79 protein-coding genes and 2 tRNA genes (1 of these 81 only partly in view) are annotated in these 104,114 nt (G+C 43.2%); 41 read left to right on the top strand and 40 right to left on the bottom strand.

The window, feature by feature from the left end:
* The first annotated feature begins 256 nt into the window (after positions 1–256).
* Genes QXD64_00920 through QXD64_00900 form a run of 5 tightly spaced genes read left to right on the top strand, consistent with a single transcriptional unit; the run spans position 257 to position 3,258 of the window.
* Positions 257–463 (top strand): hypothetical protein, encoded by a 207-nt coding sequence (locus tag QXD64_00920; protein MEM3395878.1) that lies wholly within the window; start codon positions 257–259, stop codon positions 461–463.
* Positions 447–1,052 carry an aldolase gene (locus QXD64_00915; GenBank protein ID MEM3395877.1) on the top strand — a complete coding sequence of 202 codons (606 nt, stop codon included), beginning with the start codon at positions 447–449 and terminating at the stop codon, positions 1,050–1,052. Before QXD64_00920 ends, QXD64_00915 begins: the two co-directional genes overlap by 17 nt.
* The gene (locus QXD64_00910) at positions 1,049–1,471 is read left to right on the top strand and encodes an RNA-binding domain-containing protein (GenBank protein MEM3395876.1); all 423 of its coding nucleotides are present in this window, start codon (positions 1,049–1,051) and stop codon (positions 1,469–1,471) included. The genes QXD64_00915 and QXD64_00910 overlap by 4 nt, the downstream gene beginning before the upstream one ends.
* On the top strand, positions 1,468–2,448 hold the full coding sequence (locus tag QXD64_00905) for a PQQ-binding-like beta-propeller repeat protein (protein ID MEM3395875.1): 981 nt from the start codon (positions 1,468–1,470) through the stop codon (positions 2,446–2,448). The genes QXD64_00910 and QXD64_00905 overlap by 4 nt, the downstream gene beginning before the upstream one ends.
* Positions 2,449–2,451: 3 nt before the next feature.
* Positions 2,452–3,258, top strand: a complete 807-nt coding sequence (locus tag QXD64_00900) for a TPD domain-containing protein (protein ID MEM3395874.1) — start codon at positions 2,452–2,454, stop codon at positions 3,256–3,258.
* Here the strand turns inward: QXD64_00900 and purQ are convergent.
* The gene (gene purQ / locus QXD64_00895; protein ID MEM3395873.1) at positions 3,232–4,065 is read right to left on the bottom strand and encodes a phosphoribosylformylglycinamidine synthase subunit PurQ; all 834 of its coding nucleotides are present in this window, start codon (positions 4,063–4,065) and stop codon (positions 3,232–3,234) included. The two genes, QXD64_00900 and purQ, sit on opposite strands and share 27 nt — an antisense overlap.
* Positions 4,066–4,185: 120 nt before the next feature.
* Between purQ and QXD64_00890 the strand changes: the two genes are divergently transcribed.
* From QXD64_00890 to QXD64_00845, 10 genes are all read left to right on the top strand, one after another.
* Positions 4,186–6,876: a VWA domain-containing protein gene (locus tag QXD64_00890; GenBank protein ID MEM3395872.1), complete on the top strand. Its 2,691-nt coding sequence runs from the start codon at positions 4,186–4,188 to the stop codon at positions 6,874–6,876.
* A 114-nt stretch (positions 6,877–6,990) separates the two neighbouring features.
* The gene (gene radA, locus QXD64_00885; GenBank protein MEM3395871.1) at positions 6,991–7,935 is read left to right on the top strand and encodes a DNA repair and recombination protein RadA; all 945 of its coding nucleotides are present in this window, start codon (positions 6,991–6,993) and stop codon (positions 7,933–7,935) included.
* A gap of 48 nt (positions 7,936–7,983) precedes the next feature.
* Entirely contained in the window at positions 7,984–8,862 is an 879-nt protein-coding gene (locus QXD64_00880; GenBank protein ID MEM3395870.1) for an isoaspartyl peptidase/L-asparaginase, read from the top strand.
* Positions 8,863–8,865: 3 nt separating this feature from the next.
* On the top strand, positions 8,866–9,888 hold the full coding sequence (locus tag QXD64_00875) for a class I SAM-dependent methyltransferase family protein (protein MEM3395869.1): 1,023 nt from the start codon (positions 8,866–8,868) through the stop codon (positions 9,886–9,888).
* A gap of 106 nt (positions 9,889–9,994) precedes the next feature.
* Positions 9,995–10,996, top strand: coding sequence for a galactose-1-phosphate uridylyltransferase (gene galT / locus QXD64_00870; GenBank protein MEM3395868.1), 1,002 nt, complete (start codon positions 9,995–9,997; stop codon positions 10,994–10,996).
* 62 nt (positions 10,997–11,058) lie between these two features.
* Positions 11,059–11,511 (top strand): 30S ribosomal protein S19e, encoded by a 453-nt coding sequence (locus QXD64_00865; protein MEM3395867.1) that lies wholly within the window; start codon positions 11,059–11,061, stop codon positions 11,509–11,511.
* Between the two features lie 12 nt (positions 11,512–11,523).
* A complete protein-coding gene (locus tag QXD64_00860) occupies positions 11,524–11,856 on the top strand; it encodes a DNA-binding protein (protein ID MEM3395866.1) in 333 nt (110 codons plus the stop codon).
* 5 nt (positions 11,857–11,861) lie between these two features.
* Complete coding sequence (locus tag QXD64_00855; protein MEM3395865.1) at positions 11,862–12,017, top strand: 50S ribosomal protein L39e; 156 nt, start codon at positions 11,862–11,864, stop codon at positions 12,015–12,017.
* 9 nt (positions 12,018–12,026) lie between these two features.
* Positions 12,027–12,377: a 50S ribosomal protein L31e gene (locus QXD64_00850; GenBank protein MEM3395864.1), complete on the top strand. Its 351-nt coding sequence runs from the start codon at positions 12,027–12,029 to the stop codon at positions 12,375–12,377.
* Positions 12,374–13,033, top strand: coding sequence for a translation initiation factor IF-6 (locus QXD64_00845; protein MEM3395863.1), 660 nt, complete (start codon positions 12,374–12,376; stop codon positions 13,031–13,033). Before QXD64_00850 ends, QXD64_00845 begins: the two co-directional genes overlap by 4 nt.
* Here QXD64_00845 and QXD64_00840 read toward each other — a convergent pair.
* The 3 genes from QXD64_00840 to QXD64_00830 form a co-directional block, all read right to left on the bottom strand.
* Positions 13,009–13,464, bottom strand: coding sequence for an RDD family protein (locus QXD64_00840; GenBank protein ID MEM3395862.1), 456 nt, complete (start codon positions 13,462–13,464; stop codon positions 13,009–13,011). The genes QXD64_00845 and QXD64_00840 overlap by 25 nt on opposite strands.
* A gap of 10 nt (positions 13,465–13,474) precedes the next feature.
* Positions 13,475–16,075 (bottom strand): valine--tRNA ligase, encoded by a 2,601-nt coding sequence (locus QXD64_00835; GenBank protein ID MEM3395861.1) that lies wholly within the window; start codon positions 16,073–16,075, stop codon positions 13,475–13,477.
* Positions 16,076–16,142: 67 nt separating this feature from the next.
* Positions 16,143–21,752: an Ig-like domain-containing protein gene (locus QXD64_00830; GenBank protein ID MEM3395860.1), complete on the bottom strand. Its 5,610-nt coding sequence runs from the start codon at positions 21,750–21,752 to the stop codon at positions 16,143–16,145.
* A gap of 193 nt (positions 21,753–21,945) precedes the next feature.
* Between QXD64_00830 and QXD64_00825 the strand changes: the two genes are divergently transcribed.
* Genes QXD64_00825 through QXD64_00805 form a run of 5 tightly spaced genes read left to right on the top strand, consistent with a single transcriptional unit; the run spans position 21,946 to position 28,423 of the window.
* The gene (locus QXD64_00825) at positions 21,946–23,139 is read left to right on the top strand and encodes an acyl-CoA dehydrogenase family protein (protein MEM3395859.1); all 1,194 of its coding nucleotides are present in this window, start codon (positions 21,946–21,948) and stop codon (positions 23,137–23,139) included.
* A gap of 18 nt (positions 23,140–23,157) precedes the next feature.
* Positions 23,158–23,958, top strand: coding sequence for an electron transfer flavoprotein subunit beta/FixA family protein (locus QXD64_00820; protein MEM3395858.1), 801 nt, complete (start codon positions 23,158–23,160; stop codon positions 23,956–23,958).
* Entirely contained in the window at positions 23,959–25,134 is a 1,176-nt protein-coding gene (locus tag QXD64_00815; protein MEM3395857.1) for an FAD-binding protein, read from the top strand.
* Positions 25,131–25,931 (top strand): aspartate dehydrogenase, encoded by an 801-nt coding sequence (locus QXD64_00810; protein ID MEM3395856.1) that lies wholly within the window; start codon positions 25,131–25,133, stop codon positions 25,929–25,931. Before QXD64_00815 ends, QXD64_00810 begins: the two co-directional genes overlap by 4 nt.
* Entirely contained in the window at positions 25,928–28,423 is a 2,496-nt protein-coding gene (locus QXD64_00805) for a hypothetical protein (GenBank protein MEM3395855.1), read from the top strand. Before QXD64_00810 ends, QXD64_00805 begins: the two co-directional genes overlap by 4 nt.
* On the opposite strand, the gene QXD64_00800 is transcribed toward QXD64_00805, so the two are convergent.
* Both QXD64_00800 and QXD64_00795 read right to left on the bottom strand, forming a co-directional pair.
* Positions 28,374–29,807, bottom strand: a complete 1,434-nt coding sequence (locus tag QXD64_00800) for a DHH family phosphoesterase (GenBank protein MEM3395854.1) — start codon at positions 29,805–29,807, stop codon at positions 28,374–28,376. The genes QXD64_00805 and QXD64_00800 overlap by 50 nt on opposite strands.
* 1 nt (position 29,808) lies before the next feature.
* Positions 29,809–30,243, bottom strand: a complete 435-nt coding sequence (locus QXD64_00795) for a 30S ribosomal protein S15 (GenBank protein ID MEM3395853.1) — start codon at positions 30,241–30,243, stop codon at positions 29,809–29,811.
* A gap of 159 nt (positions 30,244–30,402) precedes the next feature.
* Here QXD64_00795 and QXD64_00790 point away from each other — a divergent pair, with 159 nt between their 5' ends.
* Both QXD64_00790 and QXD64_00785 read left to right on the top strand, forming a co-directional pair.
* Positions 30,403–30,660 carry a hypothetical protein gene (locus QXD64_00790; GenBank protein ID MEM3395852.1) on the top strand — a complete coding sequence of 86 codons (258 nt, stop codon included), beginning with the start codon at positions 30,403–30,405 and terminating at the stop codon, positions 30,658–30,660.
* Between the two features lie 12 nt (positions 30,661–30,672).
* Complete coding sequence (locus tag QXD64_00785) at positions 30,673–31,383, top strand: ATPase domain-containing protein (GenBank protein ID MEM3395851.1); 711 nt, start codon at positions 30,673–30,675, stop codon at positions 31,381–31,383.
* A gap of 10 nt (positions 31,384–31,393) precedes the next feature.
* Here QXD64_00785 and QXD64_00780 read toward each other — a convergent pair whose 3' ends face one another.
* The 13 genes from QXD64_00780 to QXD64_00720 all read right to left on the bottom strand — a co-directional run bounded on the left by QXD64_00780 (position 31,394) and on the right by QXD64_00720 (position 54,514).
* Positions 31,394–32,092 carry a KaiC domain-containing protein gene (locus QXD64_00780; protein ID MEM3395850.1) on the bottom strand — a complete coding sequence of 233 codons (699 nt, stop codon included), beginning with the start codon at positions 32,090–32,092 and terminating at the stop codon, positions 31,394–31,396.
* A gap of 2 nt (positions 32,093–32,094) precedes the next feature.
* Positions 32,095–32,967: a recombinase RecA gene (locus tag QXD64_00775; protein ID MEM3395849.1), complete on the bottom strand. Its 873-nt coding sequence runs from the start codon at positions 32,965–32,967 to the stop codon at positions 32,095–32,097.
* Positions 32,939–33,373, bottom strand: a complete 435-nt coding sequence (locus QXD64_00770; protein MEM3395848.1) for a hypothetical protein — start codon at positions 33,371–33,373, stop codon at positions 32,939–32,941. The genes QXD64_00775 and QXD64_00770 overlap by 29 nt, the downstream gene beginning before the upstream one ends.
* A 24-nt stretch (positions 33,374–33,397) precedes the next feature.
* The gene (locus tag QXD64_00765) at positions 33,398–37,465 is read right to left on the bottom strand and encodes a NosD domain-containing protein (protein MEM3395847.1); all 4,068 of its coding nucleotides are present in this window, start codon (positions 37,463–37,465) and stop codon (positions 33,398–33,400) included.
* Positions 37,466–37,605: 140 nt separating this feature from the next.
* Positions 37,606–48,891 carry a NosD domain-containing protein gene (locus QXD64_00760; protein ID MEM3395846.1) on the bottom strand — a complete coding sequence of 3,762 codons (11,286 nt, stop codon included), beginning with the start codon at positions 48,889–48,891 and terminating at the stop codon, positions 37,606–37,608.
* Between the two features lie 141 nt (positions 48,892–49,032).
* Complete coding sequence (locus QXD64_00755; protein ID MEM3395845.1) at positions 49,033–50,208, bottom strand: glycine cleavage system aminomethyltransferase GcvT; 1,176 nt, start codon at positions 50,206–50,208, stop codon at positions 49,033–49,035.
* Positions 50,209–50,226: 18 nt separating this feature from the next.
* Positions 50,227–50,311 (bottom strand) — tRNA-Leu (locus QXD64_00750).
* Positions 50,312–50,368: 57 nt separating this feature from the next.
* Positions 50,369–50,557 carry a hypothetical protein gene (locus tag QXD64_00745; GenBank protein ID MEM3395844.1) on the bottom strand — a complete coding sequence of 63 codons (189 nt, stop codon included), beginning with the start codon at positions 50,555–50,557 and terminating at the stop codon, positions 50,369–50,371.
* Positions 50,558–50,566: 9 nt separating this feature from the next.
* Positions 50,567–51,817: a Ni/Fe hydrogenase subunit alpha gene (locus QXD64_00740; protein ID MEM3395843.1), complete on the bottom strand. Its 1,251-nt coding sequence runs from the start codon at positions 51,815–51,817 to the stop codon at positions 50,567–50,569.
* The gene (locus QXD64_00735) at positions 51,814–52,572 is read right to left on the bottom strand and encodes a hypothetical protein (protein ID MEM3395842.1); all 759 of its coding nucleotides are present in this window, start codon (positions 52,570–52,572) and stop codon (positions 51,814–51,816) included. The genes QXD64_00740 and QXD64_00735 overlap by 4 nt, the downstream gene beginning before the upstream one ends.
* Before the next feature lie 10 nt (positions 52,573–52,582).
* Entirely contained in the window at positions 52,583–53,404 is an 822-nt protein-coding gene (locus QXD64_00730) for an FAD/NAD(P)-binding protein (protein ID MEM3395841.1), read from the bottom strand.
* Positions 53,405–53,406: 2 nt separating this feature from the next.
* The gene (locus QXD64_00725; protein ID MEM3395840.1) at positions 53,407–54,414 is read right to left on the bottom strand and encodes a 4Fe-4S dicluster domain-containing protein; all 1,008 of its coding nucleotides are present in this window, start codon (positions 54,412–54,414) and stop codon (positions 53,407–53,409) included.
* A 5-nt stretch (positions 54,415–54,419) separates the two neighbouring features.
* Positions 54,420–54,514, bottom strand: a tRNA-His gene (locus QXD64_00720).
* Between the two features lie 145 nt (positions 54,515–54,659).
* Here QXD64_00720 and QXD64_00715 point away from each other — a divergent pair.
* A complete protein-coding gene (locus QXD64_00715; GenBank protein MEM3395839.1) occupies positions 54,660–55,214 on the top strand; it encodes a DUF835 domain-containing protein in 555 nt (184 codons plus the stop codon).
* A gap of 2 nt (positions 55,215–55,216) precedes the next feature.
* Here QXD64_00715 and QXD64_00710 read toward each other — a convergent pair whose 3' ends face one another.
* The 6 genes from QXD64_00710 to QXD64_00685 are packed head-to-tail and all read right to left on the bottom strand — an operon-like array spanning position 55,217 to position 62,343.
* Positions 55,217–56,068, bottom strand: coding sequence for a radical SAM protein (locus QXD64_00710; GenBank protein ID MEM3395838.1), 852 nt, complete (start codon positions 56,066–56,068; stop codon positions 55,217–55,219).
* On the bottom strand, positions 56,069–57,760 hold the full coding sequence (locus QXD64_00705) for a type II/IV secretion system ATPase subunit (protein ID MEM3395837.1): 1,692 nt from the start codon (positions 57,758–57,760) through the stop codon (positions 56,069–56,071).
* A 9-nt stretch (positions 57,761–57,769) separates the two neighbouring features.
* The gene (locus tag QXD64_00700; GenBank protein MEM3395836.1) at positions 57,770–58,750 is read right to left on the bottom strand and encodes a type II secretion system F family protein; all 981 of its coding nucleotides are present in this window, start codon (positions 58,748–58,750) and stop codon (positions 57,770–57,772) included.
* Positions 58,751–58,755: 5 nt separating this feature from the next.
* Positions 58,756–59,769, bottom strand: coding sequence for a type II secretion system F family protein (locus QXD64_00695; GenBank protein ID MEM3395835.1), 1,014 nt, complete (start codon positions 59,767–59,769; stop codon positions 58,756–58,758).
* The gene (locus tag QXD64_00690) at positions 59,759–61,381 is read right to left on the bottom strand and encodes a type II/IV secretion system ATPase subunit (GenBank protein ID MEM3395834.1); all 1,623 of its coding nucleotides are present in this window, start codon (positions 61,379–61,381) and stop codon (positions 59,759–59,761) included. Before QXD64_00690 ends, QXD64_00695 begins: the two co-directional genes overlap by 11 nt.
* 5 nt (positions 61,382–61,386) lie before the next feature.
* Entirely contained in the window at positions 61,387–62,343 is a 957-nt protein-coding gene (locus QXD64_00685) for a hypothetical protein (protein MEM3395833.1), read from the bottom strand.
* 99 nt (positions 62,344–62,442) lie between these two features.
* Here QXD64_00685 and QXD64_00680 point away from each other — a divergent pair, with 99 nt between their 5' ends.
* On the top strand, positions 62,443–63,609 hold the full coding sequence (locus QXD64_00680) for a hypothetical protein (protein ID MEM3395832.1): 1,167 nt from the start codon (positions 62,443–62,445) through the stop codon (positions 63,607–63,609).
* Here the strand turns inward: QXD64_00680 and QXD64_00675 are convergent.
* Together QXD64_00675 and QXD64_00670 are read right to left on the bottom strand one after the other, a co-directional pair.
* Positions 63,595–64,266, bottom strand: a complete 672-nt coding sequence (locus QXD64_00675; GenBank protein MEM3395831.1) for a biotin/lipoate A/B protein ligase family protein — start codon at positions 64,264–64,266, stop codon at positions 63,595–63,597. The two genes, QXD64_00680 and QXD64_00675, sit on opposite strands and share 15 nt — an antisense overlap.
* Position 64,267: 1 nt before the next feature.
* The gene (locus QXD64_00670; GenBank protein ID MEM3395830.1) at positions 64,268–66,142 is read right to left on the bottom strand and encodes a threonine--tRNA ligase; all 1,875 of its coding nucleotides are present in this window, start codon (positions 66,140–66,142) and stop codon (positions 64,268–64,270) included.
* A 56-nt stretch (positions 66,143–66,198) separates the two neighbouring features.
* Here QXD64_00670 and QXD64_00665 point away from each other — a divergent pair, with 56 nt between their 5' ends.
* Together QXD64_00665 and QXD64_00660 are read left to right on the top strand one after the other, a co-directional pair.
* The gene (locus QXD64_00665; protein MEM3395829.1) at positions 66,199–66,477 is read left to right on the top strand and encodes a hypothetical protein; all 279 of its coding nucleotides are present in this window, start codon (positions 66,199–66,201) and stop codon (positions 66,475–66,477) included.
* Entirely contained in the window at positions 66,449–67,282 is an 834-nt protein-coding gene (locus QXD64_00660) for a radical SAM protein (GenBank protein ID MEM3395828.1), read from the top strand. The genes QXD64_00665 and QXD64_00660 overlap by 29 nt, the downstream gene beginning before the upstream one ends.
* 7 nt (positions 67,283–67,289) lie before the next feature.
* On the opposite strand, the gene QXD64_00655 is transcribed toward QXD64_00660, so the two are convergent.
* Complete coding sequence (locus QXD64_00655) at positions 67,290–72,335, bottom strand: kelch repeat-containing protein (GenBank protein ID MEM3395827.1); 5,046 nt, start codon at positions 72,333–72,335, stop codon at positions 67,290–67,292.
* Positions 72,336–72,464: 129 nt separating this feature from the next.
* Here QXD64_00655 and QXD64_00650 point away from each other — a divergent pair, with 129 nt between their 5' ends.
* The 5 genes from QXD64_00650 to QXD64_00630 all read left to right on the top strand — a co-directional run bounded on the left by QXD64_00650 (position 72,465) and on the right by QXD64_00630 (position 78,570).
* Positions 72,465–72,989, top strand: a complete 525-nt coding sequence (locus QXD64_00650) for a gamma carbonic anhydrase family protein (protein MEM3395826.1) — start codon at positions 72,465–72,467, stop codon at positions 72,987–72,989.
* Positions 72,990–72,997: 8 nt separating this feature from the next.
* A complete protein-coding gene (locus tag QXD64_00645) occupies positions 72,998–73,963 on the top strand; it encodes an aldolase (protein MEM3395825.1) in 966 nt (321 codons plus the stop codon).
* Positions 73,950–77,117, top strand: a complete 3,168-nt coding sequence (locus QXD64_00640; protein ID MEM3395824.1) for a tetratricopeptide repeat protein — start codon at positions 73,950–73,952, stop codon at positions 77,115–77,117. Before QXD64_00645 ends, QXD64_00640 begins: the two co-directional genes overlap by 14 nt.
* Positions 77,118–77,200: 83 nt before the next feature.
* Entirely contained in the window at positions 77,201–77,986 is a 786-nt protein-coding gene (locus tag QXD64_00635) for a nucleoside phosphorylase (GenBank protein MEM3395823.1), read from the top strand.
* Complete coding sequence (locus QXD64_00630) at positions 77,983–78,570, top strand: molybdenum cofactor guanylyltransferase (GenBank protein ID MEM3395822.1); 588 nt, start codon at positions 77,983–77,985, stop codon at positions 78,568–78,570. Before QXD64_00635 ends, QXD64_00630 begins: the two co-directional genes overlap by 4 nt.
* 58 nt (positions 78,571–78,628) lie before the next feature.
* Here the strand turns inward: QXD64_00630 and QXD64_00625 are convergent, their stop codons facing one another.
* Positions 78,629–81,007, bottom strand: a complete 2,379-nt coding sequence (locus QXD64_00625; protein ID MEM3395821.1) for a PKD domain-containing protein — start codon at positions 81,005–81,007, stop codon at positions 78,629–78,631.
* An 80-nt stretch (positions 81,008–81,087) separates the two neighbouring features.
* Here QXD64_00625 and QXD64_00620 point away from each other — a divergent pair, with 80 nt between their 5' ends.
* Positions 81,088–81,999, top strand: a complete 912-nt coding sequence (locus tag QXD64_00620) for an Ig-like domain-containing protein (GenBank protein ID MEM3395820.1) — start codon at positions 81,088–81,090, stop codon at positions 81,997–81,999.
* A gap of 66 nt (positions 82,000–82,065) precedes the next feature.
* A complete protein-coding gene (locus QXD64_00615; protein ID MEM3395819.1) occupies positions 82,066–82,347 on the top strand; it encodes a hypothetical protein in 282 nt (93 codons plus the stop codon).
* A 40-nt stretch (positions 82,348–82,387) separates the two neighbouring features.
* Here the strand turns inward: QXD64_00615 and QXD64_00610 are convergent, their stop codons facing one another.
* Genes QXD64_00610 through purN form a run of 3 tightly spaced genes read right to left on the bottom strand, consistent with a single transcriptional unit; the run spans position 82,388 to position 84,162 of the window.
* Positions 82,388–83,110, bottom strand: coding sequence for an NAD-dependent deacylase (locus QXD64_00610; GenBank protein MEM3395818.1), 723 nt, complete (start codon positions 83,108–83,110; stop codon positions 82,388–82,390).
* Positions 83,111–83,113: 3 nt separating this feature from the next.
* Positions 83,114–83,536 (bottom strand): secondary thiamine-phosphate synthase enzyme YjbQ, encoded by a 423-nt coding sequence (locus tag QXD64_00605; GenBank protein ID MEM3395817.1) that lies wholly within the window; start codon positions 83,534–83,536, stop codon positions 83,114–83,116.
* Positions 83,537–83,541: 5 nt separating this feature from the next.
* The gene (gene purN / locus QXD64_00600) at positions 83,542–84,162 is read right to left on the bottom strand and encodes a phosphoribosylglycinamide formyltransferase (GenBank protein ID MEM3395816.1); all 621 of its coding nucleotides are present in this window, start codon (positions 84,160–84,162) and stop codon (positions 83,542–83,544) included.
* Between the two features lie 42 nt (positions 84,163–84,204).
* On the opposite strand from purN, the gene QXD64_00595 reads away from it, so the two are divergent.
* Positions 84,205–85,269, top strand: a complete 1,065-nt coding sequence (locus QXD64_00595; GenBank protein MEM3395815.1) for a hypothetical protein — start codon at positions 84,205–84,207, stop codon at positions 85,267–85,269.
* 33 nt (positions 85,270–85,302) lie between these two features.
* Here QXD64_00595 and QXD64_00590 read toward each other — a convergent pair whose 3' ends face one another.
* The 3 genes from QXD64_00590 to QXD64_00580 are packed head-to-tail and all read right to left on the bottom strand — an operon-like array spanning position 85,303 to position 91,164.
* On the bottom strand, positions 85,303–90,114 hold the full coding sequence (locus tag QXD64_00590) for a glycoside hydrolase family 25 protein (GenBank protein MEM3395814.1): 4,812 nt from the start codon (positions 90,112–90,114) through the stop codon (positions 85,303–85,305).
* Between the two features lie 14 nt (positions 90,115–90,128).
* Complete coding sequence (locus tag QXD64_00585) at positions 90,129–90,650, bottom strand: hypothetical protein (GenBank protein MEM3395813.1); 522 nt, start codon at positions 90,648–90,650, stop codon at positions 90,129–90,131.
* A 4-nt stretch (positions 90,651–90,654) separates the two neighbouring features.
* Positions 90,655–91,164, bottom strand: a complete 510-nt coding sequence (locus QXD64_00580) for a hypothetical protein (GenBank protein ID MEM3395812.1) — start codon at positions 91,162–91,164, stop codon at positions 90,655–90,657.
* Between the two features lie 246 nt (positions 91,165–91,410).
* On the opposite strand from QXD64_00580, the gene QXD64_00575 reads away from it, so the two are divergent.
* The 3 genes from QXD64_00575 to QXD64_00565 all read left to right on the top strand — a co-directional run bounded on the left by QXD64_00575 (position 91,411) and on the right by QXD64_00565 (position 94,091).
* Positions 91,411–91,857 (top strand): DUF2703 domain-containing protein, encoded by a 447-nt coding sequence (locus tag QXD64_00575; protein MEM3395811.1) that lies wholly within the window; start codon positions 91,411–91,413, stop codon positions 91,855–91,857.
* 81 nt (positions 91,858–91,938) lie between these two features.
* Entirely contained in the window at positions 91,939–92,733 is a 795-nt protein-coding gene (locus QXD64_00570; protein MEM3395810.1) for a CBS domain-containing protein, read from the top strand.
* A gap of 53 nt (positions 92,734–92,786) precedes the next feature.
* On the top strand, positions 92,787–94,091 hold the full coding sequence (locus QXD64_00565; GenBank protein ID MEM3395809.1) for an AAA family ATPase: 1,305 nt from the start codon (positions 92,787–92,789) through the stop codon (positions 94,089–94,091).
* Positions 94,092–94,098: 7 nt separating this feature from the next.
* On the opposite strand, the gene QXD64_00560 is transcribed toward QXD64_00565, so the two are convergent.
* The 5 genes from QXD64_00560 to QXD64_00540 form a co-directional block, all read right to left on the bottom strand.
* Positions 94,099–94,962: an ARMT1-like domain-containing protein gene (locus QXD64_00560; protein MEM3395808.1), complete on the bottom strand. Its 864-nt coding sequence runs from the start codon at positions 94,960–94,962 to the stop codon at positions 94,099–94,101.
* Positions 94,963–95,192: 230 nt separating this feature from the next.
* On the bottom strand, positions 95,193–95,732 hold the full coding sequence (locus QXD64_00555) for a hypothetical protein (protein MEM3395807.1): 540 nt from the start codon (positions 95,730–95,732) through the stop codon (positions 95,193–95,195).
* A 1-nt stretch (position 95,733) separates the two neighbouring features.
* On the bottom strand, positions 95,734–96,624 hold the full coding sequence (locus QXD64_00550; protein ID MEM3395806.1) for a hypothetical protein: 891 nt from the start codon (positions 96,622–96,624) through the stop codon (positions 95,734–95,736).
* A 48-nt stretch (positions 96,625–96,672) separates the two neighbouring features.
* Positions 96,673–97,200 carry a hypothetical protein gene (locus QXD64_00545; protein ID MEM3395805.1) on the bottom strand — a complete coding sequence of 176 codons (528 nt, stop codon included), beginning with the start codon at positions 97,198–97,200 and terminating at the stop codon, positions 96,673–96,675.
* A gap of 5 nt (positions 97,201–97,205) precedes the next feature.
* Positions 97,206–97,820 carry a hypothetical protein gene (locus tag QXD64_00540; protein MEM3395804.1) on the bottom strand — a complete coding sequence of 205 codons (615 nt, stop codon included), beginning with the start codon at positions 97,818–97,820 and terminating at the stop codon, positions 97,206–97,208.
* Between the two features lie 309 nt (positions 97,821–98,129).
* Here QXD64_00540 and QXD64_00535 point away from each other — a divergent pair, with 309 nt between their 5' ends.
* The 4 genes from QXD64_00535 to QXD64_00520 all read left to right on the top strand — a co-directional run.
* Positions 98,130–99,464 carry a tRNA(Ile)(2)-agmatinylcytidine synthase gene (locus QXD64_00535; GenBank protein MEM3395803.1) on the top strand — a complete coding sequence of 445 codons (1,335 nt, stop codon included), beginning with the start codon at positions 98,130–98,132 and terminating at the stop codon, positions 99,462–99,464.
* 75 nt (positions 99,465–99,539) lie between these two features.
* Positions 99,540–101,858 (top strand): pre-peptidase C-terminal domain-containing protein, encoded by a 2,319-nt coding sequence (locus tag QXD64_00530; protein ID MEM3395802.1) that lies wholly within the window; start codon positions 99,540–99,542, stop codon positions 101,856–101,858.
* Between the two features lie 141 nt (positions 101,859–101,999).
* Positions 102,000–103,787 (top strand): class I SAM-dependent DNA methyltransferase, encoded by a 1,788-nt coding sequence (locus QXD64_00525; protein ID MEM3395801.1) that lies wholly within the window; start codon positions 102,000–102,002, stop codon positions 103,785–103,787.
* A gap of 280 nt (positions 103,788–104,067) precedes the next feature.
* On the top strand, positions 104,068–104,114 hold the 5' portion of the coding sequence (locus tag QXD64_00520) for a restriction endonuclease subunit S (protein ID MEM3395800.1). The gene runs 1,192 nt beyond the window's last position; 47 of the gene's 1,239 nt are visible here — the first part of the coding sequence; the start codon lies at positions 104,068–104,070; its stop codon lies beyond the right edge, outside the window.

The following is a 104,114-nucleotide window of genomic DNA, read 5'->3' as shown; positions in this document are numbered from 1 at the left end:
TAACACTTTCTATGCCTCGGTGGAATTTTGAAAGACCCGTTTGAAAATTTATAAGAAAGATGTATCAGGAGCTTTGCATACTGGCATCAATTTTTGAATTTTAGCCAGTATCTTTCGGAGATACTGTATGCAAATTTTGCCTGCTGGGCTTTTCCTTATCCCTCACAGTCCATGCACAAACGAGATACCAACTGCACCAAAAACAAAAATTTTATACCATAACTGCGTATATGCTACCGATTGAGTGGTGCCTTCCATGACAAAAAGCGAGGAGAAAAAACATCTTAAACCAGAGAAAAGGGTGGAACATAAAATAAAACCAGACGAAACCATTGAAGAGGTCATGAAAATAATTGAGCAACTTCAGACGAAACATCCAGATAGAGAGTTCTTTCTAGATGGGGACGAGTTCGCAATTTGCTCCAGACCAAAAAAAAGTGAGACAGATGCCGGTAGAAGTTGAGGAAGTTTTTGTAGAAATGCAGAAAATTGGGAGATTAATGCACGAAGCTGGTCTCGTACTTTCGGCTCATAGTGGAAATATAAGTGTGAGGAGAGGCGAAAGAATTTATATAAAGAGGAGGGGAAGCATGTTAGCTGCACTGAACAAGGAGGATATAGTAGAAATGTCACTAAACGGTGCTTCTGCGGGTACATTCCTTGCCTCCACTGAAGTAAAGGTACACCAAGAAATTTACAAAAATACCTCTGCCCTTGCAGTAGTGCATGCACATTCTCCTTATGCCATTGTAGAATCGTTGAACCATGATGAGATAATTCCAATTGATGAGGAAGGGGCTTACTATCTGAAAAAAATTCCTGTTCTCGCTGTTAAAAATGCGATAGGTTCGGAAGAAGTCGCACGGCAATTGCCTGACCTCCTCAAAAAATACCCTGCAGCAATTGTCAGAGGCCATGGCTTGTTTACAACAGGCATTAACCTTGAGAGTGCCTACGGACTGGCTACTGTTGTGGAAAGCGTTTGCAAATTAAGGCATCTTGCAAGAAACTCAGGTATCAACATCCAGAATGTGAAGTTGGGGGATTGGTGAGTGTGATTAAGGAACTGTATGTCAGGGCAATCGTGCATGCTACAGAATCCCCAGAAAAAGTAAGAGAGGTTGTCAACCTTCTTGCACCTGACGCAAAAATAAAAGAAATCTACACTACTGGCTATCATGGCAATGAAATTATTGTACTTGAAACAAGAAGTGTAAACGATTTTATAGGCATCGAAGAGATGCTTAAACGAGATGGAGTTTTTGAAGAAGTGCTTAAAAATCCAGAGATTTACATTGAGGAAGGGACTATCCATCTGAAGATTGATAAACAGATGCTTTACGCTGAGAAAAAATTTGTGATTGGTGGTACAGATGCAATCTCAGTCCATCTTCAAATTGGTAGCAAGTCGGAAACAAGAGAAAAGACGGTTAACAGAATAAAGAAATTTATGAGGGGTGAGGAAGAATGATGGGTATTGAGAAGACAAGGTTCGTGCTCGTGAAGAGAGTTAAAACAGGGAATGAGGTCATTTCTCTTGGTAGTGCCTGGGGGTTCTATTTCCTCGGACTTAAGAACGGCGAATTGAAAAAATTTAACTCAGAGTGGAATGAAGTTGATGTTCTTAAGACCAATGGACAAATAAGAGGGATTGCAACCTCTGACGATAGAATTTTTCTCACTTCTTGGGATAAGAATATCTACTGTGTAAGCAAGGACATGAAAGTCCTATGGAAAAAGCAAGTAGATTCCTTTCCATTTGGGATAAGTGCTGGAAAAAACTTTGTGGTTTACACTACAAACAGCGGCACTATGGCGGTCTTTGATAATGAAGGCAATCCACTCTGGGATAAAAAATTTGAGGGCACAGTTGAATGCGTGAAGGTAAGTGAGGGCCGAATTTACACTGGGACTTACAAAGGAGAAGCCCTCGTGTTTGATGCAAATGGAAACCTACTCTGGAATTTCAACTGCAACGACATAATAAAGAGTATTTGCATTGGTAAACAATTTTATGTTTACACCACTGCAACTGGGAGGGTGTTCATGTTCAGAGATGATGGGACCATGTACTGGGTACAGCAAGAACCTTCGCCGGCTATCACTTCCGAGACCGCAGAGAATCGGATCGCTGTTGGCTTCTTCAACAACTCAATCTTATTTTTTGACAAAACAGGAAAAATACTCCAGCGATTAGAAGAAAACACAAAGCTGAACACATTGATGTTCAGAGATGCTACGACCTTTATTACTGGTACACAGTGCGTAAATATATACCAGAATTTCTCGGATGAAAATGTGGAAATTCTTTACGAAGTTATGTGCATAGGCGGAAAATGTGGTACCTTCATTTCTGCAGAACTTCTGGACACATGTCCACAGTGTGGTTCAGATAAGATTATTTCAAGAGTTGTGGAAGAACGAAGATTTACAAAGGAGTTTGATTAAGAAATGTATCAGAAAGATTATATAAACATAGCAAGACAGATAGGAAGTTTTGAAGAGATTCCTACTGTTGCAAGAAGATTGGGATTGAACGAAGAACTTGTGCTGGTGATATACACCCAGAAGGTTTCTAGAGATGTAAAACACAGATACTACATCATCAAGAAGCAACTGCCAGTAATCAAGAAAGAATGGGATGCGGGTAGAAGTTTATGCGAACTTGGAAGAAAATACGGAGATTTTCCACCCTTGCTCCTTGGTTTTATGCTTTTCACTGCAAACGGGACCACAAGGCGACAATTCTGGGGTTGGGTGAGGGATGCTGCAAAAATAGAAGACCCTAGGATAAAGAAAGAGATTGAAGAGGCAGCTGAAGCTGACATTGTGTATTCACCAAATGGCATGGAAATTCAAAAGAAAAGAGGAAAGGTTGGCGAGGAGAAACTTTACATGGCACTGGACGAACGAAACATAGATTACAGAACTGAAAAGGACCTTGTGGGAAAAGTGCGGAAGACTCCTGATGCCCTGTTGCTCACGCCCCTACGTGTTGGCAACTTCCAGATTAACTGGATAGAATCAAAGGCAAACTTCGGGGATGTTGTTGAAGTCAGACATAATACAAAAAAACAGTTCTGCGAATATGTGAAACTTTTCGGTTCTGGGGTTGCAGTTTACTGGTTTGGATTGGTAAAGGACTTCGAGCGTACAAAAGGCGTGTGGATATTCGATGAAAATGGATTTTACACACTGCTCAGAAAAGCAGCAGTGTTGCCAAGGAGAAAACTAAAATTTCTTGGTGATATAGCTTAGAACACTCTCAAACACGGCTCTTCCATCCCCAACATTTTCTCCAATGTCGTTTTGGGTCCAGTCCGGATGCTGAATTCTATAAAATACCCGTTCTGGATGTGGCATCATGCCAAACACATTGCCTATACTGTTACACAGTCCTGCAATGTTATAGATTGAGCCATTTGGGTTCCAGGGATAGCCCGTGTAGTTTCCCATATAATCTACATACCTAAATACAATCTGATCCTTCTCTATCATCTGTTGAAGCATTTCCTCACCTTTACCCTCTGGCAGTATCAACTTGCCTTCCGCGTGCGCAGATGGGATTAGAAGATTTCTACCTTTCCTTATGTTCTTTGTAAAAACGCACTTGCCCGCATTTTCGCATTTTACATAGGTGGGCCTACACTCAAATCTTGCAGAATCGTTGATTCCTAATGCGATTTCTGGAACCTCAGAATAGATTTTGTCTATCCCTGGCAGAAGACCTAATTCAACAAGAACCTGAAAACCATTGCATATGCCCCCTACTGCATATCCTTTTTCTACAAAATCCACTAAATCCTTCATCAATGCATTTTTCATTCTAGCAGCGAAAATTGCCCCAGCCCTAACATAATCCCCAGAAGAAAATCCACCAGGCAACATAAGAATTTGATACTCGCTTAATGCTCTCTTTTTCTCAGGAGAGCAATCCCCAGTCAACTGCTTCAGATGGACTATCTCCGCCTGGGCACCGAGACGTTTGAAGCATTCTGCCATCTCCAGCTCACAATTCGTGCCTTCAATTCTAAGCACACACACCTTCACATCCGCAACATTCATGAAAAAGAAAAAACAAACCGATTATTTAAAAGCATCACCTTGTTTCCTAATCCCACAACAGAAAAACCGAGAATTAAAAAGTGAGATAAAAATAAATACCAAAAAGCCCATAACCTGATTGTGCTTGGAGACAAAAACAAGGTATTACTGCAAATGGCAAATGAAATTCTCAAAATGTTGAGGACAAGTTACTCCTATATAGAAATTACATCTCTAATGAAAAACTTTTCAATCAAATTCCCCAGGTTCAAGGTAATCCAGGTCACACCCTCTTACACTGTAACCATCGCAGGTACTGGTGAAATTGATGTTATTTTTGAGTTTCTAAGAAAAACTTATGTTCTTATATCTGAGACAGAGCAGGAAATCGCAAAACGAATGAAAAACTACATTCTAACTTACAGCGAAAAAACTGAGATAGTCCTTAGTATGCTAGCAAATGATGTTACATCCATCATCAAACCATATGAAGAAAAAGAGGCACGAGAGGTGTTGGAGGCCGCTGGGGAGGATTTTTTCGCGATGCACCTCTTTGAATTGCTTTGCTCAGAACTGCTACTACCCATTCCTCCTGATGAGCCACTGTATGGAAAAATAAAAGATCTGCAGATTGTGGATGAAAATATTTCGGGTATTCTGGTTGAAGTTGGAAAAATTAGATTCGAAAAAAAACTTACAGGGGATTACTGGAAAACTTTCAACATTATCCTCAATGAAATTCTGAATTATTATGAGGAGAAAGAAGGCAATGTTGGTTTAAAGAAATTTTTTGATGTAACCCAGCGAATTCTGCATCAATACGAAAAAACCGCTGAGCACATCAAGGCAAAGGAAAAATTGTTCAGGGGTTGCCTTGCAAGCAAGGTCAAAATTGATGTTACAGGCATTGAACGCATCATCGAAACTGGGTCCGTGCCAAGACAAGGAATAATTTCAATTAAGGTTGACAAAATCGGAGAAGGTGTGGCCTTAGGAAACGCCATCGCCTCGAGCTTTCTGACAAGATTTGGTGCAATGGGTGTTGTGGTTTCTACAATTTCTGTTGAGGAGTATATGGACCTCTCTTCTCTGCAGTTTGAGGCCGAACATATAAAGAAGAGTGTCATCGTAGACTGGTATACGGGAAGGCATAAAACAGTAGAAACAATAAGCCAGGATGGACGGCTCATAACCGTCTCAAGCACCCTGCTATCCTTGGAGATGGGAATAAAAAAGGCAGTTGAAAACCTCCAGTATTCCCCATTAAAGGTGTTTTTAATTGAACTCTCAAGTAACACAGTTAATCCAGAAAGCGAAGAATTTACAAAATTTCTGGAAAATTTAAAAAATCTAGCATATGAAAGGGATGTGCTTTTTGTAGTTCTTAACAATCGTAATGCCCCCAAGTCATTTGATGCAAAGATTGCAAATCTCGCTGATGCCGTTCTGGATATTTACAATACTGCAGATGGCACTAAAATAAAAGCTATCCATGTGAAATGGGAGGAGCCAGATTATACAGAATATCTCCTTACAATTGAAGGAAGAAGAATCGAGATTGGAGCAAGGAAGAAGAAAAAACCTACAAGAACGCTGGAAGAGGAGCTAGGGCTTGAGGAAGAAGACCCGATTGACAAATACAGGCGGCAGTTGGGTCGCACCTACAACTACAGAATCGTAGAGAACGAGTATCTGCTTTGTCTCCGGATTCCAAGAGAAACAGTGGAAGATCTGAGAGACGAAGATGTGATCACTATAGCCGGAAGATTAAGGCGCGAAAATCTTGAAAAACTGAAAGAAAAAATCCTTTCCGTATATATTATATGTGATAACAATTACGTGGAGACCGACATTCACAGATTCATGGATGCAATTACAATGCGAAGGGCGTCACCAATCCACAGGGCCGCCGAGGAAATCAAAAGTTTGAGAATTGGTGAGCGAGATCCAGTGATAAGGAAACTCCTTGATGAACTCAGCAGAACAGGTGCAAGATTGGGTGCAAGGTTGAGAAGAGGAAGCAAAGCTGCCGAAATCACTGCGACAGCAGGTAGAGGGAGAGTTGTGGGCTACAAACAAGCAGGAGAAAATCCACAAGATATTGCATTGCTGCCAACAATTAGAGTGGCTGCTGCAAAGGGGCGCAGAGGAAACTCAAAATTTGTGGTGGAAATCAAAAAAGAAGATTTCCAGGAAAAGATTAGGAAGACTAGGACACCGGTGTATCTCTGCTTTGTGGTGGATACTAGTGGTTACGAAGAGCCAGAAATCCGTGGTAAAATCGTTTCCTCCCTTGTAATTTCCATGCTTAAGGATGCGTATGAGAGGAGAGATCAGGTCGCCCTTGTGACCTACTCAGGTAACCATGCAACTGTTCAGTGTAACTTTACCACCGATGTGGAATATGTGGGCAGTTACATGAAAAATGTTGAGTTCGGGGGACTTACCCCACTGGGCTCTGGATTGATGACGGGCTTAAATGTGCTCCATGCAAAGGTAGGGGACCGAGTAGGCGTCGTGCCTATACTCATTCTCCTCACAACTGGCAATGCAAATGTGCCTATAACACCAGGCGGCAACATTCGCAGAGAGCTTCTTTCAATCTGCAGGTTGATATGGAACTCTGGCTACAAAGTGCTTGTCGTGGACATATCCGAACGTGGTTCAAATCTAGCAAGAGAAATTGCACTTCTTACAGGAGGAAGATACTATCATCCACAGAATTTGAGATATCAGAAAGTGGCGCTCACAAGAAACTTGCTAGATGCCCTGCGCACTAAGGATTTGAAGAGTGCAATAGAGGCCAGCAAAAAATTCTTAAAGGAAAGATAACCATTTTCAGCTGCTCATTTATGAACTGGCTCTCATTTTAGTAAGTAGCACTTTCACTCACCCCTCCTGTAAAGGTTTATATTCTCGCATTGCATCCTTAATCACGGTGAAAAAATGGCAGAAGACGAAATCGAAAAAATACCTGGAGTCGGCGAAGCTACAGCTGAGAAATTGAGGGAGGCAGGATTTACAGACATAATGTCCATCGCTGTTTCCTCTCCTCAGACCCTTGCAGAACTCTGCGAACTTGGGCAGGCACAAGCCCAGAAGATAATTGTGGCGGCTAGGAAGATGGCCGAGATTGGTGGATTTGAGACGGGAGATGTGATTCTCGAGAAGAGAAAAAAGGTAGGACATCTCACCACAGGATCCAAACAACTAGATGCGATAATGGGTGGGGGTTTTGAAACCCAGGCAATAACAGAACTATTTGGTGAGTTTGGCTCTGGTAAAACCCAAATTGCACATCAGTGTGCCGTGAATGTCCAGCTTTCTGAAGATGTGGGAGGGCTAAACGGTGAGGCGATAATTATCGATACAGAAAACACATTCCGGCCTGAACGGATTATCCAGATGGCAAGTGCACTTGACCTGGATCCAACTCAAGCCCTGAAAAAAATTCATGTGGCAAGAGCATACAACTCCAATCATCAGATGCTGTTGATGGAGAAAGTGAATGAAATTGCAAAGGAACACAACGTCCGTCTTCTCATTGTGGATTCTCTTACCGCTCACTTCAGGGCAGAATACATTGGCAGGGGTGCACTTGCTGAACGACAACAGCAATTGAACAAGCACATGCATGAACTACTGAGATTTGGTGACATCCACAACGCAGTGATTCTTGTCACAAACCAGGTTTCAGCTAGACCTGACGTATTCTTTGGGGACCCGACTAAACCAATCGGAGGCAACATTGTGGCCCACACATCTACCTTTAGAATTTACTTGCGAAAAAGTAAGGGCAACAAACGAATCGCGCGATTGATTGATTCTCCAAATCTCCCAGAGGCAGAGGCAGTGTTTTCTGTAACGGAGGATGGAGTACGAGATGACTGAAAAATAAATCTTTTTATCTCCCTTCTTTTTGCCCCGTTTGGTGGCAGAATGTACAGCATGATTGTACACGGTGGTGCATGGGATATCCCTGATGAGCTTGTAGAACCACACATCAAAGGCGTAAAAAAAGCACTGGAAATAGGACTTGACTTGTTAAAGAATGGTGGCACTTCTGAAGAGGCAGTAGAAGCTGCAATTGCCTGGTTGGAAGATGATCCTGTGTTCGATGCAGGAAAAGGTTCGTTTCTCAACAAAACTGGTGAGGTTGAACTCGACGCCATAATGTATGATGGCAATAGAATGTGCTTCGGATCCTGTATGGGCGTAAAGACAGTAAAGAATCCGATAAAGCTCGCTAGAATACTGATGCGAGAAAATGAGGTGTCAATCCTTGCTGGAAATGGAGCAGATGAGTACGCTAGGAAACACGGACTTGAGATTGTGGATAACTCTTACTTTGTGGTAGAGCGGGAGAGAAAGAGATTTGAAGATTTGAAAACGAAAAATCTTCACCCAAGTGCATTCTTTCATCATGGTACTGTGGGTGCTGTAGCTCTTGACAAAGATGGTACGATAGTTGCAGGAACTTCCACAGGAGGAACTCCTCACAAACTACCAGGTAGAGTCGGTGATTCGCCGATCCCCGGCGCTGGTGCCTTCGCAAATTCCATTGCAGGTGCTTCAGCAACTGGTTATGGTGAAGCAATATTACGATGTCTTATCACATTTAGAGCGTGCGAAACTGTTGAAAATGGCATTTCTCCAGATATCGCCTGTAAAGAAGTAATAAAATTCCTTGAGATGAAAACAGGATCATTTGCTGGCATAATCCTTCTCAGGAGCGATGGTACCGTTGGATTTGCATACAATACACCCAGAATGGCAAGGGCGTATCTGAAAAAAGAGAAAATCGTTGTGGATGTGTAAAAAATGGTGAAATGTGCAAAGGTTGAAAGGCAAAATGCTGACAAAGCTCTCCAAGAAATTAAAAAAATCGGGTTATTTGAGAACAAATACAGAATCGAGAGAGACGAGAATTTTGTATATATTCCTTTAAAAGAGATAGTAGATAGATTTACCATTTTAGCAGAGAGACATATAGATATTGTTGAAATGGAGCTTGAGAGAAGTTTCGAAAGACCTAAACATTACTCTGAGCTTCTTTCACTGCCCCCAGAAATTAAGGCAAAGCTCCCTTCAAGCTTTGACATCGTAGGAGATATTGCAATAATTAAACTGGTGGAAATTATCAAGCCATATGAGAAAGAGATCGGAAATGCTCTGATAAAAGCCCATCCATCAATTAAAACAGTGCTCGCAGACGAGGGTGTAGAAGGGGATTTTAGAGTTAGAAAGGTTAGATTTGTTGCAGGTGAGAAAAAAACTATCACATTACATAAAGAATATGGATTAGTTTTTGAAGTTGACCTTGCAAAAGTTTACTTCTCTCCTAGATTGGCAAATGAACGTCAGTTTGTATGCTCCGAAATTGTTTCACCATCCGTCGTAATCGATATGTTTGCCGGCATTGGTCCTTTTTCAATTACAATTGCCAAGAAACATCCAGAGGCAAGTGTTTATGCGATAGACAAAAACCCAGATGCATACACCTTGCTTCTTAAGAATATTGCACGTAATCATATAAAAAATGTGTTTCCGGCCTGCGGTGACGCTGTTGCTGAAATTCAGAAACTGCCAGATGCTGACTACATCATTATGAACCTACCCCACAGTGCTGAAAAATTCTTACTGGATGCCATAAAGAAACTGAAAAAAAATGGGAAAATCTTTCTTTATACAATATGCGAAAGAACTGAAATAGAGAAAAAAGCGGAAGAGATAAAGAGAAATGTGAGAGGGGAGGGTATGGAAAGTAGTGTGGAATACCACGAAGTACATACATACTCCCCTACTTCCTCAGTTTTTGGGCTTGTGATTCGGGTATCTTCGTGATTTTTATAAGGAAAAATTTGTGATACTTCACCAATTTTCTAATTAGAAGAAGTGAGACCACCTCAACAAATGCCTTTATATAATAGATTTGAATTAGCATTACACAATGCCCGAACTGAGGAAAGATTATATTACTGACTGCTGGGTTGTGATTTCAACTGAGCGAGCTCAACGTCCCTCTGATTTTAAAAAGGAACCAGAAGTACCTACCTCAAAAGAGACCTGTCCTTTCTGCCCAGGTAGAGAGCATATGACACCACCAGAAATTTTAGCTTACAGACCTGGAAACACTGCACCTAACACTCCTCAATGGTGGCTCAGGGTGGTGCCCAACAAGTTTCCCGCGCTTAGAATTGAGGGAGATGTGAATCACAGAATTGTCCAGGTTTTTAACAAGATGAACGGAGTAGGAGCCCATGAGGTCATCATTGAAAGTCCAGAACATGATGCAACAATTGCAACAATGCCTCTAAAGCAGGTGGAAGAAATTGTAAATGCCTACAAAGATAGGTATCTTGATTTGAAGAGAGATACTAGGTTTAAGTACATGCTGATTTTCAAAAATCATGGGCGGGGTTCGGGTGCCTCATTGTCGCATCCTCACTCCCAACTGATAGCAACACCCATGATTCCGAAACACATCATGGAAGAATTAAGGGATGCCTACAACTACTACAGTTTTACTGGTGGCATCTGCATCTACGACGAGATCGTCTCTACCGAGCTAGAAGAGAAAGTGCGAATCGTGCTCGAAAATGAGTATTTCATCACCCTGTCTCCTTATGCACCCAGATTTCCTTTTGAACTCTGGATTCTACCAAAACGTCATGACCCCTACTTTGAAGACATGGATGATACTGAACGAAGATACTTCGCAATGATTCTCCAAGAAACTTTAAGCAGATACCACAAACTCCTGGATAACCCCCCATACAACTTTTACATTCACACTGCTCCATGCGATGGCAAAGACTATAGATTCTATCATTGGCATCTAGAAATTACACCAAGACTCACAAATCCAGCAGGGTTTGAAAGAGGGACTGGTTTCTATATAAATCCAATGCCACCAGAAGAAGCAGCAAGGTTTTTGAGAGAGGGAAAGTGAATACAGACATCTGCTATCTTTATATAGATGGTGTATATCAGATATGATACGGAGGAATTATAATGACTACAGCATATGATGTGCCTCCCGAGGAACTTATAAAAAAATTAACTGAGAAGATTAAGGCAGACGGTAGTTTCACACCCCCAGAATGGGCGAAGTATGTGAAAACTGGTACGCATGTGGAACGCTCTCCTGTTCAGGACGATTGGTGGTATACACGAGTTGCGTCAGTTATGAGAAAGATTTACATCTTAGGACCCATCGGGGTTGAAAAGTTAGCCACTGAATATGGGGGTTTCAGGAGACGGGGTGCTGCACCAGGCCATCCGCGGAAGGGTAGCAGAAACATTCTTAGAAAAATTTTGCAGCAGCTAGAAAATGCTGGATATGTGGCGAGAACAAAGCGCGGTAGAGTCCTGACGCCTAATGGTAGAAAAGTCATTGATGGGCTTAGCCATACAATCCTAGTAGAACTAAGTGCAAAAAACGAGAATCTCAAAAAATATCTGTAGGGTGAGGAAAAGATGGAGGGTGATGAGGAACTGGAAGAGTTGCGCCGCAGGAAAATGATGCAGCTCCAGATGGCTGCACAACAGGAAGCTGAACGACGTGAAAAAGAACGGCAGATTCAGGAGTTAAAGCAATCTGTTCTCCGGCAGATTCTCACACCTGAGGCGAGAGAACGGCTCGCAAGGGTACGACTTGCAAAACCAGAACTTGCAGAAATGGTTGAAAATCAGCTAATATTGCTAGCCCAAAGTGGTAGATTAAGAAGCCAGATAACGGATGAGGTGTTAAAGGAATTACTTTCAAAAGTACAATCTGAAAGAAGAGAAACAAAAATAGTAAGGAAGTGATAGAAATGGCACACGCAAAACCACTTGCTAAAAAGTTGCGCCTCCTATCGAAAACGAAGCAGAATAGAAGGGTTCCTGCTTGGGTGATGCAACGAACCGCTCGAAAATTTCTGAGACACCCAAAAAGGCGAACCTGGAGACGAGGCCATCTTCATCTATGAGGTGATTTTATGGCTGAAGAGGAAAAATGTGAGTACTTAGAGAGAATTTACATCGTGCCTTTGAGCGCTAGTAAACACATGCCACCAGATTATGCAAGAGCGAGGCATGCCATTGGCACGATTAAAAAGTATGTCTCAAGGCACATGAAAGTGAACATCGATAAAGTATGGGTTGACCCAAAGCTGAACGAAGCAATCTGGGCGAGAGGGGCAAGACACATTCCCTCAAAAATCAAGGTCAAAGCTATACGATTTGAGGACTGTCTTGTGGAAGTTGACTTGGAAACAGAGGAAGAGGGTGAAGTAGAAGAAAAGAAGGAAGAGAAAAAGCCAGAAACAAAGAAAGAGGAATCTAGTTGAAGTTTCAGATTTTAGATTTTGGGGGTAATCCATTCATCGGTGTTTACGCAAGGGTCTCAGAGGACATTGGCATCTTACCAGATACTTATGCAGACACGCGATGCCTGATTGAAGAAAACCTTGGAATTAATGTCATAGTATCCACGATAGGAGAAAGCGCTGTTGTTGGTTCTATGTGTGCAATGAATAAGGCAGGAGTAATTTTGCCTTCTATTGCAACTCAAGAAGAAATTACACTCCTGAGAAAGTGGAAAAACATTTGTGTGATTAACGATAAGCTGAATGCTTGCGGAAACAACATTTTACTCACAGATAAAAAGGCATTATTGAATCCTGAGATTGGAAAAAAGGCAGAAAAGCAGCTCCAAGATGTGCTTGGTATAGAAACAATGCGTGGAACAATCGCAGGAATAAAAACAGTCGGTATGTGTGGAGTTCCAACAGAGAAAGCCCTTATCGTGCACCCAAAAATTAAGGAGACAGAAAAGAAACAGCTTAAAGAGTTTTTCAACCTCCAGATATTTGAAGCTACAGCTAATCTAGGAACACCTTACATTGGGGCCTGTATATTAGCGAATTCCCGAGGAGCCCTCATCGGCAGCAGAAGCACCTCAATTGAAATCATGAAAATTCAAGAGGCCTTGCTTGTACCCTGAGATTCATTCACATCTGTTCTTCTAACAGTAACTTCGAGAAGACGGTCTAAATATCTCTGCCTCGGGTCTCCATCAGTTATCATACCACCGAGCCAGTCAAGGAAGAGAAGCGGCACGAAGATTTTGCTTACATTTCTGATAAGAGCTGTAGCCATATCCAAATTTCCTTTCTTACCCTCTGTTTTTAGACCCAACATTGCCTTACCGAGTGTTCTCCCACCTGCATGCTCTGTTATCGCTGAATAAAGCCAGAGACATACACCATATCCTGCCCACCAAAAGAAATTGAAAAATTTCAGAAAGACGCCTACAAAAAGTCCGAATATGAAAAATGGAATTGCAATCAGCACGGCATCGATTACAAATGCTACAAACCTGTATGCCCAGTGTTTCTGGAGTTGCACATCATGTACGACTTTTTCAATTGGCAACACGGACAACTCACCTCTCTATGATTATCACACAATTCCGCAAAGCGAGTGTGTGGGCAGCCCTGCCCTCAAATGAAAATGTCTTTCTGAACAAAAGGAACTCTGTCGGAACTGATAACTGTTCGCCTGTGTCAAGTGTAATTTCCACACTCTCTGCTAGCGGAATTTCCGTCAGATTTTTAATAACTTTTTGAACTGCTCCGATCTTTTCCTTGAAATAGGGACCTGCCTTTGCCATGTTCAGAGACACATCACTAACGCGCTCTTCCACTGGAGCATCTCTCTTTATCTCTACAGCCAAAGCTCGCACCGTTTTTGCAATTGTTTCAATTGATCTTTCAGCCTGGAGTGCTTCTTCTCCTGTGATCACAACCCTCTTTATTTCCTTCCCTATTCCTCCCATATTCTCAACTTTCCAACGCCGTACTGCCGCAATAACCTCCTTCACAAATTCCCCTGTCCTCTCTGCTTCCTCGTCTATTCCAAACGGCTCAGGCCAGGATGAAATGTGAACACTTTTTGCATGTTCAAATCGTCTGTAGACATTCTGGTAAACCTCCTCGGTAATATGAGGTACAAACACCGCGAGCATCTTAGTGAGACCAAGTCCTACTGTAAACAGCGTAAATGTAGTGTTTGGCCTTTGAGTTCTGTGTTTGACCATCTCCAGATAATGGTCAGCAAATTGGTGCCACATAAATTCTTCAATCGTCTGGAGTGCATGTGGAAAATCAAAATTGTCCATGTGCTCCGTCACTTCTTTTACACATCTGGTATACTTTGACAATATCCATTTATCCTCTACTTCTAGTTCTCCCCTTTCTCCATTCCAGTCCTTCAATGCGTTTTGAATAAACCTACTGATGTTGTAGTATTTATTCACAAACCTTGAACCATGGACAAGTTCCTTTTCCTGAAAGGGTGTGTCCTCACCGATTGCACATTTACCACAAAAGTAACGCCATGCATCCGCACCGTATTTTTCAAGGAGTGGAAGAGGGTCTATGGCATTGCCAGCTGATGCATGCATCGGAGTTCCATCAGGTGCTAGAATGTGCCCATCCACCATTATCTCCTTCCATGGAATATCCCCAGTAAGTTGCATGCACCTAAGAATTGTGTAATATGCCCAGGTTCTTATTATATCATGGGCTTGCGTTCTTATGCTCATTGGATAGTATTTCTTGAACTTTTCCTCATCTCTTTCCCAGAATGCATTGTATAGGGGTGAGATGCTCGAATCCATCCAGGTGTCAAAAACCTCCTCTGACCCCTTGAGTTCGCCACCACATTTGGGACACTTTTCCACAGGAGGTTTGTCAACAGTTGGGTCAACATAGCACTGCTTCTCTTCAGCAGGCACAGCATGTCCGCATTTTACGCATTCCCAGACAGGAATAGGTGTAGCAAAATATCTTTGTCTTGACACCACCCAGTCCCTGTTAAGTGAGTTCACCCAGTCAATTAACCTGATTTTCATGAAGTCAGGATGCCATACTATTTTCTCAGTTGCTTTCAGCACCATTTCCTTGAATGGAAGAATCTTCAAATACCACTGTGGCAAGGAAAGAAATTCAATCGGTGTATGACAGCGCCAGCATGTGCCTACATTCTGCGTAATCTCAATTTGTTTTACAAGCAAGTTCTGCTCTTTCAGGTCTTGAATTATTGCCTTTCTTGCCTCCTCTATTTTCATACCCTTGTATTTGCCGGCAATCGCAGTCATTCTGCCTTCCCTGTCAATTGCCATTTCCAGCGGCAATCCATACTTGTACACCCATTCCAGGTCATCCTTATCACCAATTGTGCAAATCATCACGACTCCAGTTCCAAAATTTGGGTCAACCTTCTCGTCTGCCACGACCTGAACTTTTTTATTGTAGAGAGGAGTGTATAAATTCCTGCCTGCAAGAAAGTAATTGTTTTCATCTTCTGGATTTACAGCCACAAGTTGACAGGTGCAGAGAAGCTCTGGACGAGTAGTTGCGATTATTATCGACTTCCCTGTTTCGTCATGGAATTTAATATAATTCAACAGGGTTTTGCGTTCCCTGTACTCAACTTCTGCATCTGCAAGAGCTGTTTCGCATCTGGGGCACCAGTTCACAGGTGCCGTGCCTTTATAAACCAAGTTCTGGTTGAATAGCCGTATAAACGAAATTTGTGTGAGTCGCCGATAATACTGAGCATCAGTTTGATAGTAAATCGAGGGGTCCATGCTCTCTCCTAGAATCTTGAATTGCCTGGTCATCTCTGCAATATTGTTCTCTGCAAACTCACTGCAAAGTTTTATAAATTCATGTCTTGTAACACTATTTTTTGTAATCGCGTGCTTCTTCTCAACATTTACTTCGATTGGAGTTCCATTCACATCAAAACAGAGCGGAAAAAACACATTGAAACCCCTCAATCGCTTGTATCTTGCAACAAAATCTATGTGTGTATAGTGAGTAGCATGTCCCATGTGAAGCGCTCCAGATGCGTATCTAGGAGGATTGTCTATTGAATAGTAGGGCTTGTTTGAATCAAAATCGAACCTGTATATCCCTTCAGATTCCCACCAGTCCTGCCATTTTTTCTCGATTTCACCAGCGCAATATTCTTTGAGCATGGATAAGCCATATACAGAGGAAATAAAAAAGTTATCTGTAAAAATAAAAAATTTGGAAAAAAAGGTTTTATGGTTTTGGTTCTTCAGTTGTTGGCTCTGAAGGTGTAGTTTCAGTCGCCGGCTCTGATGGTGTCTCTGTGGGTGCACTCCACTCCTTCGGGGCCTCCGTCGCAGGTGGCTTTGGCTTCATCACAAATTGGAGCACAATGGCCACTACTGCGAGGATTATGCCTAGCACTGCAAGGAGCATTGCATTTAGGCCAGTGGAGTTTATGCTGTCTGAGAGATTGTTCTTCGTGTCGTCAATCTTGTTGTTTAGCTGGTCCTTTGCATTGTTCAAATCCTGGTTGGTCTGGTTAATCTTGTTGTTGACATCACCAAGCTCTGGTACATAGTTGTATTTCACTGAGAGAGTTGAGGTCTTGGCGTTGCCTGCAACATCGTAGGCAATCACTGTGATTGTATTTGTGCCCTCAAGCAGTCCAACATTTGCTGTGAACTTGCCATCGCTTCCTACAGTCACCAGGTTGCCATTCACCGTCACCTTTGCCACACCTGTGCCTGCGTCAGAAACCGTACCGTTAAGTGTCACTACTGGCACTTTTGTCTCTGTGGCAGATGCAGTTACTGAGAGTGTTGGTGCTTGAGTATCCAGCACCACATTCACGACCACGGTCTTCACATTCCCTGCGAGGTCAGTTGCCTCAAGTGTGATTGCATTTGCGCCCTCTACCAGCGTGACTGATGTGGAGAACGCATTGTTTGTGACTGTGACCACATTGCCATTCACCTTCAGGGTTGCCAGGTTTGCATCAACCACTGTACCTGCAACTTCAGCAGTTCCAGATGCAAATATTGCACCTTCAACTGGTGTTGTTACAGTAATTGCAGGCGCAATTGTATCTAGAACTACATTGACTGTGGCCTTTGCGATGTTGCCTGCAGCATCCCTTGAAGTTACCTGGATTGCATTTTGTCCTTCTGCAAGTGTCACTGTGGCAGCGAAGTTACCAGAAGAATCCACGGTTGCATAGTTACCGTTAACCATAACCACTGCATTCTTTTCAGTTGTACCAGTCACAGTGATCACGCTCGTGCTGACAATCGCATCCTGTGCTGGTGCAGTTACTGTCAGTGTTGGTGCCTTGGTATCAAGTGTGACTTTCTTCATTATCTGGACTGTGTGTCCAGCAACATCAGTTGCCTCCACTGTGATTGTGTTTGAGCCTTCAGAGAGAGCAACTGGGTAGTCAAACGAGCCATCTGCCGCCAGTGGTACCGCATTTCCGTTTATTGTGACGTCAGAGTCCACGGCATCTGTGTAACCCTTCACTTTCAGCGTTGGGTTGTTTGTGATTTCACCACCTGTGGGTGCGGTCACCACGAGTGTCGGTGGCACTGTGTCCACTGTGAACGCCCAGGTTATTGACGCCCCATTGCCATAACTGTCTTTTGCAGAGACATACACTGTGTGCTTGCCCTCGGGTAGTGCTGTTAGTGGTGTGAATGAAATTTCGCCTGCATCTGGGTCTATCTTCGCCTGCGAAGTCACAGTTATTCCATCAACCTTCATGACCACAGAGTTTACATTCATTGCTGAGGTTACCACATCATCTGTGTATCTGGCCTTTATAAGAGGTGTAGCTGTGGTTACATACGAACCGTCAGCTGGTGAAGAGACCTGAAGCTCGGGTGCGGCACCATCCTCAATCTCTGCCTGCACATCAACTGAGAATGTCTTACCAGAGTTCTCTGGACCAAAGCCAACAGTTGCACCGAAGACTCCGCCAAGCGGTGGAATATTCGCCATAATGTCGAATGTGTAGAGCGTGTTGTTCTTCACAACTGTAGGCATACCAACACAGCTGAACAATGGCATCTTTGAGCCAATGCCAATGCTGATGTCAAAGTTATCACTGCCACCGGGTACGCTCCAGCCATGCACAAGCACAAAGTAAGTGCCATCTGCAGGATTCTTGTAGTTTATCGCTTCCAGAGCAGCACTAGTGGCAGAGTAAGCCTTCAGTGCATCTCCACTGTCATACTGCCCATTGTTGTTCGCATCGTAGACTAAGAAGAGGTCAAGGTCATCACTTGGATTTCCTACCCTTGTGATTGCAATCTTCAACATGCTTGCTCCAAGAACCTTTACTGGCTTAACCCAGCTTGCAGTGGTGTAATCATCTGGATTGTCCTGATAAACAATCTGGTTTGTGTAAACAGTAGTAGTCATGCTATCCACCTTAGAAGACATACCATCCCAGTCCTTTGAGGAGTTGATTGCAACCTCACCCACTTTGCCAGTTGTGTAAACATGGTCTGTGACATATGCATAAAGGTCAGTTGTCCAGGATTTATAGTACATCCTGCTCAGTTCCCATGTGAAGGATTCTGGATAGTCCGTAGCATTCAACAGCGTGTTGTGCAGAATAATCTGGTTTAATCCGGGCCTTAAAGGTGCAAACACAATGTCTCTCGGTCCATCAGTTGAGGAGTCAAATGTGTACTTGCCTGCTGACGCATAGGAGTTTGAGCTCCTTCCAATTGTTCCTAGTGTGTATGGACCAAACACACTTGGGTAGGATGCCGAAAACCCATCGGACTTTGGTCCCTGAATGTAGGCATCAATGTCAGTAGGTGCATACTGCCACTTGAGGTCAAGCAACATGTACTGGTTTGTAAGGTCAGTCAACGAAGTTTTAACCCATATGAAGTAGAATCGCCAATCACCGGTTTCTGCTCTCCAGCCCCAGTCGTACTTACCTCTCACCTTGCTGTTCTCATAGATTGTGTCAAGTGTGTTGCTTCCAAACACAAAAGCATCGTTTGTGAAGTTGCCTGCTACATTCAGAGATACCGGTATAACTGATGTGTTTGTGCCATCGTCGATTATAATTGCTCCTTCATAACAGCCCACACCATAATCTGAAGGCACTGCAATGTTTGCGGTGATACTCCTGCTGTAACCAGTCTGTCCATAAGGAGCCAGTATGAAGTCATTCTGGGAGAAGGTAATCAATGGCCAATCCTGCTGGGCATAACATTCAAGCAGCAAGTGGATTGTGACAGGGCCATGAGTGCTATACTTGTATTTGTACGGTCTTACCTCTATGATTGTATCGTCGTGGCTCCTTGCTACTGGGTCATGAATCCATGCCTCCTGGACATTACCTGTTACAAGTTCTACTGTGTATCTGTTGAATTCTTGGTTTAGGGTCTTGTTGTCCATCACACCATTTCCGTTTGCATCAGTCCAGTCGTGAATGTCAACTCTATAGACCACATCATCTGTGTAATCATTTTTCATATCAAATACGGAATAATCGTAGTAGGCAGTCACTTTAAGCAATTGTGTACTGTTTCTAAGGGTGCTATTAGTAATGAGGTCGCTCAGTTTCAGCCACCACCTGTTCACTGTCTCAGTTGTTGTGAGGTCTGTGGTTGCCTCGCCTATCTTCACAATCTGCTTAGCATCCAAATGTACCATTACATTCGAGTGGTAATCATTGTACAAAGTAAATGTTGTTGAATCTGAGGTTCCTGGGAACATCATCTTTGCAAACATCGTTGGTTTGCTGCCGCCAGGCAAACCTGTGCTTGTGCCAGGCTGCCAGAAACTCAGGGTTGAGTAAATTCCAGCCACTCTTGCCGCAATGTCAACTGAGCGCTTGCAGTTGATGTAGCCAGAGCCCTGAGAGAAAACATCATAGTGGATATCATCTGCACCAAGTGTCAGATAACGTTTGGCGACTGTAGCTGTCGGGAAGGTGCCGGTGGCCTGTTTAGTAGCGTCATAAATAAGCGCCAATGCACCTGCAGCAGCAGGACATGCCTGACTTGTTCCACTGAACAGGTCTCCAGCAGCAGAACCATCAAAAATCTGCCATAATGGAATTGCCGCCCAGCCATAGGCTCCTACTGCTACAATGTCGGGTCCGTGATATCCCATTGCTGTTGGGCCCCTGCCGGAGAATGGAATTATATCGCCGTACTTAGCACCACCAGTGCCAGATTCATAACCGTAGGGAATTCTGTAACCCATTTCCGTTGCTGCACCAACATTCACCACATATGGATTTGTTGGTGTGGTGATTGTGCCGTAGCCTGGTCCTCCGTTGCCATTTGCGATTGTGAATGTTGTGACTCCACCTGCATACATTGCAGCAATGAAATAGAGATACCTGTCTATCATATTCCAGCCATCATCGTAACTGCTGGAATAGCCAAAGCTGTTTGAGCAAATCTGAGCACCATCCTCTGGGGTGGTTGGGTCGCCATCATATCCCTCAACTGCGAAGAACCAGGCATCGTAGGTATCTGAGAGTACATTGAATATTGGCACATTTATGATCTTTGCATCCGGTGCCATGCCTTTACCCAGGTAGTACAGGTTTCCATCAGCACCTGCGAATGGGATTCTACCTTGTCCTGCTGCAGTGCCTGAGCATCCAGTACCATGGCCATCATTGTCCAAAGAGAATGCTACGAGACAGCCGTTATCAGGCAGAATTGGGGACACTCCATAGTATGATGCATAGAGGTCTTCGTATGGAATGTACTTATTTCCATCTGCTATGAAATAAATCATACCCCCAGATATGTCTGCAAACCCGTCACCGCTGTCATATGTGTCTCCGTACTCACCAGAGGTTGCATTGTAGTTGTCAGACCATGATATTTCTGCATCCATTGGGTCTGATGCAGACCTCCAGATGTAACATGGCTTTTCATCTGTGAAGTCAAGGTCGTTGTCAAGGTCCACATAGACCGTGTCATATATAGATGGGTCACCAGTTCTGTTCTCCGCACTTACCAGTACAGCTACCATGTGTTCATATCCGGCTGATAAGTATGCGGATTGCAGATTTACATCTGGATGATAGCCAAGGTGATACTTGCCTGTGTATGATGGAATGCCATCTACACAATACCAGTTGCCGTCAAACGGAACATAGCCCTCTGGTGTGGCATCACTTTCATAGCTTGTGTCCGCAAACCATGAATAGCCCAGTGGTGCCCAACCATCATAAGCAAGGTAGATCAGCAGAGAGCTTGAGTCAAACACAATTGGATATCCATAGTATGGAGATGTTGTATCAGTCACCCTTGCCTGCACGCCTTGAAGGTCAGGGTTGCCAAAGTCCACACCCGTGTCTACTATCGCAATGTTGACACCTTTGCCAGTAAATCCACTTGCCCATGCATCTGCTGCATGGTGATGCTGGGTGGCAAAGTACATCTGAGGTGCAACACCACCGCTTGCTTTTGTAATCACATCGTCATTAACTGCCTTCACATATTCCTCTGGGAGTCTGTCGATCTCCGGATACTTGTATTCCATTACCTGCATAACACTCCCCAGCTTGGAGACCTCGGACAAAATTGCCCTTGGAACTTCCACTACTGGGAACATCAATCTCTTCTTTGCAGGCACACTTCCAATCTTCGTATCCACTCCCAAACTCCTAAGGGCGTTACCCAGTTCGTTTATGTCCGTGGTGACTATGTACACCTTCACCTTATCGTCTTTCGGCCCATTTAGAAGCTTAGGAGGTACTTTCTCAGCCAATCCGGGCACATTTGTCTGCGACGCTGCATTCACTGGTTGTGTCAAAACTATAAGTGCCGCTGCTATCATTGCAGTCACTACCAATATACTTCCTACTTTTCTCAGCATTTTAAGCCTCCTGTTAGGAGGAAGATACATCTGTGCTATATATATGTTTTGTTTAATTTTCCCTTCTGGGAAGCGACTTCTGGCAGTTTCAATTGCCATTTCTCGCAAGAAAATGTTCCCTCATTGATAGTAACATAAAAAAACACCCTTAATTATTTATACACATTTACCTTATCCCTTGTTGGTGGTGGAAATGGATTATACCTTTACTGAAGAACAGGAAATGATAAGGCAGAGTGTCAGGGAGTTTGCAGAGCGCAAGATTGCACCTATTGCACTCAAAATGGAGGAAACCAGGGAAATTCCATTGGACATTGTGAAGGGCATGGCAGAACTCGGAATAATTGCCCCTACTGCCTCCCCAGAATATGGTGGTGTTGGTTTTGATGCGGTTACCTGTGCAATAGTCGCAGAGGAACTTGCAAGGGTGGACCCAACAGGATCGATACCAGTATTCTATCTCATTCAGGCCTCCTGGGGTCATGTTCTGAACAAGTACGGAACCCATGAATGCAAGAGTGAAGTTTTTCCGAAGGTGACAAAAGGAGAGTGGTTCCTAGGAATCGCTACGACAGAAAGTGATGCGGGCTCAGACCTTGGTTCCACAAGGACGAGAATTACACCCACAGAAAAGGGCTACATTGTAAATGGCGAGAAAATGTATATTTCTGGCGTAAGAGAGGCATACACAAGAGGAGGAGGCCATGTTACAATTGCGAAACAGACGCCAGAGCTTGGGACAAGAGGAATGACGCTCTTCTATCTCCCGCTGCAGAGTAAGGGCATAACACCTACCTATGTAGATGACCTTGGCAGAGAGGGTATCTCTACAGGCGGCTTTACAATAGATAATGTAGAGATTCCAAAACACTATTTGATAGGCGAGGAAAATAAGGGATTCTACATTGTGCATGAGGGTTATGAATTTGCCCGAGGCCTGATCTCGATGATCTGTGCATCTGCTGGCCTGAAGTCATTGGAGAATGGCATGAACTACATCAAGCAAAGAAAGTGCTTTGGCACACCCATCGGCAAATTCGAAGGTATCCAGTTTAAACTTGCAGAGCATTATACAAAGCTCTCAATGCTGAAGGACATGGCATACAAGGCAATGCATACCTTTGACCTTGAACAGAAAGGGAAGGCAAAGAGGTTTGAAACTGCAAAGGCAATTGCAATGGCTAAGCTGTTTGCTCAGGAGTGGGCATGTGCGGCAATTGACGATGTGATGCAGTGGCAGGGTGCTTTTGGCTACACTAAGGAATGTCCAGACCAATGTGCTTGGCGAGCCGTGCGTTCATTTGGCTGGGCTGAAGGTTCAAAGGAAATCATGAGAATAATTGTAGGCAGAGAATTGCTTGGTAAGGAGTTCATACCCTACAGATAGAAAAAGCCAGGTGATTTTATGGAATTCGTAGTTCTTGTGAAACAGGTGCCTGATACAACGGAAGTTAAAGTGGACCCTAAAACTGGCACCTTAATAAGAGACGGAGTTCCGAGCATACTGAATCCATTCGACCAGTTTGCACTTGAAGAAGCCCTTCGCCTGCGGGAAAAAATCAGAGATAAAACACCTGTAAATGTGACTGTAATTTCAATGGGGCCACCGCAGGCAAAATCCGCAATTATGAAATGCTTGGCTCTGGGTGCCGATAAAGGTATTCTGCTCAGCGATAGGGCGTTTGCAGGTGCAGACACTTGGGCAACCTCTCTCACACTCGCAGAAGCTGTGAAAAAACTTGGAAAATTTGACATTGTCTTCTGCGGGCAGCAGGCAATTGATGGAGACACTGCTCAGGTAGGTCCAGAAGTTGCACAGCATCTGGGTATTCCACAGGTAACTTATGTGGATTCAATTCTAGGTTTTGAAAACAACAAACTCACTGTGAAAAGCTTGACCGATGATGGCTATAAAGTGGTGGAAGTGAAGTTGCCTGTGCTTATTACATGCTCCACACCTTCCTCCTTTGAACCTTCAAACCCTTCGATGGCTGCAATTCTCAAGGCAAACAAGAAGCCATTTGAAACCTGGACTGCTGAGACACTGGGTGGAGACAAAAACAGGTTCGGTTTATCTGGCTCACCAACACAGGTTTCAAGAGTGTATTCACCACCAGTTCGTGGTAAAGGCGTGGTCTACACCGAAAATGTGGAAGAGAGTGTAAAGAAAATAGTTGAAGCTCTGATGGAGAAGAAGGTGATATAAATGATTACAGTCAGCGAAAAATGCATTGGTTGTGGTATCTGTGCTAAAACCTGCCCGTTTGGCGCAATAACAATTGTAGAAAAAAAGGCAGTTATTGGTGATGCTTGTGTGCTCTGCGGCGCTTGTGTGCAAGTGTGTCCTGTAAAGGCCATTACAATTGAAAGGAAAGCCGTAAGTGCTGACCTATCTAGTTTCCGTGATGTCTGGGTGTTTGCTGAGTGTGAAGGCGAGAAATTAAAGAGTGTTGCTCTGGAACTTACAACAAAGGCGAGAGAACTTGCTGATGCTTTGAACCAGCGAGTATGTGCAGTTCTGCTTGGTGCCAATATAAAATCAAATGTAGAATTACTTGAGAAACATGGTGCAGATGTAGTTTATGTAGCAGAGCACAAGATGCTAGAACCCTATACCACAGATGCATATTCTCCTGTAATTGTTGGACTGATTTCAAAGTACAAACCCAACATCATGCTTTTCCCTGCAACAAAAGTCGGTAGAGATTTGGCTCCGAGAGTTGCAGCAGCACTTGGGCTTGGCTTAACCGCTGACTGCACAGGATTGAGCATAAAAGATGGCTTGCTTTTGCAGACACGCCCGGCCTTCGGTGGCAATGTGATGGCAGACATTCTTTGCCCGAACACTAGGCCACAGATGGCAACTGTGAGACCGAATGTGTTCAAAAAGGCCGAGAACCCGCGGAAGGCAGAGGTGGTTGTAGTTCCAGTTGATATTAAGGAACATACAATCAGGACTGTGATTAAAGAAATTGTGAAAACTGCAACGCCGGGAATGAAGAAGATAGATGAGGCAGATATCATCGTCTCTGGAGGCAGAGGAATTGGCTCGAAAGAGGGTTTCAAGTTACTTGAAGAACTGGCTGAGTTGCTTGGCGGTGCGGTAGGTGCTTCAAGAGTAGCTGTTGACCTGGGATGGATGCCAAAGTCAGCACAGGTGGGGCAGAGTGGTATTACAGTGGCACCAAAACTCTACATTGCCTGCGGAATCAGCGGCACAATCCAGCACTTGGTTGGAATGAAGGACTCAAAAGTAATTATTGCAATCAACAAGGACCCTGAAGCTCCAATCTTCAATGTAGCGGACTATGGAATTGTTGGGGATTACCAGAAGGTTGTTCCGTTGCTGATTGAGGAGTTGAAGAAGGCGATGAAGAAATGAAGGTGCTGATAATCGGATGCGGTGCAATTGGAACTGCAATCACTCGTGCTCTCCAACAGGAAAAAAAAATTGAAAAAATCTTCCTTGTAGATAATAAACCAGAATACATTGAGGCCTTGTCTGCAAAGTTTCCAAAGGCGGTTAGGTGCGATTTCCCAAAAGTGCTTTCCGATGTGGATCTTGCCATAGAATGTGCTTCTCAACAAGCAGTAGCGGTCTATGTACCAGTCGTATTGGAGCATGGTGTAGATGTACTTATCTTAAGTGTTGGCGCACTTGCTGACGATGCATTGCGTGAGAAAATTTTTGCGCTTGCAGCTGAGAAAAGTGCGAGGGTTTACATCCCATCTGGTGCTATTGCAGGTATTGATGCAGTTTCTGCTGTTAAGGGTGCGGGCATCTATGAAATCACGCTGGAAACCAGAAAACCTCCTTCTGCTTTTGAAGAGGCAATCTTAGCAGAGCACGGACTGAAGAAAGAGGAGATAACAAGAGAGGTTGTGATTTACGAGGGCATGGCAAGAGAAGCTGTGAAAAAATTTCCGAAGAATGTGAATGTTGCTGCGACGCTTTCATTAGCTGGTATGGGCTTCGATAAAACAAAGGTAAGGATTGTGGTTGACCCATCTATCAATATGAATACCCATCGCATCATTGTGAAAGGAGATTTTGGAGAGATGTTGCTCGAGACGAGAAACAAGCCATTTCCGCACAATCCAAAGACGAGCTATCTTGCTGCGCTTTCTGCAGTTAACGCTGTGCGAAAAATTCTGGAAAATGTGTGGGTAGGAGTATGAGAAAAAGCTTAAGAAGCTACAACGGATTAACGAATGGAAGAGAGTTGTTTGGTGGGAAAAAGCATGTACAGAAGGACAAGCCTCTGACCGTGTTGTGGGCAACGCTATTCGTATTTTTTTTCTTCCTTGCAGTCTGGCAGGTGCAACCTCAAAATCTTGCAGACACAAAGATAATAAAAATTGACGGTAAATTTGAGGATTGGGAAGGCATTCCGAGAATAACTGATGAGTACAATCCCTTTATTTCTCCAAATGTAGACCTGCAAGAGTACGCTTACTCTGAAGAAGGGAACTTTCTCTTTTTCTACCTCAAAACTTACGACTGTATAATGGCTGGAGATGGAAAAGAAATCGCATTTTCAGGCTGTGAAACTACAATTCCAGATGAAGTGATAACAAAAATACCCAGGGGCAGGGGAGAGGATGTAGCTTACATCTTCATTGATACGGATGCAAATGCCAGCACAGGGTATTTTCTCTCTGAGAATTTCGGTTCTGATTATGCGGTTCAGATTACAGGAAAAAATCACAGAGTTTCCTCAAGTTACCTTCTTGAATATCAGGGAAATGATAACAGCCAGTGGTTATGGAAAATTGCAACCATGGTTGACTGTGGGATTGGTGCCAGTGCAATGGAAGTGGGTGTTTTAAAATCCAAGCTCAGAGCCGTTGAGAATTATTCTGTCCTTTTCTGCATGATTGGATGGGATGGAAAGTACGATGCCCCGCTGAAAAATGTAAATCTCAGATTAAAAAACTTGGGAATGCAAATTAATGAGGAGCCAGGTAACTTAACCTACTTTCTGGAAAACGCTTATTTTATAGATGTGAGCGATACGCTGGGCCTCCATCTTGGAGAAAACGAAAATAAGACCTTCCTCTATCCAGTTTACGCAAACAATTCCACATGGCTCTACTCTCTGACCGACCAGAACGGGGTGCTTATCACATACCCTCACCTGTATAATGGGACGAATGTTACTAACATAACCCAGGATGTAAGGAATACCACAGCACCATATACTCCAGGCGAAGTCTATGGTGTTGGGTGGAATGGAACACACTGGCTTATTGGAGGCACCTGCAGAGATGGACAGGGGTATCCATATCTTGTTTCCTACGACGGAGTGAACTTTACGAATATAAATCTGACAAATTCACCCTTTGGGCGGTTCAAATGGGGTGCGATTTGCTCTGCGGTGTGGAATGGAACACACTGGCTAATCGGAGATACCGAACACTCCCTTGCCATTTTTGATGGCATAAGTTTCACAAATCTCACACCCAAGCTTGAGGAATTAGGATGGAGTATGCCTAATGGCTGGACGAGAGAGCAGCATTTGAGCATTGGATGGAATGGAACACACTGGCTAATCATGGTGGGAAATGCAAGCAACAATGCAACTTCTTACAAGCCAGCGAACATTGTGGTCTGGGATGGTGGAGAGAACTGGACTGATTTGACGCTCCAACTAAACTTACCAGTATGGGACATTGGAACCTACAGAATTGCCTGGAACGGAGAGTTTTGGGTTTTTGGAACTGCAGAGAGCTCGTGGGATAACTATGGAATTCCATCACCACCAGAAAGCCAGGTAATTAAATTTGATGGCGAGAATTTTGAGCGGCTTGGGAGTTTATTTGCAAATTCTACGGATATTTCAGATGTGGTGTGGAACGGACAATATTTTCTAATTGTCGGCTGGAATCATACGAGAAATGTTACTGGCCTTGAGAATTATGTGGAAACCCAGGTGTATGTCTGGGACGGCGTTAATGCACCAGTGGAAATTACCGACAGAATAGAAAATAATGTAGGTTATGTGAAGGCGCACCATGCACTATGCGGTGGTTTCGCTGCATTCAGAAATAACTGCTGGCTTATCGGAGGAATAAAATCACAATTTCCCCATCTCTATCATTTTTCCTCACCTATAGAAATAAATGTGAGCGAGGAGTTTGTACTGAATACTTCGCTAGCTGAGGACATTGATGACGGATGCATAGTGAATTACACCTGGAACATCTCAAGCGAGACCTTTTATGGAAATGTGAGACTTAATTTCACACAGCCTGGCATATACACCTGCAGCCTCACCACCAGCGACAATGACAACCAGACATTCGTTTTCAATTTCTCAATCGTGGTGCATGGTGGCTGGCTAAATGGCACAATCTCTCCTGAAAGTGCAACGGTTTATGTTGATGGAAATGAAATTCCTGTTTCCGATGGGAAGTTTAACATTTCACTTAAGCCAGGGATACACTCAATAAATGCAACAGCCCAGAACCATGAGTGGTACAACCAGAGCGTCTCTATCTCCGATTTTGCAGAGACGCATGTAGAAATCTCGCTTACACCTATCTCAGAATGTCCATACCCAGCTTTTAGTTTGCTCACTCTTTTTATGTTCGTTCTACGCACTAGAAGGGAAAAAACTTTTAGGAGACACTACCCAACTGTTCCTTCACGATTTCATCGGCCAGTTTAAGAAACTCTTCTTCCTTTCCCTCTGGCACTTCTGCACCTGCAGCAATATTGTGTCCTCCGCCTCTGCCCCCACATTTTTCAGCAGCAACTCTGCAGCACTCGGCAAGATTAAGACCCGCTTTTACCATAGAGTCTAGAGCTCTAGCAGAGATTGAAACTACTTTGCCCTTTCTAGATAATACAAAAACTGGCTTTGTTTTCTCCAAGAAAAATGTGAGTGCAAGACCACCAATTGCACCTGCAAACTCTCCTTCCTCAACCCATGTGTACTGGATTGCCTCACCTTTCTGTGTTCCTTCCTTTAACAGCGTCAACAGATATTTTCGTACTTTCTCTCTGTACGCATTTCGGACAGCAGCACAGGATTCAGCATACCTATCAAATTCGAAAAACAGGCCGATAGCAAGCTCCTGTTTTCCAGTTCGTCCACAAGCATTTAGATAGTTTGCAAGTGTTTTAGCTCTTACATTATTTTTCATGAAATAATCGTCCTGACACAAAGTAAGTACAGCAGTCAAATCCACATTCTCCTTCAGAAAATAAAGTGTGAGATAGGAATTGAGCTTCTTGATTTGCTCTGGTGTTAGTTCCTTAATTTTTGTGCTTGGGGGTATGGCTAGCAATCCCAACACCGTATCTATCTTCTTTGGGTCCTCTACAAACATTTTGAAGAATGGGTCATTGGTCGTGGAAAGGGCTTCATAAACTGTCTCACCATCAAATGAGAATGTTTTCCTTTTATCAATTATTCCATTTGCAATTCCATTCTCAACAATCACCTGATTTAAGCCATAAAATTTACCCCCGCTATTCTGTCGGTCACCTTCACAACCCGCGACTGCAAAAGGTAGAAGGTCCCAGTTCCCAGGATTACAAAATATAGAGAAGAGGAAGCACATTGTAGAGGCGCACGCTTCCTTCGTTCCATCTATTCCATACAAATGAGAATTCAATAGCACAATATTCCTCGCTTCTAAACTTCTCTTCTCATCAATTAACAATTTTCCCTTCTCTCGCTCGGGTTCTGCAGACTGTGACCTATGCCATTCCTTAATTTCTTTAGACGGTTCATGATGGTCTAAAATTATTAGATAATTCACATGTTCTTTTATCTGAAACGCCTGATTTGTACCCATGTCGGCAACAATCAAAAGTTTATTCTTTTCCTTCTGGAGGGTCGCAAAAAACTCCGTGTCTAGATTTTTTCTGCAGGTGACCTGAAAATTTTTTCCAAATCTGTAGAGAGTTTTTGCAAGGATTCCTGCAGATGCAATCCCGTCTGCATCATAGTGAGAATATACTCTCACAATACCATGATAGTTACTTAATAGATTTGTAGCTAATTTGTAGGCCTCATAAAGGTTGGAGGGAATAAAAGATTTCATATTATTCGGAGGAGTATGACCAACTGGAAGGCATTACTCCCTGCCTAATGTAGTACTTCACTAGACGCCTTATCTTTGACTCTACCAGCGTCAAACCTCGCTTGTTCGAGTAGTCCTTCGGGTGCTTCTTAAGATGCACCTTCAAATTGTTTGCCTTTTCTATAAGAGAGGAAAGATCTGGAGGAATATTCGGGAACACATTATGTTCTCTCAAAATCTGAGAAACGGTTTTGCCAGTAGCAAGTTTTACACTTGGGACGCCATACTGATCCCTTAATACCATTCCTATCAAAGGCATACTTACACCATTTTTTGCCAGTTCTACTACCTTCTGTTCAACCTCTTCCTTACTTAGAGGGACCCATTCCGGATTCTCTTTCACCAACGGACGTTTAGATGAATGCTTGCCTTTTTTGCTTGAATGTATTCTGGACATTGTCATTTCCTCCGCGTATTAAACTCTATATTGGGAGATATATTTAAAGGTTCGCGGTAACGGACCTACGGCATCCTATCTCATCGATTTAATCCTTCCGTATTCTCCTACCTGCCAACAAACATAAGTTTTATATCTAATGTTTGCTTAACTGTGCACATGAGCAACGGTGCAATACAACATGAACTGGAGGCCTACCTTGTAAAGATGTTCGGCACAATGGTGGGGCCTACAATCGAACTCCAGAAAAAGAAACTCGGAATAACGGTACCCTCTAATCAGATGTCCATTGATGACTATCTGAAAATTGCTGGTGCTCTCAAGGTGCTCTGTGAGCAAATGGCTGGACAATTACTTGCGGAACAGATGTACAAAGGTATGTTGCAGATAATTGAAGCAGGGAAAAAAACAAGATAAATGGTGATAACTATGGATGGAATGGAAAGAATCAGAACTTATGTTCAGGGATTGGATGAACGCCTAGAAGGGGGAATTCCGAAAGGACATGTAGTGCTCATCTGTGGCTGTGCAGGGAGCATGAAATCTTCCTTTGTATTTAATATCCTCTGGCACATGGCAAGAGAGAACAAGGGCAAATGCCTTTATATAACACTTGAAGAGAAAAGACCACTGATTGAACGAAGAATGCAGAAGATTGGCAGAAATATAAAGGAAGTCGAGGAAAACCTTACAATTATCGATCTTGGGTATCTCAGAAAAGAAATTGCAGATGCAGGGCTTGGCGAAATGGATTGGATAAAGTCACTTGAAGCCCAGATAAAGAATTTCCATGATTTGATGGGGTTTAATGTCGTGGCTCTAGATTCCTTGAATGCACTCTATGCCATTGCAAACATGAAGAATCCAAGAGATGACCTCTTCCACTTCTTTGAATTGATGAGAGACCTGAACATGACCGCATTCCTGATTTCAGAAATGGAACCAGATAGAATGAAATTTGGACTTTATGGAATTGAGGATTTTCTCGCTGATGGCATAATTCATCTGGACTTGAGAAGGAGCGACATGAATGTAAACCTCTATGTGAGCGTAATAAAGATGAGAGAAACCAAACACGAGAGAAAGTATTTCCCACTCATCATAGGCAGGGATAATAAATTTGAGATTGTGATAAAGTAATACCTAATTCTTATATCACTTCTGCCTTTGCAAGCACAGTAATGCCATTCTTACCCAGCTCGTATGGTTTAATCTTTCTTGAGTGCGCAGTTCTTCGCATTTTCAGCACTTTTAGGAAGGTCTTTATCTCTCCGGCATGCTGTGGGTCTTCCAGATAATAAAGCACAATCACTCCATCTGAAACATATTCCACAATTCCATCTCTTGAAACATTTGAATTTTCTGGCTTTGCTTCCGCTGTGAAGATTGCTGTGGCACCTGCAGTTTTTATCTTCTGGCACAGAGCAAACAAGGTTTCTCGTTTTTCACCTTCGTTTTCAAACATCATAGTAAGCAATGAGATTGAGTCTATCACCAATCTCTGGACATTTGAACTTTCTATAGCCTTCGGTAGTTCGGTCTTTATCTTTTCAATTGAATTTTTAGCATCTGAGGGAGAGAGCTTATAAATAGCGAGATTTCCATTTTGTGTGTAAGGGCGAAGGTCAAAACCGAATGAGAGAGCATTTTCAATTATAGATTCTTCTTCTTCCTCAAGCGTGATGAAAAGTGCTTTTTCACCCTTCTGGAGACCATGGTTGATAAACTGGGTTGCAAAACAGGTTTTGCCTGTTCCGAACGCACCTAGTACACTCACAATGTGCCCTTTGGGAATTCCACCATTCAACATTTCATCAAGTCCAGCTATACCTGTTTCAACTCTTTCCATGTTCACACCCTCACATAGCTTGATACCACCAGTCCTTCCTGGGAATTAATCTCAATTGCAAATTTAGTGATTCTCTCGTTATCCAGATGAAGCAACAATGGCATGAATTTTTCCACATACATGAAACGCTGCCTCCTTGATGTTTTGGTGCTCTTGCTCCATTCAAATGTAATTATACCATCCACACTGTCCATCAAAAGCAGCTCTTTCTGTGGCTCAAGAATGTTGGCAGTGAGCAAAAGGTAAATCACACCCTGCCACTTTTTTGCAACTCTCTGGAGGCCTTTCAGCAGCGTCACAAGGTCGTAAAACTCAATTTTCTTGGTAATCACTAGGTCCGTTAACGCATCTAAAACCACCAGGGATTGCGAGGCATTAGCATCCAGAAATTCTATTAATTCGCCTAGGATGTTCCCTGAACTCTTGTCCTTCCTGAATATACTTGTTTCCTCGCCTGCCCAGGCGGGAGGCACTACCGTGGCTCTGAAATACTCAGCAGAAAAATCCTTGAAAATCACAGATTTAGAAATTGCCTCATAATAATCCTGAGGAAACGAGCCCTTGACTTCTCTCAGTATGTCCTCCTTTGCCCTTGAAATTGTTATAAACAAAAATTTTTCAGGGAGGAAACCTTTAGATTTTTTCAGAAAAAAATCAGAATACTCCCTGTCTTCTTTAGCAAGAATGAGTTTTGCCATGGAGGTTATAACAAACTCAATATGCCCAGCACCCATTTCGCTCTTGAGAATGACCAAGCTGCCCCTAGGTACTCCTCCTCCAATTATTGCATCAAAGTCAGCAACTGCGGTTGGAATCCGCTCCGAATTGGAATTTATCTCTTCCTTCTTAACTGAGAAATCTACACCAGACATCATATTCAACTACCACATTTTCAGTTTTGTTGTTGTAAATGAGAAGATACCAGAAATTTTCTGAGGGAACATCCCATGTTATGTTTATCCTCGTGCCATTTGTGAGAAACACTAGAGCGATGGCTGAAAGATTCCTGTTTTTTCTGTATTCCAGATAGTTAAAAGTGTCTAATATGAATGCCTCCACTTCCTTACTTGCATTTATGGTTCCAGTGATGTTTCCACCTGCTTTCGAATAAAACTCAAGCACTATATCAGAGTTTGGATTGAGTGTTGCATTGCTCACATTGTAGTGCTTGGTCACCTCTTTCGGTGTACTCCAGTCCTTGTAAAGGAAGTAACCCCCAAACCCGCAAGTGATAACCACCAGTAGGACTATCAGTACAATGAACTGTGTGCGTGTCTCCATCATGCACTGAATTATTTTCTCGGATTAAATACTTTTGTTTTCCAATTTTCTCTTTCGTAGGTAAATTACTCCGAAGCCAAGCATTGCATTGACTAGCAACGCAAAGAGAATGCTGATACTTTCACTAACAGGTCCACCAAGTGGGTACCAGTCGCTTGCGCCTGCACCGCCATCTATTGGATAGGCAAGTTCGCTTCCAGTACCCGTGCCGTCCCAGTTACTCCAGTAGTTGCCCTCCTGCGCGGTATTGTCACACCAGAAGTTGCCTCCTACATCGTCGTATGCCTGACAGTTGGTGCCTGGTTTTATCTCCCTGCTTGGTGGCCTATTTCCAATAAAGTTGTTGTGATGGATTGTGTTGCCTGTGGAAGTATCAGTAATGTACACACCATAATTTGCATTGTTGCAAATCCAGTTATAAGTCACAATGTTATTGTTTGCGTATCCCAAGTAAATACCAGATACTCCGTTGTTTGAAATATTGTTGAGGAATATGTAGTTTCCATCAGCTCCTAGCAGCCAAACACCATTGTAAGAATTACCCGAGATTGTGTTGTTTGTAATTGTATTAGAGTTGGATCCAGAATACAAATGGATGCCATGACCTGAATTTCCACTTAGATTGTTATCACAGATATTGTTGAAGGTTGACCCATACATGAAGATTCCATATATGTGGTTACCAGCAACTGTATTGTTCTGAATATTGTTGTTGTGTGCATCTTCTAGGATTATCCCGTAATAACTGTTATTGATAACTCTGTTATTTGTAATGTTATTATCTCCCGTGGAACCACTCAAATAGATGCCGAAGCCATTGTTGCCATAGACATCGTTGTTTGAAATTGTATTATAGTTTCCCGAATATACTCCTATGCCCATGGTATTGCCTGTGAGAATGTTGCTAGTTATTTTGTTGTAACTTGAGGTAGAATCCAAGTAAATGCCAGCGTCATCGTTGCCGGAAACATAATTATTAGTTATGGTGTTGTTAGAAGAGGCAGACAAATAGATGCCGTAATATGAATTGCCAGAGGCATTTGTGTTTACAATAGTGTTGTTGCTTGAGAAATATAAGTAAATGCCGTTAGTACTGCCAAATGCCCTGTTCCCAATTATGACATTATTGTTTGAGCCACTGTAGAAGTAAATTCCATAATTTGAATTAGTACATGTGTTGTTTTCTATCCTTCCATTTGTTACATTTTTGAGGGCGATGCCTGCACCATATGGTGCACTGCCAGAAACGGTCGCATTGGAAACAGCGCAATTTATGATCAAGAAGGAAACTGTCGTGTTTTCTATCCAAATGCAGTATCTGCTGTTATTCGCATCTATCTCGTAATTCTCGATGATGTATGGATTAGATTGACTACCATCACCCGCCCATCCATAGAATTGGGCGAACGCGACAAACTCGGAATTGCCGTTTATGTGGAGAGGTAAAAGCGGAAGTAATGAAAGCGGATACCAGTCGCTTGCACCACCAATGCCGTCAATGGAATAAGCACCTGAGGTGCCCCAGCCATTCCCGTCCCAGTTACTCCAGTAATTGCCTTTCTGTTTGGTGTCGTCATACCACAAATTCCCACCAACACCATCGTATGCCTGATATTTGCCATCACTTATCCCCTTGCTTGCCCCCTTGTTGCCAATAAATGTATTGTAATGGATTTTGTTGGCAGTGGAGGCAGATGTAATATAAAGTCCGTAGTTTGCATTGCCGTAAATGTGGTTATAGGTTATGTTGTTGTTGCCGGAGCCATACAGGTAGATGCCATAGTTTGTATTGCTACTGGCAACATTGTTTGTGATGTTGTTGTTGCTGGAAGTATACAAATAGACCGTACAAAGGCTACCCCCAAACCCATAATTACTAGATATCTCATTATTGCTTGCCGAATACAGACGGATACCATAGTTGAGGTTACCACTAACATTGTTGCTTGTTACTATGTTGTTCTGGGAATTTCCATAGAGGTTAATGCCATACCTTGAGTTATAGCATATATTATTTTCCACTGTTCCATTTTTAACATTATTCAATGCAATTCCTGTGCCCTGAGGTGCACTGCTGGTAGATGTAGCGTTAAACACGGTGCAATTTCTGATTGTAAAATAAACTGTTGTGTTCTCTATCCATATACAGTATGGTCCACCCGCACCGTCTATCTCATATTCTTCAATAATGTAGGGATTGCTCTGGCTTCCATTACCCTGCCAGTGCTCATTTGCTGCCTGGTTTGCGAAATCTGCGTCACCGTTGATGTGTATTGGAAGATGCGTCCTGATAGGATACCAGTCGCTCGCACCAGCGCCTCCATCAATGGGATAGGCATTTGGTGTGCCCCAGTTACGTCTGTCCCAGTTACTCCAGTAATTGCCCTCATGGGCTGCGCTGTCATACCAAAAGTTGCCGCCAGAATCATCGTATGCCTGGCAATTGCCAGAAACGCCTTTGCCTGCACCGTTGTTACCGATGAAATTGTTGTGGTGGATTGTGTTGCCTGTGGAACCAGACGTGATGTTGACTCCATAGTTTGTATTGTTGCAAATCCAATTGTATGTTATTTTGTTGTCACTTGAAGATGCTAACCTGATCCCGTATTGGGCATTGGTAGATACGGTATTATTTGTGATGTTATTGTTATTTGATGATATCAAACGAATGCCATATTGGAAGTTGCCAGAGACATTGTTGTTTGTAAGGTGGTTGTCATTGCTCGATGAAGATAGTCTAATGCCTTCATATCCATTGGAAGAGCCATTGTTAAGTGTTAGAGTATTCTTTGTCGAGGAAGTTAAATATATGCCATAATATGTGTTACCGGAAGCATTGTTATTGATTATGATGTTATTGTGTGAAGAATCAAGAAAGACCCCTCTGAAGGTCCCATATACATGGTTAGCCTCTAGTTTGCCAAATTGTACATCCCTTAGGCAAATTCCTGATGAATATGGGAAAAGACCTGATGAATCTGTCGCATTGTAAAGCTTGCAGTTTCTTATCACAAAATATACATTAGTGTTCTCTATCCAGATGCAATGACTTCCGCCATTTGCGTCTATCTCGTAGCCTTCAATTATGTATGGGTTGCTCTGGCTTCCATCACCAGGCCAGCCCTCACTTGTTGCTTGTGTAGCAAAATCCGCATTCCCGTTTATGTGAATCACTGCGTGTGGTGTGCCTCTTATTTCCATTCCCACATCTCTGGTCCGCACTTCTGCTTGAGGAGACAGATACAGCCCAAACATTGTGAACCTCGCATTTTCACACCGCAACGCATTCTCCAGCTTGCATTCCATGTTCTGCCAGTCAATCATGTAGAAGTAAACTGCGTAATTTTCACCAACACCAAGTAAATTCTTACCTGCCATCGTCTCCATTTCTTTGCCATTTGTTGCTGTAGCCACACTCTCTCCAATGTGCCAATTCCACTCCTGCTGCACCACACCAGCAAATGTCAGCACCCTACTTGCCTCTATCTTCCCATTCTTGCCCACAATCTCTATCGATTTCTCCGCACCCACTGCGAAGTTTTGCGATGGTTTGAAACCTGTTGCAGGATTGTTATCTGCGTCAACAAACACATAAGCTACATCTCTGCCATTTGCATTTGGGATTGCCATTTCCCTCTGATTTGCCACATACACTGGGTTCTCTGAGGGTGCCTCAATTGTATATCTACCATCACCAGCAAGCAAATTGCCATACACCTTTGCGTAGAATGCCACATTCTTGCCCGTTTCTGCAGTTGCATACTCAGCAAGGTCTATGTTCTCTGGCACACCAAAATCCCTTTTCTTCGTCGTCTTTTCAACGCCCTGCCAGTCCTCAAAACTGCCATCTATCCTTATCGCACCAGCACTGCTGCTCTGCCATGTGAGAACCGCTACAACGCTAACCACAAGCATTGCAAGCACAAAAACAGCCAAAACTTTGCCATGGCTTCTGCTTTTCTTCAATTTTCTTCCTGCCCTATAACCATTCCCGTTGGTGAAACCATTTGTCAGCCCATTTGTAAAACCACGGGTGTTGTCTCTGCCATTTCTAAGCCCTAAACTCTTCGTAGTTTTACTCTCCAATTTCATCATTACCACAATCGCAAATGAAGAGGAGATGGTATATAAAATTTTTTTATTATCTTATCTATCCTTCCACAAAAGATTAACTTGAAACTGATTGTTAATGAAACCAACCATATGTCGAAAAATAGAGAGAAATAGAAAAATCACTTTCTTCTCCGACAGTTCATTAGCAAGATACCTAGGATAACAATGCCGAAAATTGGTAGGACAGAGAGTTCGTTCACAGGCCCTCCAAGTGGATACCAGTCACTTGCACCGGCACCACCATCAATAGGATAGGCATTTGATGTACCCCAACCGTTACCATCCCAGTTACTCCATTGATTGCCTTCCAGCAGGGTCCCGTTATACCATATGTTTCCACCAACCTCGTCGTATGCCTGGCAGCTCCCTGACACACCTTTACCAGCACCGTTGTTGCCGATGAAGTAGTTGTGATAGATGTAGTTCCCAGTTGAGCTGTCTGTGATGTTAATTCCATAATTTGTGTTGTGGTAAAGTGTGTTGTATGTGATGTTATTGTTATTGCTGGAGGCCCAAAGACGAATTCCATCCTCATTTCCCTCAGAAACATTGTTCAGGTAGATGTCATTATAGCTTGAATAGTATATTCCAATTCCAACACCGTTGTTACCGACCACAAAATTCTCAGAAATGTTATTGTAACCGCAAAAATTCCATAGAGAAATCCCATAACCTATGTTACTTGAAACATTGTTGTTCTTAACAACATTGTAATTGCTCGAAGCATGAATGATTATACCATACCATGCGTTCCCATGTACAGTGTTGCCCGAGAGAATATTGGCACTTGATTGCTCTAAATATATGCCATAACTATTATTTGCTGCATTGTTGTTTGTTATGTTGTTGTTAGTTGAAGATTGCAAAAAGATGCCATACTGCAAATTGTCAGAGACAGTGTTATCCGTTAGTTTGTTATAGTTTGATGAATTTAAATAGATACCACGAGCAAGATTCTCAGAGGCATTGTTGTTTGTTATGTTGTTATTATTGCTTGATGAAACCAACTGAATGCCATCGTGGTTGTTGTTAATAACATTATTGTTTGTTATTGTGTTGTAGCTTGAGGAGGACAAATAGATGCCACCATCGTTACCTGCGACTGTATTGTTTGTAATCGTGTTGTAGTTTGACTGGTCCAAACAGATACCATTAGAATTTGAGCCCACATCATTATACTCAATAATGTTGTAGTCACAGCCCTCTTTTAGATATATTCCATGGTTATTATTACTGTTTATTATGTTATATCCAACATAGTTGTAGGTAGATGTATCATAGAGATAAATTCCGTTACCATTATTTCCTGTAACATGATTGTCATAAATTGTGCAGGATGATGAATATACTAAACTTATTCCTATATTGTTTGATTCCACAACATTACTATATATGCTAATATCCTCACAGGTATCAACCGATATGCCTACATCGGAGTTTGTTCGTACATTGTTGCCTACAATCAAGTTACTGCCGTGGCAAACGCTCAAATAAATGCCGTTGGCATTCTGTATCACTGCGTTGTTGTATATCGTGCCATTTGACACATTCCAGAGTGCCATTCCTGAGCCACCCGGATTGGCACTCATATTCGTAGCATTCCAAACTTTACAGTTCTGGATTATGAAATATACATTCGTGTTCTCTATCCATATGCTGTAAGAATCTCCTTCGCCGTCTATTTCGTAACCGTCAATTATGTAGGGGTCCCATGCTGCCCCATTCCCTAGCCATCCATAGATAGACGCAAAGTAACTGAAGTTTGCATTCCCTATAATATGAAGGCGTGGAAGCTTTGGCATTGCCGGTTCTGAGAGTGGATACCAGTCGCTTGCCCCCGCCATACCATCAATCGGGTAGGCACTTGCTGTGCCCCAGCCATCCCCATCCCAGTTACTCCAGTAATTGCCTTTCTGGTTTGTGCCATTGTACCAGGAATTTCCACCCACATCATCTTTTGCCTGGCGGTTGCCATTAGCGTCTCTAGTAGCTCCGTTGTTTGCGATAAAGGTGTTGTAATGAATTATGTTGGAAGATGAACCTTGAACAATACTAATTCCATAACCTATGTTCCAACTGAAATTATTGTATGTAATGTTGTTGTTTGTTGAGGAAGAAAAGATGTACATTCCGATATTGTTCTGGGCAATCGCATTATGGAAAATCTTATTACTAGAGGCAGATGCTAAACCAATACCATAGACCGAATTGGAAGTCACGCTATTGTATGTGATATTGTTGTTATTGGCATTTGAGATCTGAATCCCATAATTGTTCCCGATCACCTCGTTGTATGTAACATTGTTACTATTCGCTGAATAAACGAAGATACCATAATAACTACTATAAATATTGTTATCTCTCACATCGCATCTGGTGGATGCAGTGATGTAAATTGCATACTGCAAATGATTGTAAACAATGTTTTCTGAGAGTCGAATGCTCTTCGAGTATTCCACAATGATCCCAGAACCAGAAAATCCAGATGGGTTACCAGATATATCGTTGTTGGAAATAGTATCATTGTCAGTCGCCTCAAGGAAAATGCCGCACCCATCTCCCATTATGCTGGTTATCTGATTTTGAGCTACAAATGCATACGAGGAGTTGTATATTCTGACGCCTGCATCATTCCAGTTTTCTCCACGATAATTTATCACATTCTGAGTTATCTGAGAGAGAGGACAGGTCTCAAATAGGATACCTATACGAATGTTGTTAATTTCGTTCCTTGTTATTAGAAGACCAAGAGAATGGTATGCTCCGATTCCTTTGTCGCCAAAAGGAAATGTAGCACTAAACTCATTCTCCTCTATCACAACATTTGTGCTGAATTGAATTTCAACACCGGATACATAAGATGTATCAAAAGTAGAATTCGTAATTTGGGTGTCATCACAACCCACAATCATTGCTCCAAACAGATTATAATATGAACTCATGTTCATTATCTTGAGCCCACTGCTGAAACCCGCCTCCACACCCATTGTGGCATTTCCTGTAGTTATATTGGCCACGATAATGTTCGTACAATTCGCTATCAGTACCTGGCCTGCGTCTTCCGGCACTGTAATCCAATCTCTATCCTTGTAATAATAGACTGGCTGTCCGTTCACAATGTTGGTAGTATCAATTTCATGCGAAGTCCATGCTTCAACTGCATCACCAAAAATTGCAATTCCGTTGTGCGTCAAATTATTTTCAACAATGCTGCAATTCAAAGCATTGTTGAGGAATACACCTACCCAGTTATTCGCTATATTATTCCAACCAATTGTACCATTTGAACCATTGTAAATTGCAATCCCGGCGCCATGCGGGTCGTCATCAATTAGCGATGCGTTTCGTAAATCACAATCTGTAACATTAAAATACACTGTGGTATTCTCTATCCATATGCAATATGCAAATCCCTCTCCATTTATGTAGTACTTGCTTATTCTGTAGGGATTACTTGGTGTGCCATTGCCATCCCAACCATAAAACGCAGCGTAATAGGCAAACTCTGCATTTCCATTGATGTGAAGTGGAGGAAGAACTGGCTTGGAGAGTGGATAGTGGTCAGAGGTTTCATAACCACCAATCCAGTAAGCGTCTGAAGTCCCCCAATCCTTGCCATCCCAATTACTCCAGTAATTTCCTTCTTGCGCGGTATCGTCATACCAAGAGTTGCCGCCCACCTCATCGTATGCCTGATTATTACCGACAACGCCCTTGCCTGCACCGTTGTTCATTATGAAGCTGTTGTGATGAATTGTGATGGCAGTGGCTCCATCAGCAATACAAACGCCGAAATTTGTGTTGGCATAGAAAATGTTGTAGAAAACTATAGTTCCAGTTGAAGAATATGCAAACCTGAGACCATGAGTGCCTGATTGGGAAATGTTGTTGTGGAATATTGTTATACTATCCGACGTATCAATTAAGATTCCTTCGCCACAACTATGAATTTTGTTATACTTTATCACATTATTGTTTGAATCATAGATGTACAGCCCGTATCCAAAGTTGTTTGACATATTGTTCTCAGATACAATGTTGAACGTGGAGTGGGTTAAGTTTACACCGTCATTATTTTCATGGATTTCATTGAAGAGAATAACATTGCTATCACCATAGTTTGAGTATATTCCAGCTTGGGTGTTATGATGAATATTGTTTCGTTGGATTGTGTTGTTATCTGCATCATATATGTAAATTCCATGTTGTCCATTACTGTAAATTGTGTTGTTTTCAATAGTGTTGTTTGGAGAATATGCAATATAAATGCCGTTGTAATTGTCAAAAATTGTGTTATTTGTGATTGTGTTGTTGCTTGAAGATTGTATGTAAACACCCTGACCAAAATCACCACCATTAGAAATCGTGTTGTTATGTACTGTGATTCCAGCAGAATTTTGACAAATGTAAACACCGATTGTTGAGTTTAAAATTACGCTCTCTTTCACAGTTCCATTTTTCACATTTCGCAGCTGAACAGCGGCATTATCATAATACAGATTACCATTTCCTGTTGCATTGTGGAGATAGCAGTTCTTGATAACGAAATAGGCGGTTGTGTTCCCAATATAGATACAGGAGCCATAGCCTGTGCCGTCAATCTCCCAGTCGGAGATAATGTAGGGGTCCCAGGGTGAGCCAGTTCCACTTTTAACCCCGTTTGCAGGTGTAAAATCAGCATTGCTGTTTATCCTTATTGGCAACCTGGTCGGCAGCTTCAATGGGAAGAAATCTGCAGCGACTCCACCATCAATAGGATAGGCATTTGAGCTGCTCCAGTTATGTCCATCCCAGTTGCTCCAGTAGTTGCCCTGATATCCAGTATACCATGTGCTTGCCCCAGAGATATCATAGGCCTGACTCAAACCTGAATTTCCCTTAGTCGCTCCTCTGTTCTGGAAGAAATTGTTGTGATGCAGAACATTGTTAGTACATCCAGAATAAATTTGAACTGCATAATTCATGTTGGTTCTGAAGGTGTTATAAGTAACTGTGTTTGAGCCGCTATTACTTATAATGAGGCCTAGGTAATTCTGAGAAATGTTGTTATTCAGCAATGTGTTATTCCCACCATAGAAGAGTGCCATACCTCCATAATTGTTTCTGAGCACAGTATTATTGGATATTCTTCCATATGTGAAATACACGATACAAATTCCGTAATCCACATTGTCTGAGACCAGATTCCATTCCATCTCCGTATTGTTGGCGGAATTTGAATATACTCCATAATGGGTATTTCTAAGAAGAACATTTGATTTTATGGTATCATTTTCTGTATTTCGCATAAAAATTGCACAGAATCTGCAATCCGAAAAGTTATTGTTTGTGATTGTCGTATTCCTTGAAAAACCGATGAGAAGTGCAGTGGTGGTATTATTAATTGCTACACCATTGACTGTCATCGCTATACAGTTTGCCAGGATTATCTGCCCTGCAAGAGTATCTACAGCACTGCCAGTTTGGTTACTGTAATACCTGATAGGTTTTCCATTAACTGTGTTAGTTGTTTGAATCATGTGGGTATTCCAGTGGCTAACCTGCCCACCATCTAAATGGATACCGTCATAGTACATTGTATTGCCAGTGATCGTGAGGTAACTGCACTCATAGATATCTATTCCTGTTTCCGAATTAAATGAAATATTGTTATTTTTTATATTCAGTCCATTTGACATTTTAATGTAAATACCATCAACATTGTTTGTAACTGTATTGTTATCCACAACTCCATTTGTAACGGAGATAAACGCTATTCCAGCACCGTACGGAGACGCTATATTGTCTGTGGCGTTTCTTATTGTTGAGTTAGAAATCCTAAAGTAAAGATTCGTGTTCTCAATCCAGATGTTGTAAGATGAAGGAATGCCTGTCGCATTACCATTGAGATAGTATCTATCTATGATGTATGGATTTGCCGAAATTCCAGCACCTGGCCAGCCATAGAGTTTTGCATAGAAAACAAACTCCTCGTTACCAACAATATGCAGCGGAGCAAATGTTCTGTTGGATAATGGATACCAATCCGCACCACCAGAACCGCCGTTTATCGGATAGGCACTTGAAGTGCCCCAACCAGTACCATCCCAGTTACTCCAGTAGTTGCCTTCCTGTCCGATACTTTTATTCCAGTAGTTCCCGCCAACATCATCATACGCCTGGCAGTTGCCGTTCACACCCTTGCCTGCACCGTTGTTGCCGATAAAGTTGTTATGATGAATAGAGTTCCCTGATGAGCCAGATGCAATATACACTCCATAGTTTGTGCTGTTGCAAATCCAGTTATAGGTGATGTTGTTATAGCTTGAGGCTGAGACCTGAATCCCATAGAAATTATAAGATAGATTGTTGTTTGTTATTATATTGTTATTTGAGGAAGAGAATAAGGATAACCCATAATTTGTGTTGTTCACTTTGTTCTCGGACAGGTAATTGAAACTACTGTTGGATAGAAGAACTCCTGATGATGAAACAGCATAGATATGGGTCCTCCGAATTACATTTCCATAACTATTTTCCAATCGAACTCCCACATTGCCAGATGTGCCTGGAATTTTGTTCTCAGTTATAGTCGTGTCTGTGACATCATACAAATAGATTCCTCGCCAACAATTGCTGATAGTATTATTAAATAAAGTTCCGTTTTTTACATCTGTCAGATAAATACCAATTCTATCGCTCAAACTCGCGTTCTTCAGCAAGCAGTTCCGGATTACAAAATACACATCTGTATTTGCTATGTATGTGCAGTTCAAAGTCCCATTACCGTTTATGTAGTATCCATCAATAATGTATGGATTTAGTTTCGTGCCATTTCCAGGCCAGCCGTAAAGCATAGCATAGAATGCAAAGTCCTCGTTGCTTGTTATGTTGAGTGGATAGAGTACTGGCATCGAGATTGGATACATGTCGTATCTCCATGTTCCATTTACAGGGTATGCACTAGATGTTCCCCATCCACTTCCATCCCAATTGCTCCAGTAATTTCCCTCGTATGTGGAAGCATCGTACCAGTAATTTTGTAAAGATATATCTTGTATATCTCGCGCCTGTGGGTTTCCATTTACACCTCTTGTTGCAGAACCATTGTTTTTCCAGAAACTATTATGGTGGATTACATTATTATACGCATTAATTGAAATAAGTACGCCCTCCGCTGAGTTGTTATAAAATAAATTATACATGATTTTATTGTTATTTGTTTGTGAACCACGTAAGTATATCCCTATTCCTTTATTATCTGAGACATTATTTCTTGTGATGTTGTGGCCCATAGAATTATAGTATATGCAAATTCCGGTGTTATTATTTGCATAAATTTTATTTTCAGTCACATTACAAGCCACACACTGGTATAGAAAGATACCGTGATAGTCATAACCACCATATCCATTGGAATAGACAACATTGCGAGAGATATTGATATATCCGTAGCCACCAGCGTTCCCATTAACATATATTCCAGTCCAGCTATTATTGAAAACGGTATTTCTCTCTATAGAGCAGTATGAGGTTATCGTATAGACAAAAATTCCGTGTCCCATATTTCTAGATACATTGTTACCGCTGATTTTTGTGTAGGAACACCCAGACTCAACACGGATTCCCTCCTTGGAGTTGTTGGATACATTGTTATTTGTTATGGTGTTATTGATTGAATAGGAGTAGATGTAAATGCCATGGTTAGAGTTGCTGGAGACATTATTGTAGGCTATGGTGTTGTTTGTGGAATAGGAGTAGATGTAAATGCCGTAGTTAGAGTTGCTGGAGACATTATTGTAGGCTATGGTGTTGTTTGTGGAATAAGAAGCTACGTAAAGACCATAGTTTCCATTATTAGTAATGGTGTTGAATGTTAAAATGGTGTTGTTTGTGTAGTTCAAATGTGCACCATAGCTGTTGCTAGAGGCATTGTTATTTGTTATTATGTTGAATCGTGAATTCCCATATAGATAAATCCCATATATTGAGTTATTGCACTTGTTGTTTTCTATTGTTCCATTCCTCACATTGTTTAGTGCAATTCCTGCACCGTAAGGTGCACTGCCAGAATTTGTCGCATTGTAAACTGTGCAGTTTCTTATTACAAAATACACATTCGTGTTCTCTATCCAGATGCCATACATACCTAATGCTGGTGCTTGTCCTCCATCTATTTCATATCCATCTATAATGTATGGATTTCCTTGGGTTCCATCACCAGGCCACCCATTCAACTGTGCTTCTGTTTGAAACCCAACATCACCGATTATATGTATCGGTGAATGTGGTGTGCCTCTTGTCCCGCCATTTGCCATAGTGTTTTCACGCTGGATTTTTCCTGCTCTGTAAGCAAACTCACTTGCATCTTTTTCGCCAAGCCAGTTTGTCATCTCAAAGTAGAATTTCGTGTCGTTATTGAGGCCAGCAAGAGCACTGCCTGCAACACTGAACTCAATTTTACCATCGCTCAAACCATGAGCAATGTTTGGATTCTGGATTTCCTCTGCCTTAACACCATTCTCCCACTTCCAGGCCCTTGCACTTACTACCTGTCCATTTCTCCCTTGTAACTCAATCAGATAGCCATGAGAAATCATTGCTGGATTGAAGGTGTTGATTGTAGAATTCATCAAATCAATGTAAACCCTTGCCACATCCGTGCCCAGATTTTCTTTTATCACCACTGGCGTTGGTGGTCCTGGCTGCACTGGGGGTCTGGCACCAAGCACAGGGATTTCGCAGCCAGCAAGCATTGTGCCATCCACTGCCATGTAGAAGTATGCATTGCTTGCAATTGCACTGGCATACTCTCGCAAATCAATGTTCTGGCTTGCATCTCCACTTACATCACTCCCCTTCTCCACACCCTGCCAATCACCAAACGCACCATCAATCACAATTCCTGAAGGTAAGGAACCAAAGTATGCTTTGCCACCGTTGCCCACAATTCTGTAGGGTACATTCGTGTCCACACTCTGTACACCAAACTCAAATGCCTTACCATTTGTCAAGCTCTTTGCTTTGCAACTCACCACCACTTCTTCATTCACTGCAATGTCCTTCTTTGGTAAACTCACATTCGCATTTGCCACGCTTATGCTTTCCACATGCACATCCTTACCCTTTGCAATCAATCTTAGCTCGAGCACATCAGCATCTGCATATACCACATCATTGCCAATAAAATTCTGGTAAACCACTAAACTTCCTTCAGTTTTGCTTACCAGCGCCATGCCCCGTTTCTCTGCATAAACACTGCCCTCATAGTGTCGCATCGCAACAAGGCCTATTGGCTCTGTCATTCCTGTAATCTTCGCACTTCCTTCAACAATGTTCCCGCTTTTCTCCACGACCACACCGCCAACACTTTCCCAGGCACTGTAATTCAATTCTGGCTTTATAGATGTACTCCCTTCTTTAAACACTGCCACTGATGAAGTATGAATGTTGCCATTGAATCCGCTAATCTCTATCTTTGCATCTGCTCCTATGTTCTCCACCCTGTAGCCAGTGTTTGGATTCCTGTCCTTGTCGATAAACAGAACAAGGGTATCATAGCCACTGTTTGCACCATTAAACGCAGTGCCAGCAACTTTCACATAGAAATAGCATTTTTCATTGCTGTAGTAAATGCTGTATTCTGTGATTTTTATGTCTGGGTTTGCAAAGTCCTCACTGTCTTTATAAACCGCAAGCCCCTGCCAATCATCTATGTTTCCATCCACCTTAATTTTTTCTGAAGGAATCGTGAAAAGCCAGAATGCAAAAACTGAGATGGCAATTACCACAACCACAAGTCCCACAACAACCTGTTTTACCCGGCTAACTTTTGCTGGTCTTTGCCTCATGCCAGGTTTCTTCAATCCGTTTACATACCCTGGCTTCCGCTTTCCAAGTCCATTGGTGTAGGCCTCTCTCGCAGTCACACTCTTCTTCAACCCATTTGTAAATGCTTCTCTACCAACCAATGCCTTTTCTTCCTTCACTGCCTCTGGCTCTTTTTCTACCTTCACCTCTTCTTTTTCCACCGCAGGTGCAACAACTGGTTTCTCCTCTTCTGCAGACACAACCTCTTCCTTTGCCCCAGGCACGACTTCTGGTTTTACCTCAACTGGCTTTGGCTTCTTTGCTTCCTTCTCCAGTTCTTCACGAGTTATTTTCATATCAAAGCTTTTCGAAAGCACATACAGCTTCTCCTGCTCCATGCTCTTGTCATTTATCACAGCCAGAACCGTGTTGCCGTTCACCGCGGCCATGTCACCAATCTTCTTCAGAAACTTAACAACCTTATCAAAGCCATTTTCAAGGATGAGGGTTTCAATACAGTCAAGAACTAGCACACCTTCCTTGTTGTTTTTTAAGAAGTTGCCCACTTCACGCATTAACTCAAATTCCATTCTACCTGGCTTCACTGCACCTTTCTCTGAGGATTCTGAAATCCAGAGCACCTCTGAATCAAATTTATGGAGTTTCTTGAGTTTAGCTGGGAATGTGGTGCTAACACAGAGCCCTGGCATTCCTTCCGAAAGAAATTGGCGATAGAGTTTGTAGATGTGTTTGGGGTCCTCCTCATAAATGAGAACACTTGAGCCTTTCATTTCTTCAATTTTCTCTCCACCCTCCTCCTCTGCTGTCTCCTCTTCTGCCACCTCTTCTTTCACAACTTTCTTCACAACGGGTTTTGGCTTTGCCTTCATCTCTTCCTCATCCATAATTATAATGCCCTTTGTTTTGCTCACACCCAATTTCTTGTAGGAGGTTTCATAGAATAAATTATCTAAAGAAATTATTCCTATTCTTGCAACCACCCTCTCCTCTTCCCTTCGATGCTCAATGTCCAGTACACCGTTGAAATGCGAGTGAAACGCGGAAATTACCTTCTGCTCATGCATCGTCTTGGAAATTTTGAACAGAGCTCCGCCATTGTATTTCTTGATTCTCGCTGTCAGCCCTTGCGAAAACTTGAATGCGGTTTCGAAGCCAAAAACTTTTATAGCATTTGAAAGAATGTCTGAATAAACTCTGAATTTTTTGCCTTCAATTTTCTTCAGAATTTTTGAAATTGCAATTTCCACATTTGTTAAACTCTTTGAGCATTTGTAAATTGCACCTTTCTCCTCTACCCCTATTATTCTTTCATTTCTGAAGGAATACCAGTCCACAATGTAGAGCGTGCCATTCTTTTCATGGGTCTCAGCATTTATTCCTATTGCACTCATCAACTTTTTAAAGTCATCTGGTGAACTCTCGGATAACACCGCAATACAAATCTCTCCTTTAGTCAGTGCTTCCTTTATATACTGTCTCACAAGCAGGTCTGTTTCCAGCCCCTCATCGGTCTGCAACAGCAGCATATAATCCGCAGGTATTCCCTCTTCTACTAGCTTATTTATGCCCTCTATCTCAATCTTTCTTGCGTCCATTTTCTTGCCCCCAGTATACATACACTTTAGATTGGGATGCCAAATATATCCCTCTAAGGGTTAGATGCAGGATTATTTTGTGTCTATATGTCCTAAGACTTCATAGCTTATAAAGATTTGGCATCCAATTGAATTTCTTCCTTACACGAACGGCAGTTTCACAACCCTTCCTGAATAGAACTTATCCCTTATCTTGATTTGCACTTCCATGCCCTCTTTTGCAAGTGCATTCGGCAAATAGCCCAGAGCAATACCTTTGCTGAGCATCGGTGAAACGGTCCCTGAAGTAACTGTCCCTACCTTTTTTCCGCCAACATAAATCTCGAAACCGTGTCTTGGAATCCCTTCTGAAAGCAAAATTCCGACTAGACGGTCATAGTTCCCACTCGCCTTTTGTTTCTCAAGTACTGTTCTACCAATGAAGTCATGGTCATATTTCACAGCAAATTCCGCATTTGCCTCAAGTGTTGTCCTATCATCATGAAAATCTGTGCCAGAAAGCAAGAAACCTTTTTCAAGTCGCAGTGTATCCCTTGCACCAAGCCCCACTGGAATTATCCCAAATTCTCTTCCTGCATCAAAAATTGCCTCCCAGATCGCTTCTGTTATCCCAGCATGGGCAATTATTTCAAATCCATCTTCTCCAGTGTAACCAGTCCTAGAAACAAAACAAAGTTCTCCGTGGGCAAACGCCCTTATCTTCTCTCCATGTACCTTCTCTAGCTCGACAATCTGATTGTAACCGAATGCAGGCGTCTCCTGTTTTGTGTGCACTTTTGCTTTATCCATAGCAATAAAATCAGCTTTGAAAAAACTAAGTTTTTCAAGCGGATAGCTTGTAAGTTTTGCCAGCACCTTTGCGGCATTCTTCCCCTGTAGTGCAATGCATCCAAGAGCATCGGAGGCATTAATTATTTCCACATCTCCATTTTTGTGCTGGGTAAACCATTTGTACATCTTCTCAATTGTAGCCGCATTTGGCACAAAGAGATAGGTAAAATCACCAACCCTAGCCCCTATCATATCATCTAAGATTTTTCCCTCTTCATTTAGCACATGTGTGTAACGGCATTTGCCAATCTCGCAAGTGGCAAAATTGTTAGTGCAGAGCTTGTTGAGAAAGTTGCCAGCGTCCCTGCCATAAATTATGAAATCGCCCATATGAGAGACATCAAATACTCCAACGCTCTCCCGCACTGCTTTATGTTCCTGAATTATGCTCTTGTACTGGATTGGCATCATAAACCCAGCAAATTCAACCATCTTCGCACCATTTTTCACATGCCACGCATACAGCGGAGTTTTCTTTGGTTCCATTTTTCTCACCTTTTTTCATGCTGGGGCCAGGATTTGAACCTGGGAACCCCTATGGGAGCAGATCTTGAGTCTGCCGCCTTTGACCAGACTTGGCAACCCCAGCACATGGGAGAGGTAATGGATGCAATTTAATTAATCTAACGGTAGGACTTAACTGCCTCTACATCCCAGCCCTTGCCATTTTTCTTGACATCACCACCATTACCGTGCCAAGAATGGTTATCAGGCAGCCCCATATCACACAACCAGGTATTCCTGCCCCTGCAAATATCAACGCTAAACCCATGAATACACAGATTAGACCAAGCCAGATGAACATCCTTGAGAGCCCGAATCTATTACCCCACATTTCTCTGCCTCAATGGGTAGAGCAGGAGAAACAGGGGTCGTAGGCACGCAACAACGCTTCAGTCAAACGCACAAGCTCCTCCCTTGGCTTGTTTATGTTTGCAGTGAGCAGTGCCGTCAGGTCCTCCTCGATATTCTGCACATTCTGAGCAGTGGGCGTAATTATGTTTGCCTCCTTCACAATGCCGTTCGCATCCACAGTATATTCATGGAAGAGAGTACCTCTTGGTGCTTCAACAACGCCAACACCCGTGCCAGATCTTACAATCTTAACTGGCTTCTCGTCCTTCAGTGTTCTTGCAAGCTGGGATGCAATCTCAATGCCTTCCTCGGTGTAATGCACAAGTTCAACACCTTGCGCCACAAGGTTATGGAATGGGTTATAGCTTGGGAATTTTACTGGCCCATTCTTTGCAAGTTCCTTTGCTTTCTCGCCCAGCCTATCGCTAAACAAGTTTACTCTTGCGATTGAACCCACGAAGAAGCCATGCCCATTTCTTGTGCTGAATTTAGTGTGAGAGTATGGCCTGAAGACCTCATTCGTGTACTTTCTGTAGTCCTTTGCAGGTGCCCGCACACCTTCACTGGACACAATCATTCCTCCATATGATGGATACATCTCTCCATCGTCAATTGCTGAGTATTCCGTCTTCCTCTGAAGCTCTGGATATTTTATGCTTGCTGCAAGGTTGTAGGTTTCAATGCAGTCATCCAAAACACCCTTCAATTCTTTAACAATTCTCTTCAATTCTGTCTTTGTGGGAAGCTTCGCAAAACCACCAGGCACTGAAGAAACTGGATGGACAGCTCTTCCAGAAACAACTTCAACGATCAGGTTTCCCACATTTCTTATTTTCAGCGCTCTCTTAACCGCCTCAGGATTTCGCATGTAGACATCCACCACACCATCTGCATTCAGATACTCAGGTAATGCAAGCACATAAAGATGCAGTGCATGGCTCTGGAGCATCTGTCCCACATTTCCCAATCGTCTCAACAACTTTGTCTGTTCGCTCACCTCAATTCCCATCGCATTCTCCACTGCTTGCACTGCAGCGTAGTTATGCACGACTGGACAGACCCCGCAGATTCTTGAGGACATTGCAATCACTTCATCTGCTCTTCTATTGCGCAAGAAACTCTCGAAAAGCCTGGCACCTTCATGCACTTCCATTCTCACCTTTGGTTTCCCATCCACAATCTCAAAATTAATAATTCCATGCCCCTCAATCTGTGTAATGTAATTCATCTCCACATTCATTGTTTACCACCTCCAACTGCCCTGAAAGCCTGTGCAGCTGATGTGTACTTTCTAAATAGCCTAATAATGTCATCCTGACTTGCAATTTTCTTAAGGAGTTCAAGCTCTGCAGTCATTTCTGGCATTTCAAGAGGCCCTCTGCAACCATCGCAAGGCATGTTCGAGGATGGGCAGGGTGCTCCGCAGCCACCATAAGTCACAGGGCCAGCACAGGGTGTGCCCTTAAGTAGCAAACACGAATTGCCCTTGCTCTTGCAGTCCATACAAACTGGTCTTGTGTGTTCTCTTGGAATCTTACCTGCGAGCAAGTCACTCACAACTTTGTCAAAGTCCTCTCTGACAATTGGACAACCACGAATCATTGCATCCACTTTGATTATTTCCCCAAGCGGCTTGACTTCAATCACTTCTATTTTTTCGCCTTCCTTGCCATACACATACCTTTTACCTTCGTTCACATCCGTGAAATTGTTGAGCGCTGCAATTCCACCGAAACATGCACAGGAGCCTAGGGCAACCACAAACTTGCTATGTTCCCTGATTTTCTTCACGAGTTCAACTTCATGGCTTGTTATCACAGAGCCCTCAATAAACGCAACATCAAAATTTTCCCATTTGTTTGTTTTCTGTCCAAGTCGGAAATGCACAAACTCAAAACTCTCTAAAATCCTGTCGATGTACTTCGAGTTTACAATTTCCACTTCGCAACCCTCACAATCAGTTAAATCAAATATTGCCACTTTTGGTTTTGCCATTTTGACCACCTCAGATTGCCTCCGGAAGTGTTTTAACTTCCTCATAATTGAAAACTGGTCCATCCAAACACACATACTTGTTGTTTATCTGACAATGTTGGCACTTGCCCACACCGCACTTCATGTTTCTCTCAAGTGAAATGTAAATTGAGCTATCTGGCATTCCCATTTCTCTGCACTTCTTTATCACAAATTTGTACATCACTGGTGGACCGCAGACCATACCAATTGCATCTTTTATTGGATACGGTATTTTGTCAAAGAGCGTTGTGACCACACCTACATTCCCTGTCCAACCACAGAGAGAGCCATCTGGATTTTTATCAGTATCCACACTTACCAGAAAATTTGCCTCCTTGCCCCACCGCTCAAACTCGTTTTTGAAGAGCAGGTCACCAGGTGTTCTTGCCCCATACAAAATAGTAATCTTACCGAAATCTGACTTGTGGGCAAGCACATAATTTATGCTGCTTCTGAGTGGGGCCATACCTATACCACCGGCAACATACAAGAGGTCTTTGCCTTTAACCGTCTCAAATGGAAAGCCCACACCATAAGGTCCGCGAATCCACACTTTATCGCCCACATTCTTTCTGTGCAAAGCATCAGTTACATTTCCTATCTTTCTTACGCAGAGGTCAATGTAGCCCTTCTCATGTGGTCCAGATGTAATTGAAATTGGGGCTTCACCCACACCAGGTATTGTGAGTTCTACAAATTGTCCTGGCATGTACTTAAAATTCTTTGCCTCTAGCCGAAATACCTTTGTATCACATGTCATCTCCTCAATTTTCAGGATTTTTGTCTCCCAGGGCTTGTAAATGTTCTCCATTTTCATGCACCTCCTATCTTTGTAAGTGTTTCCCGCATGTCAATTGATGCTGGGCAGTAAGTCACACATCGTCCACAGCCGACGCAGGCAGGAACTCCAAACTCATCCATGAAAGTTCTGAACTTATGGGTGTATACATTTCTATACCTTGCTTTCAAGTCCTTTCTGAAGTTGTGACCCCCAGCCACTCTCGCAAAACTCAACAGGAAGCAGGAATCCCAGCATCTTACACGCTCCCCTTCCTCTGGCTTCACATAGGTATTATCTACAACATCATAGCAATAACAGAGTGGACACACGACTGTGCAATTTGTGCATCCAAGGCATTTCTTCGCTGTTTCTTCCCACACTGGATTTTCATAGTTCTTGAGAATGTTTTCAGACACCTTGTGAAGGTCAATGTGTTTCGCCTCTTGATACTCTGCTTTGATTTCCTTTATTTCTGTCTGTGTCTGGATGAACAGAAATGAATTGAGCATTTTTCTGCCAGTTTCGGTATACGAAACAGCATGGTAGCCGTGCTCATTTGCTTTTAAAAACACATCGCAGATTGGCTGGAGCACATTTGCGTTTACGGATTTGCAGAAGCATTTTTCACCGGGCTTGCAGGTAATTCCAACGATTAGCAGCTTCTCCCTTCTTGCTCGATAATATGGGTCGTTCCAGAATACCTTGTCCAAACGAGCGATTGCATTTATATCACAAATGTGGAGTGCAAATAGTGCAAGTTTCTCCTCTGTCAATTTTTCGCGAATTTTCTCCTTTTCAAATGTGAACATGGTCTCTTTGTATGGCAGAAGAAATCTTTTGATAGGTGTGATTGTCGTAGTGTAATCCAATACCACATCCTCAAAGTTCTCAACTTCTGTATACACGATGTCCTCTCCTTTTTTCACAGGAGCAATAATCTTGTATTCACTGGCAATCTCTTCAAAAAACTTTCTGAGATTTTCTTTCTTTATTTCCTTTGCAAGCACATTTATCACCTTCTTTGTTAGGAATTTCTTCATTTTAGGGCCGGGACCGAGATTTGAACTCGGGTCTCAGGATTTCAGCAGCCCTTTGGGGCTACCACAGTCCCACAGGATAGCCAGGCTACCCCATCCCGGCCAACCCATGCGTGTGAATGGAGAGATTATCAGAATATATATAAATTATCATTGCCTCAGCAGTCAAACCTCCAAAATGAATATATATCACACATCATTATTATTGTGAAAATTTGCAGATTTGCAGCATACCAAAGGGTGACCTGATGGCTGAAGAGAGAAAATACATCACGGGTGGAACACATGTGTCCGAGGAGGACTTTCTCAGACAATTGAAAGAAAAAATTGCTAAGAAGACAGATGGGAAAGAATTGAAGCAAGGTAGGATGTATGTGGTATTTGAGACAAAGCCAAAAGTAAGCTACATGCTGCTCAAGGACCTTCTGAATGCTGGCAAAACTGCAATCTGCGTATCAAGGAACAGTGCTGAGCGCATAATGGAAGAGTATGGAGTTCAAACAGAAATTTTTATCTGGCTTACAAGTGTAGCAGGTAAAAACAATCTCCCGCCTACAAGCATTGGGATTCTATCAAGATACCTTGCAGAAATGATCGAAAAAAAGCCAGGTTGTGTGGTTCTTATAGACTGCCTAGATACTCTCATTCTTAACAACAAGTTTCCTGCGGTGATGCGGATGATAGAAACCCTCTATGACCAGCTTCTCCGCACAAATTCAATTCTTATTCTACCGGTAATGAAAGAAATGTTTTCGCAGCAAGATTTGGCATATCTTACAAGGAATGCAGAGATAATCGAGTAGTGTCATCTCTGCAACCAGCCGCTTCCGTCACACCCAGCATCATTCAACTGCGGCAGCATTTCTCTACAGGAAGAAAACGCAAGGTTGTGCCTTTTACAGACCTCCTTTGCTCTCTGAAGCACCTGTGCTCTAATCCCTTCTGGGAGATAGTATGAATTGCCAACAATCACAGGGTTTTTGAAATAAAGATTCTGTAGTTTTTCCTTCACTTCTGGAAATACAGATACAATTCTTGCAAGCGCATCCTTCCGCACTTTAAATGTGGAAAACACACAATGTTTGGCATATGGAGCAACTACTTCAACCACTTCCTCAAAATTTTCGTTAATACCTGGAATTAAAGGGTCTATCCTAACTACACATGGCACTTTCTCGCTTAACTTCTCAAGCGCTTTAATTCTCCTTGATGGCAGAGGTGCTTTTGGCTCCAGCAGTTTAGCAATTTCATCATCAATTGTTGTGATTGTGATGGAAACTACCGCATTCATAGTTTCGAGAATATCTACATCCCTTGTCACGATATCTGATTTTGTGATTATCAACACCTGAAATCCATGTTCCCTGAAAATTTTTAGCACATTTCTCGTTATTCCCTCATCCTTTTCAACTGGAGGATACGGGTCTGAGCTGTTGCTCATGCTGATGTACCTGTTTTGCTCCAGTTTTCCGCACTCTCTTGCCACTGTTCTCAGTACATCTCTTTTCTTTCTCAAATGGAAGGCATCAGGAATGTAACTGGTAATGTAGCAATAAACGCAAGCATGGGCACAGCCCGTGTAGGGATTAAAAGAATATTTGGGAGGACAGGTACATGCCTTGTTTTGCCACGGATCAAAAGCCGTGATGTAAGACATTTATTTTTGCTGTTGGGTAGCAAGGGCCTGACGCACTGTTTCCATCACAGCATCTGGCTCCTTATAATACCATGAAACCAATCTTGCCACATCCTTGTAGGTGAACGGATTGTCTTTGGGCCGTTGGGATTCTATAAGCTTCATGTATTCAAGAATGTCACATCTTCTCTTTACTTCTCTTTCCATTTCCTTCATGCTCCAGTTCTTAGACGCAGCCACCTTTTCATAAACATAACTGTGACCACTGTAACTGAAGGTGTCATCTGCAGGATTCCATGAATAAACCGAGTTCGTAATTAATTCGTTAGTTTCTGGGTCGATACCCACGATTTCTGTAAGGTTTTTGACACGTCTGGTCATCTTTGTTCCAACTTTAACTTGTCCTTGCAACAGCACAATGTTAAGGGCAGCAACAAGAGCCCTTGGTAAGTTGATTGGTGGGTTTTCCATACGGTGCACCATTGCAGCCACTGATTCTGCATGGAATGTGGTATAGCATGTCTTACCCGTAGCCATCGCCTGGAACACAATGTAGGCCTCTGCACCTCTTACCTCACCAACCATCAGGTATTGCGGTCTTTGACGAAGGGCAGCAGTGAGTAGATCGAACATGTCAATTTCACCTGCTGCTTTTCCTGTAATCAGGTTTTTGCCACCAAAGCCAGACCTTGTAAGCGAGGGAATCCAGTTTTCATGGGGGAGGTTGAGTTCTCTCGTGTCCTCAATGCTCACTATTTTCATTTGCGGTGGGATAAACAACAAGACAGCGTTGAGCGTTGTGGTCTTTCCACTTGCAGTGCCACCACAAACCATCATGGACTGCCCTGACTCTATCGCAATCCAGATATATGCCATCATCTCAGTTGACATTGTTTTGAACTTGAGCAAGTCCACCGGAGTAAATGGATTCTCCCTGAAACGCCTAATTGTGAAAGAAGAACCCCTCTTTGTGACATGCTCACCCAATGTTGCCTGCAATCTTGAACCATCTGGCACTGTAGCATCTACCATCGGGCTCGCGACTGAAATGTGCTTTCCGCATCGCTGCACGAGCCAGACAACGAAACCATCCAATTCCTTGTGCGACTGGAATCGCAGATTGGATTTAATGGACCCATACTTTCTGTGGAAAATGTATATTGGGATTTTCACACCATCGCAGGAAATATCCTCCACCTGTGGGTCGATCATAGGAACTCCTATGAGCCCATAACCAAGAAAATCACGAACGACATAATACAAAATCTTCTCTTTGCTAACTGGGTTGAGGTGAATCTCATTTTCTCTGAGAACCTTTATCGCCAGCTCTCTGAGATATTTTTCTCTCTCTTTTGGGTCCTCCAACTCAATCATCTCAAATGCATCAATGAGCTTCCCCTTCAGAAAATCAAGAATAAATTCTTCATCTGTAGTGAGTACAGGTTCAATGACTTCATATAGATATTCATTAGAAATTGTATCATATTTTATTCTAACATATGAATAGCCAGGCTGTATAGGCTGTACCTCTATTTCATTTATGTGTTTCTCAGCAATCGGAGGAATTACTGTTACTCCCTCAATGCCACGTCCTGTAAGAGAGGACTGGACGGTCTTTGGCATCATGATTTTCCTTGGTTTAGATTTTAAGAAAATGCCTGCAATTCGAAGCCCTATTGGAAGGGATTTCGTTTCTTTTTCAGTTGTAGCCATTTCATCACCTCACACCATAAACCTCATCAGAAGCCAACCGATAACTACCATTATGAAACTATGTTGGAGTCCAGTTGCAATCTTACCAGTGATTATGACACCTGCGAGAATTCCATCGCCTATTGCATGGATTATCACAGAAACAAACATCACAAACATAATCTCTGGGATGAGTTTGTATTCTATTTTTGTGGCACTAGCACCACCGCCACCGCCGAGCTGCTGTGCCCCTTCCTCTACACTCTTACCTGCCTTCGCCATCTGAGGCAAGAATGTAGCATTCAGAATCATTATTGTGACGATGAACACAAAGAACGCTATGTAGATAACAGTAAGGTACGTGGTCATTGAAATTCGCTTCTGGGCCTCCATGAGTTGAACCTCTTTCGTGTCATGGGCAACCATTGAAAGCACATCTGCAACATTACCTCCTGCGTCGTTTGCCTTTGTAATTATCGCTACACATCTTCGTACTGCTGGGGTATTCACACGCTGGGAGAAGAGACGCAATGCTTCTGCAGCAGGCACACCCCATTCAATCTGTGCTGCCATTTTTCTTATTTCAGGTGTAAGCTTTCCATATCTTCCAGTGGAGGCAACCACAATTGCTTCCGCAAGCGTCATACCGAACCTTCCTGCCTCGGCCACATCTCTCAGAAACTCAGGAAGTCGTTCTTCAATTGCACGAACTCTACTTAACTCCATACTCTTATAGAACCCATAAGGACCAATCAAAATTGCAATGCCGAGTACAAAGAAGTCCAGTGCCCTATTAAGTGCATTTTCTGGTTCCATCTGGCCATCAAAATTATAGTCGTACTGTTTAAATGGTGTCATAATTATTGTCTTATCAGGATTGTTCTTATCCACAGGAATCACATTCAAAACTCCTATAATAAAGAAAACTGCAGCGATGCACCCTGAGATTATCAGGATCTTCTTCGCTGTAGGAATTTTCTCTTCCTTGCCTCCAAAAATATTCTCTGCCATTTTCATCACTCCTGACTCATGTTCCATATCACAAAGATGAAGCCAAACTGAGACATCGGAATCATCAGAAACACTATTGCGTACAGAATGTTAAGTATGAACCTCCCCTGCCCACCAACAAGGGCCATAATTGCCATGATCACCACAAGGAAAAGCGGAAATGCAACCACAACTGTCACAAAGGTCTCGGCAAGCATACCAAGAGTTTCAAGGCGCTTGGACATCTCCAATTTTGCCTCTTTCTCGTACTGCTCTGCCTTCGTGAGGAAATAGGGTTTCAACTGACCACCTGAAGTTGTTGTTGTCACCACACCTTGCAAGAAATCCTGGAATTTGGCAGATGGCGTTCTGGTCGCCCCTTTCTTAATTGCAGTAAGAATGTCTACCCCCAACAACTCAGTGTCCCTAGTTATCCAACCCGCCTCCTCCTTTATTTCACCGTAGATTGGTTGCCTGGCTAACTCCTTAAAAATTACATCAATGTTCACATCTGCAGATGCCATTGCAGAAACGAAGCTCATTGCAGGCGAGATTTTTTTATCTATGTCCCTTGCCCTTGCCTTGGCTCTTGATGAAGGGAGAGACAGCATTATGAAATAAGTGAGAATTGTTCCAACCACTGGGAGGACAACTGCAATAAGAACCCCTGCTATGAGATTGCCAATCAATGCTAAAATTACTCCCAATACCACACCAGTTACGGAGAGCGCAATTCCTGCAATCATTGTGATAAACCAGGCATATGCAATGTATTCCTCTGGTCTAATTCTCATGTGGGCTTTAAGCATGTCGTCCTCTAGTTTCTGATTCATCCTTGCCTTCACTTCTGCTTTTGGTCCAAACATCTTCCATGCAGTTTGCTGAAGAGGAGTCAGTTGTGCATACTGAGGCAGCACGCCCTTGGGTAATTTAACCACATGGCTTGAAAGCAATTCACGCTGGGCCCCTGCCTTCTGCGTCTTCAGATATGATTTCTTAGTGTCAAGGGCATCAAACCTGCTTGTGACCTCAGGAGACAAATTTATCACCTCTTATCTTCTCAATTGTATCTTTTGGGTCCTTGAAATATGCCACAATTATGTTTGCAAGCTTCCTGTAGTCAGTTATGTTCTTGCGCACCATGTAATTCACCACTTCAACTCTTCTGTTGAATTCTTCCATCATTTCCTCATGTGTGAGATTTTTCATTTCCATGATTTTGTCAAAGAGGAAACTGTGACCCTTAAACACGAAAGAGTCCGTGGGCTGGTCCCACTCATACACTGTGTTTGTGATTAACTCGTTCGTCTCTGGTTCAAAGCCAACAATCTCAATCACTTGCTTGATTCGCCTTACCATGCTCATTCCCACTCTCGCATGGGTCTGAATAATCACATTGTTAAGGGCTGAGAGAAGAATTCTCGGCGTGGAAATTGGTGGGTTTTCTAATCTGTTCACCATTGACTTCACAGAGTCGGCATGCATCGTAGAATAGGTTGTGTGACCGGTAGCCATTGCCTGGAACATTGTATAGGTTTCTTTGCCTCTCACCTCACCCACAATGATGTAGTTGGGCCTTTGTCTCAATGCAGCTCTCACAAGATCAAACATATCAATTTCGCCCGCTGCCTTCCCGTCTGCACCTCTTTCACCAGTGCCACTTCTTGTAGCACCCGGTATCCAGTTCTCATGTGGTAGCTTTATCTCTCTTGTGTCTTCCATTGTAATAATTTTTGCTGCGGGAGGTATGAACAGAGTAATGGCGTTCAGGGTAGATGTTTTACCACTTGCAGGGCCACCACAAACAATTATTGATTCTCCATGTTCTACTGCAATCCAAAAATAAGCAACCATTTCCGGAGATGCGGTCTTAGTAGTGATCAGGTCAACAGGTGTAAACGGCTTTTCTTTGAACCGTCTAATCGTGAAGCTGCCTCCCCTGGTGGTTACCTCTCGTGAATATGTTGCCTGTACTCTGTGTCCCTCTGTTGTAGTTCCATCTAGGATTGGATTTGAAACTGAGATCTGTTTGCCACATCGCTGTCCGAGTGCCACAATAAATGAGTTCAACTCCTCATCTGTTTCAAACTTAATGTTTGTCTTTATTGACTCAAATTTCTGGTGATAGAGGTAAATTGGAATACCCACGCCATCACAAGAGATATCCTCTACCATCTCATCTCGCATGAGCACATCTATTGGTCCAAAACCAACAAAATCACGGATAATGTAGTAGATGATGCGTTCAACTGAAATTGGTGAGAGATTAATCATTCTTGTTCGAAGATAGGTGTTGACACAGCCCTTCAGATACTCCTCCTTATCCTTCGCAGTCATGGTTTCCCAGTCGTAGCCAACAGTTCGCATCAATGTGTCTTTTACAAGGTCTAGGACCTCCTTCTCCCTAATTGTTAGCTTGGGTTCGATTGCCTCATAAAGGTACTCCTTGGAGGTGTTGTTGTAGGTGATACGTGAATAACTGTATGGGGGGTTCTGTGGGACGAATGCAAGCTCCTGGATATTCGGATCTGTAATTTTTGGAATTTCTGTTATGGAGCCGCCCTCACCGCCAAGCTCAGTTGCACTCTTAATAATTTCTCGTCTTGGAACCTTTATTTTTATCCCAAACTTTTTCTTTGTAGATTCAGCCATTTTCATTAACCCCCTGAACCTTCAATTGAAGCTCGCACTGTGGCCTTGACAATTGTAAAATCGGTTAAACCATAAATTGTGATGGTAAACTTGTAATAACCCTGAGAAAGGGCAGATAAGCCAGTTATTGCATAATCAGTGCCTGCAGTGAAATTTGCCTTTGCGAAGGTTTTGTTGTAATATTCCATCCATGCATAAGGATACTTTGTCTGGAATTCAATCGTCACATTATCTGTGATATTCCAATCCTCATAAAATCTCTGGTTGAAGCGTTCCACATAAACGAGAGATGTGTAAATACCCTTTGTTCCTTCTGCATAGCCAGATGCAGGTTGTCCAAGTAGTGAATAAAGTGCAATTGTAAAATTCTTGTAGATTCCCTTCTTCTCAGCAGTTACGGGTGGAGAACCTGTGATTACCTGCTTATCCACTCCCTGGCTCACAATGATTGCACCATTTTCGTAAGCAATTGTCTGAGCCACATAGTAACGGTTTGGTGCATAAAGAGAAATTGATCCGCCAGTAAGATTCGTGGAATATTGGATCGGAGTATATGGTGTTGTAGATGTGTTGTACGAGTAGTTGTATCTGACATTAATCATTCCCTGATTTGGCTGGAAGGTCAGAGTGCCATGAGTGGGCTCCGCAAACACAGGCACATAGCCAGATACCATCGTGATTGGAGAATAGAGAGTGAAATCTACTACATTATTTACTACTAAAATATCTATATTTGATTTTAAACGAGACATATCATTTTCAACCTGATTCATGTACTGAACTTCGTTATCTTGCATCCAGATTGGGACATACTGCGTTGTGAACATAGACAGAAAAGCGAGGAATACCATTAGTGCCATGATTGTGCCAACGGTGGAAGCCACGCCTGCCTGGGAAATCCTTAACCTTTTCCTTGCCTTCATCCTTCGTGTGTATTGGGTTGTAAGAGTTATTCCTCTCATCTCACCACCTGCAACTGTTATCTTAGCCCCTAATTGAGAACACCCTATATATAACTTCTCATGGAAAAAACTATATTTCTCTCTGCCATATGCTCTACTGTGAAGTTAAATAGAAAAGGAAGAGTGCCATTTTCGCTTGTTGCTGTCATAGTTGCCTTTCTCACAATCGTGAGTGGCATTTACATGGCTGTGGTTGCCAGTCAGCGAAATGATGCCATCAACCTGCAGCATGCGAACTCCCGTTTAAATGCTTTCCTTCTCCTCCATGAGGACTTACTTGTGCAAGCGGGTGTCTCTGCTGTGCTCTCCGCAGTTAACAAATCAAATGCAATCGTTTACACCAAAGAAAACCCGATTGAGTTTGTGGAGAATGAGAGCAAGAACTACATGAGAACTTTCACTGGTATTGCAGCTGGAGGTCAGCCAATGCGTTTCCCGGATTACTCAGCCACACACAAGAACCTGCAATGGAAATTAAATGCTTTCAGATACGATTATGAAATGATGAACGAAAGCGGTGTGATTTTGAATTTCACTGGTGATGTCTATTTCAGAATCAACGGCAAAATCACAACAACCATTGTGGACAACAGAACTGGTTATTCGCTCACTAAGGACATAAATCTGGATTCGTGGGTTCCTGTGACATTGCCATTTCTATATCAACAGAAAAAAATAATGGTGGAGGACATAAATGGCACCAAGGATTACCTTGGCTTTGTTGGAAACATCACGCTCTACCTCTTGAAGAGAACCTTTGAGGAGGTTTTCGGGTACGACTTTTCAAATGTGACGAAGGCACTGGTAAGGGAAGCGGTGGAAACAGCCATTTCCTTTGATGAAGCAAGATTGTACCAGAAAACTGCAAATGCAAGTGTGCATGCTTATCTGCTCTCTCTGGGAGACAGGAGCGAGGTGGACCCCTTCGAATACTGGAAAGACCTGCACGGCTGGAGCTTACTGCAGAGAAAACCCGGGACTCGTGCTACAGACCCCATTCATCTCAACTACACGCTTTACTACTCTCCTTTTTACTTTACCACGCTGACAGTAGAATTTAAAATGAACGACACGGAACGCAGTTACGAAGTAAGCCATGAACTTATTCTACCCGACTCTGCAATTGTCCTCAACGAGACCACGAAGGAAGTGCTTGTAAAAGGAGGAATGCTTCGCCTCGATGTCTGGGAAAAAAACACGGCATTTTTCGTGGCTCACAGATGCTTGATAGAGGTTACACTCCAGCCCTTACTACTGATGGGGTAATACAATTTTTGCCTCTATCAAACTCTCATAGTTTCTCGCAATCTCATCTACTATTCTGCTCTCATTAACCTTATGATGTTCAAAAAGTCCTTTTACTCTCTCACTGTGCTTTCCAAGCCCTTTTTCAGCCAGCTTGGGCGTCACCTTCAGGTATCTATCCATTTTTTCATGGTCCACAACAAGCAAAATTGTCCCGTGCTGGAGCACCGCACCCCTGCTTCTCTTCTGGGCGCTGCCGGAGACCTTCTTTCCCTCCATCTGAATGTCATTTATTGGCTTGAACACCACAGGATAACCAAGCGTGTTTAGTGCCTCCACAATCGGTTTGCACAGAAACTCATAGCTCTGTTTTCTGTCAAAAGGCACAAGTTTCTCTGGAAGAGCAATGGCATATTCCAGCGTGTTCCTATCTGTGTAAATTGCACTGCCAGCGCTCTCACGCTGAATGATAATTACACCATCCTCCTTGCACCTCTCCACATAAACTGCTTCCTCAATCTTTTCGCCATGCCCCACAGAAACCGCTGGTGGTTCCCGCCTGTAAAAATGGAGAATGCACTCACCGGTGGCTATGCACCGCTCCAGAATTTCCCTGTCCTTTGCAACACTCACTTCTGGATGAACCAATCCGAGGTCTTTCACATGGAGCACTCGCATATCAGCCACGGAAGATGGGACGCCTGCTGAGGCGGAGTGATAAAGGCAAGCCGATGAATGGATAGCCGGCAGTTTTTTCTCTCACATATTTCTTCAGCTCTTCAGGAGTCATCTCAGCGCTTTCACCGCTTCGCATCCGCAAGTTCAATTTCCCGCCTGCTTTTTCTTTCTCGCCATAGACAGCAATTATGTTTACCCATTCTCGCTCTGCCTCACGGATTCTCTTTGAGACACTCTCATCTCTATCATCCACATCTGCACGGCAGCCCAGCTCTCTTGCAATCTTAATACAGTCCTCAACAAACTGGTCTGAAACCGGTATTAACCGCACCTGGGTCGGCGCAAGCCAAAGTGGAAATTCTGGCTTCTTACCTTTCTCCTGCTTCATAAATTCCTTTTCCAGCATTGCATAAATTACCCTCTCAATTGCTCCAGATGGGGACTGGTGAAGAATGAGTGGATAATGCTCTTTTCCATCTTCTCCTGTAAAAGTTATTCCATACCTTTCTGCATTTTCCACATCAATCTGGTCTGTATTCAGTGCTGATGCCTTGTCCAGTGCATCCACAAAATTCCATTCGTATTTGAAAACAAAGTAGAAGAACCGCTCATCCCACATTTCAAGCAGTGCTGGCTTTCCCCATCTTCGCACGAGCTCCCGCACAACTTCACCATGCTGTTCATAAAAGTCCTTAGTTACACGCAACGCAAGTTCCAGGTCTTCTGGAATTGAAAAACCGATGCCTGAGAGAATCTCTCTTGAAAGATTAAACCTGTCCAGCAACTCCCTCTTTGCCATCTCAATGTCCGCACAGAAGGAGTGGCAGTCAGGCATTGTGAACGCCCTTAATCGCCTCAAGCCAGCAAGCTCACCCCTCTGCTCTACTCTAAAAGAATAACGAGTTAGTTCATAAAGTCGCAATGGCAGATGCCTGTAGGAAACTTTTGCGTTGTGCATTATCAGGAATTGACCAAAGCATGCAGCAAATCTGAGAAATACTTTCTTATCTGGTGTCTGGATTGTGTACTGTCTTGCTGGGAATCTATGGAGGTAGTTTTTAAGAGAGGGATGCTCAAAATCATACATGATTGGGGTCTCCACTTCCATGCCACCTGTCTCCCTCACTTTTGCGCTCACATACTGCTCCAGAAGATTCTTTATCAACCTCCCTTTAGGATAGTACCTGAAATTGCCAGGGTCTGAGCCAGGTTCATAATCAACAAGTTCAAGGCGACGCATCAGTTCTACATGCGGTGGTTCTCTATCTGCAGCCCTTGCCTTCGCCATTTCATAATGCGAGAACTTCTTTAGATTCTGGAAGTTAGAAAAATCAAAGCCCTGAACCTCTCCATCTTCAATCCTCAACTCATGCAGATTTCCATCGGTGTCCAGAACATACCAGTGGGAAACTGCTTTCTTCTCGCTTACCAGTGCTTTAGAAACCTCCTCTTTTTCCTCACCCCTTATTTCCTTTGAAAGTTCAGAGAGTGGATGCCCCTTGCACTTGATGTTAAATTCCTTATACCAGCCAAATGGGGCTCGCTTAACCTCTATGCCCATTGCAGCAATTTTCTCAGCAAGAGCGTCAAGCACAGCAACAGCATCTCCTCCTTTCGCAAGGTCAGAACTCAGGTGAGCATAGGGATAAATCAAAATCCTCTCTGCCTTCACATCATTGTACACCTTGACAATTTCCTCAGATGCTCTGGCAACCAGATTATCCAGATTTGCGTGGTCTCCGCTTTCTACGCTGGTAAACACGACAAGCACTTCCTCAAACCTGCCTTCCTTTCCCTCCTTTATCTCCTCTGCCATCTTGGTCTTCTCAAGAGCCCTGTATTCCATCCAGTCCGCATGAATCAACAGCACCTTCATCTTTATCCCATGCTTGAAAAAGCAAGGTTATATATTTCCATTGCGATATTGAGTCCATGTCCATCTATCCAGAAGAGGTGCTCACGGTATCAAAAAAAGGTGTGAGGGAGGCAAGGGTGCTCATTGACGCTGGGAGATTTTTCAGATACAGGTATGTGGAAACAGAAAGTGGGAAGGCAGAAGAAAAAATAAAACTCGTTCTTGTCAGCGATGATGGAAAAGCAGAGGAGTTTTTTGTTTTTCCTGTCAAAGGTGGAAAATTCTTGCTTGTACCTCAGGAATATAAGGGCAGGAGAGCGGTCTGGGATGGAGAAAAAGCAATTACAATTCCATGATGGAACGCCTGAGATTCGGATTGTGAATGCCAAAACTGGAATTGTAAAAACAAAGCTTGGATTTAACTACGCTCTCAATCCATATCGTGGCTGCACCCATGCCTGTGTTTACTGCTACGCCCCCTATGTGCTTCGTGAAACAAGAGAATGGGGAAGTTTTCTGGAGGTAAAGGAAAACTTACCTGATTTGGTTGCGAAAGAGGTGAGAAAGCTTGGAAGAAACGAAATTGTGGGCATAGGCACTGTGACAGACCCCTATCAGCCCGCAGAGGAAAAATTTCGTATCACAAGAAGATGCATTGAAATTCTTAAAAATGCTGGAAAAAAGTTTGTAGTCCAGACAAAATCGGCACTTGTGCTGCGAGATATTGAGTTGCTGATGCATGCAGAGTTGGGTATCACAATTACGACTCTTGACGCGGAGATTGCAAGCGTGATTGAGCCAAATGCTTCAAGTCCCGCAGAAAGATTAAGGGTATTGAGCGAACTGGGGAAGGCAGGTATCAAGACATTTGCTTTTATTGGACCAGTTTTTCCACATTTCTTCAGCACACCAGAAAGAAGGGAAAGGTTTTTTTGTGAGTTGGCAAAGGCAGAACCAGGGATTGTGATGTTCGACAGATTCAGAGTGCGAGAAGGAATGGAGGCGAAGATAAAGCGAAAGGTGCCAAAACTGTATTCAAAACTCTTTGCAGATGCCTTCAAATACAGAAATGAGGAATGGGATACCCTGCTTTTGCATCTCAAGGAAGAGGCAAAAAAATTCGGGTTGAAGGTCGGTGTTGCTGAAACAGAGAACTGGTGACCTTGGTTCAGGTTTTCCGTTTTCGGATTTTTATGCTGAAGAAGATGGAGAGGCAGACGGCTGGGAACCATAGCATTGTTGCGATTTCACCAACTGGCTGAATGACCACATTGTATGTTGATGTTGATTGTGAGTATGTGCTCTCATCAGTTGCTGTGATGTAATACAGCAATGTCCCTGTGCTTGTTTGTCCTGGAATTGTGCCATTGTAGTAGCCGTCCGTTGCGTTGCCAGAAACTCTTGTCATTGCTATTGCATACCAGACATCCTCATTCGTTGGTTTGTAGTAGAGCTTCACATCAGTTATGTTTCGCTTGCTCACCACATGTGCAGAGAGATTTATTGGCTGATTTATCTGTGCACTTGTAAATGGTGTGTGATAAATTGTGATAGGGTCAGAGGTGTTGTAGTTGTACTCCCATACATCGGCCAGATATCTGCTGTATCCATAGCCACCGAACAGAATAACCGTGGATGTATTGGTATCGTATGCAAGTGCGAGGCCAGTTCTGCTAAGTGGTGAGATTGAAGGGTTTAGATTCACCCACTGGTTTGCTGTGAAATTGTATCTCCAGGTATCTCCAAAATAACCTGTGTTTCCGTAGCCACCAAAAAGGATAAGCACATTGTTCTCACTATCAAAACACATTCTCGCATTGCCTCTCCGTGCTGGTGCTGATAAAGTGGTCTGGTTTGACCAGGTATTTGTGGAAAGTGAGTAAGCCCATGTATCGTTCAGATAACCAGAATTACTCTCGCCCCCGAATATAAAGAATTGGCCATTCCCGTAGGCAGAGGCAAAATATGCACAGGCTAAAGGTGCAACCGCAGGATTCTGCTTTGTCCAGACATTTGTATTAACATCGTAAACCCATGTCTCGTTATTGTAGGTGCTTCCACTGGTGTTGTAACCACCAAATACCAGCACTTTCTTGTTTACAGTATCGTACACCATCCCATGGCCGTTCCGTGGTGAAGGAGCGCCCGAATTTACCCTGCTTGTCCATGTGTTCGTTGTTATGTCATATACCCATGTATCATTTAAGCCAGTTGTCGCACCATAACCACCAAAAAGCACTATCAGTTCTGTGTCAGGGTCATAGACAAGCCCCATGTATGTCCTAGCACTGGGTGCTGGATCTGAAAACATGAGTGTCCAGCGATTTGAGGAATGGTTGTAAACCCAGGTTTCGCTGCTTCGCACACCGCTCTGAAGGAAGCCACCAAAGAGCACAAACAGGTCTTTCGCCTCATGGTGAACAATTCCATGTCCATATCTGGGTTCAGGGTATAATGGCATCCATAAATTTGAAGTGGAAGCAAGATACACGGTGTCGCTGAGATAATAACTGCCAGTATAACCGCCAAACACCCATATTCTGTTCCTGTTAGTGTCAAAATTAACACCATATCCGTATCTTCCAGGTGGTGTATAGGTCATGGTTTGCTGCGCCCAGACATTAGTGACTGGATTAAACAACCATGTATCATTTTTTCCGTATGTGCCCTCATAACCTCCAAAGAGAACGACCATCGCATTGGCACTATCATAGACAGACGAAAAATACCTCCTCACACCAGGATTATTTGCAGTTTGCACTTTAGTCCAAGAGTTTGTTAAGAATGTGTATGTCCAGGTGTCTGTGAAGCTTCCTCTCACAGCATCATAACCTCCATAAAGCACGAGAAGATTTACATTTTCAGCATGGGCAATTCCATGGGAATAGCGTTTAGAGGGCACAGTTTCTGACCAGGAAACACTTGTTACAGAATAACTCCAGAAATCGTTAAGGTTATAGGAGCCAGTGTATCCTCCAAACAGCCGCACTGTGTTTGTGTGATTATCATATACAAGCTCAATAGAGTATCTCACACCAGGTTTTGTAGAAGGCGATTGCTGTGTCCATGTATTTGAGCTGTAGTCATATATGTAGGTAAGGTCGCTTGCAGAGCCAGTGTATCCTCCAAACAGAACTATGAGTTGGGTTGTGGCATCGTATGTCATTCCATGACTTCTTCTCCCACTGGGACTCCCAGATGGCAGCTTGTTTACCCAAGCATTTGCTGTAATATTGTAACTCCAGGTGTCTGCCTTGTATGTATCTATTCCCAAACCTCCAAAAAGAATTGGTTCTTTTGCAGCTTCATGGTAAACTAATTTTGTTCCGCTTCGTCCAGATGGCATAACTTCCTCCCAGGAGTTTATTGTATAATTATACCAGAACATGTCTGGGATTGGCACACCCGCAGCATAACTATAACCACTGAGCAACATTATCTTATCATTTTCGGACGCGTAAACAATCCTATGCCCATACCTAGATAACGGTGAACTGATGGGTGAGAGCTGCGACCATGTGCTTGCACCAGTATCAAACACCCATGTATCCCCCAATCCTGTTCCAGAGTAGCCACCAAACAAAAGCACCTTTCCATGGGATTGTATATAGCTCATGCCCATCCTCTCTCTGGCGGATGGCGTTGTGCTGGACGCCAATTTGTTCCATTCGTTACTGGTAACATTATATTTCCAGGTATCTGAGAGGTAACCGCTTCCATGATAGCAGTATCCTCCAAACAGAAGAAGGTCACCATTTCTGAGCGACACAAGTCCGGCTCCTGACCTTCCCACTGGCACAACGGGTGTCCATTTATTTGTTAGAATCTCATAATGCCAAAAGTCGTTGAGATATGGTGAATAACCAGGGTAACCACTGAAAAGATAGATTTTCCCATTGCCAGCAATTGAGATACTGCTTCTTCCAGATGGAACTGGTGTTGATGGATTTGCGTTCGTCCAGGAATTTGAGGAGACAGAATATAGCCATGTATCGGATAACCTTGTGCTTCCGTCATACCCACCAAAAAGCACTGCCAACCCTGTCGTGGTGTCAAATGTAAATCCCATACGCCCTCTTATAGAGGGTTTTGTGCTCTGTGTCTTCTGCACCCAGGTGTTTGCTACCAAATCATAAGTCCATAAATCATTGAGGTAACTTCCACTATAGCCACCAAAGATTATGGTTGTGGTGGAAACTGGGTCATACACCATTCCATGGGCGTTTCTTGCAGGAGGGGATGTAGTTGGAGATTGGTTTGTCCATGTGTTTGTAGAAACTGTGTATGTCCATGTATCGTTGAAGTATGTACCATTGTAACCTCCAAACAGAATGAAGCAATTTGCAGATGAATTATAAACAAGAGTGCTGCTCTCTCTTCCTGGTGGTGCAATGCCCGGAAGCTTCTGCGTCCATGCGTTCGTGGTCAGATTGTAAACCCAGGTATCCGAGAGATAGGCACTGCCAGTATAGCCACCGAAAAGCAGGATTTGTTGCGTACTATCATCGTACGCCATTGCCCCATAGTAGCGTGATGGTGGTGAAGTTGCAGGCGTCACATTTGCCCATGTGCCTGTTGAAGGGTCATAAATCCAGGTGTCTCCCTTGGCTATTCCATCGTAGCCCCCAAACAACACAAATTTCTGGGCAGATTCGTGATATACAATAGAATAGCCATATCTTGCTGTGGGTGGTGCGTACCTTGGCGTCCAGGTGTTTGCAGAGTAGTTATAAAGCCAGACATCGTTGAGATATGTGGGTGATTGGGCTGTGTAGCCACCAAAGAGCACATTCACTTTATTTATATTGTCATACACTAACTCGCATCTGTATCTTGCTGGTGGTGTGGGTGAGGGAAACCGCTGTGTCCATGTTCTGGAAACAGCGTCATAAACCCAGATGTCATTGAGATAGTTCGTGCCATCGTAGCCGCCGAACAAAATAAACTTCTGAGCATTTTCGTCGTAAGTAAAGCCTGCATAATATCTTGCTGAGGGAGAGACCGTGGGACTGACATTTGCCCAGGTGTTGTTAGCAGGATAGTAATGCCAGGTATCTGCCCTGTAATTTGTCGCATAGCCACCAAAAACTACGAAGAGGTTCTGATGCGGGCTGTAGGCCATCATATATCCATACCTTGCAGCAGGTGGAACAAGTTTTGCTGTCCAGGTGTTCGCAGAATAATTGTATATCCAGGTATCTGCAAGATACAGCCCATTGTAACCGCCATAAAGCAACAAAACTCCACTTTCCTCAATGAATGCACATCCTGCCTGTGACCTTCCTTCTGGGCTACTGCCAGGCATCTTATTTATCCATTTACTCTGGGCAAAATCGTAAACCCAGGTGTCAGCTAAATAATTGGTGCCGTCATAACCACCGAACAGAATGACCACATCGTTCACAGCATCATAAGTCAGAGCAGGATATACCCTTGGAGAAGGCGAGGTGGGATTTGTGAGATTAACCCATGTGTTGTTTGTGAAAAAATACAACCAGGTGTCCCCCACATAATTGGTTGAGTAACCGCCAAACAAAAACATGGCGTTTCTGACTGGGATTGCTGCACATGCATAGCCATACCTTGGTGATGGTGGCGTATATTTTGGTGTCCACACATTTGTGGAGGAATTATAAATCCATAAGTCAGCAAGTTGATTTGAACCATCATAACCCCCATGAACCACAACGCCCAGATTCAGGACATGGGTCATTCCGAAGTATGCCCTTGGAGAGGGTTTTGTAGAGGGCCAGAGCATTGTCCAGTTTTTTGTTGTTGGGTCGAAACACCAGGTATCGTCAAGATAAGCAGAGCCATTGTAGCCTCCAAACAACACAAATTTTTTAGCATCAGTGTCATATGCAAGTCCACCATAACTCCTTGCCTGGGGTGATGTGAGGGCTGTCTGTTGATGCCATGTGCCATTTGACGGATAGAAAATCCAGGCATCTCCAAGATAACCAGAACTATTGTAACCTCCAAACATCAGAATAAAATCAAAATCAGGGGCATAAGCCATTGCATGTCCGTAACGCTCTGATGGATGAAGGATTTTAGGTGTCCATGTGTTTGGAAGTTTGGTTGTGTCTTTCATCTCTCTTGGGTTTTCAGCCATCACAGTTTGCACCTGGAACATCGCAGATGTTAGCAGAGAAAACAACACAGCAGTCACTCCGAAAAGGACGAGAACTCCAAAACCGAGTTTTTTCCTCATTTATTTCTCCTCCGTTTTATCATATGCACAAGACATCTTTCAAGTGATATTTAAAAGTTGTTAAATGGCTCCAGATTTCACAGGCACTGAAAGGAAACCTTAATTACCATAATGAAATTTCCTTTTTCCATGGCAGTCTATTCTTTTGAGGGAAGGAAGCCGAAGATAGATGGCTCAAGCTACATAGCCAGTGATGCCACAATTATTGGAGATGTGGAAATTGGCGAGAGATGCTTTATTGCCCCTGGTGCAAAAATCAAAGGTGATTATGGAAAAATTGTTATTGGAAATTGCACCTCAATTCAGGAAAACTGTGTAGTGCATGCTAGACCAACCATGGAAACCAGGATTGGCAACTATGTTACTGTTGGCCACGGCGCAATTGTTCACACCGCAGAAGTAAAGGATTATGCGGTCATAGGAATGGGGAGCATTGTAAGCGACTTTGCAAAGGTTGGTGTTTGGGCAGTCATTGGCGAAGGTGCAGTTGTGAAAAACAACCAGGAAATTCCAGATGAGAACATTGCCGTTGGTGTGCCAGCAAAGGTTATTGGCAAAATTGATGAGGAATACAAAAAGACCTGGCTCCAGTTCAAAGAAATTTATGCTGGCCTTTGCCTTAGATACAAAGAAGGGCTTGTGAAAATTGAGTAGGTGAGAAGATGGGTTACAAGGTAGAATTGATTTCGCCAGAGGAAAAAGATAGAATCTTTGAGGAGTTGAAGGATAAGTTGCTGTATGAGCGAAAAGCGCATCTGCACGGCATCTGCATCAAGCTTTACACAAATTCAAAACGGATTAAGGACATGTGGGAGGATAATTTCTATTTCATGAGTGAGTTCATAAAGTCCCATGGACGCGTGATTGCTTACTACACCTTTAAAGAGGGCGATACTGAAAGAGTGCTTTACGACCCCTACACCAACACCGCCTTCCTTTTCAATTTGGGCTACTATGGCTATGTGAAAAGCATTGCACTGGGTGTTGCTGGTGATGTGCTGGAGGATGAGCATGGCATCTATTCAATCCATGGTGCCTGCCTCGATGTTGATGGTAGAGGCGTTTCTATTATTGCACCTTCTGGCACTGGTAAAACCACACATGCTTTCGGACTTTTGCAAATGAAAGGTGTGAAACTTATCTCTGATGACTGGCATTTTGTGAGAAATTTTGGTGATGAATTTGTTGCTTACACCTCTGAAAAGAACTGTTACATCAGGGACGATTTAAGCAGGATATGGCCAGAATATCATTACCTCGTGGAAAAGGTGGATTTGGATAAGGAGGGGCGTGGGGTGGCAGACATACGCTGGTTGCTGGGAAAGGCGCATGTGCGGGAAAGCACTGTGCTCAAGAGTGTTATACTGTTGAAACGAGACCCCGAGGATAAGGAAATCATAAGAAAATTGACGCCAGGTGAGGGTGTGGACTACCTGAAGCAACATTCATTCTGCAATCCACATTTGCTGGTTACGGATGAGCGAAAGACAGGGCTGAGAGTGAACTTTTTCAAGAATTTGTTCTCAACCACTGATGTCTGGCTTGTAAATACAGTGCTTCCTCCAGCAGAAACCCAAGAAAGGATAAGGAAACTTGTGAAGAATGGTGGATTGAGTGTCCCCACTTAGATTACCGCCAAAGTTTGTTGCTAGAGAGAAAGAGTTTGAGATTCTGAAGCAGAAGCTTGAAAACGCAAAGCAGAGCATTGGCTCAACAGTTTTTATTGCTGGCGAGAGCGGAGTTGGCAAGACACGGCTTGTGGAGGAACTCCTCAGCGTCGCTGGACAAGAGGGATTTCAGGTCTTCAGAGGCCAGTGCTTTCTTGAGTCCCTGGCACCCTACACACCTGTTTCCGCAGTGCTGAGAGATGCAGGGCTGGACCATCTGCTCACAGAAACAAAGCCGCCAAGGATTGAGGCACTCTATGCTGTGAACAAGGGTGGAGTGATTGTTGCGAAGCAGGAGCGACAGGAGGCAATTGATGCTGACATCTTCATGGGGATGGTGACAGCAGTTGAAACCTTTGTGAAGGACTCTGTCTCGCAGATGCAGAAAAAAGAAACGAGAGAGGAGATTGGCCACATGGGCTATGGAAATTTTCACATAACAAATGTGCCTGGCAGGTTGCTGAACCTTGTTGCAGTAACCACAGGTAGAGAGAACGAGTATCTGATTTCAGAGATGCGGGAGTTGCTTGAAACAATTGAGAAGGAGTTTGCTGGTGCAATTGCAAGCAGCCAAGGAGCACAGATTGCTGGGATTGAAGAGAGGCTCAAGGGATTGTTTCTCTCAGGAAAGTACGAGGGCATTGATTATGCAGAGGAGGATGCAAGGATTCGCCAGGCAAATTTGTTTGAGAATGTGGCAAGGGGTCTGCAGAGAAAGGCGGAGCAGAAACCAGTTCTGATTTTCATAGACGATTTGCAGTGGAGCGACCCTTCCAGCCTTGCAATGCTCCATTACATAGCCAGGAATACAAGGAAAACCAGGGTGCTGATGCTTGGCACCTACAGAAGTGAGGAGATTGTGGCAAGGTATGATGGCAGGGTGCACCAGCTTGTTGAGGCAATGGAGAAGATGGAGAAGGAAGAGTTGCTCGAGAAGATTGAGTTGAAAAGGCTGGACAAGGAAGGATGCCATGCGCTCATCTGCCATGTCCTTGGCACTGAGATAAACCCAGAATTCACAGAAAAAATTTACACCGAGACAGAGGGGAATGCATTCTTTGTGATTGAAATTCTGAAGAACCTATACGAGGAGAAACAGCTGTATTTTGACAGGGACGAATGGCATTACAACTTAGCAACAATGCAGATTCCAAAAAGAATCTACGAGGTCGTGCTCAGACGCTTGCAGCGACTGGCAAGAGAGGAGAGAGAATTGCTGGATGCAGCAAGTGTGCTTGGCGAGGAGTTCACCTCGCATTTGCTTGCAAGAATAACAGAACTCAACAGAATGCAGGTAGTGAAGCTGCTTGTTGCAATAGAGCGAGTGCACAGGCTTATCCGTGCATTAAAAGAAAAATACAGGTTTGAGCACGGGAAAATCAGGGAGGTGCTTTATGCGGAGCTTGGCGAGGAGCTAAAAACCCTCTATCATGAGATTGCTGGCAAAATCCTTGAGGAGGAATACAGGGCAGGGAAGGCAGAGGTGGCAGGGGGCATTGTCTATCACTACAGCAGGGCAGGACTGGCAGAAAAGGTGGTTGAGTATGGACTACCGGCAGGGAAACTGGCAAAGAAGAGGTTTGCAAATGAGGAAGCAATAAGGTTTTACAGAGCAGTGCTGGAAGCAATGGGCGAGAAAGAGGGCTACAAGGAACTGAAACTTCAGGTTATGGAGGAACTTGCAGAGGTACTTGAGCTAACTGGGAACTATGATGAAGCACTGGAGATGCTTAAAATCAGGATTGCAGCGTTGATAGCAGAAAAACCAGTTGAAGCAGGAAAAAGCTACAGAATGCGATGTGAGATTTACATTCAAAAAGGAGATTACGAGAAGGCAATGGCAGAGGCAGAACAAGGAGAAAGAGTGCTTTCTGGTGTTCCAAAGGCAGCACTTGAACTTGCAAGATTGTGGAGTGCAGAAGGCCTTGTGTATGAGCGAAAAGGAGAATACAGGCAGGCAATTGAGTGCCAGGAAAAAGCCAGGCAGGTGTTTGAAAAAGCAAATGCAGAAAAAGAAAAGGCAAATGCGATCCATAGGATAGGTACATGCTATTCTGATCTTGGAGATTTCCAGAAATCTCTTGAATTGCTTTTCGAAGCTCTGGCCATCAGAGAAAAAATCAAGAATTTGCGTGGGCTTGCGGGCACATACAATAACATTGGCATTATATATGATGACAAAGGAGATTACGAGAAGGCACTGGAGTTTTACACAAAGAGCCTGGAATTGAGAGAGAAAATCGGGGATTTGTGGGGCATTGCCACATCCTACAACAACATTGGGATTATCTATCAGGAGAAAGGGGAGTATGAGAAAGCACTGGAATTTTACACAAAGAGCCTGGAATTGAGAGAGAAAATCGGGGATTTGTGGGGCATTGCCACTTTCTACAACAACATTGGGCTTCTCTATCACGATAAAGGGGAGTATGAGAAAGCACTGGAATTTTACACAAAGAGCCTGGAATTGAAAGAGAAAATCGGGAATGTGGGGGGCATTGCCCTTTCCTACCACAACATTGGAGTTATCTATCGTGATAAAGGGGAGTATGAAAAAGCACTAGAGTTTTACACAAAGAGCCTGGAATTGAGTGAGAAAATCGGGGATGTGTGGGGCATTGCCCTTTCCTACAACAACATAGGACTTTTCTATCAGGACAAAGGCTCCTACGAGAAGGCATTAGAATTCCTCACAAAAAGTATTGACCTTGCTGAAAAAATCGGAGATAAGTCAAGATTGTGCGAGGGATTGCTGGGAATGGCAGCGTGTTTTCTTGCATTAAAGGATTTTGAGAGATGCAGAAAAACTCTTGAGGAGGCAAAGGGAATTGTCAGCGAGCTCGGTTCAAAAGAACTAGAAGCTAGTTTCCTCACAGTGTCTGGGAAACTTCTTGTGGCTGAGGGGAATTTTGCTGAGGGAGAGAAAGCACTGGCAAAGGCGGTTGAGATTTACGAAAGTATTGGCAGGCTTGACACAGATTACCACAAGACCTTGTTTGAGCTCGGGAGGCTGAGGAGAGACAGGGGGTTGCTTGAGAAAGCACTGGCTTTCTTTGAGAAGATTGGGAATAAGGTGTGGGCGGAGAGGGTGGGAGAGGAAATTGGGAAACTGTAGTGCACAAAACCTGACAATAGCCCATTTCCAAATGCCGAAAACAACCTTAAAATATTCCATATCCATTTCATCAGTGTGAAAACATGTCTGGAAAATTGAAAAGTTCTGAGACGATGGAAAGCGAAGAAGGAAAGCAATACCACATAGGGCTGAAGAAAGGAGAAGTGGCAGAGAACATTTTGCTCTGCGGTGACCCAGCAAGAGCGGAAAAAGTTAGTAGGGAATTTTCAAAGATTGAGGTAGAGGCAAGAAACAGAGAGTATGTCACCTACACAGGACGCTGGAATGGGTTAAATGTAACTGTGATGTCCACTGGCATCGGCTGTGATAACACAGAGATTGCGATTGTTGAACTTCTAAACCTCGTTGAAAAACCAATTCTCATTCGCATCGGGAGCTGTGGTGCCCTCCAGCCATTCATAGAACTTGGAGACCTCGTAATTTCCACTGCTGCAGTGCGGCTTGAGAATACTTCCCTTTACTTCGTGCCAGAGGGATATCCTGCTGTGGCCCACTATAAGGTGGTTCAAGCCCTTGAAGAGAGTGCAAAAAAGCTCGGATACAGATACCACATTGGGCTCACTGCAACCGCTCCTGGCTTTTATGGTGCTCAAGGCAGGGCTGTGAATTTTCCGCTGATGAAACCAGACACTGTTGACACCCTTTCAAAACTCAATGTTTACAATATGGAGATGGAGGCGAGCACGCTGTTTACTCTGGCAAGCATAAAAGGGCTCATGGCTGGTGCCGTCTGTGCGGTTTATGCTCAGCGAAAAGCAAAGCAGGGAATTCCTTCTGAGCTTAAGGAAAAGGCAGAAAAGGCCTGCTATCTGACAGGATTGAATGCTCTCAAATTTTTGAGAAAATGAACGCAAGTGCTGTTGTGCTTGCTGGTGGTGATGGAAAAAGATTTGGGGGAAATAAACTGAGCCAGTGCATCGGAGAAAAAACTTTGCTTGAGCATGTTCTCTCCTCGCTTGCCGCTGCTGGCTTCGCTGAAATCCTTGTCGTGGTTGAGAAGGAAGTGAAAATCGCTGGTGATGTAAGGGTTATTGTTGAGAAAGAACACAGCATTCAAGCTGCGATTTGCACGGGTATTGCCACAGCAACCTCCGACAGAATTTTTTTGACTGCAGGCGATATGCCATTTCTGAGTCCAGATGCAATTCTATGGCAGCTCTCAATTGCTCTCTATACAATTCCCGTCTGGAAAAATGGACATCTTGAGCCATTGCACAGTGTTGTGGGCAAAAACCTGACCAAATTTCTGAAAGCCAATACAAAAATCGGTGAGACAATTCTTGCCTCAGGTGCCAGAGCAGTCCCCGCAGAACAATTCCCAGAGCATGAATTTTTCAATGTGAACACGAAGGAAGATTTGGAGAGAGCGAGAGAAATCTCAAGGACACAAACTTGGCGGCTTTTGAAGTGGGAGAGAACATCTCCGAGATAGAGCCGTTTTACACAAAGAATAGGTTGAAGGAAAGATTATTGCAGTTAGATTCTGGCCTTCATACACAGATTATCGCTTCACAGAATAACCATGTACTCTCAGAGGTGCTGATGTATAGAGAGATTGGGTATATGCCAGAGGATGCGTAGGTATGGTTTACTGTAACACCATTACCAGAATGTCCATCACCAAAATTCCAGATGAATTCTGCATCGGGGGGAAGTTCAAAATAGAGTGCTACATGAGAGGCATCGAATGTTCTTGTTCTACTGTCTTCTGTAAGTTCAGCAATTTTCTGGGTTAAGTCAATCTCCTTAATCTGGCTCATTCCTTCATTTGTATTAAAGTTTAGATTGATGCTTTGCTCCTTTCCCTCATGTTCTATTCTCAGCTTTACTGGGTTGGCACCATTATGCACTGCAGAGTAGTAGAGAATTGCTTTAGAGAAAGAGAATGAATGAGCATAGAGAGGAAGTGTGAGTGTTTGGGGATTTCCTGCCTCTCGAGTGATTTTGCCTGTAGCATTCAGCAAATTGTCTTCCATTAAAAATACTGAGACACTATTACCTTTCCTTCCCATTATCTCAAGGGTAAAATTGAGTTGTTGATAGATGTCAATAAGGGCAGTCTGGGTATATCCTTCAAAGTAAAAGAAATAGTCTTTTTTCATTCCAGGTTCTACATCATTGTTAGAGGGTTGAAATACAAGTATGAGAGAGTCCATGAATCTTAGTTTAACATAGTTGCTATCAGAGTTCAGCAATGCAGAAGTTACCTCTTGTGGTGCAAATGCTACTATGGGAGGAGATTCATCAATGAGAACTGGCACATCCTCTGTAGTATCAATTCCCACGAAATCTAAGGCATCATAACCAGTCCACACGAGTTTTATCTTATAATCTCCCTGTGCATCAGGCAATAAACCAGATAGGTCAACTATATTCTCATACCAGTTCCAGCGAAAGGGAATTATTCCTACCTGTTTCCATCCCTCTGGTGTTAGCGTTTCCACGGCGATAGACATTTTCGAGCCACCTGCAGTTATATGTGGTGGAGGGGGTTGGCTTGGTGTATAGAGAGAACTTCGTGTAATTAGTTTGAGATCAGGGGCATTAGCTAAATTGGTAAAGTTGAGAATTTGAGAAGAGCCAGGTGTCCCATAAAAAGCATCTCCATCTTTTGCGGAAAGTTGTGTGGTATAATTTTCCCCTGTGTCTGTTAATGCTGAAATCGGGGGTATAGGCTGTGAATATGTGTGGAATCTCCCATTCTGGTCTACCAATACATCCACATTTTCTGGATGCACCACCGTGATTTTTTTCACAGTATCTAGATAGGTTATTGTCCTGTCTTTCTCCTGAAGTGTGATGTAGTCACCAGGGATACCATCGTATTTGTACCAATCCCTTACATTTAATGTGGTTCTTGGAACCATATCAGATTGGGGTAGAATGTTATTTTGCTCATCAATCCATGTACAGCCTCCTCCTCCGCCACCACCGCCGCCACCCTCAGACGGAGGTGGGGGTAGTTGTGAGCCACAATAAAGGGTAATGTATAATGGAGCTGTTTCAAACTCTCGATAACCTTTAAAATTAAAATTACCACCATAGAAGTATATAAATTGTGCATGTGCCTTGATTTTTATTCGAAAATATGTGCTGCCAGTAGTTGGAACAGTAGAAGGAAATCTCCAGTGTACTCCATTAAAGGCGAAAGCATCTTTTGCAATTTCGGTAGTGGAGCTGAATTTATCACAACACCACTTAAATGATGCACCGTCACCCCATAAACCAAAGTCTGTAGGAACTTCAGATTGAGCATATTGGGGTGCATACTTTAGGCGTTCGCAGATGTACTTTAATAGACCCCCAGCAGGTGTGTATGTATAGCAATCATTTACTAAATTAAATACCACTACAGTTGCATTCATTGCATCAGTTGTACTCGGAACGGTGCTTGAATAAGGAGTAGAGACATTGTAACCCATCCTATTACTCCATTCTTTTTGCCATACAATGCAAGAGTACTGTTTCGTAGCATCGTTCATAGGCTCAATTGTAAACCAAATAGAAGAAATTGCATTTGCACCTTTCGTGCATGGAGAAGTCCAGTACAAATCCGAGTATGCTGCCCCTATTTCCAACCTGAAAGCCACACCTCCACCTGGATACTGCACGGAATAACTTGTGGCATTTATACCCATCTTTAATACAACAGCACCTTGTGAGCCTTCATAACTAATTGGAGTTTCATACGAAGTAGTACTGAGCAGGAGCGAATTTCCGAAACTACCAACCAGATTTCCAAACCTCCAGAGAATCTCATTCTCTCTTATCTCTCCCTGTACGGTACCGCTGCTCCCAATGAAAAATCCTATGCTTCCTAACACAATAATGAGAACGAGGCATGTTGAACACAAATACCTTCTTTTCATCTGAAAACCTCCCTTCATTGAGTTTCCAAGGAGCAACAAGTGAAAGAAATATATATATATCGGTTACATACCTCTTTACCATGAGAGGGACCTATAGGTGCATTCTATTCTGGATTTGCGTCTGGCTAATAATTGGTTGTCTTCCTTGGATTATTGAAATTAGCCCGTCAGAGAAAATCGTATGTGAAAATGAAGATTTTATGGGGCCGAGGCTCACAGAGGCAGAAAACAACACAAGTCTTTCTGTCCAGTTCATAAACCCAGAGGATGGAGCACATCTAAGAGGAAAATGCGAGGTAAAAATCTCTGTAAATTCTAGTAGTGAGATTACGCGTGTAGAATGGTACTTAGATGGGAATATTCTGAATGTTTTTTACAATAACACCACAGAGTGGGTGTGGGATACTACAACCATTCGCGAATGCAGCCATACACTCAGGGTGAGAATTGGAAACGCTAATAATGAGCAGAGTTCTGCAGAAATCAATGTTTGGGTTGACAACACGGCACCGTTCGTCCAAATCCAGTATATATCTTTCGGAGAGTATTATAATGGATCAAAAAGGGAGACCAAAGTTGTAAGAATGGAGATATCTGTGGTAATGGTAGACAATATTGATGTTTTGCCAGGTGTATATCTGTTAATTGATGGGAATGAAAAAATAGGGCCTCCTTTGGACATATCACGAATCTGGGGCGGTTACGGCAAAATAACAATCTACATAACCACTCCAGATGGAGTTCACAATTTTACTCTTGTGTGCTATGATTTGGCAGGAAACACTAACTCCTCAACTTACGAAGCATTTATTAACAGAAACGAGATTTACATGGAACCGCAAAAAGATTATTCTCCATACTACCTTCCACTCTCAATCATTACAAATTTTATTCTCGTGCTCGTTTTAATCTGGCTGATAGTTAAACACAGAAAGACAAAAGAAATGCTGGAAATCGAGCATGCGATTCACAATAAAGAAAAAAGAAATTAGAGTGTATCACTGAGTTAAATTTCTGGATAATGCACATTTATATATTAATAAACTATTTTTTCCTTCATGTGCAGGAATCTGTTGCTTGTTTTTCTGATACTCTGCGCAATTCTCCAGTTCAGTGCCCACCAAATCGCAGGTGAGCCGAGCAAAGTAAAGACACCAAATCTTTCTGTGACCATTCTGAGCCCAGAAGCCCATAGCATTCTCTCAAAGAATGTGACAATCAGGATAGAGGTGAACACCACATCTGAAATCACGAGAATTGTATTGTATGTAGATGCCAGTATCAAAGTGCTCATTGATGGGAAAGAATATGACTCTATTTTGGTGAGCTTATGGTGCTAATCAATTGGTAAGAAAATAGAGAGTGGGAAATAGAAAAAAATTATTTCCTTAGCCTTTCCAGAATTAACGGCAGAATTTCTCCCGCCTTCTCCCGAAAAACAGCATCTGCAAGCTGGCTCAATGGAGTTGGCTCCGGGTTTATCTCAATCAAAAATCCACCGTTTCGCTTTGCTTCCAGTGGAAGATAGGCAGCAGGATAGACCACTGCTGATGTCCCGATGCTCAGAAACACCTCTGCATTTTCAGCTGCCTCAAACGCCTTCCTCAAAATGACTTCATCCAGCGGTTCTTCAAACAGCACCACATCGGGACGCAGCACAGCACCGCACTGGCAGAAAGGCGGAATTGAGGGCAATGGTTCATAGGTTTCCATTCTCCATCCATCCCTTGGACAGTAAATTGTGAACGCATTTCCATGCAACTCAAGCACATTTTTGCTTCCAGCCCTCTGATGCAACCTGTCTATGTTCTGGGTAATCAATGTAAATTCCCCAACAATCTTTTCAAGTTCTCCAAGGGCTTTATGGCCAGCATTCGGCTCTGCCTTCAACATTTCCTTTCTCCTGCCCTCAAACCATTCCCAGAAGTATGCAGGGTCTGAATAAAATCCTCGTGGTGTTGCAAGCTTTTCCACATCGTATTTTTCCCAGAGCCCGCCCTTCCCTCTGAATGTGGCAATACCACTCTCCGCAGAAATTCCTGCACCTGTGAGCACTGCAACCCTTTTTGCCTTCCTGAGTTTCTCTACAACAACATCAAGCATCTCTCACCGCCCCATTACAGTCACATACACTTTTCTCGTTCTTCCATGCGTGTCCAGCTCAACAAGCACAATTTGCTGCCATGTTCCCAGCACAAGCCTCCCATTTTCAAAAGGAACAGTAATGCTTGGACCGATTATGGTAGCCCGCACATGCGAACGGCCATTGTCGTCGTGCCAGCGAAGATGATGAAGATATTCCGCATCTTTTGGAGCAATCCGCTCTAAAGCAGTTTCAAGGTCTCGAGCAAGTCCTTCTTCGTATTCTATCGTGCTTATTGCAGCAGTTGAGCCCTGCACAAAAACATTCACAATGCCTGATGTCAAGCCGGAGGCAGAAACACATTTCTCAACCTGCCTCGTTATGTCAACAACATCCATCTCGCACCTTGTATTTACATTGAAATTTTCCAGATGCACCTCGCTCATCTTTCTCACCACTCTATCTTCACTCTTTTCCCATCTACAATTTTCACCCTGCCTTCTGCAATGAGTTTTACTGCAAGGGGCAGGATTTCATGTTCTTTCTCCAGCACTCTTGCAGCCAGGGTCTCTGGCGTGTCATCTTCCAGCACCTCCACGCACTTCTGGAGTATAATCGGACCACCGTCAATGTCCTCAGTCACAAAATGCACAGTGCAGCCCGAAACCTTCATTCCGCTTGCTAGCACCGCCTCGTGCACCTTTATTCCATAATAGCCCTTTCCACCAAACAAAGGAAGTAGAGCTGGATGAATATTTATGATTCTGTTTCTCCAACGCTCGATAAAGAATTTTGTGAGGGTTCGCATGTAGCCAGCAAGGACAACAAGCTCCACGCCATGCTTTTCAAGCACTGCAGTAATCTCTCGTTCATGCTCCTCTCTTTTCCTGCCCTTGTGCGGAATTACATAGGCAGGAATCCCGTTCTGCCTTGCCCGCTCTATCGCATATGCCTCTGGATTGTTTGAAACAAGCACCACAATTTCTGCATCAAAGTATTTCCGTTTCCATGCATCAATCAAGCTCTGAAAATCTGTTCCTCTGCCTGACGCAAGAACTCCCAGTTTGAGCATAAAGGAAAAATAGGGCTAACATATTTAGGGTTTTTGATTTTGATGAACCAGATATTTGAGGATTGCACGCTGAGGATTCCGTTCAAGAAAATTCTGCCGAGAAAGCCATGGAATTACCCATTTGCCCCTGACATCGAAACGTTTTTTCAAGCAGGGAACTACACAGGATATGAGACAATCTTTGCAGATGCAAACCTGCTTACCCAAGTGACTGCCTACAAATTTGTTCATGGGAATCGGAGGCTGGTGGAACAGCTTACCAACGAACTGAAAACCTACATTGCACTATGGAAGGAGTGCATAAAGCACCACGAGCAGAGAGAGGGAACCACCTGCTACAATCCTTCCTTCAGAACAATGCTGCATTCTGGCATTGACGAAATCGAGGAGATGCTGAAGACAAAAATCCCGGGACTCATGGAACGATTGGATGATTTTGAGAGGGCAGTTGAATTTGTGGAAACCTGGAATGAAATGCAGCATACAATGATGGTCACATACTATTCCAATCTCATTGCCTTTCCCAACTTCCTAAAACAGGAAAAATGCCTCTGGGATGATAATCTTACCTGCGCTATGTGCACTCTGAATGATAGAAAAATTCTGAATCCTACACCCAACTTTCTGTTTCTGAGCGGTTTTTTCACTCCAGATGATTTCCTGCTTCCATCTAGGTTACGCATCACTCAGGGTGTTTATGTCCATGAGAAAGCAGGAGAGCAAGAGATTGTGCACGAGCATGTGCATGGCTATATGCATCAATGCAGGCGAGCAGCAGAGCAGATATTATGCGACTATCTAGATGAAGGGTTTGCAGAGTGGTGTGCAATCTCTTTGAAAAAGCCAGAGAAGATACCAAAAGGGATTTTCAGGGAAAAATACGATTTTTGGATTGTACTCAATTCATTGCCGAAAACGATTAACCTCAAATTATTTGAGCATTACATGTCCGCAAGCATGTCTGTAAACTGGACGGCATTTGTAAAAGTGGCAACAGAATGCATAGTCCTCCATAGGGAACTGCATCGAAACAGGAAACACTGGAACCCTGAGGAAAAACTAGAACCGGAAGCGATAAAAAAATTGACTGAAATTTTGAAATTATAAGGACAGAATTTGGAAAAAATATGTAAAAAAATTTTAGTGAATCACAAAACTTGCTTCCAGTGCTGCCAGATCTCCATTGAACACATCCAAATCCACATTTCCAGAGATGCCTGGAACGCTGCCCCTGTCGCTGTACTGCCAGAAGTACCATGTGCTCCACACTCCTGTGCTTGGAGATGTGTTAGGATTGTATGTCCAGTGGGCAATCCATAGTGGCCAGACAGTTACTGAGGAGTCAAGATAATTCCTTGCATAATTTGCGCTCGTGTAAATCACGGGTGTCACACCAGTTCTTGATTTCACACGGTTCATGAATGTGTTAACCCATTGTGAAAGTGCGGTCTTCCCAATCGAATAGCCCTCCTCAAGGTCAAGGGCAGGCACCATGTAGCCAGAGGTGATGTAGGGCATGATTACACTCACGAAGTGGTCTGCCTCTGCAATTGCTGAATTTCTATCAGGATGGGCGTAATGGTATGCACCTATGTAAATCCCAGCGGCCTTTGCATTTCTCATGTTTGTATTGAAGGTGGGGTCTGTATAACTCACGCCTTCTGTTGCTTTTGTGAAAGCAAAGTAATACCCTGCATTCCGAACTGCACCCCAGTTTATTGTCCCCTGCCAGTGCGAAACATCAATTCCATTTAAGCGTCCACCGGGTGGAGGAGGAGGGGGTGGTGGCGGCGGTGGAGGTGGTGGAGGTGGCGGTGGCGATGAACTACCGTTCTCTGTGGTTCCAGCTACAATCCAGTTGTCTGTGCCAATCACTTCAAACTCGATGCGCACAACACCATTATCTATCCCTGCACCCACAGCACCCAGAAGCGAGGCATGAGCATTGAGCGTGCTTTCAGTTCTTGCATCCCCGAGATAATCGTAGTTCTTCCAGTGGTTTATCACCTTCATTGCATTACCTACATTGGTTGGATACGAGGAATACACTGCAGTGGGGATTTCAGTGTTCCCGAGATTGTAGACAATCTGACGGATGTGGTTGATTGTGCTCACCAGATAGCTCTTTATATATTCAGTTGTCCAGCTCTGTCCTGGGAAGTAGCTCACCACATACTCCTGTCTGTAGGTCTTGCCTCCGAGGGTGTATTCAAAGAAAATTCCGAAGCCCTGTCTGCTGGCTAAGTCGTTCACACACTTTGAATAAACATCACCAAGTGAGTACTTCAGGAATACGCACAGGTCCTCCATGTTTGCCTTGAAATACTGCATGTTGTTTGTGAAAGCATTCGCAACATTGGATGGCATTGAGGATGTGCCAATAACTATCGCTCCCACTTTCAGCTGAATTGTCTGATGGAGATAGGGCACATAGATTCCGTTCAGCGTTCCACTCCATTCTGCAATTGTGGGCTTTCCGCTTGGTACCTCAATCTGACTTGTGAATTTTTTGTTGAAATAGGTGTTGTGGGCTGTTAAACTGTATTTTCCAAATGTGCCTGATTTGGGCTCACTTGTGTCGTTGAAATCAAAGTCGGCAGTGGTGTATTTCAACTCGTTCTTCAAATTCGCATAGTCAATTTTTGTAGCAAAGTACTTGCTCTTGTAATCCAGCACTTTAGAACCGCTCTTGAATGTGGCATCAAACCCATAGAACTTGATGTTGTAGGTGCTCACCCTTCCAGCAGAGTAAACTGCACTGAACCGCTGGTCAAGCTGTGAAAGATAGCCAGAATTTGCTGCGTCTCGCAGTAAGATTGAGTTTGTCTTCAGCACATCCGAAATTATCTTTGAAAGATGGACTTCCTGCTCAACCCCTTCATCTAGATAGTTCATTAGCAGAAGGTTCATTCGCATGTCTCTGTCCATTACCCAGTCCGCTGCATCCTTCATCCCTTCGATTAACTCCACAAACGGCTTGCTTATGAACCAGGGGTCGAACGAATCATCCTTGGGTGGGATTCCAAAGTAGCCCCTCGTCATTGGGTAGTCAATGTCATATGCAAGCCATCTAGATTCAAGGTTCCAGCCCGAATAAACCACAACAGGGAAACTCATATCAATGGTAACTGTGTTGTTGTAGATTGTTTGTACATGCGAGGAGCCCTTCAGCAAGGAGTATCTTAGCGCATTCACTGTGATTCTTACACTCCCTGTAATTGTGACATCCCATTGGGTTGTGAAGGGTGCATCACCCATGTTGTGTTCAACATCCTGAGCATCCACATAGTGTACTCCCTTACTCGGAATTGTAATCTGGACATTTATGCCAGAGCCAGGCGAGAGCACAGCTGGTGTCTGCTTCACTCTTAGTTCTTCGTGGAGAATGCTTCCGTTCTGGGCTGCAGTAGTCAGATTGTTCTCCCAGAAATCATAGACCATTCTGTAGTTTGTTTGTTCAAACAGCACAATGTTACTTAAATCAGCATTGTCCCTTATGTGATTGAGTGTGGTCTGCATTATGTTTTCCACCCAGCCCCCTCGGTCAAGTAAGTCCATTACCCTGCACTCGTTTTCTCCAGGTAATCCAATGAAAAGCTTTCCAATTCTTTCCCTGATAAACACATAGTAATTTTCCTGGTAAGCATGGGTGTCTGTCACCTCATCCATGTATTTCTTCATATCTACAGTTATGTCTGTGAGCAACCCGTTTTCCCCAACCGTGTTCTCAACTGCCTGACGAATGTCGTTCATGATGCTATTCCAGATTGCCATATCAGTCCATTCTGCATTCACCTGGGCAAGAATAATCAGCTTTGGAATGTCGCAGCAGGGAGGAACACCCTCCCATGCCTCGTCAACCCAAGCCATCCGCCTCGGGTCAGCATAGCTGATGCAAACTCTCATGAAGGCATCTTTCAGCAAATCATTCTTGAATTTAAACGCACCATTTGGGTTATACCAGTCACTCCTCTGGATTGGTGGCGGGAAGCCCCTGGATGGATAGGGGTCAAAGTCCTTCAGGGCACTCATCACAAGATTCACAACCATTTCATACCAGAGGTCCACTGTTTCCTGGGTTATGGCATAGAGATAACCAGTTCGTGGGTTGGTCTGTTCCCTATGGTAAGCCCCGTATCTCCACCAGTTGTCCCTCACATTGAATGAACTGGCATAGGAAGCCATGTCATTAATCCCTTGCTTAATTGCACCTGTGTTAATTAAATAGTCGGACTGGTTGAGCAGGATTGTGGTTTTGTCGCTTGGATTAACCTGCAGATTAGTATCTTCTAAATTGTGTCGTTTTGAGATGTCATATGCCATATAATCCATGAAGCCCTTGTTATTTCTGTCATCAACGCTGGAGGAGAGTTTTTTCATGGTTCTGTTCAACGCTTCTAGGATGTCATAAAGTGTGTCGTAGTACGGTGTGCTGCTCCTTGCGTGTTTTTTGATTAATGATTCCTTAACAAGGTAATACTGATACAGCATGTTTCCAATTCCACTGAAATCGTCCCAGGTTTCCACCTTGTAGGGCTGAGCATCCAGGTTAGGCGACCCTGACTCTCCAAGAATAAGGTCCCTTGTATCTGGCACACCATACGCATGCACATACCAGGTTCCGCCTGGAAACACAGTGTATTTGCCAGCAACAAGAAGGTCGTGCACGGGGCAGTAGGCATAATACCAGCCAGACATTTCATTGATGTATGCAGAATCCTGGTAGTCGCCAATGCTTTCAGCAATTCCCAGCCACTCTCTGAATTTACCGAGCCAGATTTTGAGCATTGCCTTTGCCCATGTCTCTCCCTTTCCCTTTGCTTCATTCCAGTCACGGAATGGTTCTTTCAAAATCGGGTCTGCAAAATAGTCAGTGCTCGGGTCCCAGAAGATTGTAAGCAATTCAAATGCAAATCTATCTGCGAAAGAATAGATGCTCTGGGCCAAAATCTTGCCTGTGTCTATCTTCGTGTCCTTGATATTTTTATACAACGCCCAGATGTCCGCTGCATCAACTGTGCCATTCTTTACCCAAGAGTCAAATACACTGCTAACGCCTAGCTGGGCTGCAGCATCTCGGTCATAGTCCCTGAAGTATCTGGCAGAGAGCAAGAGCATTGCTACATTCACTGCAATTTTTGCATCGTCTTGTGTAAGCACCTGCTCCTTCGGATAATTGTAGATTCCATAGCCACCACCAGCATAGCCAAGCAGCACTCTGTACTGGGCTATTGTGGTTAAAATGAATTTTGTAAGTCTGCCCAATTCTCCAAAGTCACCAAAAGAAGTCCTTGATAGATAATCGTAGGCGTTTCGCATCATTGGCAGAGCAGAGTATAGATTCTTGTCAAACTCCATTGTTTTCGTGAATATGTAGTTGGCACGCACATCCTTCATCTCAAGCGTCACATTACCTGCTACTCTTGGATACGCTGTTTTCTTTGTCTGGCTCAACATCGTGTTCACTGTCATGTCAATTTCATTGCTGCTGGGAGAGGCATAGAGAAGAAACTCTGGTCTGCTCTGATTTGATATGTCTATTGAATCGTTCACATTGAAAATGTCCATTATAAAGTAAACATGCTGTTCTGTCACATTTATCCAGTAATTGTCCATGCGTTTTGGCTTGTAGTAGGTGTTCACATAACTTGTGAAATTGTCCTGCAGGCGTTTGTTTATCTGGTCCAATGGTGGGTTGTGCTGGTTATTCATGTCCGCAATCACTCGCATCAGAATATAGTAGGCAACGGTCTCAAGTTCTTCACCACATGCCCTTGCCACTGCATTTGTATCTGCCTGGTAATGTTCTATTGCGTGCTCGGAACGCTCTTTGTCTATTTCCGCAATATAAATTGAACTCACTGTGGCTAGAGAAATTATTACCAGTGCTACAAGTGCAAACGGCACTCTTCCACGCTCATTTTTTCTCATTTTTCTTATTTCTTTTTTCATTTTTTCTCACCCCCTTAACGGAGCCAGATTGCAAGTGTCACCTTCATCACATTCGTGGGCTCGTAGGGCATTTTAAAGTATTCTGTTGCAGTGTACTTAATCTGTGGGCTTGCACCATAATCAGAAACCCAGATATTCACATTTTTGTAAGAGGCAGAAAGATTGTAATGATACTCTGGCATCACCACGGTTCTGGCTGTTGCGTTAATCTTCGCTTCTATGCCCTGAACAATGCTGTTCACATCTGCCACGCCCTTATCTCGCAGGTAAAGGTCTTCAAACAGAAGCTCGAGGACACTCTGGTCTTCAAGCAGAATTGTAGCTCCGGAGGCAGTGTATGTGGCTTTATCTATCGTCACTCGCAGAATGTTCTCCAGAGTTTCTGCAACCACTACAATCTTCTCATCGTCCTTGACCGTATTTTCGTAAATTTTTACTGTTGAGAAGCTCAAGATTAAGCCAGCAAGAATAAGCAAAGGAATGAAAAAAACCATGTCGAACAAGCTGCTCTGGCCTTTTCTATTCATCCGTCCCATTTTCTCACCTCCAGATTGTTACTGTCAGCTTGCCCTCGTGTATCTCTTCTTCATTCACAAAAATTGCAATTCCGCTTGAAATCACATAAACTCCATACTGGAGTGAGGCCGTGTTTGGTATGTTCCCTGTCTTCACAGTGCGATTGTACTTCCAGTAATATGGGCTTGTGTCTGTGACGTTTATCTCAAAATCAAAGTCGGGCAGGAAAGCCCTTGTGAGATTGTCCAATGTGTAAGTTGCCACCTTTCTGCAATCAAACAGTCCTTCCATGTTATTGTAAGTGAGGTTCTCCCATGCCCTGATGTCCCGGAGAAACTTGTTGCATTTTGCTTGGTAATCCACCCTTACATAATTTGCTTGGTAATTTGCGTAGGCAACAGTCGCTGCAAGGAAAAACAAGGTGATGGCTGTAATTGCAATTATAACTGTGGGAATTTCCTCATAAAAATCCGCAGCCCCTTTCTTCGAACGATAGAATCCTCTAATCAACCCATTTGAGCGTTTTCGGTGCATAGTCCCCTCTCATTGCAAATCCAATATCTTCATTTGTCTATTTAAATATGCCGTGGTAGTGTGAAGGTAGCTACGCTCTGCTAACGAAGTGGTGGCACAGGAAGGAAGATGCTAAAAGACGCTGATTTTATATTTACAATTTTTTGCACACATAACACGGGGAATGTTTAAATATCTGGGTTCTTTTTTATCCTAGGTGCGATAATGAGCTGTCGTTGTGGTAATTCAAGAAAAAATGATGGAAAAGTGTGTTGCCATTCAAATAATACTAGTCAAAAAAAGATTATCATCAAATGGAAGCGTCTGACTGTTGATGGTAAAACATGCGAAAGGTGTAGTGCTACCGAGATGGAGATTGATAAAGCGTTCTCTGCACTAAGGGATGCCCTTGCCCATCTGGGCATAGAGGTTCTGCTGGAAAAGGAGACATTGACGCTTGAGGCATTCAAACAACATCCACAGTCCTCAAACGAGATTTTGATTGATGATAAACCGCTAGAAAGCTACATAGACGCAAAAGTAGGGCACAGCAAATGCTGTGGGGTCTGTAGTGATGAAGAATGCAGAACCCTAGAAACAGATGCAGAAAGATACGAGATAATTCCTGCAGAGATTATTATCCGTGCGGTCCTTCTGGCTGCTGCCAATAAATTTGATGTAGATAAGCATGACTGTGACTGTAATCTCGATTAGGTTTGCAAATAAACTTAGTACCTCCAAATCTGTAAAAGAATCCACAACAACCTTTTTCTAACCGTGTGCAATTGGTAGTGCGTGCAGAAAGTAAAGGACTACATGGTTACTAACGTGGAATTTGTTTATACAGATAACACTGTCAGAGAAACAATTGAAAAGGTAATTAAGTCCAGACACCACGGTTTTCCTGTAACGGACAGAAACAAAAAGCTTGCGGGCTTTGTGAGTGTGAAAGAATTGCTGAAAAATATTGAGGAGATGGACAAAAAGATTGGAGATGTGATAAGGAAAGGAACTTACACTGCAACGCCAGAAATGGCGATAGATGACGCTGCGAGAATTTTGTTTAGATACTCTCTGAGAGACCTGCCTGTAGTTGATGAAAATGGAACTCTTGTTGGAATAATTTCAAATCTGGATGTGTTACGCTCCCATTTTGACAGAGCAACGCCCACAAAGTTGCAGACGCTGAAAGCAATGCTGGAGAACAGGTACGGCGTGAGCATCTCTGTGGAAAGGACCAGTGTTCCAATAGATTGCCTTGTGCCAACTCAATGGGAGGTTTTCCAGGACGAGCTTGAAGGCAGGAGGTATGAGATTGAGAAAGGGCTAGCAGAACCCCTCCTTGTAATTAAGAAGCCAGGTGTTTTTGTTCTCGTAGACGGACATCATCGTGCCCTTGCCGCAAAAACATTGGGACTTACTCACTTTAAAGCAATCGTGCTTGATTTGCCAGTCAACACAGAACTCGGTCTAGAGAGAACTGCGAAGAGCAAAGGGGTGCACAAACTTGAAGACATAAAAATTATTACAGATGTGCACCACCCCCTGGTAGAAATCACAACCAAGCTCCTCATCAGGGAAAGGGAATGAGAAGGTATAAATAATCGGTGAAACATTGTGTTGCATTGCATGGAGGAGTTACCATGCCCGATTTTACGCTAGAAAAATATGCGGAGCAGGAATCTTCTGATTTGGACGAGTTTAGAAAACAGTTATCCAGAAATAACAGAATCTTCAAACCCAATGGCAGGGAGTTTTTTGAGGAAAAATACCTCCCCAGCAAACTTCATCATAGAAGCAATGAGATAAGGAAGGTGCTCAATGTACTCAGTCCCTGCGTGGATGGAGAAGCACCCAACACACTGATGGTTTATGGACCAAGTGGAACTGGAAAAACTGCGGTAATAAAGCATGTGGGCACCAATCTGGAAAAAATTGGAAAAGAGGATAACAAGCCAATTTCATTTGTTTACATCAACTGCTCTACCATGGACACAGCCTATGCCCTTTTCCAGTATCTCGGAAACTATTTTACCGAGGGAGATAAATCAACGATTCCTAACACGGGCTGGCCGTTCCAGGCAGTTCTGGACAAAGTGAAAGAAAATCTGAACCAGAAGGAACGAGTGGTAATTCTTGCATTAGATGAGATTGATCGGCTTGTGAAGAAGAGTGGAGACGACCCATTGCACACCCTGCTCACTCTCCAGTGTGAATGCAACAATGCAAAAATTGGATTTGTGGGTATTTCCAACGACCTTCGCCTATGTGAGAATTTCGAGCAGCGGGTGAAGAGCCGACTTGCTGGTGTCACACTCACATTTAACCCATACACTGCGGAACAATTGAAAACCATCCTAGAAGACAGGGCAAAACAGGCATTTATTGAGGGAAAGTGGAGAGAGAACGAGATTTCGCTCTGTGCAGCAATTGCTGCAAAAGAATCTGGAGATGCAAGAAGGGCACTTAGAATTCTCCGCACTGCTGCAGAAATATGTGAAGCTGATGGAGCAGAAAGAATTGAAGAAAAGCACATTTACGAGGCAAAAAATTCCATAGAAAAAGATGTTATAAAGGAAACCATTCAGAAATTGAGAGACCATGAGAAAGTTACGCTTTATGCAATATGTTATCTCACGTCTAGAAAAGAATCTGTTACAACTGGCTCCGTCTACGGCACCTATGTAAACATAGCAAAAATTCTGAAAACGACGCCACTATCGCCAAGACGCATCACAGAATTTCTCTCAAACATGGACGAGCTTGGGTTGGTTTCTGCATATGTCCAGTCCAAGGGGCGTGGCGGACGAACAAAGCAGGTAGAACTCAACATTCCCCTCAAGGAAACAATAGAAATCTTAGAAAGTGATCAAGTGATAAAGCCACTAACGCAAAAATTGCATCCAAAGGCATACATAGAAAAAACATTAGATGATGTTAAAGAATGAGAAAAGTTCATTCTACCATTTTAGCCACATTATCTCCCACTTTGGCTCCAATGCTCTCAGCCACTGGCGAACATTTTGCCCTGAGAAGATAGGCAATGGGCTTTATCCGTGTTTCCGAAAGGGCTTCAAAATTCGCCATCCCTTTTGAAATTACGAGTGTGGCAGATTTTAATCTCTCTTCAAGATTCACACCAAAATCATGGATGTTTACGCCAACTGCAAACCCCTTCGTTGTCAAAATCTCATCCACGATTGCTTCTAACTTGAGTTCAAGTGCATCCTCCATTGTGGCATCTGAAAGCACAGGCACCCCTTTCACCACGACACCTAAGTATGCTGGCTCCAACTTCTGGATTTCCTCAAGGAGCAAACGGTCCAGAACAATCTCTCCGCAGTTATCGGTAAAGTAAAGTACTCTTCCGCCTGGAATCCGTGCCTTTATCTTTTGAGTATCGTCAATTCCAAGTCCTTGCGTAACCAAATCCCAGAATTTTGTTCTCAACATTTCCACATCTCTCATCCCTCCTTTTATTCCGAAATCCAGGGTGTTGGCAACAATTGCACACAATGTAAGAAATCTGAATCTATCTGTTTCTTTCTCAGCTCTCTCAATAATTGCTGGAACCATTTCCATAACCACTTTATTCGCATTCTTCTTGAGCTCACAGTATGGGTCCGGACCCACTCTACGGTATGCTGCAGCATGCACCTCAGTTGCCACCTCGCTGGAGACACAGTTCTTCCTCACCCTTCTTCCAAGGATTTCGCAGGCCTCTGCCATCACCTCCAGTCCAATCTCAGGATTCACCAGATTGGTTTCATACAGCACTCTGCCAAGAAGGCAGGGAACACATTCTGCACGCATCTTCATGATACACAGATAGAGGATAACTAAAAAAGGTTTTAGATTGGGTGTTTGTGAATTAGGGAGATAAAAATTTGAGATGCCAATATGGCACCTTCAACTTAATACCTTCTGAAGTTTGAGAAAATTTCTAAAGTAGGCAAATGACTTTATCCATTTCCGCATAGATTTGACTGTATAATTCCCATCCCTTTTTCCATGTCCCTCTTGACTAGTCCCCCACTTAAAAACTTTCTTTAAGTTGAAGGTTTCGCTCGTGAATAGGTCTCTTTTTTACATAAGGTTTCATCAGGCGGGTAGGAAGCGGGAATAGGGCCATCGAGCATGTGAGCCAACTCCACTGGGCTGTGATAGTCCTTCTCATGATACCAATACTGCAGTGTCCCATTCAGGAAGACAAAGAGAAAATAACCAGCATATCGTGAAATGTTATATAAAATGAACAGATCGTATGACCTAATCGTAGTGGCATTGGGGTCTCTATACACTACCTTGTATGGGAGGGAAGAAAATTTGTGTGAGTCATTCATGGCGTCGCATCTTACCACCGAAATGTTTTCAGGTGTACCCACTACATGAAATATGAATATACCAATGTCTTTACTCTTGTCAATATAAGTAAGAAAGAGCACCACACCTACTGGTGGTGGCCAGTCTTCAGGTGGTAGTGTGTTAACATAAAGAATTGAGAAAAGTATAATGCAACAAGTAGAGATTGCAATAATAGCTCCAATTATTTTCTTTCGTCTATCTTGTTTTTCCTTTTTCTTGAACATACTATCCCCACTCCATTAATGGAACTACATTAAATTGATTTTGAAGGATTGGAAGTGCATCATTATATACCTCTTCAAATGTCCTATCTATCCGTGAAACCCCTGCGTCATAGCAATCACTAGAAAATGGCCAGTGATTTACATTATGAACATCTCGTCCCTGGTCCCTAAGAGCAGCATATGGCACATGTTCTGGTCTTCTCACATCTACATTGAGTGTGTCTGCGAGTAATCCATGCCTTCTCATCTCTTCAATAAACCATTCCCAGCAGGATTTTCCTCTCTTGGCCCACTGCATCGTGTTTGGCGGGTTTTGTTGTCCGTAGAGAGTTCTGTAACTTAGGTAGTAGCCATTCCTGCACATTAAGGTATCTCTATTTAAGTCAGCATAACCATTTTTTGCGTACTCCTCGTATAATCCAAACACATAATGTCCCAGTTCATGCACTATCATACAGGAATAAAAGGCATCTCCTATGTCCACATTAACTCCGTTGAATACAAATGTTGTCGGAAGGATTTCCTCCGCTGCAAAAAACATACCTGGCCATGGTTCCCACCAACTTATTCCATCCCAATAACCACCGACTCCTTCTGTTCGTGGCCAGTAACCCTCGCCCAGATGTGCAACCGCAGGATATATTCTCAGATTTACATTGTCCCAGTTGCCTTTATTATTGTAAATCAATTTTGTGTTCTGTAACGGATTTATATCTAATGGATCACTTGCGTCATCCCAATCTGTATCGCTTGTGCTGGGGTTTGATATGGTCTTCCATTTCTCAGTATTTCCAATTACGCCATCACCATTCATATCTGCCCTCACTTCCCATGCTGTTAGTTCCTCTGCATTTGGTAATCTCTCACCATCCACGACTTCTATGCACCTCATCTCTATTCACCACGCTTCATTATATTATTTCACATCCTTAAATGTTTTTCATGAAGGTATAGTACCACAAATATAGGGGATGCTTATAGTCGCTAAAGAGAACAGATACATCTGGACTTCGTACCCTCCATAAATAACCCCAAACTCATTGAGAATGAGAAGATCATCTGTATTTAATCTTCCGTCTTTTTGGGTATCAATCAACGCATGGTTAGAAGGATCGCATTCAATATGACCCGGCCAAAGAGAGATTTTATATCCTCTGTCTCTAATCTCTCCTACACAAGGTGCTGTTGGGTCATAGTATTCTCCATATCTCTTTGGAAAAGGGATACTATCAGGAGATAATGCCTTGGAAGAGGGGCCAATAGTGATACTGCGAATAACGACCCTGAATATCGTAGTGCTTCTATTGTGGTATATCACTTCTAGCTCTCCATCTACCGTATAACCACCTTCCCGATGATAATATAGGGTATATTGCCAGTAGGAATAGAGGACTACACTGATGAGTATAAGGACGGCTAATATTGCGAAAACCTTCAACCACTTTTTTGTCAAGATGGAAATCTCCATACACATCACTCCCAAACTTCTATCTGAATTGCATTGAAGGACAGAAGATCAAAGTTAGGTGGTGAGGTGAAGTAAATTTCTGCAAAATCCCAATCAAAATGTTCTCGAGCAAACTCTGAAAATTGAAGGTTAATATCTATAAAATCAGGAATTATGGGCAACTCACTCAATGAAGAACTCTGCGGGCGATAGTTAGGTTCTCTAGCTGTTTCACTAAAATGCAATATACTTTTGTAATCTTGCATTTGGCGAATAAACCACTCCCAACACGATAGCCCACGAAGTGCCCACTTTGTGAAATTTTCCTCTAACACAACCACGAGAGTGAACTCGTAAATTTTGAAGTCAAGCTTGGAAAGAGTGTAAGTGCCAGTGTAAATCACCTTCTTCTCCCAACTCTGCCCTGCATCCCTGCTTTTTGCAAACCAGAGTGCAGAGCCCTCAGCCCAGACAGCATAGAGCGTGCCGAAGGCATAGCAGAGCTTAGGCGAAATGCTGGCGTTTGCTGTGAGATTATCATATTGCCATGCTTCTCCACTACCTACTGTTTGCGTATTCGTCTGGCTTTCCTGTAGTTTCGGCTTCTCTCCTGTAGCAGATGGAAACTGCACTAGTACCACAAGAATCACCACACATATAATGCAAATGAAACGGTTATTTTGCTCATATTACATTATATTTTTTTTTTTTTTTTTTTTTGTATATAAATCTTTTGTGGTCATGTGCATAAAGTTTGTTTGTAACTTTTTCAACGAATATCTCTCTGTTTCCGAGTGAGGTAGACAATATTTAGCAAAGAATGGAGAGAGAATTCTAGCAATTCTCACAATGAGGGAAATACCCTTTTGCTAGCTCTTTACCCTCTCTAATCTTGTCCTGAAATCGGAACCCTCTAAAACCATTAATATCTCCCCACCTATTGCTCCTCAATGCTCTACATTGGAATTGATGACACGGATGCAGTTAACGGCATGTGCACCACCTATCTGATGACAGAAGTGATAAGAATCGTGGAGAGCTATGGGCTTTCGCTAATTGGCTACCCACGACTGGTGCGACTGAACCCTTCTGTTCCATGGAAAACCAGAGGCAATGCTGCCCTTTCAATTGCTGTTGCCAATGGCTCTGGCAAAAACCGGGTGTGCGGAGAAATTGAGGGTAAACAGATTCTTGCGTGGGAGAAGGGTATGAATGCGAGTGAGAAAATTGAAGAGAACATAATTGAGGAAGTCATTGCCCTGATTGAAAAAAAGGCAAGGTTTGAAGAAGAAAAAACAAATCCAGGCGTGGTATTTCTTAGAAAAAAACCGAGCTACCGATTTTACATTCGTGGAGTAAGGGAAATTCTGAATAAAAATGAGGTTGAAAAAGAAATTGAGAAATTAGGTGGACACTGTAAGGGCTACAAAAATGGACGCGGTATCATTGGTGCTTTCTGCGCAGTTGCCTGGAGGCCATTCCGTCACACCTTTGAAATTCTTGCCTACAGAAAAGAGGACCGCTGGGGCACGGAGCGGCAAATAGAACCCGCTTCTGTGGTTGCCATGGACAAAAAATTCAAGAGCACTTTCAACAACTATGATTACGAAAACAAGAGAGTGGCTATCGCACCTCATTCTCCCTGCCCCATCTTATTCGGAATTCGGGCAACGGCTCCAGACGAGTTGATTGAGGCGATGCGAACAGTGAATCCTGGTGAGGAGATTGCAAGATGGTGCATCTTTATTACAAATCAGGCAACAGACGACCACATAGTAAGAAAGAAGATTGCTGACTGCACACCAGGAAACTCTGTTCGAATTAAAGGAAAGGTTTCCTCCGAGCCAAAAGTAATCAAAGGGGGACATGTAATTTTCAGGTTGAAAGATAGAAGTGGAGCGATTGACTGCACAATCTACGAACCCTCAAAAGAGTTCACTGCGATTGGAAGAAAACTTGTTTCGGGCGATGTTGTTGAGGTGTTTGGTGCAGTGCGAGAAGCACCCAGAACTGTTAATGTGGAAAAATTGCACATTGTGAATGCCATCACTGTGCAACGAAAGGAGGCAAACCCTACATGCCCCAGATGTGGGAAACGAATGAAGTCAATTGGAAGAGATGCGGGTTTTGTGTGTAAAAAATGCCATGTGAAGAAAAAAAGAGAGGAGGCAGAATGGGTTTTGATAGAAAGAAAAGAACTTGAGGGCTGGTATGAACCGGCAGTGTGCAGCAGGAGGCATCTTTCTAAGCCGCTCAAATTGATTTTCGGTTCTGGCCATTGTTAACTATAGTATATAGTTAAACAACGAAACGTTTATATATTCCTTAGTTTTGGTATTAACTACAATGAGGTGTTAAAAATGGAGCCAAAGAAAAGAAAAGGCAGAATGGTCGCGGGTGTGGCGAGTGCAGTGATAGCCATGCTGGTTATCAGCATGTTGTTCACAATCGTGAGTGTAAGGATGGGAAGTGCAGATGATGTGGAAACAGACCTTGCGATTAATTCCACTTTGAGCGGAAATTTAAGCGGGGCTGGAAAGAAGGACTATTACAAGATTGTTGTAAACAGCGGGAGCAAGCTGATTGTGAAAACTGATGGACCAAATGGTGGGAGCATTGATTTTGACCTCTACATTCAGAAAGACGCAAAGCCAACAACCTCAAGTTATCTTGCAAGGGGTTACACAAGCTCTAGTGATGAGCAGGTGAGTGTGAGCAATCCCTCTGGCACATACTATGTGATGGTCTATGCCTATAAGGGCTCTGGCAATTACACAATCACGGCAACTGTGGAAAACGGAAATGGTGGGGGTAATGGTGGAGACAACGGTAGTGGAAACGGTGGAGGTAGTGGCGAGCCAGTTGAGTTGACAAGTGGAGTTGCAAAGACCGGTTCTCTGGATGCAACAAACACAAAAGCATACTACAAAATTACAGTCAGCTCTGGCACATCACTCAGGGTGATGCTTGATGGTCCTAACGGTGCTGACTTTGATTTGTATGTGAAGAAAGGGGCTCTACCCACAACATCCAGCTATGATGTTCGTGGATACACAAATTCTGCTGATGAGCAGGTGAGTGTGAGTAATCCCGCTGGCACTTACTACATCATGGTGAACAGATACTCTGGCTCTGGCAGTTATACAATCACGGCAACAATCGAAAATGGCAATGGTGGAGGTAACGGCGGTGGAAATGGTGGTGGGAACAATAGTGACCCAGTTGAACTAACAAGTGGGGTTGCAAAGACCGGTTCTCTGGATGCAACAAACACAAAGGCATACTACAAAATCACAGTCAGCTCTGGCACATCACTCAAGGTTGTCCTCGACGGTCCCAGTGGTGCTGACTTTGATTTGTATGTGAAGAAAGGGGCTCTACCCACAACATCCAGCTATGATGTTCGCGGATACACAAATTCTGCGGATGAGCAGGTGAGTGTGAGCAATCCTTCTGGCACTTACTACATCATGGTGAACAGATACTCTGGCTCTGGCAGTTATACAATTACGGCAACGGTTGAAAACGGAAACGGCGGTGGAAACGGAAATGTTGCAAAATGGACATATGTTGGGATTGCTGGCTACGATGCAGATGACCTTACCACAATGGTGAACTCCACTGTAAGCTGGTTCAAGAACATTGGCTCCTCTAGCAATGTAAATATTCTCCTCCTTACAGACGAATACGGGCATGGCAACAGCCATGCCTATTACATCACTGCGGACAATCAGGCCAGAGAAATTCCACTGAACCAGATAAACAGTGCCTGGAGTAATGAGGTAAACACTGGTGACAAGAATGTGCTTCTGAGTTTCTTCCGCTATGCAGTCACAAACTATCCTGCAGAGCATTACTATCTCCACACAGACAGTCATTCTAGATGCGGACTTTCCATTCTTTACGATGAAACAAACTACGACAGGATGGACTTCACCGAGATAAAGAGTGCACTTGCAGAGCTCTACAACATGATTCACAAGAAGATTGACATTTTCTGGTATGGTGGTTGCTGGCAGATGAACATTGCTGCTGCCTACCAGATCTACAACTATGTGGAATACATGGGTGGTTCTGAACACACAGATAGCCATCCAATGCGAGCCCCGATTTCAAAACTGAAGTCAAACCCAGGCATGGCCGCAAGGGATGTGTTGGTTGAGGCAGTGAACCTTGTTGCTGCAGGAGGTGGTGCACCGTATGCATATGGTGGCGTTGATTTAGCAAAAGTCCCGATGCTTGCAGAGAAGGTGAATGCGTTGAGCCAGAAACTGATAGCGAAGATGGGCACTTACAAGGCAAAGATAATTGAGGCAAGAAACCAAACCCAGGAATTTGAGGAGCACTATGGTGCACCTTACGCAGACCTCTACCACTTTGCGCTGAAGCTGAAGGCAAATGTGGATGATGCGGAAATCCAGGGGCTGTGCAGCGAAGTGATGAATGCTGTGAACCAGACAGTTGTGGCAAAGAAGTGGGCAAGTGGCTGGGGCGAGAATCTGCAGAATGCCTATGGGATTGGGATAATGTTCCCGAAGGACTGGTACACCTACCAGGCAAACCAGACCTACTTCACAATCTCTGACTTCGCAAAGAACACACAGTGGGATGAATTCTACGCAAAGCTCAATGGATTTGCAAGTGGGCCTGAATTTCTGGCTGGAGCAAATGAACACTAAAATCTACCATCTCTAATTTTTATTTTTGTTGAGTATCTATAGATGGAGCAGTGAAAGTCAATCTATCAGATAAATAAGTAAATTTATTTTTACTTACCGAATTGCGGAAAATTTAAATACAGGGTATGACATCAAGATATCATGAATAAAGAAAATGATCTAACTCCATGGGTGAGGAACAAGTACCTGGCTCTGTGGAGTGAGTTGAAAGACAGTGAGTTTACATTTGAAGAAGGCGTCCGCGTTCTGAAGGAGAAAAAGGAAATTAGCGATGAATCTGCAGCTAACGAAATTTTCTCAGAGTTGAGGGATTGTAATCTGGTAGAGACAAGGAGAGATCCACATGACGGCAGAAAAAGTATCTACAAATTGAAGCCAATTATGGAGTTTTTAGGTGGAGGAGAAAATCTATCTAGAGATGAACTCATAAGAATTCTTAAAAAAGCTGCAGATCTGATAAGAACAAGAGTGAACTATGAGTTTATTCTGCTCTTGCTCTTTTTGAAAAGGATAAGTGATAGATGGGAAATAGAATATGAGACGAATGTGAAGGAGTTCACGGAGAAAGGATTGAGTGAGGAGGAAGCAAGGGAAGAGGCAAAAGAAGGTGTGTTCCATGAATTTGACATTCCAGAAGAGTACTTGTGGGATAATTTGAGGAAAGATGTTGAAAATCTTCCAATGAAGCTCGAAAACGCTATGAAGAAAATAGCTGAACGTGAACCAGACCTCAAGCCCGTCTTTGAGAGGTTTGATTTTCTCCAATTTGCGAGGAACAGGGAGAATACTGAGATTCTGAGACAGTTGATGGAGGTATTCAGCGAAAGAAAACTTTACCATGTTTCGCCAGACATTCTTGGCGATGCCTATGAGTGGATACTGAGCTATTTTGCACCCCAGAAGGCAAAAGAAGGGGAAGTTTATACACCCAGGGAAGTGATAAACTTACTGGTTGAACTCATTGACCCTGCGGTTGATGGTGGAATTGAAATCTATGACCCTGCGTGTGGCTCTGGGGGCATGCTCATCTGTGCTTATAATCACATAAAAAAGAAGTTTGGAGAGGAAGGTGTTAAGAAAGTTTTTCTCTGTGGCCAGGAAGTAAATCCGCTCACGGCTGCGCTCTGCAAAATGAATATGTTCATTCATGACATCAGGGATCACAGGATTGAAATCGGAGACACTTTGATGTGGCCCAAATTGAAGGATGAGGATGGAAAAATTAAGAGGTTTGATGTTGTGATTTTCAATCCTCCATGGAACCAGGATGGTTATGAGGAAGAAAAGCTCAAAAAGGCGGAGGCCTGGCAGGAACGATTTAGTTATGGGTTCACGCCTAGCCAGTCCGCAGATTGGGTATGGGTTCAGCATGCACTGGCTTCTACAAAGCAGAGCGGAAAAGTGGGACTTGTGATAGATAATGGATGTCTTTTCAGGGGAGGGAAAGAGAAAAATGTGAGAGCCAAAATTCTGGATGCAGACCTTGTAGATTGTGTGATTCTTTTGCCAGAAAAGTTGTTTTATAACACTGGTGCACCTGGTGGAATAATTCTCTTTAACAAGGGTAAGCCGCCTGAAAGAAGAAGAAAGGTTTTATTCATTAATGCAAGCCAAGAGTATGAGAAACATCCAGAAGTGAGGAAATTGAACAGGATTGGGAGCCAGCATATTGAGAAAATCGCGAAAATCTACAGAGAATTTAGGGATGTGAAGGACATTGCAAGGGTTGTTCCGCTTGAGGAAATTAAAAACAACGATTACAATCTGAATGTCACACTGTATGTGTTTGCGGAAGAGAAAGCAGAAGAGATAGATATCCAGAGAGAATGGAGAGAACTGAATGAAGTGGAGCAGGAAATTGTAGATGTGGAGAAAAAGATTGAGGAGTATCTGAGAGTGATAGGGTATGGTGGAGAAGATGAGAAATAAAATAGAAAGCATCGAGGAGTTAGAAAACATTTATTATGGGACAGATAAAAAAAAGTTCGGGAATAAAGAGAGGATGCTACTATGGAAAAATCAAGCATAAAATGCGGCCCCATGCTTCCATTCATGTGCACCATCCGGTACACGCGTCAGCATGGACTTACCCGCAATATGTATATACCTACATGTCTACATAAACTTTTTGGGAGTGCGTATTTGTTCACTCAGATGATGCAGACAAGACATCTTGAAATTTTAATCTATTTGAGATGGGGTGGTAGAAATGCTCAATGTTGATGGTCGTGATGATGAGGAATTCAAGGACACAGA

The sequence above is a fragment of the Thermoplasmata archaeon genome (assembly GCA_038874435.1).
Classification (GTDB): Archaea; Thermoplasmatota; Thermoplasmata; order Lutacidiplasmatales; family SKW197; genus SKW197.
This window is presented reverse-complemented; position numbering and strand designations above follow the sequence as displayed.

What these genes read in the sequence shown, in the direction of transcription:
- QXD64_00790 (MEM3395852.1), top strand. Translation starts at nt 30,403, where the DNA reads ATGAGCAACGGTGCAATACAACATGAACTGGAGGCCTACCTTGTAAAG.
- QXD64_00735 (MEM3395842.1), bottom strand. Translation starts at nt 52,572, where the DNA reads ATGGCAAAACCAAAAGTGGCAATATTTGATTTAACTGATTGTGAGGGT.
- QXD64_00795 (MEM3395853.1), bottom strand. Translation starts at nt 30,243, where the DNA reads ATGTCCAGAATACATTCAAGCAAAAAAGGCAAGCATTCATCTAAACGT.
- purN (MEM3395816.1), bottom strand. Translation starts at nt 84,162, where the DNA reads ATGCTCAAACTGGGAGTTCTTGCGTCAGGCAGAGGAACAGATTTTCAG.
- QXD64_00835 (MEM3395861.1), bottom strand. Translation starts at nt 16,075, where the DNA reads ATGCTCAAAGAATATTGCGCTGGTGAAATCGAGAAAAAATGGCAGGAC.
- QXD64_00855 (MEM3395865.1), top strand. Translation starts at nt 11,862, where the DNA reads ATGGCACACGCAAAACCACTTGCTAAAAAGTTGCGCCTCCTATCGAAA.
- QXD64_00715 (MEM3395839.1), top strand. Translation starts at nt 54,660, where the DNA reads ATGGCTGAAGAGAGAAAATACATCACGGGTGGAACACATGTGTCCGAG.
- QXD64_00705 (MEM3395837.1), bottom strand. Translation starts at nt 57,760, where the DNA reads ATGGCTACAACTGAAAAAGAAACGAAATCCCTTCCAATAGGGCTTCGA.
- galT (MEM3395868.1), top strand. Translation starts at nt 9,995, where the DNA reads ATGCCCGAACTGAGGAAAGATTATATTACTGACTGCTGGGTTGTGATT.
- QXD64_00710 (MEM3395838.1), bottom strand. Translation starts at nt 56,068, where the DNA reads ATGTCTTACATCACGGCTTTTGATCCGTGGCAAAACAAGGCATGTACC.
- QXD64_00915 (MEM3395877.1), top strand. Translation starts at nt 447, where the DNA reads ATGCCGGTAGAAGTTGAGGAAGTTTTTGTAGAAATGCAGAAAATTGGG.
- QXD64_00580 (MEM3395812.1), bottom strand. Translation starts at nt 91,164, where the DNA reads ATGCACCGAAAACGCTCAAATGGGTTGATTAGAGGATTCTATCGTTCG.
- QXD64_00730 (MEM3395841.1), bottom strand. Translation starts at nt 53,404, where the DNA reads ATGGAGAACATTTACAAGCCCTGGGAGACAAAAATCCTGAAAATTGAG.
- QXD64_00765 (MEM3395847.1), bottom strand. Translation starts at nt 37,465, where the DNA reads ATGAAATTGGAGAGTAAAACTACGAAGAGTTTAGGGCTTAGAAATGGC.
- QXD64_00740 (MEM3395843.1), bottom strand. Translation starts at nt 51,817, where the DNA reads ATGAATGTGGAGATGAATTACATTACACAGATTGAGGGGCATGGAATT.
- QXD64_00690 (MEM3395834.1), bottom strand. Translation starts at nt 61,381, where the DNA reads ATGGCTGAATCTACAAAGAAAAAGTTTGGGATAAAAATAAAGGTTCCA.
- QXD64_00660 (MEM3395828.1), top strand. Translation starts at nt 66,449, where the DNA reads ATGGAGAAAAAGCAATTACAATTCCATGATGGAACGCCTGAGATTCGG.
- QXD64_00805 (MEM3395855.1), top strand. Translation starts at nt 25,928, where the DNA reads ATGAGAAAAAGCTTAAGAAGCTACAACGGATTAACGAATGGAAGAGAG.
- QXD64_00685 (MEM3395833.1), bottom strand. Translation starts at nt 62,343, where the DNA reads ATGAGAGGAATAACTCTTACAACCCAATACACACGAAGGATGAAGGCA.
- QXD64_00875 (MEM3395869.1), top strand. Translation starts at nt 8,866, where the DNA reads ATGGTGAAATGTGCAAAGGTTGAAAGGCAAAATGCTGACAAAGCTCTC.
- QXD64_00670 (MEM3395830.1), bottom strand. Translation starts at nt 66,142, where the DNA reads ATGAAGGTGCTGTTGATTCATGCGGACTGGATGGAATACAGGGCTCTT.
- QXD64_00565 (MEM3395809.1), top strand. Translation starts at nt 92,787, where the DNA reads ATGCCCGATTTTACGCTAGAAAAATATGCGGAGCAGGAATCTTCTGAT.
- QXD64_00635 (MEM3395823.1), top strand. Translation starts at nt 77,201, where the DNA reads ATGTCTGGAAAATTGAAAAGTTCTGAGACGATGGAAAGCGAAGAAGGA.
- QXD64_00815 (MEM3395857.1), top strand. Translation starts at nt 23,959, where the DNA reads ATGATTACAGTCAGCGAAAAATGCATTGGTTGTGGTATCTGTGCTAAA.
- QXD64_00850 (MEM3395864.1), top strand. Translation starts at nt 12,027, where the DNA reads ATGGCTGAAGAGGAAAAATGTGAGTACTTAGAGAGAATTTACATCGTG.
- radA (MEM3395871.1), top strand. Translation starts at nt 6,991, where the DNA reads ATGGCAGAAGACGAAATCGAAAAAATACCTGGAGTCGGCGAAGCTACA.
- QXD64_00900 (MEM3395874.1), top strand. Translation starts at nt 2,452, where the DNA reads ATGTATCAGAAAGATTATATAAACATAGCAAGACAGATAGGAAGTTTT.
- QXD64_00755 (MEM3395845.1), bottom strand. Translation starts at nt 50,208, where the DNA reads ATGGAACCAAAGAAAACTCCGCTGTATGCGTGGCATGTGAAAAATGGT.
- QXD64_00725 (MEM3395840.1), bottom strand. Translation starts at nt 54,414, where the DNA reads ATGAAGAAATTCCTAACAAAGAAGGTGATAAATGTGCTTGCAAAGGAA.
- QXD64_00630 (MEM3395822.1), top strand. Translation starts at nt 77,983, where the DNA reads ATGAACGCAAGTGCTGTTGTGCTTGCTGGTGGTGATGGAAAAAGATTT.
- QXD64_00860 (MEM3395866.1), top strand. Translation starts at nt 11,524, where the DNA reads ATGGAGGGTGATGAGGAACTGGAAGAGTTGCGCCGCAGGAAAATGATG.
- QXD64_00920 (MEM3395878.1), top strand. Translation starts at nt 257, where the DNA reads ATGACAAAAAGCGAGGAGAAAAAACATCTTAAACCAGAGAAAAGGGTG.
- QXD64_00770 (MEM3395848.1), bottom strand. Translation starts at nt 33,373, where the DNA reads ATGGAGACACGCACACAGTTCATTGTACTGATAGTCCTACTGGTGGTT.
- QXD64_00535 (MEM3395803.1), top strand. Translation starts at nt 98,130, where the DNA reads ATGCTCTACATTGGAATTGATGACACGGATGCAGTTAACGGCATGTGC.
- QXD64_00700 (MEM3395836.1), bottom strand. Translation starts at nt 58,750, where the DNA reads ATGGCAGAGAATATTTTTGGAGGCAAGGAAGAGAAAATTCCTACAGCG.
- QXD64_00820 (MEM3395858.1), top strand. Translation starts at nt 23,158, where the DNA reads ATGGAATTCGTAGTTCTTGTGAAACAGGTGCCTGATACAACGGAAGTT.
- QXD64_00905 (MEM3395875.1), top strand. Translation starts at nt 1,468, where the DNA reads ATGATGGGTATTGAGAAGACAAGGTTCGTGCTCGTGAAGAGAGTTAAA.
- QXD64_00645 (MEM3395825.1), top strand. Translation starts at nt 72,998, where the DNA reads ATGGGTTACAAGGTAGAATTGATTTCGCCAGAGGAAAAAGATAGAATC.
- QXD64_00745 (MEM3395844.1), bottom strand. Translation starts at nt 50,557, where the DNA reads ATGTGGGGTAATAGATTCGGGCTCTCAAGGATGTTCATCTGGCTTGGT.
- QXD64_00825 (MEM3395859.1), top strand. Translation starts at nt 21,946, where the DNA reads ATGGATTATACCTTTACTGAAGAACAGGAAATGATAAGGCAGAGTGTC.
- QXD64_00530 (MEM3395802.1), top strand. Translation starts at nt 99,540, where the DNA reads ATGGAGCCAAAGAAAAGAAAAGGCAGAATGGTCGCGGGTGTGGCGAGT.
- purQ (MEM3395873.1), bottom strand. Translation starts at nt 4,065, where the DNA reads ATGAATGTTGCGGATGTGAAGGTGTGTGTGCTTAGAATTGAAGGCACG.
- QXD64_00525 (MEM3395801.1), top strand. Translation starts at nt 102,000, where the DNA reads ATGAATAAAGAAAATGATCTAACTCCATGGGTGAGGAACAAGTACCTG.
- QXD64_00550 (MEM3395806.1), bottom strand. Translation starts at nt 96,624, where the DNA reads ATGAGGTGCATAGAAGTCGTGGATGGTGAGAGATTACCAAATGCAGAG.
- QXD64_00800 (MEM3395854.1), bottom strand. Translation starts at nt 29,807, where the DNA reads ATGAAATCTTTTATTCCCTCCAACCTTTATGAGGCCTACAAATTAGCT.
- QXD64_00675 (MEM3395831.1), bottom strand. Translation starts at nt 64,266, where the DNA reads ATGCGAGTGCTCCATGTGAAAGACCTCGGATTGGTTCATCCAGAAGTG.
- QXD64_00880 (MEM3395870.1), top strand. Translation starts at nt 7,984, where the DNA reads ATGTACAGCATGATTGTACACGGTGGTGCATGGGATATCCCTGATGAG.
- QXD64_00625 (MEM3395821.1), bottom strand. Translation starts at nt 81,007, where the DNA reads ATGAAAAGAAGGTATTTGTGTTCAACATGCCTCGTTCTCATTATTGTG.
- QXD64_00545 (MEM3395805.1), bottom strand. Translation starts at nt 97,200, where the DNA reads ATGGAGATTTCCATCTTGACAAAAAAGTGGTTGAAGGTTTTCGCAATA.
- QXD64_00865 (MEM3395867.1), top strand. Translation starts at nt 11,059, where the DNA reads ATGACTACAGCATATGATGTGCCTCCCGAGGAACTTATAAAAAAATTA.
- QXD64_00590 (MEM3395814.1), bottom strand. Translation starts at nt 90,114, where the DNA reads ATGAAAAAAGAAATAAGAAAAATGAGAAAAAATGAGCGTGGAAGAGTG.
- QXD64_00610 (MEM3395818.1), bottom strand. Translation starts at nt 83,110, where the DNA reads ATGCTTGATGTTGTTGTAGAGAAACTCAGGAAGGCAAAAAGGGTTGCA.
- QXD64_00650 (MEM3395826.1), top strand. Translation starts at nt 72,465, where the DNA reads ATGGCAGTCTATTCTTTTGAGGGAAGGAAGCCGAAGATAGATGGCTCA.
- QXD64_00760 (MEM3395846.1), bottom strand. Translation starts at nt 48,891, where the DNA reads ATGGACGCAAGAAAGATTGAGATAGAGGGCATAAATAAGCTAGTAGAA.
- QXD64_00620 (MEM3395820.1), top strand. Translation starts at nt 81,088, where the DNA reads ATGAGAGGGACCTATAGGTGCATTCTATTCTGGATTTGCGTCTGGCTA.
- QXD64_00605 (MEM3395817.1), bottom strand. Translation starts at nt 83,536, where the DNA reads ATGAGCGAGGTGCATCTGGAAAATTTCAATGTAAATACAAGGTGCGAG.
- QXD64_00655 (MEM3395827.1), bottom strand. Translation starts at nt 72,335, where the DNA reads ATGAGGAAAAAACTCGGTTTTGGAGTTCTCGTCCTTTTCGGAGTGACT.
- QXD64_00555 (MEM3395807.1), bottom strand. Translation starts at nt 95,732, where the DNA reads ATGTTCAAGAAAAAGGAAAAACAAGATAGACGAAAGAAAATAATTGGA.
- QXD64_00615 (MEM3395819.1), top strand. Translation starts at nt 82,066, where the DNA reads ATGTGCAGGAATCTGTTGCTTGTTTTTCTGATACTCTGCGCAATTCTC.
- QXD64_00810 (MEM3395856.1), top strand. Translation starts at nt 25,131, where the DNA reads ATGAAGGTGCTGATAATCGGATGCGGTGCAATTGGAACTGCAATCACT.
- QXD64_00775 (MEM3395849.1), bottom strand. Translation starts at nt 32,967, where the DNA reads ATGATGTCTGGTGTAGATTTCTCAGTTAAGAAGGAAGAGATAAATTCC.
- QXD64_00595 (MEM3395815.1), top strand. Translation starts at nt 84,205, where the DNA reads ATGAACCAGATATTTGAGGATTGCACGCTGAGGATTCCGTTCAAGAAA.
- QXD64_00665 (MEM3395829.1), top strand. Translation starts at nt 66,199, where the DNA reads ATGTCCATCTATCCAGAAGAGGTGCTCACGGTATCAAAAAAAGGTGTG.
- QXD64_00780 (MEM3395850.1), bottom strand. Translation starts at nt 32,092, where the DNA reads ATGGAAAGAGTTGAAACAGGTATAGCTGGACTTGATGAAATGTTGAAT.
- QXD64_00585 (MEM3395813.1), bottom strand. Translation starts at nt 90,650, where the DNA reads ATGGGACGGATGAATAGAAAAGGCCAGAGCAGCTTGTTCGACATGGTT.
- QXD64_00785 (MEM3395851.1), top strand. Translation starts at nt 30,673, where the DNA reads ATGGATGGAATGGAAAGAATCAGAACTTATGTTCAGGGATTGGATGAA.
- QXD64_00560 (MEM3395808.1), bottom strand. Translation starts at nt 94,962, where the DNA reads ATGAAGATGCGTGCAGAATGTGTTCCCTGCCTTCTTGGCAGAGTGCTG.
- QXD64_00830 (MEM3395860.1), bottom strand. Translation starts at nt 21,752, where the DNA reads ATGCTGAGAAAAGTAGGAAGTATATTGGTAGTGACTGCAATGATAGCA.